General features: G+C 63.4%; 94 protein-coding genes and 3 pseudogenes (1 of these 97 running past the window's edge). 62 read left to right on the plus strand and 35 right to left on the minus strand.

Annotated features, from left to right (window positions below; genetic code table 11):
- Positions 1-111: 111 nt before the first annotated feature.
- From PIN01S_RS10240 to PIN01S_RS10250, 3 genes are read left to right on the plus strand one after another with little or no spacing between them, the layout of a single operon-like run.
- Positions 112-771 carry a paraquat-inducible protein A gene (locus PIN01S_RS10240; protein ID WP_084335564.1) on the plus strand — a complete coding sequence of 220 codons (660 nt, stop codon included), beginning with the start codon at positions 112-114 and terminating at the stop codon, positions 769-771.
- Positions 758-1,381, plus strand: coding sequence for a paraquat-inducible protein A (locus PIN01S_RS10245; protein ID WP_084335565.1), 624 nt, complete (start codon positions 758-760; stop codon positions 1,379-1,381). The genes PIN01S_RS10240 and PIN01S_RS10245 overlap by 14 nt, the downstream gene beginning before the upstream one ends.
- Complete coding sequence (locus PIN01S_RS10250) at positions 1,374-3,686, plus strand: PqiB family protein (protein WP_084335763.1); 2,313 nt, start codon at positions 1,374-1,376, stop codon at positions 3,684-3,686. The genes PIN01S_RS10245 and PIN01S_RS10250 overlap by 8 nt, the downstream gene beginning before the upstream one ends.
- A 100-nt stretch (positions 3,687-3,786) precedes the next feature.
- Here PIN01S_RS10250 and mksF read toward each other — a convergent pair whose 3' ends face one another.
- The 3 genes from mksF to mksB all read right to left on the minus strand — a co-directional run bounded on the left by mksF (position 3,787) and on the right by mksB (position 8,650).
- Entirely contained in the window at positions 3,787-6,624 is a 2,838-nt protein-coding gene (mksF, locus tag PIN01S_RS10255; RefSeq protein WP_084335566.1) for an Mks condensin complex protein MksF, read from the minus strand.
- Positions 6,621-7,310: an Mks condensin complex protein MksE gene (gene mksE / locus PIN01S_RS10260; RefSeq protein WP_084335567.1), complete on the minus strand. Its 690-nt coding sequence runs from the start codon at positions 7,308-7,310 to the stop codon at positions 6,621-6,623. The genes mksF and mksE overlap by 4 nt, the downstream gene beginning before the upstream one ends.
- Positions 7,311-7,408: 98 nt before the next feature.
- Positions 7,409-8,650: an Mks condensin complex protein MksB gene (gene mksB, locus PIN01S_RS10265; protein WP_084335568.1), complete on the minus strand. Its 1,242-nt coding sequence runs from the start codon at positions 8,648-8,650 to the stop codon at positions 7,409-7,411.
- A 282-nt stretch (positions 8,651-8,932) separates the two neighbouring features.
- Between mksB and PIN01S_RS10270 the strand changes: the two genes are divergently transcribed.
- The 7 genes from PIN01S_RS10270 to rimI all read left to right on the plus strand — a co-directional run bounded on the left by PIN01S_RS10270 (position 8,933) and on the right by rimI (position 15,844).
- Positions 8,933-9,544 (plus strand): hypothetical protein, encoded by a 612-nt coding sequence (locus PIN01S_RS10270; protein WP_084335569.1) that lies wholly within the window; start codon positions 8,933-8,935, stop codon positions 9,542-9,544.
- Positions 9,545-9,716: 172 nt separating this feature from the next.
- Positions 9,717-10,820: a DUF6160 family protein gene (locus tag PIN01S_RS10275; protein ID WP_084335570.1), complete on the plus strand. Its 1,104-nt coding sequence runs from the start codon at positions 9,717-9,719 to the stop codon at positions 10,818-10,820.
- Between the two features lie 13 nt (positions 10,821-10,833).
- Complete coding sequence (locus PIN01S_RS10280) at positions 10,834-12,378, plus strand: hypothetical protein (protein WP_244506019.1); 1,545 nt, start codon at positions 10,834-10,836, stop codon at positions 12,376-12,378.
- 11 nt (positions 12,379-12,389) lie between these two features.
- Positions 12,390-12,896 (plus strand): DUF6160 family protein, encoded by a 507-nt coding sequence (locus tag PIN01S_RS10285; protein WP_084335572.1) that lies wholly within the window; start codon positions 12,390-12,392, stop codon positions 12,894-12,896.
- Positions 12,897-13,053: 157 nt separating this feature from the next.
- Positions 13,054-14,601: a 2-isopropylmalate synthase gene (locus PIN01S_RS10290; protein WP_084335573.1), complete on the plus strand. Its 1,548-nt coding sequence runs from the start codon at positions 13,054-13,056 to the stop codon at positions 14,599-14,601.
- Entirely contained in the window at positions 14,598-15,395 is a 798-nt protein-coding gene (locus tag PIN01S_RS10295) for an energy transducer TonB (protein WP_084335574.1), read from the plus strand. Before PIN01S_RS10290 ends, PIN01S_RS10295 begins: the two co-directional genes overlap by 4 nt.
- Positions 15,392-15,844, plus strand: a complete 453-nt coding sequence (gene rimI, locus PIN01S_RS10300) for a ribosomal protein S18-alanine N-acetyltransferase (protein WP_084335575.1) — start codon at positions 15,392-15,394, stop codon at positions 15,842-15,844. The genes PIN01S_RS10295 and rimI overlap by 4 nt, the downstream gene beginning before the upstream one ends.
- Positions 15,845-15,846: 2 nt before the next feature.
- On the opposite strand, the gene PIN01S_RS10305 is transcribed toward rimI, so the two are convergent.
- Genes PIN01S_RS10305 through PIN01S_RS10315 form a run of 3 tightly spaced genes read right to left on the minus strand, consistent with a single transcriptional unit; the run spans position 15,847 to position 17,618 of the window.
- On the minus strand, positions 15,847-16,509 hold the full coding sequence (locus PIN01S_RS10305) for a YciC family protein (protein ID WP_084335576.1): 663 nt from the start codon (positions 16,507-16,509) through the stop codon (positions 15,847-15,849).
- Positions 16,510-16,542: 33 nt separating this feature from the next.
- On the minus strand, positions 16,543-17,064 hold the full coding sequence (locus PIN01S_RS10310; protein ID WP_084335577.1) for a YbaK/EbsC family protein: 522 nt from the start codon (positions 17,062-17,064) through the stop codon (positions 16,543-16,545).
- The gene (locus tag PIN01S_RS10315; RefSeq protein WP_084335578.1) at positions 17,061-17,618 is read right to left on the minus strand and encodes a cysteine hydrolase family protein; all 558 of its coding nucleotides are present in this window, start codon (positions 17,616-17,618) and stop codon (positions 17,061-17,063) included. The genes PIN01S_RS10310 and PIN01S_RS10315 overlap by 4 nt, the downstream gene beginning before the upstream one ends.
- A gap of 105 nt (positions 17,619-17,723) precedes the next feature.
- Between PIN01S_RS10315 and PIN01S_RS10320 the strand changes: the two genes are divergently transcribed.
- The 6 genes from PIN01S_RS10320 (at position 17,724) to PIN01S_RS10345 (ending at position 21,780) form a co-directional block, all read left to right on the plus strand.
- Positions 17,724-18,197 carry an NYN domain-containing protein gene (locus PIN01S_RS10320; protein WP_084335579.1) on the plus strand — a complete coding sequence of 158 codons (474 nt, stop codon included), beginning with the start codon at positions 17,724-17,726 and terminating at the stop codon, positions 18,195-18,197.
- Positions 18,198-18,294: 97 nt separating this feature from the next.
- Positions 18,295-18,651, plus strand: coding sequence for a YciI family protein (locus tag PIN01S_RS10325; protein ID WP_084335580.1), 357 nt, complete (start codon positions 18,295-18,297; stop codon positions 18,649-18,651).
- 129 nt (positions 18,652-18,780) lie between these two features.
- Positions 18,781-19,587 (plus strand): DUF899 domain-containing protein, encoded by an 807-nt coding sequence (locus tag PIN01S_RS10330; protein ID WP_084335581.1) that lies wholly within the window; start codon positions 18,781-18,783, stop codon positions 19,585-19,587.
- A gap of 25 nt (positions 19,588-19,612) precedes the next feature.
- On the plus strand, positions 19,613-20,065 hold the full coding sequence (locus tag PIN01S_RS10335; protein WP_084335582.1) for a YybH family protein: 453 nt from the start codon (positions 19,613-19,615) through the stop codon (positions 20,063-20,065).
- 107 nt (positions 20,066-20,172) lie between these two features.
- Positions 20,173-20,532, plus strand: coding sequence for a YciI family protein (locus tag PIN01S_RS10340; protein ID WP_084335583.1), 360 nt, complete (start codon positions 20,173-20,175; stop codon positions 20,530-20,532).
- 21 nt (positions 20,533-20,553) lie between these two features.
- A complete protein-coding gene (locus PIN01S_RS10345) occupies positions 20,554-21,780 on the plus strand; it encodes an RNA polymerase sigma factor (protein ID WP_084335584.1) in 1,227 nt (408 codons plus the stop codon).
- Between the two features lie 157 nt (positions 21,781-21,937).
- Here PIN01S_RS10345 and PIN01S_RS10350 read toward each other — a convergent pair whose 3' ends face one another.
- A complete protein-coding gene (locus PIN01S_RS10350; RefSeq protein WP_084335585.1) occupies positions 21,938-22,408 on the minus strand; it encodes an Lrp/AsnC family transcriptional regulator in 471 nt (156 codons plus the stop codon).
- A 164-nt stretch (positions 22,409-22,572) separates the two neighbouring features.
- Between PIN01S_RS10350 and yedA the strand changes: the two genes are divergently transcribed.
- Both yedA and rhlE1 read left to right on the plus strand, forming a co-directional pair.
- Positions 22,573-23,481 (plus strand): drug/metabolite exporter YedA, encoded by a 909-nt coding sequence (gene yedA / locus PIN01S_RS10355; RefSeq protein ID WP_084335586.1) that lies wholly within the window; start codon positions 22,573-22,575, stop codon positions 23,479-23,481.
- 85 nt (positions 23,482-23,566) lie between these two features.
- Positions 23,567-24,916 (plus strand): RNA helicase RhlE1, encoded by a 1,350-nt coding sequence (gene rhlE1, locus PIN01S_RS10360; protein WP_084335587.1) that lies wholly within the window; start codon positions 23,567-23,569, stop codon positions 24,914-24,916.
- A gap of 270 nt (positions 24,917-25,186) precedes the next feature.
- On the opposite strand, the gene PIN01S_RS10365 is transcribed toward rhlE1, so the two are convergent.
- The 7 genes from PIN01S_RS10365 to PIN01S_RS10395 form a co-directional block, all read right to left on the minus strand.
- A complete protein-coding gene (locus PIN01S_RS10365; RefSeq protein ID WP_169715817.1) occupies positions 25,187-26,545 on the minus strand; it encodes a CSLREA domain-containing protein in 1,359 nt (452 codons plus the stop codon).
- 83 nt (positions 26,546-26,628) lie between these two features.
- On the minus strand, positions 26,629-27,993 hold the full coding sequence (locus PIN01S_RS10370) for a right-handed parallel beta-helix repeat-containing protein (protein WP_084335589.1): 1,365 nt from the start codon (positions 27,991-27,993) through the stop codon (positions 26,629-26,631).
- Complete coding sequence (locus PIN01S_RS10375; protein WP_084335590.1) at positions 27,990-29,339, minus strand: CSLREA domain-containing protein; 1,350 nt, start codon at positions 29,337-29,339, stop codon at positions 27,990-27,992. The genes PIN01S_RS10370 and PIN01S_RS10375 overlap by 4 nt, the downstream gene beginning before the upstream one ends.
- A gap of 176 nt (positions 29,340-29,515) precedes the next feature.
- Positions 29,516-30,904, minus strand: coding sequence for a CSLREA domain-containing protein (locus tag PIN01S_RS10380; protein WP_169715818.1), 1,389 nt, complete (start codon positions 30,902-30,904; stop codon positions 29,516-29,518).
- Positions 30,905-30,945: 41 nt separating this feature from the next.
- Positions 30,946-32,310, minus strand: coding sequence for a choice-of-anchor Q domain-containing protein (locus tag PIN01S_RS10385; protein ID WP_169715819.1), 1,365 nt, complete (start codon positions 32,308-32,310; stop codon positions 30,946-30,948).
- Between the two features lie 112 nt (positions 32,311-32,422).
- Positions 32,423-33,808, minus strand: coding sequence for a CSLREA domain-containing protein (locus tag PIN01S_RS10390; RefSeq protein WP_084335593.1), 1,386 nt, complete (start codon positions 33,806-33,808; stop codon positions 32,423-32,425).
- Positions 33,809-34,093: 285 nt separating this feature from the next.
- A complete protein-coding gene (locus PIN01S_RS10395; protein ID WP_084335594.1) occupies positions 34,094-35,269 on the minus strand; it encodes a thiolase family protein in 1,176 nt (391 codons plus the stop codon).
- Positions 35,270-35,447: 178 nt separating this feature from the next.
- On the opposite strand from PIN01S_RS10395, the gene PIN01S_RS10400 reads away from it, so the two are divergent.
- From PIN01S_RS10400 to PIN01S_RS10415, 4 genes are all read left to right on the plus strand, one after another.
- Entirely contained in the window at positions 35,448-37,130 is a 1,683-nt protein-coding gene (locus PIN01S_RS10400) for a fatty acid--CoA ligase (protein WP_084335595.1), read from the plus strand.
- 229 nt (positions 37,131-37,359) lie between these two features.
- Positions 37,360-39,291, plus strand: a complete 1,932-nt coding sequence (locus tag PIN01S_RS10405; protein WP_084335596.1) for a DUF1302 domain-containing protein — start codon at positions 37,360-37,362, stop codon at positions 39,289-39,291.
- 31 nt (positions 39,292-39,322) lie between these two features.
- On the plus strand, positions 39,323-40,690 hold the full coding sequence (locus PIN01S_RS10410; protein ID WP_084335597.1) for a DUF1329 domain-containing protein: 1,368 nt from the start codon (positions 39,323-39,325) through the stop codon (positions 40,688-40,690).
- 190 nt (positions 40,691-40,880) lie between these two features.
- The gene (locus PIN01S_RS10415; protein ID WP_244506018.1) at positions 40,881-43,625 is read left to right on the plus strand and encodes a winged helix-turn-helix domain-containing protein; all 2,745 of its coding nucleotides are present in this window, start codon (positions 40,881-40,883) and stop codon (positions 43,623-43,625) included.
- A gap of 249 nt (positions 43,626-43,874) precedes the next feature.
- Here PIN01S_RS10415 and PIN01S_RS10420 read toward each other — a convergent pair whose 3' ends face one another.
- On the minus strand, positions 43,875-44,720 hold the full coding sequence (locus tag PIN01S_RS10420; RefSeq protein ID WP_084335598.1) for a hypothetical protein: 846 nt from the start codon (positions 44,718-44,720) through the stop codon (positions 43,875-43,877).
- Between the two features lie 157 nt (positions 44,721-44,877).
- Here PIN01S_RS10420 and PIN01S_RS10425 point away from each other — a divergent pair, with 157 nt between their 5' ends.
- Entirely contained in the window at positions 44,878-45,819 is a 942-nt protein-coding gene (locus PIN01S_RS10425) for an alpha/beta fold hydrolase (RefSeq protein WP_084335599.1), read from the plus strand.
- A gap of 309 nt (positions 45,820-46,128) precedes the next feature.
- Here PIN01S_RS10425 and PIN01S_RS10430 read toward each other — a convergent pair whose 3' ends face one another.
- Positions 46,129-46,962 (minus strand): metal-dependent hydrolase, encoded by an 834-nt coding sequence (locus PIN01S_RS10430; RefSeq protein ID WP_084335600.1) that lies wholly within the window; start codon positions 46,960-46,962, stop codon positions 46,129-46,131.
- A 126-nt stretch (positions 46,963-47,088) separates the two neighbouring features.
- Positions 47,089-47,922, minus strand: a complete 834-nt coding sequence (locus tag PIN01S_RS10435) for a metal-dependent hydrolase (RefSeq protein WP_084335601.1) — start codon at positions 47,920-47,922, stop codon at positions 47,089-47,091.
- Positions 47,923-48,038: 116 nt separating this feature from the next.
- Between PIN01S_RS10435 and PIN01S_RS10440 the strand changes: the two genes are divergently transcribed.
- Positions 48,039-49,061, plus strand: a complete 1,023-nt coding sequence (locus PIN01S_RS10440) for an AraC family transcriptional regulator (RefSeq protein WP_084335602.1) — start codon at positions 48,039-48,041, stop codon at positions 49,059-49,061.
- A 934-nt stretch (positions 49,062-49,995) separates the two neighbouring features.
- Here PIN01S_RS10440 and PIN01S_RS10445 read toward each other — a convergent pair.
- A complete protein-coding gene (locus tag PIN01S_RS10445) occupies positions 49,996-50,229 on the minus strand; it encodes a DNA-binding protein (protein WP_084335603.1) in 234 nt (77 codons plus the stop codon).
- 185 nt (positions 50,230-50,414) lie between these two features.
- Between PIN01S_RS10445 and PIN01S_RS10450 the strand changes: the two genes are divergently transcribed.
- The 5 genes from PIN01S_RS10450 (at position 50,415) to PIN01S_RS10470 (ending at position 58,408) form a co-directional block, all read left to right on the plus strand.
- On the plus strand, positions 50,415-50,804 hold the full coding sequence (locus PIN01S_RS10450; protein ID WP_084335604.1) for an HNH endonuclease: 390 nt from the start codon (positions 50,415-50,417) through the stop codon (positions 50,802-50,804).
- A gap of 101 nt (positions 50,805-50,905) precedes the next feature.
- Entirely contained in the window at positions 50,906-51,550 is a 645-nt protein-coding gene (locus PIN01S_RS10455) for an MBL fold metallo-hydrolase (RefSeq protein WP_084335605.1), read from the plus strand.
- Positions 51,551-51,676: 126 nt separating this feature from the next.
- Positions 51,677-52,351 carry a YiaD family glycine zipper/OmpA-like lipoprotein gene (locus tag PIN01S_RS10460; protein WP_084335606.1) on the plus strand — a complete coding sequence of 225 codons (675 nt, stop codon included), beginning with the start codon at positions 51,677-51,679 and terminating at the stop codon, positions 52,349-52,351.
- 176 nt (positions 52,352-52,527) lie between these two features.
- A complete protein-coding gene (locus PIN01S_RS10465; RefSeq protein ID WP_084335607.1) occupies positions 52,528-56,259 on the plus strand; it encodes a CHASE domain-containing hybrid sensor histidine kinase/response regulator family protein in 3,732 nt (1,243 codons plus the stop codon).
- Positions 56,240-58,408 carry a putative bifunctional diguanylate cyclase/phosphodiesterase gene (locus PIN01S_RS10470; protein WP_084335765.1) on the plus strand — a complete coding sequence of 723 codons (2,169 nt, stop codon included), beginning with the start codon at positions 56,240-56,242 and terminating at the stop codon, positions 58,406-58,408. The genes PIN01S_RS10465 and PIN01S_RS10470 overlap by 20 nt, the downstream gene beginning before the upstream one ends.
- A 170-nt stretch (positions 58,409-58,578) precedes the next feature.
- Here the strand turns inward: PIN01S_RS10470 and yihG are convergent, their stop codons facing one another.
- From yihG to PIN01S_RS10490, 4 genes and pseudogenes are all read right to left on the minus strand, one after another.
- Positions 58,579-59,475: a 1-acylglycerol-3-phosphate O-acyltransferase, YihG family gene (gene yihG / locus PIN01S_RS10475; protein ID WP_084335608.1), complete on the minus strand. Its 897-nt coding sequence runs from the start codon at positions 59,473-59,475 to the stop codon at positions 58,579-58,581.
- Between the two features lie 214 nt (positions 59,476-59,689).
- On the minus strand, positions 59,690-61,783 hold the full coding sequence (pta, locus tag PIN01S_RS10480) for a phosphate acetyltransferase (protein ID WP_084335609.1): 2,094 nt from the start codon (positions 61,781-61,783) through the stop codon (positions 59,690-59,692).
- Positions 61,784-61,864: 81 nt separating this feature from the next.
- Positions 61,865-63,055: an acetate kinase gene (locus PIN01S_RS10485; protein WP_084335610.1), complete on the minus strand. Its 1,191-nt coding sequence runs from the start codon at positions 63,053-63,055 to the stop codon at positions 61,865-61,867.
- Positions 63,055-63,385 (minus strand): annotated as a pseudogene (locus tag PIN01S_RS10490) (DUF3565 domain-containing protein). The gene PIN01S_RS10485 and the pseudogene PIN01S_RS10490 overlap by 1 nt, the downstream one beginning before the upstream one ends.
- Between PIN01S_RS10490 and PIN01S_RS10495 the strand changes: the two are divergent.
- The 4 genes from PIN01S_RS10495 (at position 63,354) to PIN01S_RS10510 (ending at position 66,555) form a co-directional block, all read left to right on the plus strand.
- Positions 63,354-63,839 carry an FKBP-type peptidyl-prolyl cis-trans isomerase gene (locus PIN01S_RS10495; protein ID WP_084335611.1) on the plus strand — a complete coding sequence of 162 codons (486 nt, stop codon included), beginning with the start codon at positions 63,354-63,356 and terminating at the stop codon, positions 63,837-63,839. The pseudogene PIN01S_RS10490 and the gene PIN01S_RS10495 overlap by 32 nt on opposite strands.
- A gap of 286 nt (positions 63,840-64,125) precedes the next feature.
- A complete protein-coding gene (locus PIN01S_RS10500) occupies positions 64,126-64,608 on the plus strand; it encodes a glutathione peroxidase (protein WP_084335612.1) in 483 nt (160 codons plus the stop codon).
- A gap of 192 nt (positions 64,609-64,800) precedes the next feature.
- Positions 64,801-65,394, plus strand: coding sequence for a TetR/AcrR family transcriptional regulator (locus tag PIN01S_RS10505; RefSeq protein WP_084335613.1), 594 nt, complete (start codon positions 64,801-64,803; stop codon positions 65,392-65,394).
- A gap of 57 nt (positions 65,395-65,451) precedes the next feature.
- A complete protein-coding gene (locus PIN01S_RS10510) occupies positions 65,452-66,555 on the plus strand; it encodes an NADH:flavin oxidoreductase (RefSeq protein ID WP_084335614.1) in 1,104 nt (367 codons plus the stop codon).
- A gap of 181 nt (positions 66,556-66,736) precedes the next feature.
- On the opposite strand, the gene PIN01S_RS10515 is transcribed toward PIN01S_RS10510, so the two are convergent.
- The 3 genes from PIN01S_RS10515 to PIN01S_RS10525 are packed head-to-tail and all read right to left on the minus strand — an operon-like array spanning position 66,737 to position 70,720.
- Positions 66,737-67,951: a glycosyltransferase family 4 protein gene (locus tag PIN01S_RS10515; protein ID WP_084335615.1), complete on the minus strand. Its 1,215-nt coding sequence runs from the start codon at positions 67,949-67,951 to the stop codon at positions 66,737-66,739.
- Positions 67,952-67,972: 21 nt separating this feature from the next.
- Positions 67,973-68,722, minus strand: a complete 750-nt coding sequence (cysZ, locus tag PIN01S_RS10520; protein WP_084335616.1) for a sulfate transporter CysZ — start codon at positions 68,720-68,722, stop codon at positions 67,973-67,975.
- A gap of 33 nt (positions 68,723-68,755) precedes the next feature.
- Positions 68,756-70,720 (minus strand): sensor domain-containing diguanylate cyclase, encoded by a 1,965-nt coding sequence (locus PIN01S_RS10525; RefSeq protein WP_084335617.1) that lies wholly within the window; start codon positions 70,718-70,720, stop codon positions 68,756-68,758.
- A gap of 233 nt (positions 70,721-70,953) precedes the next feature.
- Between PIN01S_RS10525 and trxB the strand changes: the two genes are divergently transcribed.
- The 20 genes and pseudogenes from trxB (at position 70,954) to PIN01S_RS10595 (ending at position 101,095) form a co-directional block, all read left to right on the plus strand.
- Complete coding sequence (gene trxB, locus PIN01S_RS10530; RefSeq protein WP_084335618.1) at positions 70,954-71,901, plus strand: thioredoxin-disulfide reductase; 948 nt, start codon at positions 70,954-70,956, stop codon at positions 71,899-71,901.
- Positions 71,902-72,099: 198 nt separating this feature from the next.
- Positions 72,100-73,785 (plus strand): ShlB/FhaC/HecB family hemolysin secretion/activation protein, encoded by a 1,686-nt coding sequence (locus tag PIN01S_RS10535; protein WP_084335619.1) that lies wholly within the window; start codon positions 72,100-72,102, stop codon positions 73,783-73,785.
- A gap of 35 nt (positions 73,786-73,820) precedes the next feature.
- Entirely contained in the window at positions 73,821-85,583 is an 11,763-nt protein-coding gene (locus tag PIN01S_RS10540) for a two-partner secretion domain-containing protein (protein WP_084335620.1), read from the plus strand.
- Positions 85,584-85,594: 11 nt separating this feature from the next.
- On the plus strand, positions 85,595-86,431 hold the full coding sequence (locus PIN01S_RS10545; protein ID WP_244506017.1) for a PoNe immunity protein domain-containing protein: 837 nt from the start codon (positions 85,595-85,597) through the stop codon (positions 86,429-86,431).
- A 268-nt stretch (positions 86,432-86,699) separates the two neighbouring features.
- Entirely contained in the window at positions 86,700-88,151 is a 1,452-nt protein-coding gene (locus PIN01S_RS10550) for a hypothetical protein (RefSeq protein WP_084335622.1), read from the plus strand.
- Positions 88,151-88,396 (plus strand): hypothetical protein, encoded by a 246-nt coding sequence (locus PIN01S_RS26310; RefSeq protein ID WP_139809698.1) that lies wholly within the window; start codon positions 88,151-88,153, stop codon positions 88,394-88,396. Before PIN01S_RS10550 ends, PIN01S_RS26310 begins: the two co-directional genes overlap by 1 nt.
- A gap of 661 nt (positions 88,397-89,057) precedes the next feature.
- Positions 89,058-89,420 carry a ribonuclease toxin immunity protein CdiI gene (cdiI, locus tag PIN01S_RS10555; RefSeq protein ID WP_084335623.1) on the plus strand — a complete coding sequence of 121 codons (363 nt, stop codon included), beginning with the start codon at positions 89,058-89,060 and terminating at the stop codon, positions 89,418-89,420.
- Positions 89,421-89,581: 161 nt separating this feature from the next.
- Positions 89,582-90,142, plus strand: a complete 561-nt coding sequence (locus PIN01S_RS10560) for a hypothetical protein (RefSeq protein WP_084335624.1) — start codon at positions 89,582-89,584, stop codon at positions 90,140-90,142.
- A gap of 38 nt (positions 90,143-90,180) precedes the next feature.
- Entirely contained in the window at positions 90,181-91,137 is a 957-nt protein-coding gene (locus tag PIN01S_RS10565) for a hypothetical protein (RefSeq protein WP_084335625.1), read from the plus strand.
- A gap of 23 nt (positions 91,138-91,160) precedes the next feature.
- Complete coding sequence (locus PIN01S_RS26315) at positions 91,161-91,535, plus strand: hypothetical protein (protein WP_139198655.1); 375 nt, start codon at positions 91,161-91,163, stop codon at positions 91,533-91,535.
- Positions 91,536-91,752: 217 nt separating this feature from the next.
- Positions 91,753-92,649, plus strand: a complete 897-nt coding sequence (locus PIN01S_RS26910; protein WP_218024713.1) for a hypothetical protein — start codon at positions 91,753-91,755, stop codon at positions 92,647-92,649.
- 14 nt (positions 92,650-92,663) lie between these two features.
- Positions 92,664-92,936 (plus strand): immunity protein CdiI family protein, encoded by a 273-nt coding sequence (locus tag PIN01S_RS27705; RefSeq protein WP_501193792.1) that lies wholly within the window; start codon positions 92,664-92,666, stop codon positions 92,934-92,936.
- 86 nt (positions 92,937-93,022) lie between these two features.
- Positions 93,023-93,202: a deaminase domain-containing protein gene (locus PIN01S_RS27425; protein WP_425287696.1), complete on the plus strand. Its 180-nt coding sequence runs from the start codon at positions 93,023-93,025 to the stop codon at positions 93,200-93,202.
- A gap of 38 nt (positions 93,203-93,240) precedes the next feature.
- Positions 93,241-93,612, plus strand: coding sequence for a hypothetical protein (locus PIN01S_RS26920; RefSeq protein ID WP_212633107.1), 372 nt, complete (start codon positions 93,241-93,243; stop codon positions 93,610-93,612).
- Between the two features lie 658 nt (positions 93,613-94,270).
- Positions 94,271-94,744, plus strand: a complete 474-nt coding sequence (locus PIN01S_RS10585) for a BRO-N domain-containing protein (RefSeq protein ID WP_084335627.1) — start codon at positions 94,271-94,273, stop codon at positions 94,742-94,744.
- Between the two features lie 108 nt (positions 94,745-94,852).
- A pseudogene (locus PIN01S_RS10590) lies at positions 94,853-98,193 on the plus strand (hemagglutinin repeat-containing protein); the annotation flags it as partial.
- A 941-nt stretch (positions 98,194-99,134) separates the two neighbouring features.
- The gene (locus tag PIN01S_RS26325; protein WP_139198630.1) at positions 99,135-99,461 is read left to right on the plus strand and encodes a hypothetical protein; all 327 of its coding nucleotides are present in this window, start codon (positions 99,135-99,137) and stop codon (positions 99,459-99,461) included.
- A 129-nt stretch (positions 99,462-99,590) separates the two neighbouring features.
- A pseudogene (locus PIN01S_RS27330) lies at positions 99,591-99,707 on the plus strand (hypothetical protein); the annotation flags it as partial.
- Between the two features lie 120 nt (positions 99,708-99,827).
- Entirely contained in the window at positions 99,828-100,199 is a 372-nt protein-coding gene (locus PIN01S_RS26330; protein ID WP_139198631.1) for a hypothetical protein, read from the plus strand.
- Positions 100,200-100,843: 644 nt separating this feature from the next.
- Positions 100,844-101,095 carry a hypothetical protein gene (locus PIN01S_RS10595; protein WP_084335628.1) on the plus strand — a complete coding sequence of 84 codons (252 nt, stop codon included), beginning with the start codon at positions 100,844-100,846 and terminating at the stop codon, positions 101,093-101,095.
- Between the two features lie 51 nt (positions 101,096-101,146).
- Here PIN01S_RS10595 and PIN01S_RS10600 read toward each other — a convergent pair whose 3' ends face one another.
- From PIN01S_RS10600 to PIN01S_RS10630, 7 genes are all read right to left on the minus strand, one after another.
- Entirely contained in the window at positions 101,147-101,731 is a 585-nt protein-coding gene (locus tag PIN01S_RS10600) for a putative glycolipid-binding domain-containing protein (RefSeq protein ID WP_084335629.1), read from the minus strand.
- 156 nt (positions 101,732-101,887) lie between these two features.
- On the minus strand, positions 101,888-102,226 hold the full coding sequence (locus PIN01S_RS10605) for a HopJ type III effector protein (RefSeq protein ID WP_084335630.1): 339 nt from the start codon (positions 102,224-102,226) through the stop codon (positions 101,888-101,890).
- Entirely contained in the window at positions 102,223-102,516 is a 294-nt protein-coding gene (locus PIN01S_RS10610) for a DUF1244 domain-containing protein (protein WP_084335767.1), read from the minus strand. The genes PIN01S_RS10605 and PIN01S_RS10610 overlap by 4 nt, the downstream gene beginning before the upstream one ends.
- A 307-nt stretch (positions 102,517-102,823) precedes the next feature.
- Positions 102,824-103,210, minus strand: a complete 387-nt coding sequence (folX, locus tag PIN01S_RS10615) for a dihydroneopterin triphosphate 2'-epimerase (RefSeq protein ID WP_084335631.1) — start codon at positions 103,208-103,210, stop codon at positions 102,824-102,826.
- A 2-nt stretch (positions 103,211-103,212) separates the two neighbouring features.
- Entirely contained in the window at positions 103,213-103,773 is a 561-nt protein-coding gene (folE, locus tag PIN01S_RS10620; RefSeq protein ID WP_084335632.1) for a GTP cyclohydrolase I FolE, read from the minus strand.
- 22 nt (positions 103,774-103,795) lie between these two features.
- Positions 103,796-104,506, minus strand: a complete 711-nt coding sequence (gene folM, locus PIN01S_RS10625; RefSeq protein ID WP_084335633.1) for a dihydromonapterin reductase — start codon at positions 104,504-104,506, stop codon at positions 103,796-103,798.
- A 298-nt stretch (positions 104,507-104,804) separates the two neighbouring features.
- A complete protein-coding gene (locus PIN01S_RS10630) occupies positions 104,805-105,374 on the minus strand; it encodes an antibiotic biosynthesis monooxygenase (RefSeq protein WP_084335634.1) in 570 nt (189 codons plus the stop codon).
- Between the two features lie 302 nt (positions 105,375-105,676).
- Between PIN01S_RS10630 and PIN01S_RS10635 the strand changes: the two genes are divergently transcribed.
- A complete protein-coding gene (locus PIN01S_RS10635; protein ID WP_084335635.1) occupies positions 105,677-106,627 on the plus strand; it encodes a MerR family transcriptional regulator in 951 nt (316 codons plus the stop codon).
- Between the two features lie 16 nt (positions 106,628-106,643).
- Here the strand turns inward: PIN01S_RS10635 and PIN01S_RS10640 are convergent, their stop codons facing one another.
- Together PIN01S_RS10640 and PIN01S_RS10645 are read right to left on the minus strand one after the other, a co-directional pair.
- Entirely contained in the window at positions 106,644-107,246 is a 603-nt protein-coding gene (locus tag PIN01S_RS10640) for a hypothetical protein (protein WP_139198632.1), read from the minus strand.
- A gap of 65 nt (positions 107,247-107,311) precedes the next feature.
- Positions 107,312-107,752, minus strand: a complete 441-nt coding sequence (locus tag PIN01S_RS10645; RefSeq protein WP_084335637.1) for a PAS domain-containing protein — start codon at positions 107,750-107,752, stop codon at positions 107,312-107,314.
- Between the two features lie 91 nt (positions 107,753-107,843).
- Here PIN01S_RS10645 and PIN01S_RS10650 point away from each other — a divergent pair, with 91 nt between their 5' ends.
- The 8 genes from PIN01S_RS10650 to PIN01S_RS10685 all read left to right on the plus strand — a co-directional run bounded on the left by PIN01S_RS10650 (position 107,844) and on the right by PIN01S_RS10685 (position 114,954).
- Positions 107,844-108,296 (plus strand): flavodoxin, encoded by a 453-nt coding sequence (locus tag PIN01S_RS10650; RefSeq protein ID WP_084335638.1) that lies wholly within the window; start codon positions 107,844-107,846, stop codon positions 108,294-108,296.
- Complete coding sequence (locus tag PIN01S_RS10655; RefSeq protein WP_084335639.1) at positions 108,296-108,754, plus strand: cupin domain-containing protein; 459 nt, start codon at positions 108,296-108,298, stop codon at positions 108,752-108,754. The genes PIN01S_RS10650 and PIN01S_RS10655 overlap by 1 nt, the downstream gene beginning before the upstream one ends.
- 96 nt (positions 108,755-108,850) lie before the next feature.
- Complete coding sequence (locus PIN01S_RS10660; protein WP_169715820.1) at positions 108,851-110,575, plus strand: type III effector HrpK domain-containing protein; 1,725 nt, start codon at positions 108,851-108,853, stop codon at positions 110,573-110,575.
- Between the two features lie 111 nt (positions 110,576-110,686).
- Positions 110,687-111,469, plus strand: a complete 783-nt coding sequence (locus tag PIN01S_RS10665; RefSeq protein WP_084335641.1) for a class II aldolase/adducin family protein — start codon at positions 110,687-110,689, stop codon at positions 111,467-111,469.
- Complete coding sequence (locus tag PIN01S_RS10670; RefSeq protein ID WP_084335642.1) at positions 111,469-112,374, plus strand: alpha/beta fold hydrolase; 906 nt, start codon at positions 111,469-111,471, stop codon at positions 112,372-112,374. The genes PIN01S_RS10665 and PIN01S_RS10670 overlap by 1 nt, the downstream gene beginning before the upstream one ends.
- Complete coding sequence (locus PIN01S_RS10675) at positions 112,353-112,880, plus strand: DUF1569 domain-containing protein (protein ID WP_084335643.1); 528 nt, start codon at positions 112,353-112,355, stop codon at positions 112,878-112,880. The genes PIN01S_RS10670 and PIN01S_RS10675 overlap by 22 nt, the downstream gene beginning before the upstream one ends.
- Positions 112,881-112,988: 108 nt before the next feature.
- Positions 112,989-113,900: an SDR family oxidoreductase gene (locus PIN01S_RS10680; protein WP_084335644.1), complete on the plus strand. Its 912-nt coding sequence runs from the start codon at positions 112,989-112,991 to the stop codon at positions 113,898-113,900.
- Between the two features lie 286 nt (positions 113,901-114,186).
- Positions 114,187-114,954 (plus strand): crotonase/enoyl-CoA hydratase family protein, encoded by a 768-nt coding sequence (locus PIN01S_RS10685; protein WP_084335645.1) that lies wholly within the window; start codon positions 114,187-114,189, stop codon positions 114,952-114,954.
- 186 nt (positions 114,955-115,140) lie between these two features.
- On the opposite strand, the gene PIN01S_RS10690 is transcribed toward PIN01S_RS10685, so the two are convergent.
- Positions 115,141-115,343, minus strand: partial view of a SirB1 family protein gene (locus PIN01S_RS10690; RefSeq protein ID WP_084335646.1) — the end only. It continues 601 nt past the right edge of the window; 203 of the gene's 804 nt are visible here — the last part of the coding sequence; its start codon lies beyond the right edge, outside the window — the gene reads right to left on this strand; it ends in the stop codon at positions 115,141-115,143.

A 115,343-nucleotide genomic window follows, 5' to 3' on the forward strand; every position in this document is an offset into this window, starting at 1 on the left:
TCATACAGGAAGTTGCTGCAACACTCGACCGCCGTCACGGATGGAGTCACGGATAGACAGGGCTGGCTCCCGCTCGTCTAAAATACCCGGCACCTTTTCAGAGCCTCATTCATGCCCGACTCGCTCGATACTCGCGACATATCGGAGTTATCCCTTGAGGAACTCGTCGCCTGTCATGAGTGCGATCTGCTCATGCGCAAACCGAAGCTGATCGATGGTGAGAGAGCCGAGTGTCCGCGCTGCGGTTATGAGTTATTAACCCATCGACATCAGGTCGTACGGCGAAGTCTGGCCTTGGCGCTCGCCGCGCTGTTGCTTTACGTGCCGGCCAACTTCCTGCCGATCATGCAGTTGAATCTGTTGGGGCAGCGTGCCGATGACACGGTCTGGAGCGGCGTGCTCGCCCTGTATAACAGTGGCATGCAAGGTATCGCGGTGTTGGTTTTCCTTTGCAGCATGGGCGTGCCGTTGCTCAAGCTGCTGTGCCAGTTATTCGTATTACTGAGCATTCGTTGGGATATCGGACGTAGCTATGGCCTGTTGATCTATCGGATCTACCACCACCTACGTGAATGGGGAATGCTCGAGGTTTATCTGATGGGCATTCTGGTGGCGATGGTCAAGCTCAAGGATCTGGCCGACCTCAGCATCGGCGTCGGTCTGGCGTGTTTCATTGGTTTGTTATTGGTCCAAGTCTGGCTGGAGGTGACAATGTCGCCTCATCAGATATGGGAAGCGCTTTCCGGAGAGGATGCCGATGCGAGCCATTGATGCGGGCATACTGGTTTGTCCGGAATGCCATCAATTGAATCGGCAGGAGCCGGACAGCGATGTGCAGTTCTGTACCCGCTGTGGCGGAAGGGTGCATGCTCGGCGTCCCAACAGCCTGGCGAGAACCTGGGCATTATTGATCACTGCCGCGATTCTCTACATACCGGCCAATGCCTTGCCGATCATGACGGTCAATTCGTTCGGCAAGGGCGAGCCCGATACCATCATGTCCGGTGTGGTCACCCTGGTGCAGTACGGCATGCTGCCCATCGCCGCGGTGGTCTTCATCGCCAGTATTCTGGTGCCGACGTTCAAGCTGGTCGGGATTGCCCTGCTGCTCTATTCGGTACAGCGCCACCAGCCACTATCTGCCCGGCAGCGCATCCTGATGTTTCGTTTCATCGAATGGATCGGTCGCTGGTCGATGCTGGATATCTTCGTCATCGCCATCCTGGTGGCGTTGGTGAATTTCGGCAGCTTGGCCAGTATTGAGGCCGGTTTCGGTGCCGTAGCTTTCGCCAGCGTGGTGGTGCTGACCATGCTGGCTGCCATCACGTTTGACCCACGCTTGATTTGGGATAACACGGAGTCGGATGACGACCATGACTGACTTGCCCACTGCCAGAACCCGGCCGGCTTCGAATTGGTCGGCGATCTGGGTATTGCCGTTGATCGCTCTGCTCATTGGCGGATGGCTGGCTTGGCGCGCCTATAATCAGGCGGGCATCGAAATCCAGGTTCTCTTCGACAGTGGCGAAGGGATTCAGGTCAACAAGACCGAAGTGATCTACAAAGGCATGCCGATCGGTAAGGTTGTGGCATTGGCCCTGGACGAACAGGGGGATAACCGAGGTGTAGTCGCAACTCTGGAGATGAACAAGGAGGTGGAGCCCTACCTGCGCAGCGACACCCGCTTCTGGCTGGTCAAACCGAGCGTGACATTGGCGGGTATCACCGGTCTGGAGACGCTGGTCTCCGGCAACTACATCGCTGCAAGCCCGGGGGGCGGGGAGCCGGCGAAGAGATTCAAGGCGCTCTCGGAGGCGCCGCCATTGTCCGATCAGATTCCGGGACTCCACCTGACGCTGAAGGCCGAGCGCCTGGGCTCGCTGAACCGAGACAGCCCCGTGTTCTACAAGCAGATCCAGGTCGGCAAGGTGAAGAATTACGTGTTGGCCGATGACCAGCGCACCGTGGAGATCAAGGTCTACATCGAACCGACTTACGCCAGTCTGGTTCGCAAACATACCCGCTTCTGGAACGCCAGCGGAATCACCGTCGATGCCGGACTGTCGGGGGTCAAGTTCCGCAGCGAGTCCCTGGCCAGCATCGTTGCGGGAGGTATCGCGTTCGCCACGCCGGAGAATCGTAGTGATAGCCCTCCGACCGATCCGAGCATTCCGTTTCGTCTTTACGAAGACTTCGACGCCGCCCAGGCGGGCATCCGGGTCAGGCTGAAACTGACCGATTTCGAGGGGCTCGAGGCTGGACGCACGCCGGTGATGTACAAGGGGTTGCAGGCAGGGACCCTGAAGACGCTCAAGGTCGACCCGGAGCTGAACAGTGCGACGGCCGAACTGACCATGGACCCTCTGGCCGAGGATTATCTCGTCGATGGGACCGAGTTCTGGGTGGTCAAGCCGTCGATTTCGCTGGCTGGGATTACCGGGCTGGAAGCCTTGGTGAAGGGTAACTACATCGCCGTGCGCCCCGGTGAAAAAGGAGGCGTGCCCAAGCGCGACTTCGTCGCGAGAGCTAAGGCCCCGCCGTTGGACCTGGGAGCTCCGGGGCTCCATCTGGTGCTCTTCAGCGACAACCTGGGGTCGTTGGATATCGGCAGTCCGGTTCTGTACAAGCAGGTCAAGGTCGGTTCGGTGCAGAGCTTCCAATTCTCCCGCGACCAGAAGCAGGTGGTGCTCGGCGTCCACATCGAGCCGGAATACAGCAGCCTGGTGAACAGTTCGACACGCTTTTGGAACGCCAGCGGCATTCGCTTGAGCGGGGGGCTGTCGGGTATCGAGGTGAAGAGCGAGTCGCTGCAAAGCCTGTTGGCGGGTGGCGTCGCCTTTGAAACGCCCGACCCGCAAGCGCCGTCTGGCAAGCGCATTCAGCGCTTCAAGCTGTATGACGACCGCGACAGCGCCTTGCAACAGGGCGTCGAGATTGAGATCCGCGCGGAAAGCGGAGATGGGCTTCGACCGGGGACTCCGATCCGCTACAAGGGCCTCGACGTCGGCAGGATCGATAGCGTCGAGTTGACCGAGGACATGCAGGCCGTGGTGCTCAGGGCGCGGATAACCGAGGCGGCCGAGCGTATCGCCCGAGACGGCACACAGTTCTGGGTGGTGAAGCCGGAACTGGGGCTGGTCCGTACGGCGAACCTCGAGACCCTGGTCAGTGGCCAATACCTGGAGGTCATGCCGGCAGCCAGAGGCGCGGCGCGGCAGACCCGATTCACCGCCTTGCCCCAGGCCCCGACGCTTTCGGCCCGGGAGAGCGGGCTCGAGCTGGTCCTGAGTGCGCCCCGTCGGGGTTCGATCAAGCCGGGCGTGCCTGTCACCTACCGAGAGGTGACCGTCGGGCGGGTGACGGGCTACGAACTGGGACCGAACGCGGATAGGGTGTTGGTCCGTATCCTCATCGAGCCGCGTTACACCCCGTTGGTGCGCAGTGGCAGCCGCTTCTGGAACGCCAGCGGCTTCGGCTTCGACTTCGGGCTGTTCAAGGGCGCATCGGTGCGCACCGAATCCGTCGAGGCATTGCTGGAGGGGGGGATCGCCTTCGCCACGCCGGAGGGTGAACAGATGGGGTTGCCAGCCAAGCCGGGACAAACCTTCGCCCTGTTCAGCGAGGCGAAGGAGGAATGGCTGCTGTGGGCGCCGAAGATTGCGCTTGAGGAGTCGAACGGCCGGTAGATGCCTATACCGGTGTGTGCGCCATCCGGCAGCTCGGCCGATGGCGCATTGCTCGTCTTGGCTGGAGCGATTCGCCGCAACGAATCCTCCAGCCCACGTCTCAGGCCGGTTCGCCGGCCTTTTCTTCGGCTTCGGCCGTTTCGTTCCTGGCCTGCTCGCGGCGCTTGATGAACTTCCAGTCCGCTTCGTCGATATAGATACCGTTCGGCCCACTGCCGCCCTCCAGGTCGATCGCGACATGGGCCGATACCTGCGGCTTCACCGAGGCCAGGATCGGTACGAAACCCAGTTGCAGGCTGGTTTCGATCAACGCTTGCTGGTTGCGTTCGTCGATGTCCGCCGCTTCGTCCAGATAGTAGGGCAGCCGCACCCGGCCAGCCTGTTCGCGGTCCATCAGGTGCAGCAACAGGTACATGTTGGTCAGCGCCTTGATGGTCATGGTCGTACCGTTGGAGGCCGCGCCATCGATGTCGGTGTGGATCACCGGCTGACCGTGCACCTTGGTGATTTCGAACGCCAGCTCAAAGAGGTCCTTGAGGCCCAACTGGTTGTTGTTGGCCGCCACCAGGCGGGCCAGGTATTCCTTGGCCTCTTCGTTCTTCGCGTCCTGTTCGGCCGACTGGGTGAGGTCGAAGACCGACAGGGTCTCGCCTTCCTCGTACTGGCCGGCACTGTGGATGATCTGGTCGATGTGGCGTAGCGCATCCTTGTTCGGCGCCAGGATGATGCGGAAGCTTTGCAGGTTGGACACCTGGCGCTTGTTGATCTCGCGGTTGAATAGCGCCAACTGGTGTTCCAGGTTGTCGTAGTCGCTGCGGATATTGCGCAGGGTCCGGGCGATGTCAGTGACCGCCGCACGCCGGGCCTTGGCCAGGGTGAGGGCTTCGTCCTGGCGATGGGCGTAGGCGTTGATCAGCAACTGCAGGCGACGTTCGGGGTCTTCTTCGCTGTCGAACTTGGCGACCCCCTTCAGGCGCACCTGGGCATAGAGTGCCTCGATCTGCCCGTCGACCCGCTGCAGCGCCTGCCAGGTGTCCTGATAGTCGTTGAGCAGCGGCAGCAGGTTATCCAGCGAATCGTCCACCGGATCGGTGTAGGGCGTGCCGAAGGGCAGGTCCGCCGGCAGCAATTGGCGTCGACGCAGGGCGTCTTCCAGAGTGCGCTCCTTGGCTTCCAGGTCCGCCAGTTGACGCCCCACCAGTTGCAGTTTGGCGGAGAGCTGCTGGACGCGCTCGGTGAAGGCATCGCTGGCCCGCTTCAGTTCGTCCTGGGCGGATTCGGCCTGGGCCAGTTGTTCCAGCTTGCCGGCCTCCTCGGCAGAAAGCGTCTGGCAGCGGCGGAAGTCCTCCAGCGCCTTCTGGGCATCCAGCACGGCCTGGTAGAGCTGTTCGGCCTGGGCCTTGCTCGCCGCGCGGTCGGCAGCCACCGCCTGCTGGGTCTTCAGTTGTTTCAGCTCGCGCTCCAGACGGTCGCGCTGGTCGCGCAGGGCGGCGCGGTCGGCCAGGGCCTGCAGTGCCGGCGGCTCGATGTGGGACAGGTCGATGGACAAGCCCGGCACTTCGAAGTGATTGCCTTTGAAGCCGCCCAGAATGGCTTCCAGGGACTTCACCCAAGTCTCGCCTGCGTCGAGCTGGATACCTTTCTCGCCCAGCGGCAGGCTGAACAACTGGCCGTTGAACAGGCGCATCAGGCGATCGACGTCCTGCTGCGAGAATTCCTCGCGCAGACGCGAATAGCTGTTGTTATCGGCGTGATCGAGTTGCTGCTTCACCGACTTCAGACGTTTTTCCAGGTCGCGCAGCCGTTCGTCCAGATCTTCGCTGGAGAACTGGCGGGACTGCGCCAGGGCGCCGGCCAGCTCGTCGTGGGCATCCTTGGCGGCGAGCAGTTGCTGTTCCAGGACCTTGACGTCATCGACCAGCGCGAAGCGGTTCTTTAGCACCGCCAGTTCGCCCAGCCAGCGCTGGATTTCACTGATTTCGCGCTCCAGACGCATCAGCTCGGCGGTGCCACCGCGTTGCTCCTGTTGCAGGCCGTCCTGCTCGCGGCGGTAGTGTTCGGCCTGGATCACCAACTCCTCGCGCCGCGCGCCGGAGTAGTCGTGCCAAGTGCCGAGCAGCGAGTCGAGCAGGGGCGAAAGGCGATGCAACTTGCCGCGCAGCATTTCGCGCTGGGCGACGCCGGAGGCGAGCGCTTCGACCAGCGGACCGGCGGCGACCAGCGCCTGGTAGTCCTGCTCCATCCTCCGCACGTCGCGGAAGGCTTCTTCAGTGGCGGCGATGTAATCGACGCTGCCGGAGCGCAGGCTGTGCTCGAAGGCATCGAGGAACAATTGCTTGAGCTTGGCCGCGGTGATCTCGCGCATGTGCAGCAGGTTGATGAACAGGGCGCGGAAGGTCTTCAGGCTCTGCTCGCTGGTCGAGCGCAGTGGGATCAGCGTCAGGTCCAGCGGGATCGAGGTGTGCCCGCCGACCAGTAGGCGGCGCAGCTCATCCGGCTTGAGTTCGTAGGCTTTCAGCCCCTCGCGCTCGAGATTGCTGAACAGCTCTTTCTGGCGCAGACAGGTGCCATTCTTCTGGTAGTGATCCAGGTCCAGCGAGCCGGCGTAGGCGAAGAACTGATGGCCGAAACCACCGCCCGGCCCGCGTCCCGCCACGCCGATCACATGAGGGCCGTGGGGCAGGGCGACTTCGACGAGGATGTAGCTGGTGTCCGAGGCGAAGTAGAACTTGCGCGATTGCTCCAGGCTGTACTTGCCGAAGCTCATGTCCGACATGCGCGCCAGGATCGGGAACTGCAAGGCGTTGATCGAAGCGCTCTTGCCCAGGTTGTTGGCGCCATACACGGACAAGGGGTTTTCCAGCGGGAACAGCCCGAGGCTGTAGCCGGCGGTGTTCAGCAGGGCGAAGCGGCGGATGCCGTAGCGTTCCTGACTCATGCTTCAAGCTCCTTTTCTTCGGCGATGGCGCGGGCCAGTGCGTCTTCTTCGCTCTCTTCGACTTCATCGCCCTCGACGGCGACAATCTCTTCGCCACTGTCGTCGTCCAGCAGCACCGGAGCCGGCAGCGCCAGTTCGTTGCTGTGCAGGCTGGCCGCCAGGTCGCGGTCGTGCTGGACCGCCAGGCAGACATCGAGGAAACGGTGCATGGGCGGGAGGAAGCGGTAGATGCCGTTGCTGTCCTCGGCGAAGCCGAGCTGGGTCAGACGGCGGATGACCTTTTCCTCCAGCTCTTCCTGGGTGGTCACTTCGGCCTGCAGGAACAGGTCGCGGTATTTGTCCAGCAGGGCCGGCAATTCGTGGCGGCCGATGCTGCCGCCGTCGAGGACGGCGAGCGGGTCGCGGCCCTGGTCGGCGAGGTGCTCGACCATGATGAAGGTGAACAGCGCCAGGCGCTGGGCGGTCTTGTTCACCTGCGGGCCGACTTGCTCGGGGACGAAGTAGTAGAAGCCGCGCGGATCGCAGACCAGCTCGAAACCGAGCGCCTTGAACAGGGCACGGTACTGGTCCTGCAGGGTGGACAGTTGGGCGTAGCACTCCGGTTCGCTGCGCGACAGGTGGTAGCCTTTGAACAGCTCGCGGAAGATCGGCGCCAGCTGGGTCATTTCTTTCAGATCGATATTCATGCGGTCACTCGCACAGGATCGTAGGGTGAAGGCGCGACGCGTTCTTCACCGCAAGTTCGAGTTGCAGGGGGCGGCGCGGCGTCCGCTCTCTACATGGATTATTCATGGGGGCGTCCCACCAGGGCATAGGAGCTCAGGCTGACCTGGTGCTCGCGGGTGAAGTAATCGCGGCGCTCCAGGCGTTCGCGCTGGAAGCGGCCGTCACGCGACAGCCGGGAGAACCAGTAGAGCAACTCGTCGGTGGCGCCATCCGGCTCTTGTTCCAGCAGCCAGACCATCAGGTCGGGCAGCGGCAGGGCCTGTTCGCAGCGTTCGATCATTTCCCGTGCGGTGCGCGGTGCGCGGGGTGTCGAGCCCTTGCGGGTGCCGCTGGCCTTGGGGAATTGCGCCGGCTTCGGCTCGAAGCGGGCGAGGGCATAGACGTAGGCTTCGACCTGCGACGCATTGCCCAGGTAGGTGCTCTGCGGCCGGGTGAACAGCGGCAGTGCCGCTTGCGGCACGGCATCCAGGCCCTTCTTGCGGATCACCGAGAGGGCCAGCGCGGCACCACGGGTCACGGCATTGTGCCGGCGGGCCTCCTCGCGCAACGGCAGCAACAGTTCGCGGGCCTTGCGCAAGGTGAGCTGGGCGGTGGTCTGCATTTCCAGGATGCGTGCGTGGGTGCGCAGCAGCAGGTCGTCGTCCACCAGTTGGCCGAGGCGCTGCTGTTCGCCGAGCAAACGTAGCAGCACCTGCTCGACGCGGCGCACGCCCTGTTCGAAGGCGCCGTCGGCGGAGACCAGTTGAATCATGGGTTCGACGTACTCGTCCCAGGTCGCCAGGACCTCGGCATAACGCTGGCGCAGGGGAATCTGCCGGTCGCTGGTCTTGGCCCGTTCGGCCACGCCGATCAGCGCCTGCTCGTCGTTGGCCAGCTTCTTGAGGACGTCGCGCACACGCATATCGAGCAGGCGCAATTGGCGCGCCAGATCGTTGCCGTCACGGATTTCGAAGGCGTCCTGGATGTAGCCGGCGAGGCGCTCCAGGTGGCGCAGGTAGGCTTCGATCTCCAGGCACAGGCCCAGGCGGTGCTCGCGGCGCAGGTAGGCGAGGAAATCGTGGATCTGCGCGTTCAGTTCGAAGCGGTTCGGGCTCTTCGCCACCGGCACCAGGATGTCCAGGCGAATCCACTGGTCGAGCAAGGCCGTGATGTCGGTGGGTGTGCCGTCCGCCAGTTGCGCGCCGAGCTGGATGCGCAGCTCGGCCAGGCTCAGGGTGCCGGTATCGAAGCGTTCGCAGAGCGGTTCGAGCAACGTCCAGTGTTCGGCAAGGGCGCGCAGTACGCGCTTGGGATCGATCATGTCTCTGTCCAGAACTCCGCGCTCGGCCGGAGCGGGTCCGGCCGGTTTTTGCAAAAACGGCGATTGTACTTCAGGTCAGCCCAAGCGATTGAGCTTCAACCGATCAGAGGCCAAAGGCTGGGCCAAGTGAATACCGGGAAAAGTGACGAAATTTGGCAGAATCCGACAGGCTACAAGAATGAAATTTGAGCTGCTTCACGTATTACTGCTGGCCTTACGATGTCACGGGTTTGGCATGCTTTCTGCGTTACCGGGTAAGGATTTCCTTACGATCAGTACGCCATGTCCTCGTCCTCCTCTGCCGCCTATGCTGCCGCCCGCTGGGCCGAACTCGAACGCCAAGGCGACCTGGCCTGGGACCTGGATGCCATCGGCAACCGCAGCGAAGCGATCGCCTTCCTGATGCGTTTCGAGAACCGTCTCTGCGTCTACTCCGGTTACGTGGAAAAGCTCTACAGCACCTACAGCTTCGTGGTGCCGGAGGAGGAGCACGGCAGCATCACCATCCTGCCCGACGAGCAGGCCTGGTACGACACCTTCCATGACATTCCCGTGGAGGCGGTCGAGCCCACCGGCGTACACATTCTCCCCGGCGAAACCATGGGACACACCGGCCTGTACCTGAAGGTGCCCGGCGAACACCCTTTGGCGGCCTCCAAGGAGCTGCCCTTCCAGGACGGCCTGAAGCTGCTGATCCAGCGTTACCAGGCGAAGAACGACTGTTTCCTGCCGGTGCTGATCAAGGGCGACCTGCGCGAATACGAAGACCGCATGCCCTCGCTGCATCTGCACCGGATCAATCCGGCGAAGCTCGCGCACATCGCGCCGTTGACCGTGGATGCGATCAGGGCGGCCATCGCCGATCATCTGATCGGGCTGTTCCGCCAGGGCTGAGTATTCCGCCGCTGTGGCGATGGGTAACAGGTTGCCCAGCGTCTCGGTGCGACCGAGAGCGAAGCGCGGCGAATTTCTCGACTATGGGTCGGCCCGGATCGGCGTCCGTCTTTCTATAGTGCGAACAGAGGCCCGCTTGTCTGCAGGCCGACAATAACAACAGGAATACGCCATGCGCCCGATTCGTCCGTTCGCCCAGCGTGCGCTCGCCTTGTTCTGCGGCTGTCTCATCAGTTGCTTCGCCCAGGCGGAGCTGAGGCCCATGGCCGACAGCGAACTGGCGGAGGTCACCGGCCAGGCGATGATCACCCTGGATGGCTTGACCTATGGCGGCTTCGAGTACACGCGGGTCAATATCGGCGCCGACATCGACCTGCTCACCAACATCGATGAGCTGCGCCTGGGCAACTACAGCCGGTCGGGCGCCAACACCGTCTCCAACCAGCCGGCGGACATCTGGATCGACAACTTCGCGCTCGGGCGGATCGACAACGCTAACTCGTCGGACGCCACCATCGCTCCGTTCCAGATCCGCGACCCCTACGTCGAGTTCGCTTTCAAGGTAAACGCCCAGGGCGTGCGCGAAGTGGCCGGCATCCGCCTGGGTTTCGGCCGGGCCCGGGGCGATCTGTCCGGCGACATCCGCTCGCTGACCGGGGTGATGCAGGGGCTGGTGACCGGCTCGGCGTCCACCGCACGTGAGTACTACATGCAGCAGAACGGCCTGAACAGCCTGACCTGCGCTTTCGATTTCAACTGCCTGGCCCTGAGTCTAGCGGGCGACACCGAAATCTATAGCGAGGTTCAACTGGTGAAGAGCGGCACCGGCGAAACCACCATCAACGGCCAGCCGATCAACCGTGCGACCGATATCGGCGTGGCCAAGGGCGACTCCTTCCAGACCGACAACGCGCTGCTGAAAGGCATCTTGCCGCTGATCGCTGCCAACAACGGCGATTGCAAGGCTTCCGGTCTGCCGGCCTGCTTCGCTTTGCTCAACTATAAGAGCATCTTCATCGGCGACCGCACCCAGACCGACCTCAACCTCGGCGGTGCCCAGGGCATCTTCTTCTCCCTGCAGAACCAGAACGTGCCCTGGCAGGACCTGGCCGCGGCGAACGCCAGGTTCGTCGAAACCCAGTCCGGCGCCTTCGCCAACTTCGCCAAGACCGGCGAGGGCGCGAATGCGATGTACCCGTTCATCGTGTCGCTCTACGAAGCCCTGAACGGCACCGCGCGGGTACCGACCTGCATGGGCCAGGGCAAGGGTTGCTGAGATGCGGGCGGCCATGATCGCAGGGTTGGCGCTCCTGGCACTGGCGGGGGCGGGGCAGGCCATGGAGGCGCTGGACGACCGGGAGCTGGGCGAAATCAGCGGCGCCGGGGTGGGCTTCTTTTTGGATAACTTCTACTACGACCAGGGCAGCGCCACCGCGCGGGTCACCGGCCTCAAGGACACCCAGGGCAACCCGCTGGCGATCGACTTCGAACGGGCCTACATCAAGGGCGAAGGCAGCCAGCGCGGCACCCTGGATACCGAAGCCAGCCTGGGCTCGCCGCTGCATCCGTTCACCCTCGGCGTGGTCAGCGGAGCCAAGGCGCCGACCCTGCCGGCGGGCGGCCAGGCGCTGCAATTGCACACGCCGACCTGGACCGATCCGCTCAACGACACCCATCAGTACGGCCTCTGGTCTTACTACCAGGGCTGTTTGTACGGTGAGGCCGGGTGTACCGACCCGCAGAAGGCGGTGAACAACATCGACGTCGAGCTGAACAAGCTGCAGAGCCAGCGCGACCAGTTGCTCGCCCGCTACCAGAGCGTCGGCTTCCTTACCCTCAAGAGCGGCATCGACCAGGACATGCAAGTGGTCTATCAGCGCCAGGCGCAGGTGGCCACGGAAACCAGCGATGTGCAGAGCGCCTACGGCACCATGCAGACCCGCTATGCCGCCGCACCTTCCACGGCCGACCTGTTCTACCCGAAGCCGGCGTTCGGCGAGAAGTACGGCTGCGGCAACATCTGCATCAACAGCGCGGCGCGGGCCTACAACCAGTCGGTGGACGCCTATCAGCAGCAGGTCAGCGAGCTGGCCGCCGCGCAGAAATCACTGGCCGAGGCCTGGAACACGGAGCGTGATGGCTACACGCTGAACCAGCGGGCCACCGACTACGACGAGTTTTCCAACCTCTGCGGGACCCCCACCCAGCAGCAGCCGAGCTGCGCGGCCGGGCGGGTCAAGAAGACCCAGGACAACCGTAGCGTACTGGTCATCGTGGCCACCTCGCTGCAGAACGGCGGCACCCGGGTCAAGGGGCTGGACATCGGCATCGAAGCCACCTTCACCCTGCCGTCGACCGCCTACAGCGGCGCCGCAAGCGGTGCGACCAAGGGCGCCACCTCCACCCGAACCGACTTCTTTTCCATCAATCTGGAAGGCTTCAGCCTGCACGGCGCCTACCTCAACCTCTGGGGCGACAGCAGCGGCCTGGTGGGTGAGACCAGCCTGCAGATGTACGCCGACAAGCTGATCATCGGCGGCTGTCGCAATTGCTCCGATGCCAACCGCGCCGTGGCGAAGAACCTCTACTTCGACATCAACCTCGGGCACGGCACCCTGCAGCCGCTCAGCCTGGGTGTGCTGTCCGACGGCGAGCTGCGCCTGTCGCTGCCCGGCGTCACCTGGGCCAACCACGAGGCTTTTTACCAGCAGGTGCCGAAGAGCAACATCAGCATCGGCAACCTGAACATCGGCGGTGTCGACCTGGGCTCGCAAGTGGTGCGCGGGATGCGCGTGGATTACCTGGACGTCCGCACGGTGAGCTTGCCTCGCTGAGGAAGATCGAGATGACGATTGCGAAAGCGCTGTTGCCGTTGTTCCTGCTCGTCGGTGCCGCCCTGGCGCAGGCCGAGCTACGGCCGCTCGACGAGGGCGAGCTGCAGGACGTGACCGGCCAGGACGGCATCAGTCTCAGCGCCAACCTGACCTTCGCGCCCAACCCGGCGCTGACCCGCTGCGCCGGCGGTTGTGGTGCCCGGGTGGCGATCAAGCCGGGGCACAGCGACGGCTTCATCGTCGTCGACAACATCCTCGGCACCTTCAGCTTCGAGGGCCTGAAGCTGGACATCGTAACCATCGACAGCGGTTTCGCCGGCGAAGGCGCGCAATTCAACGGCCAGGCCCTGCGCCTGGAACTGACCGAGGCGCGCTTCGAAAACGCCCGCTTCACCCTCGGCAGCTCGAACCAGGCGCGCGGCGACCAGGCGGGGTTCCGCCAGACCGATCTGCTGACCTACAGCACTAACGGCGAGGTGCGCCTGCACGGCAACCTATATTTCTTCGCCGCACCCTGAGCCTATCTCCGGCCCCGCGTCGCACCGTCCGGTAGCGACGGCCTTTCCGCCCGCCGCGTTTCCAGCCACAATTCCGCTATTGAGTGCCATCGTCACGAGCGATGGTGCCGGCAGCCCGAGCCCATCCGCCCGCAAGGCGGGGCCATGAGGAGAACCCATGAGCAACAACGATCGCGTCATCATCTTCGACACCACCCTGCGCGACGGCGAACAAAGCCCCGGCGCCTCCATGACCAAGGAAGAAAAGCTGCGCATCGCCAAGGCGCTGGAGCGGCTGCGGGTGGACGTGATCGAAGCCGGTTTCGCCATCGCCAGCCCTGGCGACTTCGAAGCGGTCAAGGCAATTGCCGACACCATCAAGGACAGCACCGTGTGCAGCCTGTCGCGCGCGGTGGACGCCGACATCGACCGCGCCGCCGAGGCGCTGGCCGGGGCCAATTCCGGGCGCATCCATACCTTCATCGCCACCAGCCCGATCCACATGCAATACAAGCTGCGCATGCAGCCGGAGCAGGTGGTGGCGCAGGCCGTCCACGCGGTCAAGCGCGCGCGCAACCTGTGCGCCGACGTCGAATTCTCCTGCGAGGACGCCGGCCGTTCCGACCTGGATTTCCTCTGCCGCATCATCGAGGCGGCCATCGACGCCGGGGCGAGCACCATCAACATCCCGGACACTGTCGGCTACGCCATTCCGCACCAGTACGCCGAAACCATCCGCCAACTGCTGCACCGCATCCCCAACGCCGACAAGGCAGTATTCTCGGTGCACTGCCACAACGACCTCGGCCTGGCCGTGGCCAACTCCCTGGCGGCAGTGGTGGCCGGCGCGCGGCAGGTGGAGTGCACCATCAACGGCCTCGGCGAGCGCGCCGGCAACGCCGCGCTGGAAGAGATCGTCATGGCCATCAAGACCCGCCAGGACCTGCTCGGCGTCTACACCAACATCGACACCCCGCACATCCTCAGTACCTCGCGGATGGTCTCCGGCATCACCGGCTTCCCGGTGCAGCCGAACAAGGCCATCGTTGGCGCCAACGCCTTCGCCCACGAGTCGGGCATCCACCAGGATGGCGTGCTCAAGCACCGCGAGACCTACGAAATCATGTCCGCCCAGTCGGTCGGCTGGCACACCAACAAGATGGTGCTGGGCAAGCACTCCGGGCGTAACGCCTTCCGTACCCGCCTCGAAGAGCTGGGCATCGCCCTCGGCGGCGAGGCCGAGCTGAACGCCGCCTTCGCCCGCTTCAAGGCGCTGGCCGACAAGAAGCACGAAATCTTCGACGAAGACCTGCAGGCGCTGGTCTCCGACACCCTGGCCGAGGAAGCGCCGGAGCACTTCAAGCTGGTCTACTTGGAGGTCGCCTCCAAGACCGGCGAAGTGCCCGAGGCGAAGATCGTGGTCAGCGTCGCCGGCAGCGAGCAGCAGGGCACCGCCCAGGGGTCCGGCCCGGTGGACGCCACCTTCAAGGCCATCGAGTCCATTGCCAATTCCGACGCCAACCTGCAGCTCTACTCGGTCAACGCCATTACCCAGGGCACCGACTCCCAGGGCGAGGTCACGGTGCGCCTGGAGAAGGGCGGTCGCATCGTCAACGGCAACGGTGCCGACACCGACATCCTGGTCGCCTCGGCCAAGGCCTACATCAACGCGCTGAACCTGATGCAGGCCGGTCAGAAGGCGCACCCGCAGGTGGCTGACGTTTGATTACCGAGCTTCGCCGTCGCGCCTACCTGGGCGCCATGCAGGTGGTCAGTTGGCTGCCGCGCAGCGAGCTGCCGTTCGCCGCGCCGTCGCGTCCCGAGTTGTTCGAGCCGCCAGCGCCCGAGCCGGAGGTCGCCGCCGCCCCGGTCGTGGAGACCCCGGCGCCGTCCGCCGCTCCGTCCACGGTGCCCACTCCGGCCGAACGGCCGAGGATCGAGGTTCCCCGGCCCGCCACCCAGGCGCGTGGCGAAGCGAAACCGGTGGCGGCCGACGAGCCCGCCCCGGCGGAGGACACCCGACCCGCGACCGCGCCGCCCCCGCGTTTCGCCCTGCAATTGCTGCGCGCCGGCGATTGCCTGCTGCTGGTCGAACTGCCAAACGGCGAGAGCTTCCAGAGCCGCGATCCGGCCTACCTGTTGCTCAAGGACCTGCTGCGCGCCGCCGGCCTGCCGGACAGCCCGCGCCTGATCGGCGAGCCGGTGCGCTGGCCGCTGCTGGTGCGCGGCAACATGGACCAGGGCCCGGATGCCGCGCGCGACTTCCTCCAAGGCTTCGTCGCCGCGCGGATGGACGAAGGCGAGCCGTGCGCCTGCCTGTGGCTGGTCGGTCTGCCGGCCGTGCGCTTCGCCGGCGAGGCGGACAGCGAAGCGTTCAATCGGGAGCTGCGGATCGAAGGGCTCGGCGCCGCCTGGGCCTTGCCGGGCCTGGAAATGCTGATGGAAGAACCGGCCCGCAAGGCCGAACTCTGGCAGGCCATGCGCCGGGTGCGTCAACGTTGGATGAGTCGTAGCGAATGAGTGATGCGTTGTCGTTCCGCCCCATGACCGAGGCGGATCTCGAAGCTGTGTTGAAAATCGAATATGCCGCCTTCAGCCACCCCTGGACCCGGGGCATCTTCCTCGACAGCCTGAAAAGCTACGATTGCTGGCTGATGTTCGAAGGCAGCCAACAGGTCGGCCACGGGGTGATCCAGGTGGTGGTCGGCGAAGCCCATCTGCTCAACATCACGGTCAAGCCGGAGAGCCAGGGGCGCGGACTCGGCCTGCGTCTGCTGGAGCACCTGATGCACCGCGCCCGCGAGCTCCAGGCCGGGGAGTGCTTCCTCGAAGTGCGTGCCAGCAACCAGCCGGCCTACCGCCTCTACGAACGCTACGGGTTCAACGAAATCGGCCGCCGCCGCGACTACTACCCGGCGGTCGGTGGGCGGGAAGATGCCCTGGTCATGGCCTGTACGCTGATCGAGTGACCTCAGGCCTCGGCCGGCCGGCTCTCCATCAGCATGTACAGGCGGAACAGGACCACGTTGGCGAACAACTGGAGAAAGCCGTTGAAGCTGTCCAGCAGAACGGCGGCGAGGGTTTCCGGTTCCTCGCCGAGCTGGCGGTAGCTCCACCAGTCGAACAGCCAGAGCGGCAGCATCACCGCCATCACACAACCGAGCACCAGCCAGAAGCGGCGCCCGGCAGTCAGACGGAAGCTTTCCCGCATGGCCGCCAGCGGCGTCATCCTGCGCAGCACCACGAGAATCTCGCCGAACGCCAGGCGGATCATCAGCCACAGGCCCGGCAGCAGGAACAGCGAGGCGCCGAGCATGATCAGCAGCGTACTCAACCCCACCAGTACCGCGAGCGTCGGCCACAGGCGCAGGCTCATCGCCAGGAGGTCGGCGCTGCGCGGCCGGTAGCCCTGGCTGCGGGCATCGAGGAAGAGAATCAGCGCACCCGTGTAGAGCGGATAGAACAGCAGGCTGGCGAGCACTTCGTAGACCCGCGCCCGCTCTTCGCCAGTGCCGCCGATCATCAACTGCGCCAGGCTTTCGAGCAGGACCAGGGGCAGGCAGAAGGAGGCGATGGCGACCAGGTTACGGCTGAAGAAGAACCAGGAGTCGCGCAGGATGTTCAGAGGATTCATCGGCAGATCGCAGGCAAAAAGCAGGGCGCCACTTTAACGGATGGCGGCATGGGCTCCAATCGTCGGCACGCACGAGCGGTAGTACAGAACTCGATTGGGCAGGCTCGGCAGCAGGCGCGACAGCCCGGCCGTGGGTACCTCCAGGGTGCGCTCGGGTGGGCCCGGCGAATAGAGCAGGTAATCGTGATCGAGAATCGCCCGGTCGAACACCAGCGCGATGCCCGCCGCGTGGCCGAGCGGGCAGGCGCATTGCGGCACGCAGCCGGTCAGCGCAGTCAGCTCGTCGTCGCTGGCAACCGAAGGTCGCGCGCCGAGCAGCGCTTTCAGTTGGGCCCAGTCGGCACGCGCGTCTTCCAGGGTGACCAGCATGGCGTATCCGCCACTTTTCAGACGCAGGAACAGGCTCTTGCTTTCCACCCCGCGCAGCCCGAAACGCTGGCGCACGGCGTGGGCGGTGGGGTAGTCGAGCACCGCTTCGTGTTCCACCTCGCGGAAGGGGACCCGGTGCTCCGTGAGCAGCGCCAGGTTGCGCGCGCGCAAGGCGGCGAGGCTCATTGCGGCAACATCCCGAGCAGGGTGTCGCTGTCCAGTACCCTGGCGTATTCGCCGTGCAGGTTGGCCATAGCCATCGCATGTACCTCGTCGGCACTGCGCGGCGTACCTGCGAAATCCGTCTTGGCGTAGGTGAAGCAGGCATCCTCCGCCACCAGCGTGCGAAAGCCGAGGTTGCCGGCGGTCCGGGCGCTGTTTTCCACCGAGTTCTCGCTGGCCACGCCGACGAGGGCGACGGACTCGATCCCGCGTACCCGCAGCCAGCGCTCCAGGCCGCTGTGGAGGAAGGCGTCGGTGGTGTTCTTCTCGAACAGCGCTTCGTGGGGCAGCGGCGCCAGCGGCGGATGAAACTCCACACCCGGCTGGCCTGGCGCGAACACCGAACCGGCCTCGCGAGAGATATGGCGGATGTGCACCACCGGCCAGCCGGCGCTACGCCAGGCGGCGAGCAGCACGGCGATGCGCTCGGCGGCCTGCGGGTTGTTGCGACTGCGCTCCGGCAGTTGCTGGATGCCGCGCTGCATGTCGATGATGATCAGGGCGATGGGGTGGTGCATTGATATCTCCATAAGACCGCCAGCCTAGCAAAAGCAGGAACCGGCGCAGAACACAGACGCCCGAATGAGCGCATAATCGCCGCTCGCCCCGTCCAGGAGTCGCCGGTGAATCGAATCGCAGTCTTCGCCGATGTGCAGAACCTCTACTACACCGTGCGCCATGTATACGGCCGGCATTTCCACTATGCGGCCTTCTGGAACGAGGTGAGCAGCCACGGGCAGATCGTCGAAGCCTACGCCTATGCCATCGACCGCGGCGACGCCAAGCAGCGGCAGTTCCAGCAGATCCTGCGCAACCTCGGTTTCGAGGTGAAGCTCAAGCCGTTCATCCAGCGCAGCGACGGCTCGGCCAAGGGCGACTGGGATGTCGGTATCACCATCGACGTCCTCGACGCCGCGCCACGGGTCGACGAGATCGTCCTGGCTTCCGGCGATGGCGATTTCGACCTGCTGCTCGAGCAGGTCCGGCGTCGGCATGGGGTGCGCACCCGCGTCTACGGCGTGCCGGGGCTCACCGCGCAGTCGCTGGTACGGGCCTCCGACCATTACCAGCCGATCGAAGCCAACCTGCTGCTGTAGACCGTCCGTCCGCCGGCGAAATTTTTTTCGCCGGTCCTGTCGATCTGCGTGTCTTCCGAACGACTAGAGGTATCGAGCCCTCGTTCAGGAGACGACGATGAAATACCTCTGCCTCATCTACGTCGAGGAAAGGCTCCTCGACACCGTGCCGGCCGCCGAACTGACGGCCATCGAGGGCGTCTGGCTGGACTACCACGCAAGCTTGCGGCAGAGCGGCCGGATGCTCGCCGGCGAGGCGCTGCAGCCGGCCGAGAGCGCCACCACCTTGCGCCTGCGCAACGGCAAGCTGTCCCTGGCCGACGGGCCATCGGTGGACACCCGCGAGCAGCTCGCCGGTTTCTACCTGATCGACGCCGGCGACCTCGACGATGCGATCCGCTTGGCGGCACGCATTCCCCAGGGGCGTGTCGGCAGCATCGAAGTACGGCCGGTCCGGCCGCTGGGGTTGGCCTGATGTGTCCCCTCTGTCTCGCTTCCATTGCCCTGGCCAGTGCCGGGCTCACCACCGCGGGCGGGGCCGCTGCGTTGATTGCGCGGCGTAACCGTGCCGAGCACCGTCCGCCACAACCGAGGAGTACTCCGCATGAACGCAAACACGCTTGAACAGCCGCGCGTCGTATCGCGGGAGGAATGGCGGGCCGCCCGTCGCCAGCTCCTGCAGCGGGAGAAAGCGATTACCCATCAGCTAGACGAAGTCGCCGCCGAACGACGCCGGCTGCCCTGGGTGAAAATAGACAAGCCCTACCGCTTCGAAGGACCGGACGGAGTGAAGAGCCTGGCCGACCTGTTCGGCGGGAGCAGCCAGTTGATCGTCTACCACTTCATGTTCGCCCCCGGTTGGGAAGAGGGCTGCCACGGCTGCTCCTTCGTCGCCGACCACATCGACGGCGCCAACCTGCATCTGGCTCACCACGACGTCACCCTGCTGGCGGTCTCGCGGGCGCCCTGGGCACAGATAGCCCCGTTCAAGAAGCGCATGGGCTGGCGCTTCGACTGGCTGTCCTCGGCCGGCAGCGACTTCAACCGGGACTTCGGCGTGCAGTTCAGCGCCGAGGAAATCGCCTCGGGCCGGGCGCTCTACAACGGCGAGGCACGCAGCGACATCGGCGAGGACATGCCCGGCCTCAGCGTGTTCTACCGTAATCCCGAGGGCGAGATTTTCCATACGTACTCCACGTACGCCCGTGGCCTCGACCTGCTGCTTGGCGCGCACAACTACCTCGACTTCACGCCGAAGGGGCGCAACGAACGATCGACCATGGACTGGGTGCGTCTGCACGACCGCTACGAAGGCGCCGCGGCGACCGAAAGCTGCTGCGCTGGCGCCGCACAACCGGGGCAGGCCGGCGGCAAGAGCGCCGCGGCGAAACGCAACGTCATCGTGCAATGAACCAACAATTCAGGAGGAAACGACCATGACCGCAGCAGACCGTACCCTGGATGACCAGGCCCGCATCCGCGAACTGACCGAGCAATGGGCCGAGACCGTGCGCAGCCGGGATGTCGAGCGCATCATGCAGATCTATGCGGACGATGTCCGCGCCTTCGATGCCGTCGCCCAGTTGCAGTTCAAGGGCAAGGCGGCCTACAAGGCGCACTGGCAGGCGTGCATGGAGCAGTGCCCAGCCCAGGGATCGATGCAGTTCAAGATCGATCAGCTACAGGTGGAGACCGGTGGCGATCTTGGCCTCGCCCATTACCTCTGCTATTGCGGCGGGACGGACGAGAAGGGCGAGGAGCAGGGTAGCTGGATGCGCGTCACCGTGGGTTGGCGGCGGATCGGCGGCGAGTGGAAGATCACCCATGATCACTTCTCGGCACCGTTCGACATGAAGACCGGGGAAACCCTGTTCAAGCTGCAGCCCTGAGGTCCGCATGCTTGACGTGCATTCGGGCGAATGAATTCACCCCTACCGAGGTTCTGTAGGGGCGGATTCATCCGCGACAGGAAAACGGAGATTCCCAGGAGACGCCCATGAAATACCTTTGCCTGATCTACTGCGACGAGGACGCGCTGGATGCCATGCCCGCCCGCGAGCGGGAGGCGCTGACCGAGCGCTGCCTGGCCTACAGCGACGAACTCGGCGCCAGCGGCCACTACCTCGGCGGCGAGCGTTTGCAACCGGTACAGATGGCCAGGACGCTGCGCATCCGGCAGGATGGACAACCGGACATCACCGACGGTCCGTTCGCCGAAACCAAGGAACAACTGGCGGGTTTCTACCTGATCGAAGCGCGCGACCTGAACGAGGCGATCCAGGTGGCGGCGAAGATTCCGCCGGCCAGCCTGGGCAGCGTCGAGGTCCGTCCGGTGCGCGACCTGCCGCAGCGCTGAACCGAGCGCAACGAGGACTTCATGAGCGTAAGCATCGACGCCGTCTACCGGGCCGAGTCGCGGCGCGTGCTGGCGACCCTGATCCGGCTGCTGGGCGATTTCGACCGGGCCGAGGAGGCACTGCACGATGCCTTCGCCGCGGCCGTCGAGCAGTGGCCGCGCGACGGCGTGCCGGCCAATCCACGAGCCTGGCTGGTCTCGGCGGGGCGCTTCAAGGCCATCGACAACCTGCGCCGGCGCGCCCGTTTCGACGCCTCGCTGGCGCTGCTGGCCGACCAGCTCGACGCGGGCGACGAGGCGGAGGTGTGGGACGGCGAGGCGGTGGAAGACGACCGTCTGCGTCTGATCTTCACTTGCTGCCACCCGGCCTTGCCGGCGGATGCCCAGGTGCCGCTGACCCTGCGCGAGGTATGCGATCTCAAGACCGAGGAAATCGCCCACGCCTTCCTCGCCACGCCGTCCACCATCGCCCAGCGCATCGTGCGCGCCAAGGCGAAGATTCGCGACGCGCGGATTCCCTATCAAGTGCCGGCGCTGAACGAACTGCCCGAGCGGCTCGACAGCGTGCTGCGGGTCATCTACCTGGTGTTCAACGAGGGGTATTCAGCTTCGTCCGGCGAGACGCTGACACGCACCGATCTGTCCCGCGAAGCCATCCGGCTTGGCCGGTTGCTGCTCGAACTCCTGCCCGAGCCGGAAGTGATGGGGCTGCTGGCACTGATGCTGTTGCACGAGTCGCGCCGTGCTGCACGCGCCTCTGCCGACGGCGAACTGGTGCTGCTGGAGGACCAGGATCGTTCGCGCTGGGATCGTGAGTTGATCGCCGAAGGTTCGGCGCTGGTGGAGCGCGCCCTGACTTCACGGCGCTTCGGGCCGTACACCCTGCAGGCGGCCATCGTCGCCGTGCATGCCGAGGCGGAGGATGCCGCCGCCACCGATTGGGTACAGATCGTCGGGCTCTACGACGTGCTGGCGCGCGTCACGCCGTCGCCGGTGGTAGAGCTGAACCGCGCCGTGGCCGTAGCCATGCGCGACGGGCCGGAGGCGGGGCTGGCGCTGGTCGAGCGTCTGTTCGCCCGGGGCGAGCTGCTCGACTACCACCTTGCCCATGCCGCCCGCGCGGACTTCTGCCGGCGCCTGGGGTGCAACGCCGAGGCCCGCGAGTCCTACCGCCGTGCGCTGGCGCTGGCCCGCCAGGAGCCGGAGCGACGGTTTCTCGAGCGGCGCTTGCAGCAGTTGGGCGAATGAGTTCGCCCCTGCAAGTCGGCGGTGCCTGTGTAGGAGCGAGCTCTGCTCGCGAAAATGGGCAGCGCAGAAGCCTCGCCAGCAGAGCTGGCTCCTACAGAAGCGGGGCCGGCATGCGCTCAATCTGGGGCGAATTTATTCGCCTATCGCGGCAACGGCCTCACGCCTGACCCCGCTTCTCCTGCCCGTTGCCGTTCTGCAAGGTCGCCGGCAGGCGGCGCTGGAAGGGAGTGGAGAGGATCAGCGAGGTCTTGCTGGCGCCGTACTGGCTGAGCCGGTCGAGCAAATCCTGCAGCTCCGGCATGGAGCCGACCGCCGCCTTCATCATCACGCAGGCGTCGCCGGTGATGCGGTGGCAGAAGGTCAGTTGGGGAATCTGCGCCAGGGCTTCGAGGGTGCGGCGGGATTCGTGGTCGGCGATGCGCAGCTCGATCAGGCATTCGATGGGCAGGCCGATCTTCGCCATGTCGATGGCCGCGTGGTAGCCGGTGATTACGCCGCTGGCCTCCAGCTTGGCGACCCGGTCCGCCACCGCCGGGGCCGACAGATTGACCCGTCGCGCCAGGTCGGCGTAGGAGGCACGGCCGTTTTCCAGCAGCGCGGCGAGCAATAGACGGTCGTATTTGTCCATGACGATTCCCGATGCAAGGGCTGATTTCGAATGCAAGGCAAAGGGGCTCCATTTCCTTGCTTTACAAAGCTGTATCGCTGTTTAAGCAAGGTTCTGTGCTTATTTTCCCGCGATGGCCTTGCCTAGAATAACCCTTTGATTACCTGCACGGTCGAGTCCTTCCCATGCCTGCGCGTCGCTTCCCGTTGATCCTGCTCGGTGCCTTTTTCGCCCTCTACCTGATCTGGGGTTCCACCTACCTGGTGATCCGCATCGGCGTGGAGTCCTGGCCTCCGATGCTGATGGCCGGGGTTCGCTTCGTCATCGCCGGCTCGCTGATGTTCGCCTGGCTGCGCTGGCGCGGCGTGCCGGCGCCGACCTGGCGCGAATGGAAGGCCGCCTCCGTGATCGGCGTGCTGCTGCTCAGCTGCGGCAACGGCGGAGTGACGGTGGCCGAGCACCTGGGCGTGGCTTCCGGGGTGGCGGCGCTGGCGGTGGCGACGGTACCGCTGTTCGCCCTGCTGTTCGGGCTGATCTGGGGCCAGCGCACCAGCAGCCTGGAGTGGGCGGGGATCGTGCTTGGGCTGGCCGGCATCGGCCTGCTCAACCTCGGCTCCAACCTGCAAGGCAGCCCGCTGGGTGCCGGCCTGATCCTGTTCGCGGCGGCGGCCTGGGCCTTCGGCTCGATGTGGAGCAAGCACCTGCCGCTGCCCGCCGGCCCCATGGCCAGCGCGGCGGAAATGCTCGCCGGCGGCGTCGCCTTGCTGATCGCCAGCGCGCTCAGCGGCGAGCGCATGACCGAGCTGCCGACCGCCGCGGGCTGGGGCGCCCTGGCCTACCTGGTGGTGTTCGGCTCGATCATTGCGTTCAGCGCCTACCTCTATCTGCTGAAGAACGTCCGACCGGCGGCGGCCACCAGCTATGCCTACGTCAACCCAGTGGTGGCGGTGGTGCTGGGTATCCTCTTCGCCGGCGAACGCATCGGCATGGAGGAGTGGCTGGCCATGACCGTGATCGTCAGCGCCGTGGTGCTGATCGGCGTACCGCAGTGGCGTCAACAGAAGCAGTTGAAGGAAGCCGAGGCGAGTACCTGATACCCCTCCCTCCTCACTTCCCACCCCTCACCATACAGAGGCAGGTAAACTGGCGGCTTGTTTTTACTCCCTCCGGTTACCTGCCATGACCTTCGCCTCCCTCGGCCTGATCGATCCGCTGCTGCGGACCTTGGAAACCCTCGACTACCGCCAGCCGACCCCGGTCCAGACCGAGGCGATTCCCGCCGTGCTCAAGGGCCGCGACCTGATGGCCGCGGCGCAGACCGGCACCGGCAAGACCGCCGGTTTCGCCCTGCCGCTGTTGCAGCGCCTGACCCTGGAAGGGCCGCAGGTGGCGAGCAATGCGGTGCGTGCTCTGGTGCTGGTGCCGACCCGCGAACTGGCCGAACAGGTTCACGAGAGCTTCCGCGTCTACGGCCAGAACCTGCCGCTGCGCAGCTATGCGGTGTACGGCGGCGTCAGCATCAACCCGCAGATGATGAAGTTGCGCAAGGGCATCGACGTGCTGGTGGCGACGCCCGGCCGGCTGCTCGATCTCTATCGGCAGAACGCCGTGCGTTTCGAGCAGTTGCAGGCGCTGGTATTGGACGAGGCCGACCGCATGCTCGACCTCGGCTTCGCCCGCGAGCTGGACGAGCTGTTCTGCGCGTTGCCGAGGAAGCGCCAGACCCTGCTGTTCTCCGCCACCTTCTCCGACGCCATCCGGCAAATGGCCAAGGAGCTGCTGCGCGACCCGCTGTCCATCGAGGTCAGCCCGCGCAACGCGGCGGCGAAGAGCGTCAAGCAGTGGCTGATCCCGGTGGATAAGAAGCGCAAGGCCGAGCTGTTCCTGCATCTGTTGCAGGACAAGCGCTGGGGCCAGGTGCTGGCGTTCGCCAAGACGCGCAAGGGTGTCGATCAATTGGTGGACGAATTGCAGGCCCAGGGCGTGTCGGCCGATGCGATCCATGGCGATAAGCCGCAACCGGCGCGCTTGCGGGCGTTGGAGCGGTTCAAGGCGGGCGAGGTGCAGGTGCTGGTGGCCACCGACGTGGCGGCGCGCGGCCTGGATATCGACGATCTGCCGCTGGTGGTGAACGTCGACCTGCCGATCGTCGCCGAGGACTACGTGCACCGCATCGGCCGTACCGGCCGTGCCGGGGCCACGGGGGAGGCGATTTCCCTGGTGTGTGCCGACGAAGTGCAATTGCTCGCGGCCATCGAGACGCTGATCAAACAGGTCTTGCCGCGCCGCGAAGAGCCGGGCTTCAGCCCGGATCACCGGGTGCCGCAGACCACCCTGGACGGACAGGTCCTGAAGAAGCCGAAGAAGCCCAAGCAGAAGCCGGTGCCCGGTGCAGGTGCGACCGGCAAGGGCAAGATCCATCTCGGCAACTGGTTCGACGAGAGCGAGAAGCCGGCGGTGAAGGCGGTACGCAAGATGCCCGGCTTCGGCAAACCGAGCGCGCGCAAGGGGCCGAAAAAACCGGGCTGAGGGTGACTCTCATTCCATGTGCCACGCGGCCCCGGCTTTTGTAGGGGCGAATTCATTCGCCCAACCCACCCTCGCCGGGCGAATAACTTCGCCCCTACGGCAGACTGCTCTCCGTAGGAGCCAGCTCTGCTGGCGAAGATTTTGCGTGACTGCATTTCGCGAGCAGAGCTCGCTCCTACAAATGAAAGGGCAAGCCCGAGCCAGCTTCTGTGGGAGCGAATTCATTCGCGATGAATCCGCCCCACAGCTGATCTGCTGACCAGAACGGACTCAATACTTCGGCCGCTCATAGGCCCCCAGATCGCAGACTTCGATGCCATCACCGTCGCCATCCCGTGGGCGGCGGGAGCCGCGTTGGTCGTGGCTGGTGCAGGAGCCGACGCCGGTGTCCACCGCCGGGCTGCCGCGGCGCAGGGCGTGGGTTTGCAGGGTCGAGTTGTTATCGGCCAGCGGGTAGATCACCTTGGTCAGCACCTCGGCATCCGGGACCTGGATATCCGCCGTGCAGTTGTTGCCATCGATACCCAGGAGCAGCCCGCGTGCCTGGTAGCTATAGGCGCTGCCGCCATTGCGGCAGTTCAGGCTGAGTTCGCCATATTCATCGCGGTTGTCGACGATCAGGCTGTTGCGGATCAGCACCTTGCCGAAGTTCTCCAGGCCGTAACCCTGGTTCTCGGCAATGGTGACGTTGATCAACGTCAGGTCGGGTATGCCCGGCGTGCCCGGATAGCTGGCGCCGTTGTTGATGATGCCGGTAGGCCCGTACCAACTGGCGGTGTTGCCGCTGAGGGTGGCATTGGTCAGCTTGAGCACGCCGTTGTTCTCGTTGGTGATGGCGGCGCCACGGCCGTCGCTGTAGTTACCGACGAACACGGCCCGGGCGATGTCCGCCGTGCCGATGTTATGCACCGCGCCGCCGCTGCCGAGTACGTCGTCGCCACTGGCCCTGTTATTGCGGAAGGCGCTGTCGCGCACGATCAGGTTGCCCTCACTGTAGATGGCGCCACCGTGGGCATTGGTGGTATCGCCGAAATCGGCGGTGTTGCCGACGAATTCCGTGTAGTACACGGCCAGGGAACCGTAGTTGGCGATGCCGCCGCCCCGGCCTTGGTAATACCAGTTGAACGCCCGGTTCTGCTCCAGCCGTGTGCGTTTCAGGGTGACGCTGCCGTGGTTGGCGATCGACCCGCCGTCATAGCTGTGCAGGCCGTTGCGCAGGGTCAGTTGTTCGAGGCCCAGCGTCGCGCCGGCCAGCACTTCGAAATGACGGTCGAGGCGGCCGGCGTCGATGATCGTCTGTTCGGGGGAAATACCGTAGATAGTCAGGCTGTCGCTGACATCGAGATCGCCGTTGACGTTGTCGTCCTCGTCGTAGATGTCGCCATCGTCGCCGCGTGGCGCCGGCAGGCTGAAGCTATAGGTGCCGGCGCCGAGCAGGATGCGGTCGGGGCCGGGCGTGGCGTTGGCCAGCACCACCGCTTCGCGCAGCGAGCAGTCGGCGTTGCAGTCGCCGTCATAGCTGTCGGTGGTCTTGGTCACGGTGATGTCCAGGGCGAAGGCGCTCAGCGGGGCGCACAACAGGGCCGGCAAGGCGATCCGGCGGAGCGGGTGGGGGCAGGGCTGTTTCATGGTCGACTCCATTTCCTTCTGGCGTGAGGGTGGGCCGGGATTACCAGCCCGTCCGGGTGAGGTCCATCGATTCGGGGATCCGTTCAGGGCGCGGCGGCCTCGTAGGCGCCCAGGTCGCAGATCGCTACGCCGTCGCCATCGCCGTCCTGCGGCCGGGGGACCCAGCGCTGGTCGTGGTCGCTGCACGAGCCGATGGCAGCATCCAGCGCCGGGCTGCCGGGGCGCAAAGCGAAGGTGGGGGTGAGGCCGCCGTTGTCGGCGAGCGGGAAGAGCACCTGGGTAAAGGTGGCTTCGTTTTCGACGAAGTAGTCACCCATGCAGTCGCCGGGGCCGGTTCCAAGCAATAGTCCGATGGCCTTGTAGCGACCCCGGTTTTCGCAGTTGTAATAGGTGGCTTCGTCGTCGTGGTAGTTACCGCTGATGAGGCTGTTGCGGATCACCAGATCGCCATTGTTGACCAGACCATAGTTCCGGTTACCGGCGATGGTGACGTGGATCAGATACATCGGCCCCACGCCTCCGGCTCGCGTGCCACCGTTCTGCACGATGCCGTTGCGGGACAGCCAGGCACTCGAGTTGTCGGTGAGGGTGCTGTTGCTCATCTTCAGATAGCCGCCGTTGGCCAGTGCACCGCCATAGCCGGCGTAGTTCTGAACAAAACTGCTACGCGCGATATCGGCGTGGCCCGCGTTGTTGATGGCGCCGCCTTCGCCGGAAGAGTCATCGTCGTTGCGTGCGTGATTGCGGCGAAAAAGACTGTCGCGTACCAGCAAGATACCGGTGTTGTAGATGGCTCCCCCAAATCCTTCATTACTGTCGCCACCGCTGGCGGTGTTGCCGTCGAATTGGCCGTAGTAGACACGCAGCGTTCCGTCGTTGGCGATGCCTCCCCCCTGTTTCCGCCCACCGCCCCAGGGATGGTAGTAGCTGTTATGTTCAAGGCGGACATGGCGGAGTGTGAGGTCACCCTCGTTGGCGATGCCGCCACCGTAGAACGAGCTGTAACCGTTGCGGAGGGTCAGTCCACGCATCGTGACCGTCGAGTCGGCGAAGATTTCCATGATGCGGTCATTGCCGGTGCCATCGATCACCGTCTGGTCCAGGCCGGCGCCGATAATGTCCAGTTCTCCGTGGATATCCAGGTCGCCGTTTTGGTTGTCGTCTTCGTCGAACCGGACTTCTTGCTCGTCGTGCTCCGGATCGCCCCGCTCGGTGGGCAGGGTGAGGGTATAGGTGCCGGCCGGCAACAGGATGCGCTGCCGGCCGGGCAGTTCGTTGGCCAGGACCACCGCCTCACGCAGCGAACAATCGGCGTCGCAGGCGCCGTCGAGGCTGTCGCCGGCCTTGCTCACCCGCAGGGTTTCCAGGGCAGCGGCGGCCTGTGGCAGGCCGAGGAGGCAGAAGCTGACGAGGGCGGCTTGCGCCGCGATGGAGTGCAGGAGGGTCATGGCCGTGCCCTCTCGAAAGCACCGAGGTCGCAGACGGCCTGGCCGTCGCCATCGCCGTCGCGCGGGCGGGTCAGGCGGCGCTGGTCATGGCTGCTGCAGGAACCGATGGCCCGGTCGATGGCCAGGCTTTGCCGGCGCAGCGGGTGGACCAGGGTGCCGTTGTTTTCTTCCAGCGGGAACAGGTGGGTGGTGAACGTCGCTTCATTGGCGATGGTCTGGCTGCCGGTGCAGTTGCCGGGCCCGGTACCCAGCAGCAGGCCTATCGCTCGGTAGGTGTAGGTGTCTTCGTTGTAGCAATTCATCGGCTCCGTATCCTCGAAGAGGCCGACGTTGCCGGAGATGACGCTGTTACGGATGAGGACGTCGCCGTGGTTGGCCAGGCCGTAGCCTTGGTTGCCGGCGATGGTGACATGGACGAGGTGCGCCACCGGCTTGGCGTCGGTAGCCGGGTAGCGCTGGCCGTTGTTCAGCGCGGCGCCGCCATATTCGCCGGAGGAATTTCCGCTCAGGGTGCTGTTGCTCAGCTTCAGGTAACCGCCATCGGTGTTGGCGATGGCCGCGCCGCTGCCGTTTGCCCGTACGCCATTGTTGACGAAAGCGGTGCGGGCGATATCCGCCGTCCCCTTGTTGATCAGCCCACCGCCGATGCCGACGTCGTTGTCGTCGCTGCCCTGGTTGCGCAGGAACAGGCTGTCGCGGATCAGCAGGTTGCCTTCGTTGTACAGGCCTCCGCCTTCGCCCAGGGAGGATTCGCTGCCGCCGGCGTAGTTGTCCTCGATGCGCGAGCGGACGATGGTCATGTCGCCGAAGTTGGCCAGGCCGCCGCCATGGCCGATCTCGAAGCCGGACGAGGCCGTGTTGCCGCTGACCGCCACCTGGTTCAGCGACGCTGCGCCATGGTTTTCGAGGGCACCGCCGTGGAAGCTGGTGCGGCCCTTGGTCAGGCGCAGACGCTCCAGCGCCAGTGTGCTGCCGGCGAGCACTTCGAAGATCCGGTCGATGCCGCCGCCGTCGATGATTGTCTGGTCTATGCCGGCGCCGATAACCCGGACGTATCCCCTGATGTCGAGGTCGCCGTTGAGGTTTTCGTCTTCGTCGAGGATGGCGCCTTCCTCGTCATGCTCCGGTGGCAGGCTGAGGGTGTAGGTACCCGCGCCGAGGATGATGCGTGGCTGGTTCGCGGTGACGGCTGCCTGGACTGCGTCACGCAGCGAGCAATGCGTGTTGCAAACGCCGTCGTATTCGTCGGCAGTGGTGGTGACCTTCAGGTCGCGGGCTTCGGCAACGGGAACAACGCAAGCGAGGCCGAGCAGAAAGCTGGCCATGGGGAGGCGGGAAGTGCGCATGTCGGCTCCTTGTGACACGTGGGTCTGAGCGGACACGGCGCTGCTTCCGCAACGAAAGCGAGCGGCGTTTTGCCATCGGCGATGCCGCTCGGTTCACGCTGCATTGACCGGCTTTCAGCACTGAGGTTCCGGCGCCCGGTACGGTTATACAGCCGTTCGTCGCTTCGTCCGGCCTGTCAAGGGCGCGCGCGCTCGAAGGCGCCGAGGTCGCAGACCGCCACCCCGTCTCCATCGCCGTCGCGCGGGCGGGTCAGGCCGCGTTGGTCATGGTTGCTGCAGGAACCGATGGCGGCATCCAGCGCCGGGCTGCCCTGGCGCAGGCCGTGGGTCTGGGTGATGCCGTTGTTGTCTGCCAGCGGCAGCAGCACCTTGGAGAAGGTCAGGGCGTTGTCGATGTACTGCTCGGCCGTGCAATTGCCCTCCCCGGTACCGAGCAGCAGGCCACGTACCAGGAAGGTCGCGCCTTCCAGATTGATGCAGTTTTTACCCGGCAGCGGTGGGTCGTCATGGGAGCTGTCGAAGTTGCCGGCGATCAGGCCGTTACGCAGGACCAGCCTGCCGTAGTTGCGCACGCCACCGCCGATGTTGTTGGCAATGGTGACATGGACCAGCGTGGCCTCTGGCACGGCTGTCATCGTCGGGCTGGGGCGGCCGTTGATGAAGGCGCCGTTGCCTCTTCCTTCATAGCTGGGGTCGTAGGTGACGTTTTCGCTGAGGGTGCTGTTGCTCAGCATCAGCGTGCCGAGGTTGCTGATGGCGCCTCCGCCGCCTTTTTGTGCGTTATTGCTGATGAAGGCGCTGCGGGCGATATCCGCAGTGCCGATGTTGTAGATTCCCCCGCCCGCGGCCGTCTCGGCTTCGTCACCGACGCTGTTGTCGATGATGGTACTGTCGCGCACGGCCAGGGTTCCGCCATCGGCATTGAAGATGCCGCCCCCATGGGCATTGGACATGCCGCCACAGCCGTTTTCCCTGACGACGGAACTGTACAGATTGAACCGGCCGAAGTTGGCCACGCCGCCGCCTGGGCTAACCACGCCTGGGTTTTCGGAGCCATTTTTCTCGATCACAACGTGGCGAGTGGTCGTCACGCCATGATTCTGGATACCTCCGCCTCCGCCGTTGTTCGAATGACCGTTGCGCACTGTCAGGTGTTGCAGTGTCAGTTCGGCACCGGCAAGGACTTCGAAGACCCGGTCCAGGCGGGCGGCATCGATGATGGTCGTTTCAGCCCCGGCGCCGATCACGCTGAGCGTAGTGCCAATGTCCAGGTCACCGTTGAGGTTATTGTCCTCGTCGAGGATTTCGCCGTCTTGGCTGGTCGGAGCCGGCAGGCTGAAGGTATAGGTCCCGGCCGGCAGGAAGATGCGATGCGGGCCCGGTTCGTGGTTGGCGGTATCCACGGCATCGCGCAGGGAGCAATGGGCATTGCAGAGACCGTCGTACAGATCGCGGGTGGTGGTGACCTGGAAGTCGCGAGCCAGGGCGGTGACGGGGGTGGCCAGGGTGGCGCCGAGAGCGGCCAGGGGCAGGAGGGTGAGGGCGGCTGAGCGATGAGCGTGCATGGTGCGGTTCCTTTGCTGGTTTCGGACCGTGATCGGGCGGTTCAGTAGGCGGCGCGCTCGAAAGCGCCGACATCGCATCGCGCACCTCCATCGTTGTTGCCGTCGCGCGGACGGGTCAGGCCACGCTGGTCGTGGCTGACGCTGCAGGTGCCGGGCAGGACGGCATCCACCGCCGGGCTGCCCCGGCGCAGGCCGTGGGTCTGGGTGACGCCGTTGTTGTCGGCCAATGGATGGAGCAGTCGGGTGAAGGTCAGTACGTCCTCGAAGAACAGATCGAAAGGGCAGGTACCTTCATCGTTGCCTTCGTCGATACCCACCATCAGGCCTCGGTAGCGGTACAGGGGATAGTCGGTGACTTCGGCCTGGCAATTGTTCATCCGCCCCTCCGCGTCCCGGTTGCCGGCGATCAGGCTGTTGCGCAGCAGTATCCGGCCCCGGTTGAACAGGCCGCCGCCCGTGTTGTCGGCGAGGGTGACATGGACCAGCGTGGCTTCGGGCCACGGGCCTTGGGTTCCGGCGATCGCCCCATTGCTGATCGCGGCATAGGTACCGAGGCTGCTGTTGCCGCTCAGGGTGCTGTTGCTCAGGGTGATGACATGAGTGTTGGTGATGGCGCCGCCGCTGCCGGTGATGCTGTTGCGGATGAAGCTGCTGCGCGCGATGTCGGCGTATCCGGTGTTGTAGAGACCTCCGCCCATGGCGATCTGGCTGTCGTCGACGCCCCGGTTCTCGCTGAGGGTGCTGTCGCGCATGAACAGGGTGCCGGCGTTGTACAGGCCGGCGCCGTGGGCGTTGGAGGCGCCGCTGACGCCGTTGCCGGTGATCGTCGAGGTGTAGAGGTTCAAGTGGCCGAAGTTGGCGATGCCACCGCCGGGGCTTGCCTGGCCCTCGCTCTGGCTGTGGCTCGTCTCGACCCGCGAGCGGCGCACGGTGGTTACCCCATGATTCTCGATGGCTCCGCCCCCCTGGCTCGATAAGCCGTTGCGCAGGGTGACCCGGTCGAGTTCCAGCGCCGCGCCGGTCATGACCTCGAACACCCGGTCCAGGCGCGCCGCGTCAATGAACGTGGTTCCGGCGCCCCGACCCACCAGGCTCACTCGGCCGCGCAGGTCGAGGTCGCCGTTGAGGTTGTCGTCGTCATCGACGCTCGCGCCGTTTTCGTCCTGCGCGGGCGGCAAGGTCAGGGTGTAGGTGCCGGTCGGCAGGAGGATGCGGTGGCTGCCGACGGTCAGGTTGATGGTTTGCACCGCATCGCGGAGGGAGCAATGGGCATCGCAGAGGCCATCGAACTGATCGCTTGTGGTGGTGACGGTCAGGTCCAGGGCATGGGCGCCGAGGGGCAACAGCGTGACGCCGGCAAGGGCGCAGGGTAGGGCGAGACGGGAGGGTAGCTGTGTGACGTGCATTGTCGTTTCCTTCTGACACTGAGGCGGACAAGGCATTGCTTCCGCGGGAGATGACGGCTCCCGGCCCAGGGGCCGTCGTTGGGCTCACTCGGGATATTTCCTCCTACCCGGATCAGGGTTGCCGTTCATAGGCGCCGAGGTCGCACACCGCCACGCCATCGCCGTTGCCGTCCTGCGGGCGAGGCAGGCGTCGCTGGTCATGCGTGGTACAGGAGCCGATGCCGCTGTCGATGGCCAGGCCGCCGGGGCGCAGGGCGTGGGTTCGGGACAGGCCGCCGTTGTCGGCCAAAGGCTCCAGCAGGTGGGTGAAGGTCTGGCCGACGTCGATATAGAGGTCTGCGCTGCAATTGCTCGTCTGGCTGCTCAGCAACAGGCCGATGGCGCGGTAGCGGAACACGCCGATGTTGCGGCAGTCGAGCGCCACGCCTTCTTCGTAGGGATCGAGGTTGCCGGCGATCAGGCTGTTGCGTATCCGCAGGTCGCCCCAGTTGTACAGGCCGTAGCCCAGCGAGCGGGTGATGGTGACGTTGATCAGCGTGGCCGAGGGCAGGGCATCTTCCGGGTTGGCGGGATAGCCGTTGCTGAGAGCGCCGGAATAGTTGCCGCTGAAGGTGCTGTTGGTCAGTTTGAGAACGCCGCCGGCTTCGTTGGCGATCGCTCCGCCACGGGACTGCTCGGCGCCGCTGTTGGCGACGAACAGGCTGCGTGCGATATCCGCCTGGCCGCCGTTGTAGATCGCGCCACCCGAGCCGTTGTCGGCCTGGTCGGTGACCAGGTTGCGCTCGAAGACACTGTCGCGCACCAGCAGGTTGCCGCCCTGGTTGAAGATGGCGCCACCCCGGCCGAGGTTGTTGTCCCAGTAGAAGCCTTCGGAGCGGTTTTCCTGGAAGCTGGAGGCGTATATCTCCAGCGTGCCGTAGTTGGCGATGCCGCCACCCTGGCCGAAACGGTAACCGTCCTCGGGTGGCAGCGGGGTGAGCGCCGGGTTCTGCGTACTGGCCTTGTTGCCCTGTACCCGTACCTGGCGCAGGAGCAACTGGCCGTGGTTTTCCATCGCTCCGCCGTTGTAGGCGGTGTTGCCCTGTTCCAGGCCGAGTCTCAGCAGGGTCAGTTGGGCGCCGGGCAGGACTTCGAACAGCCGGTCGTTGCCGCCGAGGATGCGGCTGCGCTGGTCGCCCCGGCCCTGGATGACCAGCTCGTCACGGACATCCAGGTCGCCGTTGAGGTTGTCGTCCTCGTCGTAGGGGACGCCTCGCTCGTCTTCCGGCGCGGGCAGGTCAAGCACGTATTCGCCGGCCGGTAGCAGGATGTGGTCGGTACCGGGCGTCCGGTTGGCGGTTTCCACGGCGTCGCGTAGCGAGCAATGAACGTCGCAGAGACCATCGAATGCGTCATCGGTGACGGTGACCAGCAGCTTGTTGTTGGCCAGCACGGTCGTGCTGACCAACATGAGCAGGGCAGAGGGCAATCCTCGGGTGAGAAAAGCGGCGCGGTGCATGTTCGGCTCCTTTGAACGTGCCACGGGCGGCCCGAGCTGAGGGCACGCCGGTGTTTGCACCAGGGCTTGCAGGCGGTGCGTTCCTGCACTGCGCCTGCACGGAGACGGCCTTGCTTCCGCGCAAGGAATGATCCAGCAGAGATCATGTTGAGGTGGACTCCGACTCAGCGGTCGGGTTCCGCATGCCGCGCAAGCGCGGACGAAAGGCTGCTGGCGTTGTGCTTGCCAGTCGGGAGAAGAGGAAAGGGTGTGTGCTCCCCGGGCGGGGGAGCACAATCCTGAGGCTTACAGCAGCTCGACGGCCACGGCAGTGGCTTCCCCGCCGCCGATGCACAGCGAGGCCACGCCGCGCTTGCCGCCCTTCTTCTGCAGGGCGTTGATCAGGGTGAGGATGATCCGCGAGCCGGTGGAGCCGACCGGGTGGCCCTGGGCGCAGGCGCCGCCGAAGACGTTGACCTTGGCGTGGTCGAGACCGTGCTCGCGCATCGCCAGCATGGTGACCATGGCGAAGGCTTCGTTGATCTCGAACAGGTCCACGTCGTCCTTGGACCAGCCGGTTTTCTTGAACAGGTTGCTCATGGCGCCAATCGGGGCCAGGGTGAATTCGCTTGGGTCCTGGCTCTGGGTGGCATGGCCGACGATCCGCGCCAGCGGCTTCAGGCCACGGCGGGCGGCTTCCTCGGCAGTCATCAGGATCAGGGCCGAAGCGCCATCGGAAATCGAGCTGGCGTTGGCGGCGGTGATGGTGCCGTCCTTGCGGAACGCCGGTTTCAGCCCGGGAATCTTCTCCGGGTTGGCGGTCAGCGGCTGCTCGTCGTCCTTCACCGTGACCTCACCCTTCCGGGTGACCACCGTGACCGGCACGATCTCGGCTGCCAGGGAGCCGTCGGCGATGGCCGCCTGGGCGCGCTTCAGCGACTCGATGGCATAGGCGTCCATGTCTTCGCGGGTGAGGCCGTACCGGTCGGCGGTCTCCTGGGCGAAGGAGCCCATCAGGCGGCCGCTGCGGGCATCTTCCAGGCCATCGAGGAACATGTGGTCCTTGATCTCGCCATGCCCCATGCGCAGGCCGCTGCGGGCCTTCTCCAGCACGTAGGGCGCATTGGACATGCTCTCCATGCCGCCGGCGATCATCACGCTGTTGGTCCCGGCCTTGAGCAGGTCATGGGCCAGCATCACGGCCTTCATGCCGGAGCCGCACAGCTTGTTGATGGTGGTGCAACCCGTAGCGGCGGGCAGGCCGGCATTCAGCGCGGCCTGGCGGGCCGGGCCCTGCTTGAGACCGGCGGGCAGCACGCAACCCATGATCACTTCCTGCACGTCGCCCGGCTGGATGCCGGCACGGGCCACGGCTTCGCGAATGGCGGTGGCGCCCAGGTCCACGGCGGAAACCGCGGACAGGCTGCCCTGGAAACCGCCCATGGGCGTACGCGCACCGCTGACGATGACGATTTCTGACATCGAAATTTCCTCTGGTGATGATGACCGGAACCGGTCGATGGCCAAGATTCTATCCTGTGACCGGAAATGCAAAAAGAGTCACGACCCAAATCATTCTTTGGGCTGATTTCCACACGGGCGAGGGGGCCTAGAGTGCAGGCCTGTCGAAAAACTACAAGCATGCGTGCAGGTGCCTTCCATGTTGCAGACCCGTGTCATTCCGCCAGCAGAAAACGCCTACCAGTACCCGCTGTTGATCAAGAGCCTGCTGCTCTCCGGCAGCCGCTACGAGAAAACCCGGGAAATCGTCTACCGCGACAAACTGCGCTACAGCTACGCCACCTTCAACGAGCGCGTCGCACGGCTGGCCAACGTGCTTAGCGAGGCCGGCGTGAAGGCCGGCGACACCGTGGCGGTGATGGACTGGGACAGCCACCGCTATCTCGAATGCATGTTCGCCATCCCGATGATCGGTGCGGTGCTGCACACCATCAACATCCGCCTCTCGCCGGACCAGATCCTCTACACCATGAACCACGCGGAAGACCGGCTGGTGTTGGTCAACAGCGAATTCGTTCCGCTCTACAACGCCATCGCCGGCCAACTGACCACGGTGGAAAAGACCCTCTTGCTGACCGACGGCGACGCCAAGACCGCCGACCTGCCCAACCTGGCGGGCGAGTACGAAACCCTGCTGGCCGCCGCCAGCCCGCGCTACGACTTCGCCGAGTTCGACGAGAACTCGGTGGCCACCACCTTCTATACCACCGGCACCACCGGCAACCCGAAGGGCGTGTACTTCACCCATCGGCAACTGGTCCTGCACACCCTGGCCATGGCCAGCACCATCGGCGCTCTCGACAGCATCCGCCTGATGGGCACCGACGACGTCTACATGCCGATCACCCCGATGTTCCACGTGCATGCCTGGGGCGTGCCCTACGTGGCCACCATGCTCGGTGTGAAGCAGGTCTATCCCGGCCGCTACGAGCCGGACATGCTCTGCCGTCTGATCCAGGAAGAGAAGGTGACCTTCTCCCACTGCGTCCCGACCATCCTGCAAATGCTGATGAACGCCCCCAACGCCCAGGGCCACGACTTCGGCGGCTTGAAGATGATCATCGGCGGCAGCGCGCTGAACCGCGCGCTCTACGAGGCGGCGCAGGCCAAGGGCATCCAGCTCACCGCGGCCTATGGCATGTCGGAAACCTGCCCGCTGATCTCGTGTGCCTACCTCAATGAACAGTTGCGCGCCGGCAGCGAGAACGAGCGCACCAGCTACCGGATCAAGGCCGGCGTGCCGGTACCGCTGGTCGAGGCGGCGATCATGGGCAGCGAAGGGCGCTTCCTGCCGGCTGACGGCGAGTCCCAGGGCGAGCTGGTGTTGCGCGCGCCCTGGCTGACCCAGGGCTACTTCCGCGAACCGCAGAAGAGCGAGGAGTTGTGGGAGCACGGCTGGCTGCACACCGGTGACGTGGCCACGCTGGACAGCATGGGCTTCGTCGAAATTCGCGACCGCATCAAGGATGTGATCAAGACCGGTGGCGAGTGGATTTCCTCGCTGGAACTGGAGGATCTCATCAGCCGCCACCCGGCGGTGCGCGAGGTCGCGGTGGTCGGCGTGCCCGATCCGCAGTGGGGCGAGCGGCCGTTCGCCCTGTTGGTCGTCCGCGAAGGGCAGGTGCTGGATGCAAAGGGCCTGAAGGAGCACCTCAAACCCTTTGTCGAGCAGGGGCACATCAACAAGTGGGCGATTCCCACCCAGATCGCGGTTGTTACCGAAATTCCCAAGACCAGTGTCGGCAAGCTCGACAAGAAACGCATTCGCGTGGATATAGCCCAGTGGCAGGAGGCAGGCAGCCCATTCCTGTCTACGCTGTAACAGCGATGAAACGTGGTCCGGGGGAGTGACCCATCAGTCAAACAAGCGTTGGCTTGCTTATTGCTGCCTCCGGGCCATCACTGGCTCTTCGCGGATCGGGCTAATCCGCTGAAAACCTGCGAGCCAGAGTGCCTGGGTGCCGTAAATCACACTTTCGAGGGATCAAGCGGCACCACCCCCTGGCTATAGTCCGCACCATCCATAACAAAAAACACATGGAGTAGCGTCGATGACAACAACAAAACCGCTCTGGCGCCTGGCAAGACTGCCGCTGGCCGTCAGCCTCGCATCTACCCTCGCCGCTCCGGCATTCGGCGTGACCTTCAACATCGGGGAAATCGAAGGGCAATTCGACTCTTCGTTGTCGGTTGGGGCCAGTTGGGCGTTGCGCAACGGCGATCCAGACCTGATCGGCAGCAATAATGGCGGCGATGGGTTGTCCCAGACCTCAGATGATTCCCACCTGAATTTCAAGAAGGGCGAAACCTTCTCGAAAATCTTCAAAGGCATCCACGACCTCGAGCTGAAGTACGGCGATACCGGCGTGTTCGTTCGCGGTAAGTACTGGTACGACTTCGAACTGAAGGACGAAAGCCGTCTGTTCAAGGACATCGACGACAGCAACCGTAAGGAAGGTGCCAAGGCTTCTGGTGCGCAATTGCTCGATGCGTTCATCTACCACAACTATGCCATTGCCGACATGCCGGGCTCGGTACGTCTGGGCAAGCAGGTAGTGAGCTGGGGGGAAAGCACATTCATCCAGGGCGGCATCAACTCCATCAACCCGGTCGATGTTTCCGCATTCCGCCGTCCTGGCGCCGAGGTCAAGGAAGGCCTGATCCCTGTCAACATGTTCTATGTGTCCCAGAGCCTGACCGATAATTTGTCGGTTGAGGCTTTCTACCAGCTTGAGTGGGACCAGACCGTCGTGGATAACTGCGGCACGTTCTTTTCTCAGCCCGATGTCATCGCAGACGGGTGTGACATGAACTTGGCTGTGTTGACTAACGATCCGTCGTCCATCGCCTTGATCAACAGCGTTTTAGGCCCGGCTGGCTTTGGAGTTACCGAGTCTCCGTGGGGAGAGGGGCTTGTAGTAAAACGTGGTCCGGACCGCGATGCTCGTGATGACGGACAGTTCGGTGTTGCCTTCCGTTATTTCGCGGAGCAACTGGACACCGAGTTCGGCGCCTATTTCATGAACTACCACAGCCGACTGCCGATCTTCAGCGGATCGGGGGCGTCGGTTGATGCGGTTAATGCAATCAACTCTATCGCAACTGCCGTGGCGCCTATTCTCGGAGCCTCTACTGCCGCTCGACTGGCTGCTGCGGCCACAGCGGGTAACTCCAGCTATTTCGTTGAATATCCGGAAGATATCCGCCTTTATGGCTTGAGCTTCTCCACTACGTTGCCGACAGGTACTGCGTGGAGCGGTGAAATCAGCTATCGGCCGAATGCACCGGTGCAGTTGAATACTACCGATATCCTTTATTCCGGCTTGGACCCCATCACTCTGTTCGGCTTCGCTCGCCCCTATGACAACGCTTCCCTTCTCGAAGGACTGGCCGGTCAGGATCAGCATGGCTATCGCCGTAAAGAGATTACCCAGCTGCAAACAACCTTCACTCACTTCATCGATCAAGTCATGGGGGCTAGCCGTCTGACTCTGGTGGGTGAAATCGGTTGGACCCATGTGGGTGGGCTGGAAAGCAGCAGCAAGGTCCGTTATGGCCGTGACCCGGTGTTCGGCCCCGGTCCTCTCCCAGGCACCATCGGTGGTGTGGCGTCTTGCCAAGCTTTGAACGCAGGCACCCTCGGCAGTGCAACCGCCGAAAACGTCAGCAAATACTGCGAAGACGAAGGCTTCACCACCACTGACTCCTGGGGCTATCGCGCCCGTGCCATCTGGGATTACAACGATGCCTTCGCCGGCGTGAACCTCAAGCCGAGCATCGCTTGGTCGCATGACGTGAAGGGCTACTCTCCGGGCCCGGGCGCCAACTTCGAGGAAGGCCGCAAGGCCATCAGTCTCGGTCTGGATGCCGAGTACCAGAACACTTACACCGCCAGCCTGTCCTACACCGACTTCTTCGGTGGCAAATACAGCACCGTTAGCGACCGCGACTTCGTCGCCCTCAGCTTCGGCGTGAACTTCTAAGCGGACAGGACAATCGAGGAAGACTATGCAAATGAAAACAACAAAAAGTCTGTTGCAAACCGGTGCCCTGGCGCTGTCCCTGTTGGCTACCAGCGTCATGGCGGCGGTTTCTGCCGACGAAGCGGCCAAGCTGGGCGCCAGCCTGACGCCGGTGGGGGCGGAGAAGGCGGGCAATGCCGATGGTTCCATTCCCGAGTGGACCGGCGGCCTGCCGCAGAACGCCGGTGCCGTGGATGCCAAGGGGTTCCTGGCGGACCCCTTCGCCAACGAGCAGCCGCTGTTCACCATCACCGCGCAGAACATGGAGCAGTACAAGGACAAGCTGACCCCCGGCCAGCAGGCGATGTTCAAGCGCTATCCGGACAGCTACAAGATGCCGGTCTACCCGACCCATCGCTCCGCCACGCTGCCGGCCAATGTGCTCGAAGCCACCCAGTACAACGCCACCAACACCAAGCTGGTGGAGGGCGGTAACGGCCTAGAGAACTTCCGCACCGCCAACCCATTCCCGATTCCGCAGAACGGTCTGGAAGTGATCTGGAACCACATCACCCGCTACCGCGGCGGCAGCGTGCGCCGTCTGGTGACCCAGGCGACCCCGCAGGCGAACGGTTCCTACAACCTGGTGTACTTCCAGGACGAGTTCACCTTCCGCGACAAGCTGAAGGACTACGACCCGAACAAGCCGAGCAACGTGCTGTTCTACTTCAAGCAGCGGGTAACCGCACCGTCGCGTCTGGCCGGTAACGTGCTGCTGGTGCACGAAACCCTGAACCAGGTGAAGGAGCCGCGCCTGGCCTGGCTGTACAACGCCGGTCAGCGTCGTGTCCGCCGCGCGCCGCAGGTGTCCTACGACGGTCCGGGTACCGCTGCGGACGGTCTGCGTACCTCGGATAACTTCGACATGTACAACGGTGCGCCGGACCGCTACGACTGGAAGCTGAACGGCAAGAAGGAAATCTACATCCCGTACAACAGCTACAAGCTCGACTCCCCGAGCCTGAAGTACGCCGATGTGATCAAGGCCGGCCACATCAACCAGGACCTGTCGCGCTACGAGCTGCACCGCGTCTGGCACGTGACCGCAACCCTGAAATCGGGCGAGCGCCACATCTACGCCAAGCGTGACTTCTTCATCGACGAAGACACCTGGCAAGCCTCCGCCATCGACCACTACGACGGCCGCGGCACCCTGTGGCGCGTCGCCGAGGCGCATTCCCAGTACTACTACGACAAGCAAGTGCCGTGGTACACCCTGGAAGCCCTCTATGACCTGCTGTCCGGCCGCTACCTGGCGCTGGGTATGAAGAACGAGGAGAAACAGGCCTACGACTTCAACTACACCGCCGCGGAAAGCGACTACACCCCGGCTGCCCTGCGTCAGGCAGGCGTACGCTGATCGCGCTTCGCTGAACGGAAAGAGCCGGCCCTCGGGCCGGCTTTTTCATGGCCGCGAATTCTTGCCGTGGATCAACGGAAGCGCAGGCCGCTCATCACGCATGGCGGCAATCTGCTTTTAAGGCTTCAAATGCCACGGGTTAGCGGCTAGGCTGCGGAACGTTCAGTTTTCCGAGACACCGATTCGCTGAATGATGCCTTTCCAGTCAGGTACGTCCGCGCTTTCACCCGCGCCATCGCCCGCCGAAGGACGCTTCTTCCGTCCGCCGCTGCCATCGGGGCACGTGCGGCGCGAGCGGCTGTGCGAGCGGCTCGCCGCCGGGCTGGGCGGGCGCCTGCTGCTGGTCAGCGCGCCGGCCGGGTTCGGCAAGAGCTCCCTGGCCATCGAATTCTGCCAGCACCTGCCGGACGATTGGCGCAGCCTCTGGCTCGGCCTCAGCCGGCGCGACAGCGACCCGGGACGTTTCCTCGAGCGCATGCTCGATGGGCTTCGTCAGTTCTTCCCCGGCCTGGGCGACGAGGCGCTGGGTCTGTTGAAGATGCGCCAGCGCCACCAGCCGTTCGCCTTCGAGGAGTGGCTGGACGGGCTGCTCGACGAACTGGCAGAACGGCTCGACCCCGCGGCCCCGCTGTTGCTCGTGCTGGACGACTACCACCTAGCCCAGGGGCCGGTGCTCGACCGCTGCCTGCAATTCTTCCTCAACCACCTGCCCGACGGCCTGGTCGTGCTGGTCACCAGTCGCCAGCGGCCGGACTGGCACCTGGCCCGGCTGCGCCTCCAGCGGCAGTTGCTCGAACTCAACGAACAGGACCTGCGCCTGACCCGCGACGAAGTGGCCGCGCTGCTCGGTAACCAGGGGGCGCGCTTCAATGAAGCGGCGCTGGAGAGCCTGGTCCAGCGCAGCGAGGGTTGGGTGGCGGGGTTGCGCCTGTGGCTGCTGGCCGCCGAGTCGGAAAGCGCCGAAGGCCTCGACCGCGCGCTGCACGGCGCCGAGGGGTTGATCCGCGATTACCTGCTCGAGGAAGTGATCGAACGCCAGCCGGCCGACGTGCAAGCCTTCCTTTACGAGACGGCCTGCCTGGAGCGCTTCTGTGCCGGGCTCTGCGATGCGGTGCGCGAGGCCCACGACAGTGCCGCCATCCTCCAGCACCTGCAGGCGCACCAAGTGTTTCTGGTGCCGCTGGACGAACATGGCCATTGGTTCCGTTACCACCACCTGTTCACCGACCTGCTGCGGGCGCGGCCGGACAACCGCCTGACCCTGCCACGGGCCAGCATTCACCTGCGCGCCTGCCGCTGGTTCAGTGCCCAGGGGCTGCTCGACGAGGCGATCGACCAGGCCCTGCGCGCTGGCCAGCCGGACGTGGCGGCCAGCCTGGTGCAGAACCTTTCCGAAGAACAACTGCTGGCCGAGCAGAACGTCGCCATGCTGCTGCGCTGGAAGATGGACCTGCCGGACAGCCTGCTGGCCAGCACGCCCCGGCTGATCCTGCTGTACGGCTGGGCCCTGGGCCTGGCCTGCCAACTGGACGCGGCGGAGGAACTGGCAAGCCACCTGGCCAACTTCCTGCCGGCGCCGACCGAGACCGAGCAGCGTGGCCTGCTGGCGCAATGGCTGGCCCTGAGCGGCCTGATCGCCCGCGGGCGCGGCGACAGCCAGCGTGCCGAGCAATTCTGTAGCGAAGCCTTGACGGCCCTGCCGCAGGATCGCTTCGGCCAGCGTCTGATGAGCCTGTCGATGCTGGGCAACCTGGCGATCGTCCGGGGCGATCTCTGGCGTGCCCGGGGGCTCAATCGCGAGGCCCTGGAGCTGGCCCAGCGGGTCGGCAATCCCTTGTTCGAGGCGCTGGCGCATTACGACCGCAGCCGGGTGCTCCAGGCGCGTGGCGAAGTGCTGCGCGCCCTGGAGGAGGTGCGCCAGGGACAGGAGCGGCTGCACGGGCTGCCGGCCCAGCGCCTGTATGCGGCGCGGGCGCGCCTGACGCTCTACGAGGGCTACCTGATGGCGGTCCGCCTGGAGCCGGACAAGGCGCGAATCCGCCTGCAGGCCGGTATCGCCGAGGCGCGGGCATGCCGCGATATCAGTCTGCTCCTCGGTTTCTGTGCCCTGGCCAGCCTGGAAGGGCGTGGCGGACGGATTTCTGAAGCCTTCGCCTTGCTCGCCGAGGCCGAGCGGCTCATGCACATCTGGGACGTGCCGCCGATCTACTACTTGGCGATGATCACCCTGGTGAAGTGCGAGCTCTGGCTGGCACAAGGGCAACTGGAGTTGGCCGAAGCCTGGCTGGAGCGCCTGGCGGAAACCTACGGCGGCGAGCAGGCCGCCGCCGCACCGGAATTCCATCCGCAACTGCCGCTGCACATCGAACTGCACCGGGCGACCCTGGAGCGCCTGCAAGGCCGCCTGGTCGAGGCCGAGCGCCGTCTGCGCGGCCTCAGCCAGCGAGCGCAGTCGGCGGGCGGCCAGTTGTTCGCGATCATCGCCCAGGTACGCCTGACTCTGCTGCTGCGTGCGGGCGGACGCGAGCGCGAGGCGCAGCAGCAACTCGGCGCCAGCCTGGAAGCGGCGGCCGGTGGTGCGTTGCTGCCCTTCCATGACCTGCTCGAACAGCAACCGGGCTGGTTCCGCGAACAACTGCTGACGAAGGCCGCAGGCGATCTGCGCGACGCCTTGCTGCACCGTCTACCCAACGATGAGGTCGCCAGCCTTCCGGAGAGTGGCGTCGCCAGCGGCCAGGCCGAATCCCTCAGCTCCCGCGAGCTGGCCGTACTGCACTTGATCGCCCAAGGCTGCTCGAACCAGGAAATCAGCGAGCGCTTGTTCATCTCCCTGCACACCGTCAAGACCCACGCCCGCCACATCAACAGCAAGCTCGGCGTGGAGCGCCGCACCCAGGCGGTGGCGCGGGCCAAGGGATTGGGATTGTTGCGCTGAGCACTGTCTAGTGGCCTGTGCGGTTAATTGGTTAACTCAAGTTCGGATGACTGAGGTTCTGAGACAAGGCGCCGCGACGAGTCATAGCAGGGCTATGGCGAGGAGCGGCAACGCAGTATCAGGGCCTCAGGCGCCGAAATTGACTAACTGAATTAACCAAACAGGCCACTAGTCCATCGATTCGCGAGCAGAGCTCGCTCCTGCAGGTGTAGGGGCGAATTTATTCGCCCAGCGGGCACCTCTGGAAAATCACTGCGGAACGGAAAGATCCAACTTGGCGGCCGGCTTGCCCGTCGGTTGCGGCTGGGCCAGTTGCTGCTCGACGTCCGCCTGGATCGCCTGTAGCACCGGGAGCGTCTCGCCGAGGCTGGTGCGTACCTCCGCGTAAGGATGCTGTTCCGCCAACTTCGTGAGGCGTGCCAGCAGCTCTTGGCGTACGTCGCTGCGCAGATGGACGAACAGCTCGGGCAACTGCTTGCCCAGCTCGGTCCCGTAGAGCACCAAATCCTGGCGGGCGAACTGGCGGGTGAGGTCCAGGTAATCCAGGGCGCTGGACGTCAGCATGGCCGCGGCGGCCTTGGTTTCCTGCAAGCCTTGCAGGCGGACCGGGTTGCTCTGCTCGGTTTGCGACAGGGTGGTCCAGAACTCCACCGTCAGGGTGAACAGCACCGCCTGCTGGCGCAGCGAGTAGGTCATCAGACCGAGCGCCTCCGCCCCGTAGGGCTGCTGCGCGGCACGGAAATCGAAGTAAAGGCGCATCAACTCCTTGAGGCGGAACAGCACCTCGCGCGCCTCGTTCTGGCGCAGTTCCAGCGGCGCGTAGATGTTCAGCTGCGGGCGGAAATTCTCCTCGCTCACCATCCGCCGGTAGATCGGCCCGGTGAACTCGCCGGCGCGGCGGGGCAGGGCATTGGCCTGGGTCGTATCGATCTTCGCCAGCGCATCGATGAGCAACTGGTAGTCGCCGCTGGCCCAGGGTTTGTCGATGTCGGGAATCTTCTGGCCGAGGTAGAACAGGTCGGCGGCGGCCAGCGGGCGCAGGAACGCGAGCAGAAAAAAGGCCAGCGGCCAGAGCGAACGGCGGGGCGGTTTCATGGCAATCGGAGTCCGGCGAAGGCGTGGCCCAGCGTAGCCGGCGCGGCGTCCGGCGTCACCCCATCGGGCGTACGGCACTACCTAGGTTGGGCGTCCAATGGAGCGTGGCCATGCTCTGATAAACCTCCGGATAACGACAAGAAACCGAGGTGCCTGCATGTCCGCTTCAAGCCTCTCCCTGATGCCGCCGCTGGCGGTCGGGTTCGCCCGCCTGGGCTTCGGCTCCCTGCCGCTCGACCGGCTGAAGGCCCGCTATGCCAGCCCGGACAGCGGCTCGCGCTTCATCGAGCTGGATGGCTTCAACGTCCATTACCGCGATGAAGGCAGCCGCGACAAACCGGTGCTGGTGATGATCCATGGCGTGGTCGCCTCCCTGCATACCTGGGACGGCTGGGTCAGCACCTTCGCCCCGCATTACCGGATCATCCGCTTCGACGTGCCGGGCTTCGGCCTGACCGGGCCGAAGCGCGACGGCGACTACTCCGCCGAGCGGATGATGCGCGTCTTCGGCTTGCTGCTCGACTACCTCGGCATCGTCAAGGCCAGCATCGCCGGCAACTCGCTGGGCGGCTACATCGCCTGGAACTTCGCCGTCGCCGCGCCGGAGCGGGTGGACAAGCTGGTGCTCATCGACCCTGCCGGCTACCCCATGGCCAAGGTGCCCTGGATGATCGCCGCCGCCGCGCTGCCGGGTGCGACCTGGGCCATGCCGCTGTGGATGCCGCGCGCGCTCATCGCCCAGGGCATCAAGGAAGTCTACGGCGAGCCGGGGCGGATCAAGCCGGGCGTGATCGACCGCTACTATGACCTGACCCGCCGTCCGGGCAACCGCCGGGCGATGATGGACATCTTCCGCGTACTGCTGAAGGTGAACCGCGAGGAGCTGCACACGACGCCGGAGCGGGTGGCGAAAATCCAGGTGCCTACGCTGTTGATGTGGGGCGACCGCGACCGCTGGATATCGCCCAGGCACGTGCCGCTCTGGCAACGCGACCTGCCCGGCATCCAGGTGAAGACCTACGCCGGCGTCGGCCATATCCCCATGGAAGAAATCCCCGAACGCACCGCCGCCGACGCCCTGCGCTTCTTGCAAGAATGAGGAGACGAGCAGGCGCAATCCGGGGCAACGCACTCCCGGATTGCGCCGGTGGCTTATTCGGCTACGGATGTAGGGGCGAATTCATTTGCCCAACCAGCATCACCGAACGAATGAACCCCTACAGGGCACCTCTAAAAACTACCTGCGTTGTCATCACTGCGTTAAAAACAAGCTCGAATGCGAGCCCAGTCAAAATGCTCATTTACAACCCGTAAACTGCGCTTTTTCGCTTGTTTTTGTGGGGCCGCCGAGGCCTTGTGCTGACTGCCTCGTCTACGTTTTTAGAGGTGCCCTACAGGCGTACCACGCTCAAGCCGCCCGGGCCTGCGGCTCGAACTCGCCGCGGAAGCGCTCCAGCAGGTCGAGGTTGTTGTGCTGCCAGGGGTGGAAGTCGGCTTTGAAGAAGTCCAGATAGGTGCGTACCAGCGGGCGGAACACGCCGTCCTTGCCCCAGGCCCATTTGAGGCCGTCGCGCCACACGCGCCAGTTCCACAACAGACCGTCGCGCTCGAGCATGTGCGCCAGCCCGCGCGTGGTATCCAGCACGAAGAAAAAGGTGCCCATCAGCATGGCCCGGCGCAGCAGTTTGCGGCTGCCGCAGACCTGGTTGTACACGTCGAACGCCACCGCCTTGTGCTCGGTCTCTTCCAGCGCATGCCAGCGCCACAGGCGGGCCATGGCCGGATGGGCCCCGTGTAGCGGCTCGGGGTTCTTCAACACGGCATCGGCCATGATTGCGGTGATGTGCTCAAGCGCCGCGGTGGCCGCCAACTGGCGGCGGGGCGAGAGCTTCTTCTGGGTATAGCGGATGCGGGCCTGGGCGCGGCGCTCCATGCGTTCGACCTGATAACCGAGGTCCCGCAGGCGCTGGCTGTACACCAGATGTTCACGGCTGTGATGGCCCTCCTGGCCGATGAAACCGCGAATCTGCTCCTTCAGCACCGGATCGTCGATCTGGTCGCGAAACTGCCGCACCGAGTCGATGAAAAAACGCTCGCCGTCGGGAAACAGCACCGACATGGCGTCGAACAGGTGCGTCTTGAACGCATCGCCGCTATGCCAGTGGCGCGGCAACGGGCTGGGCAGATTGAAATCCAGATGGCGCGGACGAATCTGCAAACCTTCCGGGGTGGTGCTGGCCATAGTGACTCCTGACTTCAGGTGGAAACCGAGTGGTCACTATGGGCAAGGGAGAAAAGAGCGAAAAGGTTAACATCAGCCAATGTAACAGTCATATCCGGCCACGTGTTCCATGGTCCGAAATGCCCCTCAGGCGCTACCTGGCTCCGGGTCGAAATCGCGGCGATAGCGCTCCACCAGATGCAGATTGTCATGCTGCCACGGATGGAAATCCGCCTTGTAGAAGTCCAGGTAAACCCGCACCAGCGGTCGGTAGATGCCATCCTTGCCCCACAACCAACGCAGGCCATCGCGCCACACGCGCCAGTTCCATAGCAGGCCGTCGCGCTTGAGCATATGAATCAGCCCCTTCAGCGAATCGACGGTAAAAAAGAAGGTGCTCTGCAGCATCGCCCGCCGCCGCAGCCAGGGGCTGCCGCACACGGTCTGGAATACATCGAAGGCCACCGCCTTGTGCTCGGTTTCCTCCAGGGCATGCCAACGCCACAAGCGGGTCATGGCCGGGTCGGAACCCTCCAGCCAGCGTGGGTCGGTCAGCAAGGCATTGGCCATGATCGCCGTGAGGTGCTCCACCGCGCAGGTCGCCGCCAGTTGCAGGCGCGCCGGGAAATGCTTCTGGATGAAGCCGAGGCGGCGCTTCAGGCCGCGCTCTAAGTAATCCACGTCATAGCCGGAGTCGCGCAGGCGCTGGCTGTAGACCAGATGTTCACGGCTGTGATGGCCTTCCTGACCAATGAATCCGCGGATCTGTTCCTTCAGCAGCGGGTCGTCGATCCGGTCGCGGAACAACCGCACCGAATCGATGAAAAAGCGTTCGCCGTCCGGAAACAGCATCGACATCGCATCGAACAGATGCGACTTGAAGGCATCCCCGCCATGCCAATGGCGCGGCATGGGCTGCGGCAGATCGAAATCCAATTGGCGCGGTCGAATCGCCAAACCTTTGGGTGTGGTGCTGGCCATGGCCTTTCCCCGAGCCTGATGGGCGAGGTCTGACTATGGGCTTGCCGATTTTTGTCGGACAAGGTTATTTTCAGCCAATCTTCCAGTCATATCCGGCCAAAGCGACTGATAACAACATGAACAAGCCGCTCAACCTTTCTGCCGAACTCGTGCCGGTGGCCTATGCCGTCGCGCTGCTCGACCTCGCCGAGGAGCTCGGCGTTTCGCGCCAGGCTCTGTTCGCCGCCGCCCGGGTACGCCCGGAGGTGATGGACAGCCCCAACGGGCGCCTCTCCTTCATCGATTTCAATTTGCTGGCCAGCGCGGCGCTGTTGCACTGCAATGAGCCGGCCCTGGGGCTGCGCCTCGGGCCGCGGTTGAACCTTTCCAGCCACGGCATCCTCGGTTATGCCGTCCTCTCCAGCGCCAACCTGGAAAGGGCGCTGCAATTCGCCCTGAAGTACTACCGGGTGCTGGGACTGGCCTTCGAGCTGGAGCAGGTCGACGACAATGGCCGGGTCCAACTGCGCGCCAGCGAAACCATGCCGCTGGGTGCGCTCGGCCGTTTCGCCGCCGAGAGCCTGCTGGCCAGCCTCTACAGCATCACGCGCTTTCTGGTGGGGGAAGAGCTGCAAGGCGTCGAGGTCGGTTTCGCCTACCCGGCGCCGAGCTATGCCGAGCGTTATGTGGAGGCCTTCGGCGTGGCGCCGGTCTTCGAGCAGCCCTTCCACTGGCTGAGCCTGCCCACCAGCTACCTCGCCCGGCCCATGGCCCTGGCCAACCCGGCCACTGTGCAGATGTGCCAGCAACAATGCGAAGCCCTGCTGGCCACCCTCGACATCCAGGACGGCCTGCTCGTGCGGGTCCGCCGACTCTTGCTCGCTCGCCCCGGCGACTTCCCCGACCTCGACAGCGCCGCCCGCGCCCTGCATACCAGCGGACGCAGCCTGCGTCGCCACCTCGCCGCCATGGGCACCACCTACCAAGAAGTGCTGGACGACGTACGCAAGCGCCTGGCCTTGCAATACCTCACCACCACCCACCTGCCACTGCATGAAGTCGCCTTCCTGCTTGGTTTCAGCGACCCCTCCAACTTCCGCCGAGCCTTCAAGAAATGGACAGGCAAGCTGCCAAGCGACTATCGGAACGGTGGATCGTAGTCAGGGATTTGCAGGAGCCAGCTCTGCTGGCGAATACGGGCCCACGAAGGTTTCGTTTCACCGGGCCGGCGCAGCCCACACATACCCTCGCCCCTCTGGGGAGAGGGCAGGGTGAGGGGACGGAGGTCGGTGGGGCAAATGAGCGCAGGGCCTACTCAGGCGCCCGATTCGGCATCGCTGGGCGAATGAATTCGCCCCCTACAAGTCCCGCAGCCCCACGCAGCGCTTTGCGTAGGAGCCAGCTCTGCTGGCGAATGTCCTGTGGCCCCACGGAGGTTTCGTTTTACAGGCCGGCGCAAGCCCACACATACCCTCGCCCCGTTGGGGAGAGGGCAGGGTGAGGGGGCGGAGGTCGGTGGGGCAAATGAGCGCAGGGCCTACTCAGGCGCCCGATTCGGCATCGCTGGGCGAATGAATTCGCCCCTACACAAGCCCCGCAGTCCCACGCAGTGCTTTGCGTAGGAGCCAGCTCTGCTGGCGAATGTCCTATGGGCTACACGAATGCTTTGTTTCACTGGGCCGGTGCAAGCCCACACATACCCTCGCCCCTCTGGGGAGAGGGCAGGGTGAGGGGCGGAGGTCGGTGGGGCAAATGAGCGCAGGGTCAACGCATGCGCCCGCTTCGGCATCGCTGGGCGAATGAATTCGCCCCTACACAAGCCCCGCAGCCCCACGCAGCGCTTTGCGTAGGAGCCAGCTCTGCTGGCGAATGCCCAGTGGCCCCACGGAGGTTTCGTTTCACCGGGCCGGTGCAAGCCCACACATACCCTCGCCCCTTTGGGGAGAGGGCAGGGTGAGGGGGCGGAGGTCGGTGGGGCAGATGAGCGAAGGACCAACGCATGCGCTCGGTTCGGCATCGTCGGGCGAATGAATTCGCCCCTACACGAACCCAGCAGCTCTGCTGGCGAAACCGTCGCTCCCGGTAAGCGAGCGCTTACTGTTCCTGCTCGGGGCTGATCTGGCCGATTTCGGGGGCGGTCTTTCCGCTGATCAGCCAATAGGCGTACTGAGGAAACAGAACTACGACCGCATCGATCTCTGCATCGGAGAGTCGAACCTTTCCGTTCTTGATGTTCTGCCAACGGTAACGATCGATCCCCGTCTGCTTTTCGAACCATGTTGTGGTTCGTTCTTTATTGATCAAGCTGATCAGGCGTTCCTTGATCATAGGAAATTAGATCTTTGTAATAGTTGCAAGGTTGTTGTTGCTTGTGTAGATTCTTGTAAAAATTACAAGGCAGCTTTGCCTGCGTGAAATTTTTACCAAGCAAGGAATAGTGCAGGAATCCGCATGGAAGTAGAAGCCAAGCGCGCCACGCTTCACCCGTTATTATCTGTGCCCAGGAGGCATCCATGCCCCGCCTTCTGACACTGTCCCGCCTGAACGCCTACCTCCGCCAGAACGGTCGCTGCTTCTACTGCGGCGCCTCCATGTGGCTGGAAAGCCCGGAAACCTTCGCCCGCGAGCACGACATCCCCATCGAACGTACCGGCCGCTTCCGCTGCACCGCCGAGCATCTGCAAGCCCGGAGCGAGGGAGGAGGGGACGAGCCGGCCAACATCGTCGCCGCCTGCACCTTCTGCAACCACAACCGCCACGGGCGCAAACGCCCGATGAGGCCGGAACCGTACAAGCGCTTCGTCACCGCACGGCTGCGGCGCAGGCGCTGGCATCAGGAATGGGTGTTCGAAAGGCCCGTATTGCTCGGATTGGAAGACTGCCTCGAGGATGAGGCGGAGTGACGACGCCGTTCCGAAGACCCTCGCAACAAGTCATCGAGGTTGAAACCTCGGCCCGTTGCCCCCACGCTTAGCGCCATCGCCCGTTCAGCGCAGGACGTCCCATGCAATCCACCCAACCCACCCTCATCCGCGAAACTTTCCCCGTCGGCCCGTTGCAGTGCAACTGCACGATCATCGGCGATCCGCTGAGCAAGAAGGCCATCGTGGTCGATCCGGGCGGCAATCCCGAGCTGATCATGGCGCGCTTGGAGGCTCATGGCTTGCAGGTGGTGAGCATCATCCACACCCATGCGCATCTCGATCATTTCCTCGCGTCCGGGCAGATGAAGGAGAAGACCGGCGCCACATTGCACCTGCATCAGGGCGATCAGTTCCTCTGGGACAACCTGGAGATGCAGTGCCGGATGTTCGGCGTGCCGTACACGCCGGTGCCGGCGCCGGACCAGTGGTTACAGGACGACGAGGCGCTGGCCTGTGGGTGCGGGGTGGCGCTGCACACGCCGGGGCATACGCCCGGTTCGATGAGCTTCTGGTTCCCGGAGGCTAAACTGCTGATTGCCGGCGATACGCTGTTCCGCCGCGGGATCGGGCGGACCGATCTGTGGGGCGGCGATTACGCCAGCATCGAGCGTTCGATCAAGCAGCGCCTGTACCGCCTGGACGAAGAAGCGACGGTGGTCACGGGGCATGGGCCGGATACCCGGCTGGGCGACGAAATGCTGGAGAACCCGTTCGTCCGTGCCTGAGCGGCCCCCGTTCGGCCGAATCGAATGCCAACAACTGATGGCGGCGGCACGGAATTTTAATCTGCCATCATGTTCTAATCGCGGCCAGCCCAGAGGGTTGGGTAAGAAAATCTCAGGAGTCGATCCATGTCCACTGCACGTCGTTTGCTGACCGCCGCCACCGTCGTTACCCTGCTGGCGGGCTGTGCCTCGCAGAATCCCTATGAAGCCCAGGAGCCGGCCGGCTCCAACAAGACGATGAAATACGGCGGTCTCGGCGCCCTGGCCGGTGCCATCGCCGGTGCGGCGATCAACCACGACAACCGTGGCAAGGGCGCGCTGATCGGCGCCGCCGTCGGCGGTGCGGCCGGTGCCGGTTACGGCTACTACGCGGACAAGCAGGAAGCCGAGCTGCGCCGCAGCATGCAGGGCACCGGCGTGGAAGTGCAGCGCCAGGGCGACAACATCACCCTGATCATGCCGGGCAACATCACCTTCGCCACCGATTCGGCGGATATCGCCAGCAACTTCTACACCCCGCTGAACAACCTGGCGACTTCGTTCAAGCAGTACGACCAGAACAGCATCGAGATCGTCGGCCACACCGACAGCACCGGTTCCCGCCAGTACAACATGACGCTATCCCAGCGCCGTGCGCAGAGCGTGGCCAACTACCTGATCGCCCAGGGCGTCAACGGCATGCGCGTGACCACCCGTGGCGCCGGCCCGGACCAGCCGGTGGCGAGCAACGCCACCGAATCCGGCCGTGCACAGAACCGTCGCGTGGAAATCAACCTGCGCCCGCTGGCCGGTCAGCAGTAAGCGTTCCGGTTGCGCATGAAGCCCCCGTTATCGGGGGCTTCTTTTTTGGGGGCTCCGATAGCCGTCCATCGCCGGGCAGGTGGCAAAACGCCGCGGGATGGATTCCTGACTAGACTGCTCAGCAAGGCCGTCGCGGCGTTGCCGGCGGCGGTATCGGTCAGGGATTCGGAGCTCGCATGGACGACGAACCTGCTTTTTTCTCCTCTCTGCGGTCCTGGTTGCCCCTGCTGGTGGCGCTGGTCGTGTTCGCCGGGCTCGGCGGCCTGGTCGCCTGGCAGTGGCAGGCGCTGGAAGACAGCAACCGCCATGAGCAGGAGCAGCGTTTCGAACTGGCGGTGGACGACGTCGAGCAGAGCCTGCTCAACCGCATGCGGGCCTACGAGATGGTGCTGCGCGGCATGTCCGGGCTGTTCCTCGCCGATGCCGAGCCGGATGAGGAGGCCTGGCACCGTGCCGCCGACCAGTTGCGCCTGCAGGAGCGCTATCCGGGCATGCAGGCGCTGGGCTGGGGGCGCTATTTGCCGGGCAGCGGGCTGGATGCCTGGCTCGCCAGCGGTGCCGTGCGGATTTTTCCGGAGGGAAAGCGGGACGACTACGTGTTCGTCCGCTATATCCACCCGATGGACTGGCGCAATAGCCGCGTGCTGGGCTTCGATATGTTCAGCCAGGCCACGCGCCGGCAGGCTATCGAAGCGGCTCGCGACAGCGGCGAGGCGGTGTTGACCGGCCCGCTGCGGCTGCGCCAGGAAACCGAGCAGGATGCCCAGGGCGTGGTGCTCTACCTGCCGGTTTATCGCCCCAAGTCACCGATCACCACGCCGGAAGAGCGACGGGCAGCGCTGACCGGTACGGTCTATGGCGCATTCCGGGTCGACGACCTGTTGCGCGGCGTGCTGGGGGCCACCGGCACGCTCTATCACATCGAACTGTTCGACAGCGCGGCCACCGGCACGCCGTTGCTCCGCGCCCAGGAGGCGGGCCCGGAGTCGCCCCGCTTCCAGATGAGTCGCGATCTGAACCTCTATGGCCGCGACTGGCTGCTGACGGTCAGCAGTATGCCGGCCTACGAGCGTGCGCTGGGCGGGCGGCATCTGTCGTTCAGCCTGTGGAGTGGCCTGTTGGCGTCGGCCTTGCTGGCACTGCTGATCGGCGGCTACCTCTTCCTGCGGGAGCGGACGCTGGCCAACAGCCAATTGCTCGGCGAGCGCCTGCGCGAGCGCGAGGAACGCTTCCGCCTGGTGGTGGAGGCTTCGCCGAACGCCATCGTGTTGGTCGACAGCCGCGGCCGTATCGCCATGGTCAACCGGCAGACCGAGGTGATGTTCGGCTATTCCCGCGACGAGTTGCTCGGCCAGCAGGTGGAAATGCTGCTGCCCGATGCCGTACGCGCGGCGCACGTGGGGCTGCGCGAGAATTTCCAGAAGAGCCCGGAAACCCGCCGCATGGGCGGCAACCGCGAGCTGTTCGGGCAGCACCGTGACGGTCGCTCGATCCCGCTGGAGGTGGGCTTGTCGCCGCTGCGCAGCGGCAAGGATGTGCTGGTGCAGGCGGTGATCATCGACATCAGTGCGCGCAAGGCGGCCGAGGAGCGTTTCCGCCTGGTGGTGGAGGCCTCGCCGAACGCCATCGTGCTGGTCGACAGCCGAGGACGGATTGCCATGGCCAACCAGCAGACGGAGCAGATGTTCGGCTATTCCCGCGCCGATTTGCTGGGCCATCCGGTGGAGGTACTGTTGCCGTCCGCCTTGCAGGAAATCCACGTGGGCCTGCGCGAAGGCTATCTGCGTGCGCCGACCCCGCGGCGCATGGGCGGCAACCGCGAGCTGTTCGGGCAGCACCGCGACGGTCATTCGATCCCGCTGGAGGTGGGCTTGTCGCCGCTGCGCAGCGGCGACGACGTGCTGGTACAGGCGGTGATCATCGACATCAGTGCGCGCAAGGCTGCCGAGGAGCGCCTGCGCATCCAGGCCGAGCAACTGGCGGTGGCCAACCGCTACAAGTCAGAATTCCTCGCCAACATGTCCCACGAGTTGCGCACGCCGCTGAACAGCATCCTGATCCTCAGCGACCAGTTGAAGCAGAACAGCGCCGGCAACCTGAGCGAGAAGCAGATCAAGCACGCCGACATCATCCACCGGGCCGGTAGCGATCTGCTGCAATTGATCAACGACGTGCTGGATTTGGCGAAGATCGAGGCCGGACGCGTCCAGCTCAAGCTGGAGCCGGTGACCGTCCAGGACATGCTGGCGGAGCTGGATGCCAGCCTGCGGCCGATGGCCGAGCTGAAAGGCCTGCAGTTGCACAGCAGCGTCGACCCGGAGGTGCCGCGCGCCATCTACAGCGATCGTGGCCGGCTGCACCAGATCCTGCGCAATCTGCTGTCCAACGCGCTGAAGTTCACCGAACACGGCGAGGTGGCGTTGCGGGTGTCCTGCGGGCCTGGCCCGGACGATACGCGCCAGACCCTGCGTATCGAGGTCAGCGACACCGGCATCGGCATCCCGGTCGAGCAGCACGAGCGAATCTTCCAGGCGTTCCAGCAGATCGACGGTTCCACCAGCCGGCGCTTCGGCGGCACTGGCCTGGGGCTGGCGATCACCCGCCAGTTGGTGGATGTGCTGGATGGCGATATCCAGCTCGAGAGCACGCCGGGGGAGGGGTCGCGTTTCATCGTCAGGCTGCCGCTCATCCCGCTGCCGCAGGCCCAGGAGAGTACGGCTGGGAGCGGCCCGTTGCGCGCTGGCGAGGGGCCGGCGCTGCTGATCATCGAAGACGACGCCAATTTCGCCGCGGTGGTGGCCGAAGCGGCCCAGGCCCACGGCTTTTCCAGCGTGCTCTGCCAGACCGGCAGGCAGGCGCTCGACCTGCTCCAGCAGGAGCGTTTCGCCGCGATCATCCTCGACATCCTGTTGCCGGACGTCAGCGGCTGGCAAATCTACCGGCGCCTGCGCAGCCTGAACCAGCACCGAGGTACGCCAGTCCATATTATTTCCTGCGTACCGCAGCCACAGAACTGGCAGGACGACACCCATTATCTGGTCAAGCCGATCGACCGGGAGGCGCTGGAGCATGTGTTCGAGGACCTGACCCTGCTCAGCCAGACGCTGCCCTATCTGTTGCTGGTGGAGGATGTCGCGTGGGAGCGCGAACACTATGCCGGGCATCTCCGGCAACTGGGGTTCACCGTGGTCGCCGCGGGCACCGCCGAGGAGGCGCGGGAGGCCTATGGGCAGCATGCGTTCGCCGCCTTGGTGATCGATCTCGACCTGCCCGACCAGGACGGTTTCGATCTGTTGGAAAGCCTGCACCGGTTGCGGCCGCTGGAGAATGCGCGGGTGGTGATCAACACCGGCGTGGATGTCACCCAGCAGGCCCTGCAACGCCTGCGGCGCTATTCGGCGGTGGTGGTGCGCAAGGCGGGCGACGATCTCAGTGCGCTGAGCGCCGCGGTCCAGGGGTTCCTCTCCAGCGTGGGAGAGCCGGGCCCGATCGGGGAGGCGTTCAGCCCGTTGCAAGGGCGGCGGGTGCTGCTGGTGGATGACGATGTGCGCAACATCTACGCGATGAGCGCGCTGCTCGACGAGGTCGGCCTGCTGGTGACGCCGGCGCGGGACGGCCAGGAGGCCATCGAGCTGTTCCTGCGCGAGCCGTTCGACCTGGTCCTGATGGACATCGCCATGCCCAACATGGACGGCTACACGGCGATCCGCCTGCTCAAGGAAGAACACGGTTGCCGCATCCCGGTGATCGCCTTGACCGCGCTGGCGATGAAGGGCGACCGGGAGAAATGCCTGGAGGCCGGCGCGGACGATTACCTGGCCAAGCCCGTGGGGCGCCAGGAATTGCTCGATGTGCTGTATCGGTGGCTGGACAAACCGGGAGGTCGCGATGGTGCTAGCGCAGCTTAAGCCGGTGCCCAAGAACCAGGTTCTGCTGGTGGTGGATGACCGCGAGGAGAACCGGGTGGCCATGGAGGCGTTGCTGGGCGACGGCGATTGGGAGGTGCGCTGCGTCGATAGCGGCCAGGCCGCCCTGCGCTGTCTGCTGGAAGAGGACGTCGGGCTGGTGCTGCTGGACGTGCAGATGCCGGAGATGGACGGCTTCGAGGTGGCGCGCCTGATGCGCGGCAACCCACGGACCCGCTACACACCGATCATTTTCATTTCGGCCATCGCCCACACCCACGACTCGGTGTTGCATGGCTACGCCAACGGGGCGGTGGACTTCCTCCTCAAGCCGTTCGACCCACAGGTACTGCGCTACAAGATCAACGTGCTGCTGGAGCACGAACGCAACCGCCATGAGCTGCAGATGCTCAGCCAGCAGTTGGACAGTGCCCGTGCGTTCAACGCCTCGGTGCTGGAAAACGCCGCGGAAGGCATCCTGGTGGTGGATGACAAGGGCTGCATCGGCTTCGCCAACCCGGCCATGGCGCGCATGCTCGGCACCACGGTGGAGGCGTTGCGCGGCACGGCCCTCCTCGGTTACCTGGCGAGCCCGGACATGCCGCTGCGCTGGAGCGAGTCCGAGTTCTATCACCACTGGCGCCAGGGCGAGACCTACCGCCTGCACGACGCCGCCTTGCGTACCGGGGGCGGCGAGTTGCTGCCGGTGGCGCTGTCCTGCTCGCCGTTGCCGCAGTTGCAGCAGTCCATGGTGGTGATCGTCCTGGATATGTCGACGGTGCGCGACCTGCACGCCCAGCTCGAATCCCAGGCGATCACCGATGCCCTGACCGGCCTGCTCAACCGGCGGGGTTTTCACCAGGCACTGGAGTCGGTGCTGGCGCGGATCGAGCGCAGCAGCAACAGCGAACGCAACAACCGGCGCATGGCCTTGCTCTATGTGGACCTGGACGGCTTCAAACGCATCAACGACTCCCTCGGCCACGCCGCCGGGGACATGGTGCTGCGCCGGGTCGCCGATCAACTGCGCGCCTGCATGCGCCCTTACGACACCCTGGCGCGCATGGGTGGCGACGAGTTCACCGCCTTGCTCGATTCCCTCGGCCACCCGGAAGACGCCGCGCGGGTGGCGGAAAAGCTGATCGAAACCCTGTCGGGCCGTTATGAGGTGGACGGCATCGAGGTGACCATGGGCGCCAGCGTCGGCATCGCCTGTTTTCCCGAGTGTGGGCAGACGGTGGACGGCCTGCTCTGCGCCGCCGACATGGCCATGTACGAGGCCAAGCGGGCCGGGCGACAGCAGTATCGCTTCTTCTCCCCGGAGATGAACGGCCGGGCGCGCTCACGGCTGATGCTGGAAGAGAGTCTGCGCAGCGCCATCGAGCACGACGATTTCGTTCTCGTCTATCAGCCGCAGATTTACCTGGACAGCGGCCGCCTGCGTGGTTTCGAGGCGCTTTTGCGCTGGCAGCACCGGGTCGCCGGCACCGTGGCGCCCAGTGTGTTCATTCCGCTTTTGGAGGAGACCCGGCTGATCAACCGCCTGGGCGACTGGATTTTCCAGCATGGCATCGGCCAATGCCGGGACTGGCAGCCGGTGTTCGGCAACGGCCTGGTGATGAGCCTCAACGTTAGCCCGGTGCAGTTCAGCATGCCCAAGCTGGTCGACGACCTGCGCCGGGTGCTGGACGAAAAGGGCCTCGCGCCCGCCCAACTGGAGGTGGAGGTCACCGAAAGCGCCCTGATGCAGGACTTGGACGTGACCCGCGAGCAGTTGCGTCAACTGCGCGATCTGGGGGTACGCATCGCCATCGACGACTTCGGCACCGGCTATTCGTCGCTGGCCTACCTGCGCCACTTCGAACTGGACACGCTGAAGATCGACCGGCTGTTCATCTCCAACATGCTCGAATCGCCACGGGATGCGGCGGTGGTCAGCACCATCATCGACCTGGGCCGCCACCTCGGGCTGGAGGTGATCGCCGAAGGGGTGGAGACCCTGGAACAGCGCGACTGGTTGATTGCCCACGACTGCAACATCATGCAGGGCTACCTCGTCGCTCCGGGCCTGCCGGCCAAGGTGGCCGCGGTGTTTCCGCAGCAGTTGGACTGGAGCGCGCTGGTGGCCGGGGAGCGCGGAGCCGTGCGCTGAAGGTGATTGGCTTGTCGTAGGAGCCAGCTCTGCTGGCGATTCACGTGTTCGGCGATGCACCGAATCGCGAGCAGAGCTCGCTCCTACAGGTTTCCGAATTTCCGCGTAGGGGCGAATTCATTCGCCCGTCGTATAGAAAGCAAGCGCCGCGTTGCGAAGCCCCCACGCCGTTACTCGCCAGCGTGCAAGCGGTCGAGCAGGGCGTCCTTGTCTTCCCACAGGCGATTGACCCACTGCTGGAAGGCCAGGCGGTAGGCCTCGTCCTGGTCATAACTCTTGCCGATGAATTCGCGTGGGATCGACAGTTCTTCGAAACGCACCACCACCTCGTCGAGCCCGCCGCTGAGCAGCGTCCAGAAGCTCGGATTGCCGCTGGGGTAATGGATGGTCACGTTGACCAGCGATTCCAGTTGCTCGCCCATGGCATCGAGGACGAAGGCAATGCCGCCAGCTTTCGGCTTGAGCAGGTGGCGGAACGGCGATGCCTGTTCGGCGTGCTTCTCGGGAGTGAAACGGGTGCCTTCGAGGAAGTTGAAGATGCCCACCGGGTTGTGGCGGAACTTGGCGCAGGCGCGGCGGGTGGTGGCCAGGTCCTTGCCTTTCTTCTCCGGATGCTTGGCCAGGTAGGCCTTCGAGTAGCGCTTCATGAACGGGAACTCCAGCGCCCACCAGCACAGGCCGATCACCGGGACCCAGATCAGCTCCTGCTTGAGGAAGAACTTCAACGGTCGGATGCGCCGGTTGAGGATGTATTGCAGCACCAGGATATCCGCCCAGCTCTGATGGTTGCTGGTGACCAGGTAGGAGTGCTGGTAGTCCAGCGGTTCCAGGCCCTGGATATCCCAGCGGGTCCGCCGCACCAGGGTCATCCAGCCCTTGTTGCAGCTGATCCAGGATTCCTGGATGAAGCTCATCGCCACGTTGCACAGGCGCCGGGCCGGCCCGAAGGGCAGCAGAATCTTGAGCAGGGTGACGGCGAACAGGGGCCAACACCAGAACAGGGTGTTCAGCGCCAGCAGCAGGCCGGCGAGCACGCCGCGCAGGGCGGCGGGGAGAAAACTCAGCATGGTGCGCAGATGCCTTGACGAAGGGCGCCTGCCTGCGAAGCCGCGCCGTGGGTCGGGCCGCTGTGCTCCCTCACGGCGGCGAATCGGGCGCCAAGGTTAACGGTTGTGCACTGAACTGCAAGCGCCATCACAGACCGGCAAGTCACGTTTTCCGGGGCCTGCCGGGCTGCGGGCCACCTGCGAAGCGCCCGTCCGGGCGCCTCGCGGGAGCGGTTCATGGCTTGGCTGCGGCCTGGATGGCAGTCAGGGCGATGGTGTAGACGATGTCGTCCACCAGGGCGCCGCGCGACAGGTCGTTCACCGGCTTGCGCAGGCCCTGCAGCATCGGGCCGACGCTGATGCAGTCGGCACTGCGCTGCACCGCCTTGTAGGTGGTATTGCCGGTGTTCAGGTCGGGGAACACGAACACCGTGGCGCGGCCGGCCACCGGGCTGTTCGGGGCCTTCTGCCGGCCGACGCTTTCGATGGCCGCCGCGTCGTACTGCAGCGGGCCGTCGATCAGCAGGTCGGGGCGGCTGGAGCGGGCCAGGCGGGTGGCCTCGCGGACCTTTTCGACTTCCTCGCCGCTGCCCGAATCGCCGGTGGAATAACTGATCATCGCCACCCGCGGCGGAATGCCGAAGGCGGTGGCCGAGTCGGCACTCTGGATGGCGATCTCGGCCAGCTCGGCGGCGCTCGGGTCGGGGTTCACCGCGCAGTCGCCGTAGACCAGCACCTGGTCCGGCAGGAGCATGAAGAACACCGAGGACACCAGTTTGTAGCCGGGGGCGGTCTTGATCAGCTGCAGGGCCGGGCGGATGGTGTTGGCGGTGGTGTGGATGGCGCCGGACACCAAGCCGTCCACCTCATCCAGGGCCAGCATCATGGTGCCGAGCACCACGCTGTCCTCGAGCTGGGCGGCGGCCATGGGCGCGTTCAGCCCCTTGCCCTTGCGCAGCTCGACCATGGGCTCGACGTAGCGCTCGCGGATCAGGTCCGGGTCGAGGATTTCCAGGTCCGGCGGCAGCACGATGCCTTGCGCCTGGGCCACGCCGTGCACGGCTTCCGGCTTGGCCAGCAGCACGCAGCGGGCGATGCCGCGGGCCTGGCAGATGGCGGCGGCCTGTACGGTGCGCGGTTCGCTGCCTTCCGGCAGAACGATGCGCTTGTTCGCGGCCTGGGCACGCTTGACCAGTTGATAGCGGAACGCAGGCGGCGACAGGCGTAGTTCGCGCGGGGTGCCGCAGCGCTGGCGCAGCCATTCGTGCTCGATGTGGCTGGCAACGTATTCGGTGACGTTTTCCGCCCGTTCGCGGTCGTCCACCGGGATTTCCTTGTTCAGCCGGTTGAGGTTGGTGGCGGTGTCGTAGGAGCCGGTGGACACGGTGAGCACCGGCAGACCGCTTTGCAGGGCGCCCCGGCAGAGTTCCATGATGCGCGGGTCCGGCGGGAAGTCGCTGCACAGCAGCAGGCCGGCCAGGGGTACGCCGTTCATCGCGGCGAGGCTGGTGGCGAGGATGATGTCGTCGCGGTCGCCGGGGGTCACCACCAGCACGCCGGGTTTGAGCAGTTGCACCGTGTTGGGCACCGCACGGGCGCAGAGGACGATCTTCAGCACCCGACGCTGCTCGTAGTCGCCGGCATTCAGCACCCGTGCGCCGAGCAGGTCGGCAACGTCGCGGGTGCGCGGCGCGTTCAGCTCGTCGCGCCAGGGAATGCAGCCGATCAGGCGGAAGTCGTTGGCTTTCCTGAGCAGCGGCGAGACCTCCTTCAGACGGTTGGCGAAGGCATCCACGCCGTCGTCGCTGCGCACCTTGTTGAGGATCACGCCGAGCACCTTCGGGTCCTTCGGGCCGCCGAACAGCTGGGCCTGGATCTCGATGCGGTCGGACAGTTCGTTGAGCGTCTCGCTCTCCGGCGCCGACACCAGGATCACGTCGGCGTCCAGGCTCTTGGCCAGGTGGAAGTTGACCCGCGCGGCATAACTGGCGTGGCGGGTCGGCACCATGCCTTCGACCACCACCACATCGTTGCCCTCGGCCGCCTGCTGGTAGAGGCTGATGATTTCCTCCAGCAGCTCGTCCAGATGGCCGTCGCCGAGCATGTGCTCGACCTGGGACAGCGGCAGCGGCTTGGGCGGGGTCAGGCCGTGGGTACGGGCGATCAGTTCGGTGGAGCGTTCCGGCCCTTCGTCGCCGGGGTGCGGCTGGGCGATCGGCTTGAAGAACCCGACCTTGAGACCGGCGCGCTCCAGGGCGCGGACCAGGCCGAGGCTGATGGAGGTGAGACCGACACCGAAGCCGGTGGGGGCGATGAAGAAGGTATGCATGTCGTGTCCTTGTGGGCGCGTTTTTGCACGCCCGTACTGTTTTGGCGAGGCAGGCGGGTAGCGCGCCTCGCGGTTCTGCGGTCAGTGGTCGAGCAGCGCCAGGGTATCCAGCGCGATCTGCCGTTCTTCGTTGGTCGGTACGACCAGTACGCGGGGCGCTCCGTAAGCCTGGATGGCGCCGCCGACACCGCGCACGCAACGCGCATTGGCCTCGTTGTCCAAGGACAGGCCGAACAGCCGCAGGTGGGCCACTGTCTTGCTGCGCACCAGTGGCGAGTTCTCGCCGATGCCGCCAGTGAAGATCAGCCCGTCCAGTTGCGGCAGGGCGCAGCTCATGGCCGCCAGGGACTTCGCCAGGCGATAGCAGAACACCTCGATGGCCAGGGTGGCGCCGGCATGGCCCTGCTCGCGGGCCTTCTCCAGGCTGCGCATGTCGTTGGACAGCCCGGACAGCCCCTTGAGCCCGCTGTCGCGGTTGAGCATGCGGTCGATCTCTTCCAGGCTCCAGCCGAGCGTGCGGTGCAGGTGGCTGTGCAGGTTGGGGTCGACGTCGCCGCTGCGAGTACCCATCACCAGGCCCTCCAGCGGGGTCAGGCCCATGCTGGTGTCGCGGCTCTGGCCGTTGACGATGGCGCAGGTGGAACAGCCGTTGCCCAGGTGTGCCGACAGCCAACTGCTGTCGCCCACCGACAGACCGGCCATCTCCGCCGCGCGACGGCTGACGAAACGGTGGCTGGTGCCGTGGAAGCCATAGCGGCGTACGCCGTGCTCGCGGTACAGCGAATCCGGCAGGGCGTAGCGGTAGGCGTGCTCGGGCATGGTCTGGTGGAAGGCGGTGTCGAACACCGCCACGTGCGGCAGGTTGGCGAACAGCTTCATCGCCGCCTCGATGCCTTGCAGGTTGGCCGGGTTGTGCAGCGGCGCCAGCGGTGCCGTGGCGTTGATCGCCGCCAGCACTTTCGGGTCCAGGCGAGTGGCGGCGGTGAACAGCTCGCCGCCATGCACCACCCGGTGGCCGATGCCGTGCAGCTTGCCGCCGGCGGCGCCCTGCACCAGCGGCAGGAGTTGCGAGAGGGCGGTGCGGTGATCGCCGTTGGGAATGATCAGGCTGTCCCGCTCACCACTGCCGCGCTGCCAGTGCAGCACCGCATCCGGCGAGCCGAGGCGTTCGGCGATCCCGCTGAGGGGAAATTGGGAGTGGGCTTCGTTGACCAGGGCGAACTTGATCGACGAACTGCCGCAGTTGATCACCAGAATGTTTCGAGCGGGCATCAGGAATCCTTATCGTGCAGACCTTGCGCACACCAGCCGCAAGGGAACAAGTGGCCCCAATTGCGCGTGCCGCTGCGCCGGATCGATCACCCACGGACGCGATTGCCAGGGCGGTTGATGACGCAGATGCTGAGTATGGCCACAAGACAAGACTGCCACCCAATGACCGTCCTCATCCTGACGGAAGTCAACCAGCCGTGGTTCCGCCGCGTCCCGCCCGTCCGGGCTCGGTTCGCAATCCGCCGGGGCCGGGGTTACACTTGAACGCTCATCTTTCTTTAGCAAAAGGTTCTGCCCCATGCCGATCGCCCGCAACAAGGCCGTCTCTATCGACTATACCCTGACCAACGATGCCGGTGAGGTGATCGATAGCTCCGCTGGCGGTGCGCCGCTGGTCTACCTGCATGGTGCAGGCAACATCATCGTCGGCCTGGAAAAGGCTCTCGAAGGCAAGCAGGCCGGTGACGAGATCACCGTCGCCATCGAGCCGGAAGATGCCTACGGCGAATACAGCGCCGAGCTGGTCGCCACGCTGAGCCGCGCCATGTTCGAAGGTGTCGACGAGCTGGAAGTCGGCATGCAGTTCCACGCCTCCGGCCCGGACGGCAGCATGCAGATCGTCACCATCCGCGACCTGGAAGGCGACGACGTGATCGTCGACGGCAACCACCCGCTGGCCGGCCAGCGTCTAAACTTCCAGGTCAAGGTTGTCGATGTACGTGACGCCACCGCGGAAGAGATCGCCCATGGTCATATCCATGGGGAGGGTGGTCATCATCATTGATTCAGCTCTCGGCTCTGTATGACAAGTGTCTGCGCTCGGTGATGCTGCGTTAAAAACAGGCTCAGAATGCTCATTTACAGCTCGTAAAGTCGTATGCGACCCCAGTCGCTTCTTCGCCTGTTTTTGTGGAGCCGCCGAGGTCTTGCCTGACCTTCGCTCGACGACTTTTCATACAGAACCTAAGCTGAATTGACCGAGAAGGCGCCCACGGGCGCCTTTTTTGTCCGCCCGATTCGGCGAAAGCCGGGTGGTGGACCGATTGGTGCATTGGAATAGGGAGTCTCTCATGAGTGCATTTCACGATCTCACGCTGCGTGCGCTGGATGGCAAGGAACTGCCGCTCGCACCTTTCAAGGGCAAGTTGCTGCTGGTGGTCAACGTGGCCTCCAAATGCGGCCTGACGCCGCAATACGCGGGTCTGGAAAAGCTCTACCAGGCCTACCGCGACCGAGGCTTCGTGGTGCTCGGGCTGCCCTGCAACCAGTTCGCCGGCCAGGAACCGGGCAGCGAGGACGAAATTCGCGAATTCTGCAGCCTCAACTACGGCGTGAGCTTCCCGCTCGGCAGCAAGCTGGACGTGAACGGGCCGGGGCGGCACCCGCTGTATCGCCTGCTGGCTGGCGAAGGCGCCGAATTTCCCGGCGATATCACCTGGAACTTCGAGAAATTCCTCGTCGGCCCGGATGGCCGGGTGCTGGCGCGCTTCTCTCCTCGCACCGCCCCGGACGATCCCGCCTTGATCCAGGCCATCGAAAAGGCCCTGGGTTAAGCAGAGAGGCACCGCTTGTGTAGGAGCGAGCTCTGCTCGCGAAAGGCACTGCACCGGAGCTTCACCAGCAGAGGCGGCTCCTACATTTGCAAAGGTGCCTGCTTGGGAGTATGCCGCTCCGATCTTTTGACCCTTAATCACTCCCATCAATGATGCTGGGCGCGGCGAGACGACCGGTCATATGCTGCGCCCATGAACAGCAGCATTCGTAACGACAAGCGTGACCTGATCCTCGCCAAGGGTGCCGAGGTGATGACCCGTCGCGGCTATCACGGCACCGGCGTGCAGGAAATCGTCCAGGCCGCGAGTATTCCCAAGGGCTCCTTCTATCACTACTTCGCCAGCAAGGAAGACTTCGCCCTGCAGGCGTTGGAGTACCTCTACGGCCCGCGTCTGGAGCGCTATACCCAGGCGCTGGCCAACCCGGCGTTGAGCCCGCGCGAGCGTATCCTGGCGTATTACCGCGACCTGCAAGCCCATTTCAGTCGGCAGGAGCGGCTCGAGTATTACTGCTTCATCGGCAGCCTGAGCTTCGAAATGGCCGAGTTGTCCCCGGCCATCGCCGCCGAGGTCGACAGGATTCTGCAGCGTTCGGTGGACATCCTCCACGGTTGCCTGGAAGAGGCCCAGGCGGCTGGCGAGCTGCCTGCCGAGGAAGACTGCGCGAACCTCGCCATGTTCATCACCCAGGCCTGGCAGGGCGCGCTGACCCGGCTCAAGGTCGGTGCCGGCCTGCTTCCCGTGAACGCTTTCATCACCCGGCTGGAACGTCTGCTCCGGCCCTGAACTTTCATTTGCCCAACGACGAGACGACCGGTCATCTGGCCGGCCCGAGGAGACAGCATGACCGCTCAAGCCCTGTTCCAACCCTTCCGCCTTGGTGCCCTGGAGCTGCCGACCCGCGTGGTCATGGCGCCCATGACCCGCTCCTTCTCGCCGGGCGGCGTGCCCAACGCGCAGGTGGTCGAGTACTACCGCCGCCGCGCTGCCGCAGGGGTTGGTCTAATCGTCACCGAAGGCACCACGGTCGGCCATGCGGCCGCCAACGGCTATCCCAACGTGCCGCGTTTCTACGGCGAGGATGCCCTGGCCGGCTGGAAGCAGGTGGTGGATGCCGTCCACGCCGAAGGTGGCAAGATCGTGCCGCAGCTCTGGCACGTGGGTAATGTGCGCCGTCTCGGCACTGAGCCGGACGCCAGCGTGCCGGGCTATGGCCCGATGGAGAAACTCAAGGACGGCCAGGTGGTGGTGCACGGCATGACCAAGGCCGATATCCAGGACGTCATCGCCGCCTTCGCCCAGGCCGCGCGGGACGCCAAGGCCATCGGCATGGACGGCGTGGAAATCCACGGCGCCCACGGCTACCTGATCGACCAGTTCTTCTGGGAAGGCAGCAACCAGCGCACCGACGAGTATGGCGGCAGCCTGGCCAATCGCTCGCGCTTCGCCATCGAGCTGATCCAGGCGGTGCGTGCCGCGGTCGGCCCCGACTATCCGATCATCTTCCGTTTCTCCCAATGGAAGCAGCAGGACTACACCGCGCGCCTGGTGCAGACCCCCGAAGCCCTGGGCGAATTCCTCAAGCCGCTGTGCGAGGCCGGCGTAGATATCTTCCACTGCTCGACTCGCCGCTTCTGGGAGCCGGAGTTCGAAGGCTCCGACCTCAACCTGGCCGGCTGGACCCGCCAGCTCACCGGCAAGCCGACCATCACCGTGGGCAGCGTCGGTCTCGACGGCGAATTCCTGCAATTCATGGTCAACACCGACAAGGTGGCCCAGCCGGCCAATATCGAAGGATTGCTGCAGCGCCTGAACAAACAGGAGTTCGACCTGGTGGCCGTGGGCCGTGCCCTGTTGGTCGATCCGGACTGGGCGCTGAAAGTCCGCGACGGTCGTCTGCAGGACATCCTGCCGTTCAGCCGCGAGGCGTTGAAGACGCTGGCATGAGGTCAGCGCGTAGGGGCGAATTCATTCGCCCGGATTAACGGCCCCAACGGACTATCCCCTCTCCCGTTGGGGAGAGGGAGCGAAGCCAATCCCCGGGCACGTTTCCTAAAATCACCGCCAACCCGTAGGAGCCAGCTTTGCTGGCGAAATGTCGAAGAGCGGATTGCCCCTCCCAGTTCGCCTACCGAATCCTCTGATCCGCTCCGCCCGCCACCGGTATCTCCGTCGGTGCGGCGCGGGCGCTGTGCAGGTGTTGTTCGAACTGCCGGACGATGGCCGCCCAACCCTGGCGGTTGGCGTGCTGGCGGGCGTTCAGGCGGACCCGGCGCAGGGTTTCGTCATCTTCCAGCAGCCACCGCGCGGCATCGATGAATCCCTCTTCGTCGCCGGGCACCGCCAGCGCGCCGTTATGCCCGTGGCGGATGTGCTGGGCCGCCGCGGCTTGGTCGTAGGCCACCACGCCGAGGCCGGAGGCGAGGGCCTCCAGCACCACATTACCGAAGGTCTCGGACAGACTCGGGAAGAGGAACAGATCGCCCGAGGCATAGTGCTCGGCCAGGATTTCGCCCCGCTGCAGGCCACAGAACAGGGCGTCCGGTAGGGCCTGCTGCAAGGCCGCGCGCTGTGGGCCGTCGCCGACCAGGATCAGCTTCAGTCGGCGCTGTGGATAACGCTGCTGCAAGGCGCGGAAGCAGCGGTCGAGCAGGCCGAGGTTTTTCTCCGCCGCCAACCGGCCGACATGGATCACCGCGATGTCGTCTTCCCCCAGCCCCCACTGTGCACGTAGCGCGGCGCTGCGCCGCGAGGGATGGAACAACTGGCCATCGACGCCACGGGCGAGCAGGGCGATGCGTTCGAAGCCGCGACGTTCCAGCTCGATGCACTGGCTGGCGCTGGGGACCAGGGTCAGGCGGGTGCGGTTGTGGAACCAGCGCAGGTAATGGGTCACCAGCCGGGTCAGCAGGCCGAAGCCATAATGGCTGCTGTATTGCTGGAAATTGGTGTGAAACCCGCTGACCACCGGGATATCCAGTCGCCGCGCCGCGCGTAGCGCGGACAACCCGAGCGGGCCCTCGGTGGCGATGTAGAGCACGTCCGGGCGACGGCGCTTCCAGCGACGCAGCAGTTTGTGCATGGACGACTGCCCCCATTGCAGACCGGGATAACCCACCAGCGGCCAGCCTCGGGTCAGCAGCAGTTCATCGTCGCTGCGACAACCCTGGTCGGTGCTCTGCCGGGGGCGTACCAGTTGCAGGGTGTGGCCTTGCTCGCGCAGACCGGTGCAGAGGCGTCCCAGGGTATTGGCGACGCCGTTGATTTCCGGAGGGAAGGTTTCGCTGACGAGAGCGATGTGCAGGGGAGTCGGGCTCATGACGCCAGTCTCGACCGGCGCCATGTAGGCCCTGTGAAGGTTGTGTTACCGAATCGTGACGGCCTTGTCCCCGTCCTCGCGCACCCAGAACAGCGTCGCCCCGGCCACGGCCGCCGGCATCATCAGGATGTTGACGAAGGGAATCAGCAGCGCCAGGTACACCGCTCCGCCGAAACCCAGGCTCTGCCAGCGCTTCTCGCGCAGCCAGGCGAGCATCTCGTTCCAGCCCAGCTTGTGGTTGTCCGCCGGGTAGTCGATGTATTGCACGGCCATCATCCAGACGCCGAACAGAATCCAGAGCGGCGCGGCGATCAGGTTGACGCCGGGGATGAAGGAAAGAATCAGCAGGCCGATGGCGCGCGGCAGGAAGTAGCCCAGCTTGCGCAGTTCCCGGCCGATGGTGCGCGGTACCATGGCCATCAGCTCGGCCCAGCTGAACGGCGGGAAGTCGTCGCGGCCGCGGGCCACCACTTCCACCTTCTCGGCGAGAAAACCGTTGAACGGCGCGGCGATGAAGGTGGCCAGCAGGTTGAAGGTGAAGAACATGATCACCAGCACCAGCAGGACGAACAACGGCCAGAGGATGTACTGCAGAAAGCTCAGCCACTCGGGCAGGCTCGGCAACAGGCTGTCCACCCAGCCGCTGAATTGCTGTACCGCGAGCACGATCAGGCCGGTGAACAGAACCAGGTTGATGGTCAGCGGCAGCAGCACGAACAGCCGCAGGCCGGGACGCAGCACGAGTTTGAGGCCCTCGCTCAGGTATTGCGGGCCGGTCAGCGCGGAAGGGGGCATGGACGTCTCTCGCACGGTGGAAACGCGCCGACCTTACCGGCTTTGCGGATGCGTTGAAAGCCTCGGCGGATGATAGAGAAACGCGCAGTTGCGCTGCCGCTTGGCCTGGTACATGGCGCTGTCGGCCGCCTTGATCAGGCTTTCCGCGTCCTGCGCATGGGTGGGGAAGAGGGCGATGCCGACACTCGGCGTTACGAAGTCGATGACGTGTCCACCCAGCGTGAAGGGCGCATCCAGTACCTTCACCAGGCGCAGGGCAAGTCCGGAGGCCGAGTCGCTGTCCGAGCCGGGCAGCAGCAGGGTGAATTCGTCGCCGCCCAGGCGATAGAGCCGGTCCGGCTGGCGCAGCGCGCCGCGCAAGCGGTCGGCGATGGCCACCAGCAGGGCATCGCCGATGTCGTGGCCGAAGCGGTCGTTGACCTCCTTGAACCTGTCCAGGTCCAGGTACAGCAGGGCCAGCGAGGATTGCTGGCGTTGCGCGAGTTCCAAGGCGTCCTTGAGTTGTTCGCTGAAGGCCTTGCGATTGCCCAGGTTGGTCAGCGGGTCGCGGTAGGCCATGTCGAGCAACTGGTTCTGGTAGGCCATCTGCGCGGTGATGTCGCGCAGGATGCCGCGGAAGCCGGCGAACTGGCCCTGCATGTCCTGAATGATGGAAAAGCGCGTTTCGAAGTGGCCGAGATTGCCGTCGCGGCGCTTGAAGGACGAGGTGAAAATAGGCTTCCCCCCACGGAGCGCCTCGGCGAACTGTTTTTTTGCGCGCTCGACATCGGGGTCGCCGAGTATTTCGCGGTAGGAGCGGCCGACGATCTGGTCCGGGGAATAGCCGAACAGATCGCACAGGGCCTGGTTGGCTGCGCGCAGCGTGCCCTTGGCGTCGATCTCGAAATAGGCGTCCTGGATGCTGTCGAGGATCAGTCGGTCGCGGGCTTCGCTCTGTTGCAGGCGTTCGAGCATCCGGTTGAGTTCGCGGGAAAGCTGGCCCAGTTCGTCCTTGCCGAGATCGCCGATGCGGGCGGTGCGGGCATCGTGGCCGATAGCGGCGACTTCGCGATTCAAGCGCATGATGCGGCGCAGCACGCCGAACTCCAGGGCCAGGTAGGCCAGCAGCAAGGCGGCGATGGCCACGGAGACGGAGATATAGAGGAAGAAGTCGATCGCCTGCTTGCCCCCCTGGTACAGCACACGGGGCTTGGTCAGGCCGAAAAGCAGCTCCGGCTCGCCCGCGGCATTGCGGTAAAGCAGCTGCATCGATTGCGTTTGCGCTTCGATCCGGCGCGGGCTGATCTGGACCGGGGCGTTGTGGTCGCTGTCTTCGATCAGGAAGGGCCAGCCAATCTCGTTCTTGTCGGGCGGCAGCAGCTCCAGCTTCGCGTCGATCAGGCTGAGATGGATGTTCAGATGCTCGGTGCCGAGGAAACGCCCGGCGACGATGGCGCCCAGGGGCGGGGCCTTGGCCTGGTTGTCGGTGATGGCGGCCGAGACCAGGATCAGCGGCACGTTCCGGATCAGCGAGAGCAGGGCAACGCTGTGCAGAGGATCGCCCCGGTTGTCCACTGCACCGAGCCGCACGGCATGCAGGACGACGGCCTGTTGGAGCACGGCGGTGTCTATGTTCTGGGAGCTGGCGGCGCCTTCCAGCTCATGCTCGACCCAGCGCTCGGCCAGGACCTTCCCCGACGGATCGAGGTAGAGCATGAAGTCGAGCCCCATGTTGTGGACCGACTCCTCATCCAGGTTGCCTTCGATGAATTCGGGGTTGGGGTCGCGCACGTAATCCAGGCTTTCCGACCACCAGGCATAGCTGCGAGCCAGGTCCAGGGTATTGCCGGTTTCGAAGCGCATCAGGCTGTGCAGGCGAACCACTTCCTGGCGCAGGGCGGTGGCGTCCTGTTGGTCGAAACGTTTCAGCAGAATGCGATCGGCCAGTAGATAGACGGTCGCCAGGGTGAGCGTCGCGAGGGGGGCAAGCAGCCAGAACAACCGGTTGCGTAAAAGCATGCAGAGACCTGAGTCCGTCGTTGCAAGCAGTATAGCCAGCATCCGCTGAACAAATAGTAGGCACCTATTGGAGGAATTGAGAAAGGAAATTTCTTCAATCGACGGCGGGTGGCTACCCTGGCTCCACGTTTCGGACCCTTTCCCGTTTCCGGGCTGCCCACTCCTCAAGCCTTCCCCTAGTGCTTAGGGTCAGCCCCTTTTATTTACCGGCCGTCGTCGGAAGGAGCTTCACCATGTCAGCGGTACGTCATGCCCGCGTCATCATTCTCGGCTCCGGCCCTGCCGGTTACACCGCGGCGGTCTATGCCGCGCGCGCCAACCTCAAGCCGCTGCTGATCACCGGCCTGCAGGCCGGCGGCCAGCTCACCACCACCACCGAAGTCGACAACTGGCCGGGCGACCCCCATGGCCTCACCGGCCCGGCGCTGATGCAGCGCATGCAGGAACACGCTGCGCGCTTCGAGACCGAGATCGTTTTCGACCATATCCATGGCGTCGACCTGGCCGGCCGGCCGTTCACCCTCAAGGGCGACAGCGGCACCTACACCTGCGATGCGTTGATCATCGCCACCGGCGCCAGCGCCCGTTACCTGGGGCTGCCCTCGGAGCAGGCGTTCATGGGCAAGGGCGTGTCCGCCTGCGCCACTTGCGACGGTTTCTTCTACCGCAACCGCGACGTGGCAGTGGTCGGTGGCGGCAACACCGCGGTCGAAGAGGCGCTGTACCTGGCCAACATCGCTCGCAAGGTGACCCTGGTACACCGCCGCGATAGCTTCCGCGCCGAGAAGATCCTGCAGGACAAGCTGATGGCCCGCGTCGCCGAGGGCAAGATCGAGCTGAAACTCAATGCCGAGATCGACGAGGTGCTGGGCGACGACATGGGCGTCACCGGTGTGCGGGTGAAGACGCTGGACGGCAGCCGCGAAGACCTGAAAGTGGATGGCCTGTTCGTCGCGATCGGTCATACCCCGAACACCTCCCTGTTCGAAGGCCAACTGGCGCTCAAGGACGGTTACCTGGTGGTCGACGGCGGTCGTGAAGGCAATGCCACCGCCACCAGCGTGCCGGGCGTCTTCGCCGCCGGCGACGTGGCCGACCACATCTACCGCCAGGCGATCACTTCTGCCGGTGCGGGCTGCATGGCCGCGCTGGACGTGGAGCGTTATCTCGACGCGCTCTGAATCTGAGGGCGAAAGGAAAAGCCCCGCCGATGACCTTGGTGGGGCTTTTTAGTTTTGTTTGTTTTTGTGCGTCTGGTCTCATTTTTGATACAGAACCGGACCGTCTAGGGATTTCCTGATTGTTTCGCCCATAGGCTAGTAGAAAATCGCCACCCTTTGATGTTGGAGTGCCAGTATTCTCCAAGGAGTGGGTGGTTGATGTTCAGGCTGTCGTTTGTCTCGTTCTTTATTCTTTTCTCCGCTTCTCTCCAGGCCGCCGAGCCGCTGCCCGGCGACCGCGACCTGATCCGCGACCGCCAGGAGCGCGTGCTCGAAGAGCAGCGCAAGCGCCTGGAAGAGCTGCAACAACTGCCCGGTCGCGAAGCGCCGGTCGAGCCCGCCGCGCCGGCCGTCGACGAGCCCTGTTTCCAGATCGAGCGCATCCGTCTGCAAGGCGCCACCCTGATGTCCCCCACCCAGCAGCGCGAACTGCTGGCCCCCTTCGAACAACGCTGCCTCGGTGCCAGCCAGCTCAACGAGCTGCTCAAGGCCATCACCCAGCACTACATCGACCGCGGCTACGTGACCTCCCGTGCCTACCTGCCGCAACAGGACCTGGCCGACGGCGAGCTGGAGGTGCTGGTGGTGGAAGGCCGCCTCGAAGGGCTGGATTCCTCCGCCGTGGCCAGCGAGCGCGAACTGGCCCTGGCCTTCCCCGGACGTGCGGGCGAACCGCTCAACCTGCGCGAACTGGAACAACTGGTCGACCAGCTCGGCCGGCTGCCGTCGCGCCAGGCGCAACTGGAACTAATCCCCGGCGAGGCGGTGGGCGGCAGCCGCGTGCAGCTCAAGGGCGAGGCGGACAAACCCTGGCGCGCCAGCCTGGCCCGGCACAACGACGGCGAAGCCAGCACCGGCGAACAACAGTGGGGCCTGGGCCTGGACTGGGACAGCCCGCTGGGCCTGGCCGACCAGCTCAACCTGCGCGCCGGCCGTGACGCGGTGAGCGACAGCCAGCGCCAGTCCAATAGCCAGAGCCTCGCCTACAGCCTGCCCTACGGCTGGTGGACCTTCCGCTACAGCTACAGCCAGAGCGACTACCGCACCCTCAACGACGCCAACGGCTTCGCCTTCCAACTGGACGGCGACAGCCGCAGCCACCAACTCGCCGGCGAGCGCGTGCTGCACCGTGACAGCGTCAGCAAGACCGCCGCCAGCCTCGGCGTCAGCCACCTGCGCACCCGCAACTACATCGAAGACTCCCTGGTCGACGTCTCCAGCCAGCGCCTCTCCGAAGGCCAGCTCGGCTTCAACCACGGCCGGCGCATCGGCAACGCCTTCGTCAACCTCGACCTCGGCTGGCAGCATGGCATCGGTGCCTTCGACGCCCAGCAGAACGACCATCCTCGGGGCGGCCAGCCGGTCGCCCGCTACAACAAGTACGGCCTCACTGCCAGCTACCTGCAGCCGTTCCGGCTGTGGGACGAAGCCTTCAGCTTCGACAGCCTGATCAATGGCCAGCGCAGCGAAGACGTCCTGTTCGGCCCGCAGCGCATCAGCCTGGGCGGACTCTCCTCGGTGCGCGGCTTCAAGGAGCAATCCCTCTCCGGCGACAGCGGCGGCTACTGGCGCAACCAACTGCGCTGGCGCCGGCCGGTGGGCTGGGAACCGCTGCGGCCCTTCGTACAAGAATACGGCCTGGCCTTCGCCTACGACCTCGGCGTCATCCATGGCAATCGCCACAACCCGGGCCAGAGCGGCCGGCTCAGCGGCAACGCCGTCGAACTGTCGGCGCGCGGCCAGTACCTGGCGGCCGCGGTCACCTTCGCCCGTTCCCTGGAGCGACCCGACGCCATCGAACGCCGCGAGCACCCGGTGTACTTCCGGCTCGACCTCTTCTTCTGATTTTTCCGATTCGCTGTAGGCAGGAGTTTTCCCGCATGGACGTCCGTAGTCCCTTCTTCCAGAACATCGCCCTGATCCTTAGCGGCGTACTGTTCCTCAACCCCCTCGTCGCCACCGCGGCGGACCTGGCGGTGGCGGCCGGCGGCGGCGCCACGCTGACCCAGGCGGGCAACGGCGTGCCGGTGGTCAACATCGCCAAGCCCAATAGCAACGGCCTCTCGCACAACAAATTCAGCGAGCTGAATGTCGGCCAGCAGGGCCTGATCCTCAACAACGCCACCAGCGCCACGCAAAGCACCCAGCTCGGCGGCATCATCCTCGGCAACGCGAACCTCCAGGGTCAAGCGGCGGGGCTGATCCTCAACGAAGTCACCGGCGGCAACCCCAGCCAACTCAAGGGCTACACCGAAGTGGCGGGCAAATCCGCCCACGTCATCGTCGCCAACCCCCATGGCATCACCTGCGACGGCTGCGGCTTCCTCAACACCCCGCGGGTCACCCTCAGCACCGGCAAACCGGTGGTCGAGAACGGCCGGCTGGACCGCTTCAGCGTCGACGGCGGCGAGATCGTCATCGAAGGCGCCGGCCTCAACGCCAGCAACATCGACCAGTTCGATCTGATCACCCGCAGCGCCAGGCTCAACGCCGAGCTGCACGCGAAGCAGCTCAACGTCATCACCGGACGCAACGAGGTCAAGGCCGGCGACCTCAGCGTCACCGCCAAGGCCGACGACGGCAGCGACAAACCGGCCCTGGCCATCGACAGCTCGGCCTTGGGCGGCATGTACGCCGGGGCGATCCGCCTGGTCGGCACCGAGGCTGGGGTGGGGGTGAAACTGGCTGGCGACATGGCTGCCAGCGGCGGGGATATCCGCATCGACGCCAACGGCCGGCTGACCCTGGCGCAGACTGCGGCCAGCGGTGATATCCGCCTGAATGCCCAAAGCATCGAACTGACCGATAAGACCTACGCCGGCAACACGGTCAACGCCCAGGCCAGCGGCGAAATCGCCAACCGGCAAAGCCTGGCGGCGCGCAACACGGTGAGCCTGACCGGCCTACAAGTGAGCAACGCCGGCGTGATCGAAGCGGGCGTCAACCCGGACAACACGCGCAACGCTACGGGTGATGTCAGCCTGACCGGCCAGAGCGTGCGCAACAGCGGCACGGTGATCGCCAGTCGGAACCTGGATGCCAACCTCACCGGGACGCTGGATAACCGTGGCGGCACCCTGAGCGGTAAGGCCAGCACCACGGTCGGCGCCGCAACGCTGGATAACAGTGCCAAGGGCCGGCTGCTGTCCAGTGGCAGCCTGACCGTGGACGTCGACGCGCTGAACAATCGCGGTGGCCTGGTTGCCAGCGGCAAGGACCTGAACCTCACCAGTACGAACCATCTGGACAACCAGGCCGGGGAAATCTCCAGCCAGACCGTAGTCGCCATCGAGGGCGGCAAGGTCGATAACCGTAGTGGCTTGGTCACCGCCGGCAGCGCGCTTAGCGTAACGGCCAGTGAGTTGGACAACAGCGCCCAAGGCACGCTGAGCAGCCAGGGCAGCCTGAAACTGGTCGAGGCGGCGGTGAATAACCAGGATGGCGCCATCGTCGCCGCCCAACGCCTGGACATCACCGGCAAGAGCCTGGACAACCGCGGTGGCCTGGTCAGCGGCAAGGCCGATGTGGCGGTTGCGGTGGATGCGGTGGACAACCGAGAGCAAGGCACGGTCATTGCCGATGGCCAACTCAACGCCACTGCTAGCGAGTTGCGCAATGGAAACGGTGGTCAGGTCGCTGCCAAGGGCGATGTCACCGTCCGTGTGGGCAATCTCAGCCAGCAGGGCGGCGAACTGCTCAGCCAGGGCCAACTGACCCTCGATGCCGATCAGGTGGATAACCGTAATGCCGGTCTTATCGCCGCCAGCAAAGGGTTGGAGATCCGTGTCGGCGAATCCTTGCTCAACGGCGGTGGGGAAATCTCCACCCAGGGCAAGGCCAACCTCCGCGTGCAGGCCGTCGCCGGACAACCGGCCGCGCTGCTGGACAACAGCAACGGTGGCCTGATCATCGGCGACCAGGGCCTGACCCTCACCGTGCAGCGCCTGCTCAACCACACCAAAGGCATGCTGAGCGGTCGCGACGGCCTGCTCCTGACCGGCGACAGCCTGGACAACAGCACAGGCGGCACCCTGAGCAGCCAGAAAACGCTGGGCGTGCAACTGTCCGGCGCACTGGACAACCATGGCCAGGGGGCGTTGCTCAGCGGCGGCAGCCTGACGGTCGAGGCGGGCAGCCTGGACAACAGCCAAGGTGGCCTGACCACGAGTGGTGCGGGCCTGACGGTCACTGCGGGCCAGATCAACAACCATGACCAGGGGCGGATCGCGGCCAAGGGTGAGGTACAGGTCACCGCCAGCGGCCTCGATCAACAGAAAGGGGGCGAGCTGGTCAGCGAAACCGCACTGACCCTCGACCTCCAGGGGGGCGCCCTGAACAACAGCGATCACGGCCTGATCGCCACGCCTGGCACGCTGTTGCTGAACAACCTCGGCCGGGTCGATAACTCGCTCGGTGGCGAGATTTCCAGCACGCAGAGCTTCCTGCTCAAGGCCCGTGAGCTGAACAACGCTGCCGGTCGCATCATCAGCAGCCAGGAACTGCAGCTGCAGATCACCGGGGCCCTGCTGAACAACCTCAAGGGCGCGCTCTCCGCCGCCAAGCTGACGGTGCAGGCCCGTAGCCTGGACAACTCCGTGGGCGGTGTGCTGGTCAGCAAGGGCGATATCGGCATCGACCTCAAAGGCAAGCTGGATAACCACGGCCAGGGCCTGATCTCCGCCAGCACCGCGCTGAAGATCGATAGCGCCGAACTGGACAACTCCAGCGATGGACTGCTGGCCAGCGGCGGCGCGCTGCGCTTGACCACCGGCACCGCTGACAACCAGGGCGGCATCCTGGCCAGCCAGGGCACCCTGGAGGCCACCACCGGCAACCTCGACAACCGCAACGGCGTGATCAGCAGCCAGCAGGCGTTGAGCTTGTCTGCCGACGCCGTGGACAACCGCGACAAGGGCCTGATCGCCAGCGCGGCCGGCCTGGCCCTGACGGCCGATAGCCTGGATTCCAGCCATGGCGGCGAGGTCTCGGCCAAGGGCGACCTGAGCCTGACCGTCGCGCGGTTGATCCAGCAGCAAGGGCGCCTGATCGGCGAGGCCGGCGTACATCTCGACCTGCTGGGTGGCGACCTGGACAACCGTGGCGGCCTGCTCAGCGCCCAAGGGGCGCTCACCCTGGAAAACCTGGGCAAGCTGGACAACCGCGGCGGCGAGCTTTCCAGCAGCCAGAGCTACAACCTGACCGCCAGCGCGATCGACAACGGCGACAAGGGACGGCTGATCAGCGCCGGCACCCTCGGGCTCGAACTGGGCACCGGGGCACTGCGTAACGCCGGTGGTGGTTTGATTTCCGGCTGGCTAGGGTTGACGGTCAAGGCCGGTAGCCTGAACAACAGCGGCCTGGGTACCTTGTCCAGCCGCGAGGGTAGCGTCGGCGTCGAGCTGAGCGGTGCGCTCGACAACAGCGGCGAAGGTGCAGTGGTCGGCAAGGGCGCGCTGAGCGTGGCGGCTGCCAGCCTGGATAACAGTGCCAAGGGCATTCTCTCCAGTGGGGGCGACCTCGAACTGACCCTCTCCGGCGCACTGAACAACCGTGACGGTGGCCTGATCGATACCCAGGGCGGGCTGACCGCCAGCGCCGGTGCGGTAGACAACCATGCCGGGCAGATCGGCAGCCAGAAGACGGCCACCGTCAACGCGGCCAGTCTGGACAACAGCGCGGGCCAGCTTTCCAGCAACGCCGCGTTGACCCTGACGCTGGCCGGCAACCTGCTCAATACACAAAGCGCCAAGCTGGCCAGTGCTGGCCCGCTGGTGCTCAAGGCGGCTGCCATCGACAACCGGGGCGGCAGCCTGATCAGCCAGAACCTGCTGCACCTGACGGCTGCCAGCCTGAACAACAGTAACGGCGGTACCCTCGCTGCGCGTAACGCCCTCGGCATCACCCTCAGCGGCGGGCTGGACAATAGCACCGACGGCTTGATTCACAGCCAACAGAACACCATCGGTATCCGGGCACAGAGCCTGAACAATGCCGACGGCACACTGAGCAGCCAGCAGGACCTCGCCATCAACCTGGATGGTGCGCTGAACAACCAAGGCGGGCGTCTCGAAAGCCGGGCTGGTAACCTCGACCTGCAACAGGCCAGTCGCGTCGACAACAGCGGCGGCGTGCTCAGCAGCATGAACGGCTGGCTGAAACTGATCACCACCGGTTTGTTCGACAACGACGCCGGCACCACCCAGGCACAAGCCCTGGACATCACCGCGAACGGCCTCGACAACCGTGGCGGACACATCTCCGCACTAACCGGCGATGCCGATCTCGACATCGGCACCGCGACAGTCAATAACCAGGGCGGCGGTCTCTACGCACATCAACTGCTCGCCGTGATCGCGGGTGATTTCAACAACCAGGGCGTGGCTCAGGGGGAGGGGGGACAGGTTGGTGCGCATACCGTCGACTTCAGCCTGAGTGGCGTCCTGAACAACCACTTTGGCGTGGTCGAAAGCGACACCACGCTCAGCCTCAAGGCCGGTGCCATCGACAATACCGCCGGTACCCTGCGCGCCCTCGGCAACACTGGAACGACACGGATCACCACCACCAGCGGTGCGCTGGACAACCGCTTCGGCACACTCGAAACCGCCAATATCGACTTCACGCTTTCCCTGGCCAGCCTGATGAACGCGGCCGGCAAGATGCTGCATACGGGCAGCGGTACCTTTGGCCTCGCGTCCAGTCAGGTCATGCAGGCCGGCGGCAGCCTGGTCACCAACGGCTCGTTGACCCTCAGCGCCGATAGCTGGACCAACAGCAGCGTACTCCAGGCTGCTCGCCTGACCCTCAACATTGGCACTTTCACCCAGACCGCCGAGGGCCAACTCCTGGCCAGCCAGTCGCTGACCGGCACGGGCGGCAACTGGATCAACAATGGCCTGCTGGCGAGCGATGGCAGTGTCAGCCTCACCCTGACTGGCAGCTACGGTGGCAGCGGTCGCCTGACCAGCCTGGGCGACCTCAGCCTCAAGGCGGTTGACATCGACCTGACGGACGCCGCCAGCGTTACCGCCGGCGGCATCGGCAGCCTCACCGCGACCGGCACCCTGAGCAACTACGGCACGCTGACCGCCGCAGAAGACCTCACCCTCCGCGCAGCGACGCTGAACAACTACGGCACGCTGGGGGCGGGCGAGCGTCTCGATGCGTTCACCACTGTCTTCCTCAACGAGGAAGGCTTGGTATTCAGCGGCGCGGATATGCGCCTGTTTGGCAACCAACTGACCAACCGGCGCGGCGATATCTACAGCAACGGTCTGCTGGTCATTGCCCGGAACACCCAGGGCGCGGAGGCCAGCCTGTTCAGCAACCTCTCCGGCACCGTGGAAAGCGCAGGCGACATGAGCATCGCCGCCAGCAGCCTGACCAACGCCCGCGAAACACTGAACATCACCACCCGCAAGCTGGCCGCGCGCATGACCTATGCCGGTTGCTACGACTGCAGCGGCAAGCGTAACGCCAACTTCATCCTGGAAGAGGTGGACCGCACCGAAGCGACCGATGCCAGCGCCCGAGCTTCGTTGCTGGCCGGCGGCGGCATGCATCTGAGCGGCGGCGCCGTAGAGAATCGCTATAGCCTGATCGCGGCGGCGGGGGACCTGCGCATCGACTCGGACACCTTCAGCAACCAGGGCGCGCAAGTGGGCGACTACACCCGCAAGCGCTTCCTGAACTCGCACCGTACCAACTCCATCGAAAACGTCTTCAACGCCGTCGACGTCTTCAACGCGCGTCATTGGCCGGAGAGCACCAGCAGCGGCACTATCACCCGCGACATCAATCAGTTCATCCAGGCTTACATTTACGACAACTACAGCCTGGGTAGCCCGGTATTCACCGCCCGGGAGGATGCCGCCTATGACGCGGTGGTCCAAGCTGGCGGTAACGTCACGATCACCGCGCAGACGGTGGAGCAAGGCGTTATCCGGCCTTCGTTCGCCTATACCCGGATCGGCAGCCGTGTCGGCGAAACCTACGTGGCGGGCAATGACCTCACCACCATCGTTACCCTCAACCCACAATTGCCCCCGGACCTGCGCCAGCGTCAGGTGAATCCACTGACTCTGCCGGGCTTCAGCCTGCCCAGCGGCCAGAATGGGCTGTTCCGCATCAGCAGCCAGGATGCGACGGCCGGTACGGCCAGCGCGGCCCAGAGCGGCGTGGCGGTCGAGACGCAACAAGGCGGCTCCGTGCAAGTGGGCATTGGGCAGGATACCCCGATGGCCAACGTCGCAACGGCCAGCGGCTTGAGCCTGGGCGATACCCAAGGAGCGGCTCCCACGGTCTCGGCTGGTATGCCGGCTGTGGAGGGTATTGAGGGCTTGCCCGCCACCAGCCGCCCGGCCGGCGCGCACAAATACCTGATCGAAACCAACCCGGCGCTGACCAACCTCAAGCAGTTCATGAGTTCGGACTACCTGCTGGGCAACCTGGGTTACGACACCGACATGGCGCAGAAGCGCCTGGGCGATGGCTTCTACGAACAGCGTTTGATCCGCGAAGCCATTGTGGCGCGCACCGGCCAGCGTTTCCTTGCCGGGCTGACCTCGGACGAGGCGATGTTCCGCTACCTGATGGACAACGCCATCGCCAGCAAGGCATCGCTGGGGCTCAGCCTGGGCGTCACCCTGTCCGCCGAACAGGTGGCAGCGCTGACCCACGACATCGTATGGCTGGAAGAGCAGGAGGTGTTGGGCGAGAAGGTGCTGGTGCCGGTGCTCTACCTGGCCCAGGCCAAGGATCGCCTGGCCCCCAACGGAGCCTTGATCCAGGGCCGCGACGTGGCATTGATTGCCGGTCAGGACCTGAGCAACCAGGGCACCCTGCGCGCCGGCCGCAATCTGGATGTGACGGCGAATAACATCGCCAACGGCGGCTTGATGGAAGCCAACGAACGCCTGTCGTTGCTGGCTACCGACAGCATCCGCAACGCCCAGGGCGGCATCATCGCCGGGCGCGACGTCTCGGCCATCGCCCTGACCGGCGACATCGTCAACGAACGCAGCCTCACCACCCATGCATCGGCGGGCGCTGGCTACACCGACCGAGAAGCCTTCGCCGACAGCGCAGCCCGCATCGAAGCGGCCAACAACCTGACGCTCAGTGCCGGGCGTGACATCCAGAACATCGGTAGCGCCCTGAGTGCCGGTAACGACCTGGCGATGAGCGCCGGACGCGACCTGAGGCTGGTCTCCGCAGCGGAGCATGACCTCAGCCGCCGTGACGCCAGCCGATACAATATCGGCCGCGAACAAGTGACCCAGCACGGCTCGGACATCAACGCGGGCCGCGACCTGAGCGCCAGCGCCGGCAACGACCTGACGGTGAGCGCCAGCCGTGTGACAGCAGGGCGTGACATGGCTTTGTCGGCAACGGGCGACGTACGCCTGGAGTCCGCCGCCAACGAAAGCCATTTCGAACTGCACCGCGACGGCAACCACAAGGATGTGGATATCGAACGCGACCGCGTGACCCAGCAGGGCAGCGAACTGTCGGCAGGCGGCGACCTGCTGGTCCAGGCCGGTGGGGATCTCACGGCTGTGGCGAGTACGTTGAAAGCGGGAGACGAAGCCTACCTGGTGGCGGGTGGCAACCTGGAGTTATTGAGCGCCGAGGATTACAGCCACGACCTCAGCGATATCCGCAAGAAGAGCAGCAACAGCAAAAAGGCGCGGCGTGACGAAGTCACTCAGATCAGTCAGGTTGGCACCCTCCTTGGCAGCGGCGGCGATGCCGTGCTGCTGGCGGGCGAGGACATGCGGATCATGGGTAGCGAGATCGAGTCGCGCGGCGGGGCTGTCAGTCTGTCGGCCGCTGGCGATGTGCAGATCGGCCATGTGCTCGACAGCCTGGAAACCAGCCACAGCAGCAGTACCAGCAAGCGCAGTTGGGGTGGCCTGAAGTCCGGTAAAGCCAAGCACGAGGTCGCGGAAAGCCAGACCGAGGTGGTGGGCAGCCTGATCTCTGGCGAGACACTAGGCATCCAGGCCGGGCGCGACGTCAAGGTGACCGGCTCTGGGCTGGTCAGTACTGGCGACCTGAGCGTCGTTGCCGGACGTGACCTGAGCGTCGAAGCCGGTACCAACAGCTTCAGCCGCACGGAGAAGCACAAGGTCAAGAGTCGTGACCTGACCGGCATCGCCACCGGCAACAATCTCGGCCTGGACGACATTACCGGCGACCTGCATTTATCGATCAGCAAGCAGAAGGGTAACGGCAGCGCCCAGGAAACCACGCTGACCGGCAGCACCATCGGCTCCAGCGAAGGCAATGTCGAACTGGTGGCCGGTCGGCGCATGGATGTCATCGCCAGCGACCTGGTAAGCACCAAGGACATGCGCCTGGTGGCCTCGGACGTCAATATCGAGGCGGGCATCGAAACCGCGAAGGAGACCAGCCAGAGCAGCTCCAGCAGCCTGGGTGTCGGCCGGGTCGTGGGCGGTGCCCTCGTCGATACGGTGAAAAGTATCCGTGACAACGTCCGGGCTGCGCGTGACGCCGAGGATGATCGCCTGAAAGCGGTAAAAGGTGCCCAGGCCCTTCTGTCGACCTACTCGCTGGCCAGCGACATGGACAGCTCGGCGGCGAACCTCGCCGACGGCAAGCCCGCCAACAGCGGCGGCTCGGTGATCAAGATCGGCACCGAAGTAGCCTACAGCCGCAGCAAGAGCAGCAGCGAATACAGCAGCGAAACGGTTCGCCAGTCGACGCTGAACAGCGGTGGCACGCTCAATATCACCGCGACGGGCAAGGATGCCTCCTCGCAAGGCGATATCCGAGTGGTCGGCAGTGACCTGAAAGCCGCCGACACACAATTGCTGGCCAAGAACGACATCCTGCTGGAAAGCGCGCAGGCGCGGCGCGACTGGGACAACCAGAGCAAGGGCAACCGCACCAGCATCGGTGCAAGTTTCAACATCGGCGAGCAGAACGGTTTCACCCTCGACCTGGGCGCGAAGACCGCAACGGGGACCGGCAGCGGTCATGAGGTGACCCAGGTCAACAGCCATCTGGATACCGGCTCGCTGCTGCTGGTCAGCGGCGGCGATACCACCCTGGCCGGTGCGAAGATCCAGGCCGATAAGGTACAGGCCGCCATTGGCGGCGACCTGAATATCCAGTCGCGCCAGGATGAAGCGAAGAGCAAGACCGAGCAGAAGAGCGCGGGTGCGGGTGTCAGCATTTGCGTTCCGCCGTTCTGCTACGGCTCGACGGTCAGCGCCAGCGGTAGCTTGGCGGAAGGCAAGACCAGCGTCGAATACCGGGCGGTTACCGAGCAGAGTGGCATCTACGCAGGCCAGGGCGGCTACGACATCCGCGTGGGCGACACCACCCACCTGCAAGGTGGCGTGATCGCCAGCGAAGCCACGGCGGATAAGAACCGCCTGAGTACCGACCGTCTCGAATTCAGCGATATCCGCAACCGCAGCGAAATCAAGAGCCGGGCTGGCAGTATCAGCGTCTCCGCCAGCAGCTCGGGATCGAGCCATCCGGCGAATGGCGGTAAGGAAGTCGCCGGCAAGAGTGGCATCGGCGGTGGCCTGCCGATCGCGTTGAGCGAGTCCGACCATAGCACCACCCGCAGCGCCATCGGCGCCGGGACCGTCGAAGTACGCAATCCCGAAGGGGCCCATGACCTCGATGGCCTGAGCCGCGATACGGCATCGGCGAACCAGGGGCTGGAGCGCCCGAATGAAAGAGCGATGCAGGAGCGCATCGACCTGATCCAGAGCACGGCGGCGCTGGGGCAGGGAATCGTCGGCGTCATGGCCAAGGCGAAACAGGACGAGGCGCAGCAGAAAGTCGAACGCGCCAATCAGACGGGGGCGGCTGCGGACATCGCGGCCGCCAATGCCGCGCTTGCCGAGGCGGCGGCCTGGGCCGCCGGCGGAGACAAACGCCTGCTGGCCGACATCACCACCGGCCTGGTGGCGGCGGGGTTCGGTGGCGTCAGTGGCGGAACGGCGGTAGGCGTCGTGGCCAACACCACGGCGGCGGATACCTTCAAGCTGATCGGCGACTACGCGGACAAGAAAGAGCGTGAAGCCACCGACGCGGCCAGCAAGGCAGCCTGGGCCGAAGGCGGTATTGCCCGCGTCCTGCTGCATGCAACGGCAGGCGCCGTCCAGGGCCTGGCCAGCGGCAACGTCCAAAGCGGCGCGGTGGGCGCGGGTGCGGCGGCAGCCCTCCTGCCGGTCATCGCCGACGCCCTGGCCAAGAGCGGGTTGGGAGAAAGCGATCAGAAGGCCCTGGCCACACTGATCGCCACGGGCGTGGGTACGAGCGTGGGCTCCGGCTCGGGCGGCAAGGTGGTGGCGGGCGGTACGGCGGCCGGCGTGGAGTTGTACAACCGGCAGTTGCATGAACGTGAGCAAGAATGGTTGATGAAGAACGCCAAGCGCTTTGCGGAAGAGCAGGACATTAGTGAGCAAGAAGCTTTGGAGCGTTTGGGCCAACAAGCTTTGAAAGAAACTGATTACCTATGGCGTGCTTTGCTCAGCGATGGTGACGATGGCGCCGCCAAGGCGTTCCTGCTGGCTTCTGGCCAAACCTTTATCAATGACTTAGGTGAACAGCAGGCTTTGTTCACGGCTGAAGGGCAGCAACTATTTCGTCCAGAAATGTTTGCGGATGTGGCGGACACTCAGTTTTACCGCAACTTCGTGCAGAGCGGCATAAGCCGCAGTTTGGGAGCCGGTTTACGTAGGGAATTACAGGACTCAGGGATCGCCCTGAAGGATGGGGCGATTGACCTCGGCAAGGCGATCGTTGAGCAGCCGGGGACTGTACTGGAAGGGTTATGGGAAAGCATCAAAGGATTGCCTCAGAGCGTGAAGGACGGCCTGCACGATAGTGGCAACGCGATCGGTGAGGGTGCGGCGACTGCTTTTGATCCAGAAATTGGCGCTAGGCTCAATGCCATTTATGGCATGGATGTTTCCGCTGCCCAGCAGAGCCTTCTGCTAGTGCGTACGGCTACGGCGGTAGCTGGTGCGAGTTCGGTTGGGAGGGCGGGTGGAAAACTGACCAGTGAAGTTGCTGAGGCGGTTACCAAGAAGCTGGATGAAGTCTTAACTGAGCTAGCCAAGCAGTCGCTGATCAAGAGCGGCGGTGTGCATGGGTCGGATGGAGCACCACTGCTTGATTTGAAAAGGTTGACTACCGAGCAGAAAGGTAGGATGGGTGAGCTGTTTGGTGAGAACACGGTCAAGCAGATCATCCCAGATGGTGAGAAACTAGCTCGTATGCCGGGAATCGGTGAGACGGGTATTGATGATCTATATAAGGTTAATCGCCCCGATGTGGATTATGTGGTGATCGAGTACAAGTTTGTGGGCAGCGAAACTGGCAAGGGTAGTTCGCGCTTGGGTAATACATCGGATGGAAGGCAGGGAAGTGAAAGTTGGACTCTTGGCTCAGGAAGACTGGAAAAAGCGGTTGGGGAAAACATGGTTCCTGATATCGAGATAGCTGTACGTGGCAGCCGAGTCGAAACCTGGGTTGTAACTACACGGCCAGATGGCTCGACAATTGTCGAGGTTCTTGATGTCTTGGGGAAGGTAAAAACTATTGATACGTCAAGGATACTTAATTCCAATGTGGATATGGTTGGGCCTAAACTATGATTCGAGCACCGATGGGTGATGGTTCTTATTGGAATCATTGGGTCGGCTTTTCGGAGAAGACAATAAGTAAAAAGTTGGATGCCTTAGTTGCGCCAGCTGCTAATGAGACCTATGAAGCGCAGTTTTTGTTTGATTTATCAAGAGATAATTTTCGTCTTCTCCTGCGTCGTTATTCTCGCGGAGATACTATCCGCGAGCTTGGTCGGTACCTCTCTGACGCGCTGAGTGCCTGGGAGCGATCAAACCAGTTGGCCGAGCGTATCTGCTGTGAGCACAATCTCAAGAGCTGCCGCGACTGGACCTTCGAACTATCGAACCTCAACCATTACAACTGGTGCTTCTGGTTGGTGGGGCTGGCGCTAGCCCTAGAGATTCCTGAGGAGCAATGGCAGCGTCTGCTGACGCTGATAGGTGGTGAAGGGGAGGATGTGTTGCTCGATCGGGTAATTGCCAGCCGGCAGCCGTTCCGCAAGGTTGGTACCCAGTTACTACATACTAAACCTTATACCCGCTTACTTGAGACTATTGATGCATCGCGAGAGGATCAGGCAGTTTTGTTGCTTAGTTTTGTCGAGCACTGGTATGGAGAGCTGAAGCGCAAAGGTAAAGACGAACTGTGGTGGTATAACTATGGCGATGCAGAAAAACATCCGCTGGAGAAAGGTAGCTACTTTGGACGTTGGTGTATTGAAGCAGTTGCGGCAGTGAAAGCCTTTGGCATCGATGAAAGTCTTTGCTTGGGGCATGAGAATTATCCAGGCGATTTGCTTCGTCCGGATGGACCAAGTACGCACCTCGTACATCGTGAGCAGAAGAAAAGCTGGTTGTTAAGACTGTTTGGAAAGTAAATAGGCAGGTGTCCTGTCCAAACGTCCAACAACCCTCCCCCTGCACTGGCAGAAGGAATTTTCTCCCTGCCAGTTGCTCTCTAATCGCTTCCGCTATGTCACTTGTCATTTTTTCTACCTGAACAAGCCGGCGTTCCCTCTGATGTCCCACCTTTCTAAACGTTCGGACCCGAGAAGACCTGCTGTTACTGGCCAGTAGCTCGGATCTGGATGTGGCCGAGCAGGCGCCGTCCAGGGCCTGGCCAGCGGCAACGTCCAAAGCGGCGCCGTGGGCGCGGGTGCGGCGGCAGCCCTCCTGCCGGTCATCGCCGACGCTCTGGCCAAGAGCGGGTTGGGAGAAAGCGACCAGAAGGCTCTGGCCACACTGATCGCCACGGGCGTGGGTACGAGCGTGGGCTCCGGCTCGGGCGGCAAGGTGGTGGCGGGCGGTACGGCGGCCGGCGTGGAGTTGTACAACCGGCAGTTGCACCGGACCGAGCGCAAAACGCTGGAAGAAGAGGCGGATCGCCTGAGCGAGAAGGGGCGGAGCCAGTCCGGGGCAACTTGGGAAGACCTGCTGTTGCTGGCCAGCGGCGCGGAGCTGGACGCAGCCGAGAACGCGCGGCTGCAAGCGATTCTGGCGCAGTTCGGTCCCGATAACCCGGAGGCTGATGTTTTCGCCAGGGACTTGAAGGTGGCGCTGGGCGTGGTCCAGGGACTGGCGGAGCGCAACATTGTGCTGACCTGGTCCGATGGCAAACCGATTGTCGCCAATGGTGCTCCGGTCTATGCCTTCCGGGCTACGAATGCCCAGTACAACGATTCGACCCTATTCAACACCAGCGCGCCCTACCTCACACCGCAAGGCTCTCCATGGGCGGGTACCGAAGAGCTGGTGCCGGAGCTGTGGAAGCAGCAGTTCGGTGAGCGAAACGCCGTTCGATACCTGAACGAAATTTTGTATAGCTCCACCAGCCAGAGCGACTTCGACGACGCCTTCCAGCGCGTATCGCAGGTGGCCAGTGGCGGTGTGGCCAACGTCACCTGGGACGTCGACGCGGCGCTTCTGCTGAGCGGCAGCGGCGGTGCGGTGCAAGCCGTGAGAACCATGCTGGCGCGCCGCACCATCGCGGCGGAAGCCGGTGCCGCAGGCGAGAGGATCGTCCAAGAGGAACTATCGAACCTGGTCGCCAACGGTTCGTCCTACTTTACCGGCAGTCGGATCATCCAGAAGGACACCACCGTCCAACTGACCGAAGAAGTGGTGCTGACCAGCGGCCAAGTGGTACCGAAAGGCAGCGTGGTGACCGTCAACGGCGATGCGATGAAGATCGTACAGCCTGACGGAAACGTGATGACGGGTTCATACTCCAGGGCGGTGGCGGAGGTTAAGGGGCTGCCTGCGCCAGAGATGGCTGAAGCTAGTCGATTTATAGCGGCTTCAGAGATGCCCTTTAAGGTTGGGCAAGTAATCACTAATGCAGGCAGGGCGGTAACCAAACACCCAGAATACTTTGGTTTTAGCTCAACGCAGGAATTGCGGAAAATATTCCGTTCAGATGCAGAGCTTAATGAGTTGGCTTCGAATGCAGTTCAGGAAATTTTAAGCTCTGGTTCGAGAACAACTGGTGCAGGCGGTAGATATCCGAATGGTTGGGTGACATATACTTTGCCTGACGGGCGAGCTGCTAGTTGGACAGCATCAGGCGAATTTATTGGATTCAGAGGGGTGCAGAGGTGATGGCTGTTTTAGTGTTTGAGAAAGTTGGTGATATCCATAGTGAATATCCGTATTTGTGTGTTTATTTGAGTGGTGAAACTGCACCTTTTTTGGAAGTGACGGTTAATTCTGATAGGAAATTGGAGTTTAAATTTTATTCTATTGGGAAAGATTTCTCTCTTGGTGTTGATGAAATGAAAGAAATAGTAAGTAGAGCGGAAGTGTTTTTACCCCAGGCTTTGGAGAATGAAGACTCTGCTTTTTAGAAAGAGGGTGCAGAGTTGAGTGCTACGCAATATTCCAATGTGGATATGGTTGGGCCTAAACTATGATTAGAGCACCGATGGTGGAATAATTGGGTCGGATTTTTGGAGCAGGCAATAAATAAAAAGTTGGATGCCTTAGGCTCTGTACGAAAAGTGCCTGCGCTCGGTGATGCGTCGTTAAAAATCGGCTCGGAATGCTCATTTACAGCACGTAAACTCCGCTTCCTCACCGATTTTTGCCTAGCCTGACCTTCGCTCGGCGACTTTTCGTACAGACCCTAGTTGCGCCAGCTGCTAATGAGACCTATGAGTCGCAGTTTTTGTTTGATTTATCAAGAGATAATTTTCGTCTTCTCCTGCGTCGTTATTCTCGCGGAGATACTATCCGCGAGCTTTGGTGGGTCTGTAAATTGAACTGTGTAACAGCCCTTTGAGGGCACCTTTAAAAACGTAGGCGAGGCAGTCAGCACAAGGCAAAAACAAGCGAAAAAGCGCAGTTTACGAGCTGTAAATGAGCATTTTGACTGGGCTCGCATTCGAGCTTGTTTTTAACGCAGTGATGACAACGCAGGTAGTTTTTAGAGGTGCCCCTATAGGGTGTATTTGGATAAGGCCACAGGAACGGTGAAAAACTTCCATCCGAAGTAATGGTGAGGCGCTTATGAAAGAATTGTTCGGTCAGCCATACAGCGAGTCAGACCCTTATTGGATAGTTAAAGGGTATTTTGACAGGATGTATAACGATGACTACTTCATTGAGGCGGCTGGCTATATTGTGAAGAGGTGGGGATTCAGTACGGACGGGGCATACTGTAACTTTCCTGATGAAAATAGTCCGTTTGATGAAGAACACTTTGAGGGGGTTGAGTTTGCTTATGGTTATCCCCCTGAGAATGAAGATACAGTTGTTGTGAGTGAGGCGGTTTGTTCTGAATACATTCGGTTGGCTTGTGAGAAATATATTCAACGTCATCCTGAGGATGCTGCGAAAGTAAAAGAGCTATTGGATAGTCTCTCTTTCTAATCCCGGGCTGCGTGTCCCGTCCAATCGTCCAACAGACTTCCCCTGCCTCTGCGGCGGGGGATTTTCCTCTATCGACCCGACCGATTCTGTCGTTTCAATCCGCCGCTCGGGACCGAGTCAAGCCGCCCTGTCCGTAGACAGGCAACGTCCAAAGCGGCGCCGTGGGCGCGGGTGCGGCGGCAGCCCTCCTGCCGGTCATCGCTGACGCCCTGGCCACACTGATCGCCACGGGCGTGGGTACGAGCGTGGGCTCCGGCTCGGGCGGCAAGGTGGTGGCGGGCGGTACGGCGGCCGGTGTGGAGTTGTACAACCGGCAGTTGCACCCCGACGAGCAGAAGCTCCTTGAGAAACAAGCCAAAGAGCTTGCCAAGGAAAAAGGGATCAGCGAAGAGGAGGCTACCCGCCGCTTGGCCGAAGCATTCGCGTTCTATACCGATGCGGATTGGCAGGCGGTGATTGCGGGCAAGGCCGAGATCGATTCCGCCACGCTCATCCACTTGGGGTTGGCTTTAGCGCCGTTGGGCAGTCGATACGATGTGGTTGCCATCGAGGGCGACGTCCCGTCGGTTGGTATGCCGGATAGCAAGACTTACACGGCAGCGGAAACCCTGCGGTTACTGCAGAACTACCAACTGACCCATGCGGCGGCTTTCAACAATCCGCTGATCAATTCTGAATACCTAGGGTCTGTACGAAAAGTCGCCGAGCGAAGGTCAGGCTAGGCAAAAATCGGTGAGGAAGCGGAGTTTACGTGCTGTAAATGAGCATTCCGAGCCGATTTTTAACGACGCATCACCGAGCGCAGGCACTTTTCGTACAGAGCCTAGTCAGCCTTTCTCCGGAAAACCTCAGCTATCAACTGTATTACGCCAAGTATCTGAATTACGGGTCGGCGTTCAACCCGGCGGCAGATACCTCCGGTGCGATGCAGGGAATCGGGGCTGCGGTAGGGCAGGCCAAAGAGAACATATTCGCGCTAGGTAAAAGTCTGATACAGGACTTCGCGGGAACCAGTTCGCAGTTGGTCAACGGTGCCCTACAAAGTGCTGCCCAACCCGATCAAATGGTACAAGCCTTCAATCAGGCCAGGACTGAAGCAGAAGCACAGGCCTACCTGTACCGCCTGCAAGGCAATCCGGAAGCCGCTGCCAAGGTTGAGATGGAATGGGCGACCGAGCTGGCTTTGAATCTGGTAGGAACTCGGGGAGGATTGGCTCGAAGTGGGCAGTTGGTTGATGGGGCCGGCGAAATAGTTGGTTTGAAAAAGGCCCCCCCAACAATTGAGTATAAACCAGAGGGAAGCGTTGTTCGCCAAGGAAATGATCCAGTTTGTGGTTCTGCATGTAATACCATGGTCATTAGGGATGTTACTGGGGGTTTTGTAGATCTGTCAGAGGTTGTCGAAAAGTTTACTAATGGCATCAGGCAGACAGGTGTTAATGTCTACGAAATGAGCACGGTTCTGGCTGAGTATGGGGTGGCAAATAAACCAACTGTTACATTGACCGCTCCTCAGTTGGATAAGGCTCTGGATGCGGGAAGAAGTGTAATTGTTAATTTGAATGGGCACTTCGTGATAGTCGATAGCGTGAAGTCTGTGGGTGGGGCTTCTTATTATATGACTAGGGATCCATTCATGGGGCCTAGAGGGGTTCTTGCAGAGATATTGCTTCCAGTTATGCAGCGAAATGGTAATGCTATTATTATAGGCGAGTAGTAGAGACAATGTGGAGGTGTTTTTTGGGGAAAGAAAAAGACAGAGTAGTCGAAAGATTTGGCTTGCTTAGTGATCAAGATGAGCTTCTTTATCTGACAGTCGATGGAGGGGAGAGGCTCTGCCTGATTAATTGTGGTTTGATCTATGCCATTGCAGAGCAGGTTCCGATATTAGCAGGAGGGGATTATTATTTTTATTATAAGGCGAGAGTAAAGGGGAGGTTTGTTTCTGGGGATGTATCAGGCTTTTCTGTTTCTGAGATGTCAGTTGATGTCACGGGTAATGGTGGGTTTCAAACTATAGATATTGGTCATGAAATGATAGAGAAAGGAAGGGGGCGGCGTCTTGGCGCTTTTTTACATAAACCTAGGAAACTTAAAGATTGGATGGATGAATAACCGATATTTTTGTAGTTGGCATGCATGGGGCCCGGAAAATATTAAATTGGATCTAGAGATCACAGGTCTGGCTAGATAGAAAACCAATTGTAATTAATGGTGCTCCGGTCTATGCCTTCCGGGCTACGAACGCCCAGTACAACGATTCGACCCTATTCAACCCAGCGCGCCCTACCTCACACCGCAAGGCTCTCCATGGGCGGGTACCGAAGAGCTGGTGCCGGAGCTGTGGAAGCAGCAGTTCGGTGAGCGAAACGCCGTTCGATACCTGAACGAAATTTTGTATAGCTCCACCAGCCAGAGCGACTTCGACGACGCCTTCCAGCGCGTATCGCAGGTGGCCAGTGGCGGTGTGGCCAACGTCACCTGGGACGTCGACGCGGCGCTTCTGCTGAGCGGCAGCGGCGGTGCGGTGCAAGCCGTGAGAACCATGCTGGCGCGCCGCACCATCGCGGCGGAAGCCGGTGCCGCAGGCGAGAGGATCGTCCAAGAGGAACTATCGAACCTGGTCGCCAACGGTTCGTCCTACTTTACCGGCAGTCGGATCATCCAGAAGGACACCACCGTCCAACTGACCGAAGAAGTGGTGCTGACCAGCGGCCAAGTGGTACCGAAAGGCAGCGTGGTGACCGTCAACGGCGATGCGATGAAGATCGTACAGCCTGACGGAAACGTGATGACGAGTTCATACTCCAGGGCGGTGGCGGAGGTTAAGGGGCTGCCGGGAGGTGGGGAAAAAGGAACATTAAATACCACTCTGATCGATGAGTTAGCTGCTAACGGTGTGAAATTCACTCCAGAGAACGTCATTGCAGTGGGTCGCAGTCCGAGTGGACAGGTTGTGTTCTTAGAAACAGGTAGCTCAAAGGCTGGATTGCAGCACATTATCGAGGAACATGGCAGTCAGTTTGTCCAGATGGGAGTATCTGAGGCGCAGATTCCTGGAGTAGTAATGAAGGCAGTTACTGAGGGTAAGCTTGTTGGTTACCAAGGCTCTGGACTTGGGCGTCCAATTTATGAATTAGTCATTAACGGAGAGCCACAGCGCATTGCAGTGACTGTTGGGAATAATGGATTTATCGTTGGCGCAAATCCAAGGGGTAGCATGAAATGAAATATATAAAGTTGATGGCGGATTATCAGTGCTATCCACTTTGGAATATGTCTCCTGGTGAGTATGGTGATGTAAGCCCTAGCGATCTTCCTATCTCTAATGAGCTTAAGTTGCGCCTCTTGAAGTGGGCCGCCATCTACGATGAAACACTAGATATGGACTGCCCATCCAATTCTGGATTTAAGGATGAGGCTCTGGAACACGAGTTTAGACATGAAGGAGAACTGCTGGCTGAGTGTCTAAGGAATGAACTGGGGCCGAATTATATAATTACGCTAAAATTTTAGTTGGTGCAAAAGGAATTGGGGCAGCAATTAATACAGTCCCGGAATTTCAGACGCAAAGCGTTCCCAATAAATCTGGGGTTCTAATACTGAGAGTCGGCGATTCCGAACCTAAAATTTTGGATAATCTTGCCCGGAAGCTTGGTAACAACACTGCAGCGAAAGGCTCGGTCACGATATTTACAGAGAGGGCTGCGTGCAGTAGTTGTCTGGGGTCGTTGAGCAATTTAAAGCTAAGTACCCAAATATTCAGGTTAATGTTTGGATAATAATGGTGTGGTTATGCGGCCGCCTAAAGGTAATTAATATGAATCAAGATCGAGTCTCCTATTTTCAAATTAAGGGCTGGATTCTAGAGAATTATTGGGATGGTTGCCGGGATCATGGGCCATTGCCTTCTAACAAAGGCAAAGAAAGGTGGACTCTAGAGCAGATTGCATCTGATGTTTATGATGGATATGCGGGAGGGGAAGGTAGTTTTGATTCTCCTTTGGAGTATTTGATGCTTGAGGTTGTTAGTTTTGTTTTGTCGTGCTGGTATCCGGCACAAGCCGAGCATCATAAGGATAGAATCTACAGCCTGCTTTCAGAGCATAATTTAGAAAAGATGCTTGAAGGAATTCCTAATGATGAGCTTGATGAATTCAGGCATGATCTAAGTATTTTAGGTTTTCTATGAATAAAAATAGCCCCGGCACTACCGGGGTTATTTGTTTCATTCCGCCGTAATTACCAAACACCCCTGCATCACTCTGATGCGTATCCGCTTGAGGACTAAGGAGTACAGCTACTACATCAATTCTGGCGGTAGCTATGGCTGGGGAGGTGCCAACAGCAATGCCCAAAAAGTAATCAATCCGGCTACGGGCGCCAGTGCCGCCGTCCAAGACAAAAGCCAGGAAGGCAAAGGCGAAGAGGGCGCCAATTTTGCGAGGGCGAGCGCTAAAAGTGCAAATAGTAACCTGTAACGATCCCTCCCAGGTTGCCAGCCCCTGGCTGGTGAGTGTTCGTTATCGGTACGGATGGCAAGCAGTTTGCCATAGCGGCCGATAGCTCCTTTTCTCGCTTGACCTCTTTCCTTCAGCCTCCTAACCTCGCGCTGCTTTCGTGCTCATCACGAAGGCCAGGTTTGGCGACCTGACCAAAGGCGCGGTTTGCCGCAATTGCTCTGCACGTCCTTGGGCGATGCAGCGCTTTGTTATGGCGGACCGCGTGGGGAGATCCTTCGGGGTCTGCCGGTTCCTTTGGCCGGTTCGCCAACCCTGCGCGGTTCGTCACCCTTTCCGTTTGGCGACGGCAGGTGACGATTCCTTAACCTCCAAAGGAACCTGTCTCCCATGCAAGAAGCTCTCACTCCAACGCTGTTTACCCGCCACAACCATTCCTTGCGAGCTTTGCTGATAGATGACCAAGCTTGGTTTTCCATCGCGGATTTAGCCGTGCTGCTTGGTTGTCCCAACGATATCGAGCGTATTGCCGATCATCTGGCAACCGACCAGCAACGCAGCGAGTGGATGTTTACCCCCCATGGTCTCAAGGAGACCTTGTTGATTGACGAGTCTGGCCTATATGCCGCCTTGTTGCGAGATACACACCCGGAGAGCGAGGGATTGCGCCGTTGGATTGCCCACCGTGTCATTCCGGAACTGCGTAACAGCGACCGCAGCGAGGCAGGGTCGCCTCGCTATGGCACCTTGCATTGGAAGGCCAGCGGCGTGCAGGTCATTCACTGGCAAGACAGGCTGTGGATTGCCCTTGACGATATACCCCAGGTCATTCGTAGCGATGCTTTGCGTCCCAGCGCGCGATAGCCTGCGGCTTGATCGAGCAGTGTGAATTCAGCCCCGCCAGTATGGTTTCGGCGGGGTACTTGAGAGGTAGTGATCCAGGGGCTTCGGGCCTATCCAACCAATCGCCCGGCCGGCGCGCACAAATACCTGATCGAAACCAACCCGGCGCTGACCAACCTCAAGCAGTTCATGAGTTCGGACTACCTGCTGGGCAACCTGGGTTACGACACCGACATGGCGCAGAAGCGCCTGGGCGATGGCTTCTACGAACAGCGTTTGATCCGCGAAGCCAACGCAGCCTCACCACCCATGCATCGGCGGGCGCTGGCTACACCGACCGAGAAGCCTTCGCCGACAGCGCGGCCCGCATCGAAGCGGCCAACAACCTGACGCTCAGTGCCGGGCGTGACATCCAGAACATCGGTAGCGCCCTGAGTGCCGGTAACGACCTGGCGATGAGCGCCGGACGCGACCTGAGGCTGGTCTCCGCAGCGGAGCATGACCTCAGCCGCCGTGACGCCAGCCGATACAACATCGGCCGCGAACAAGTGACCCAGCACGGCTCGGACATCAACGCGGGCCGCGACCTGAGCGCCAGCGCCGGCAACGACCTGACGGTGAGCGCCAGCCGTGTGACAGCGGGGGGTGACATCGCCTTGTCGGCGGATGGCGACGTGATGCTGGCAGCAGCCGCCAACGAGGACCACTTCTATTCCAAGAGCAAGAAAGTCACCCGAAGCACCGACAGCGTGCGCCAGCAGTCCAGCGTCATCCAGGCCGGACGGGATGTCTCGGTCGCGGCGGGAGAAGACCTGACGCTGATCGCCAGTCAGATCAAAGGGGGGAACGACGTTGCCCTGGATGCCGAGCAGGACATCAACGTCCTGTCCGCCAAGGATGAAAGCGCGTCCTTCTACTTCAAGAAGAAGAAAGGCTCGTTCGGGCGTAGCAAGAGCGAGCAGCGCGAAAGTTACGACAGCACCAACGTCGCCTCGGTGATCGAAGCGGGCAACGACCTGCTGGTCGGTGCCACGGGCGATATGGCGATCCTGTCTGGCGTCGAGGAACACGGCTCCTACAGCAAGAAGACCAAGTCCGGTTTCCTGGGCCTCTCCAAGAGCGGCAAGAGCCAGCTCAAGACCCGGGCCAGCCAAGTCGCCAGCGAGCTGGAGGCGGGTAACGACGTCGTCATCGCTGCCGGCAACGATATCCGTCTGCGCGCCAGCGAGACGTCGGCCGGCAACGATGTGGAGCTGCACGCCGGCCTGGTCAACGAGACCGGCGACATCAATCTCGTGTCGGCCAACGACACCGCCTACAGCCTGACCGAGAAGTACAAGAAAAAGGTCGGCCTGTCCCTTTCCGACTCCGTGGGTATCGCCGTGGGCACGCCCTCCTGGGGTGGCGACATCTCGCTGGCCTCGGCCAAGAAGGCCGGCCAGGAGGCGATCAGCTCGACCAGTGTCGGCAGCCAGGTGACGGCGGAGCGCGATGCGACGCTCCAGGCCGAGCGCGACATCAACATTGTCGGCAGCGGTGTGAGCGCAGGGCGCAACGTCCTGCTCGATGCCGGCCGCGACGTCAACGTGGTCGCCGGCTCCAACAGCCAGCAGACAACGGCTTGGGAGAACACCAAGACGTTCGGCATGCAGCAGGACTTCGACCGTAACGGCTACACCACCTTCATCGGCGAGGAAAAACTCAAGGACAAGAAACTCGACACCCGGCAGACCGCCGCCGCCAGCCAGATCAACGCTGGGCTGGACCTCGACGTGAAGGCAGGCCGGGACATCGTCCAGCAAGGCTCGGACATGAGCGCCGGCTACGACATCAATCTGCAGGCCGGACGCAACATCCTGATCGACGCCGCCCCCGAGCAATCGGTGACGGCCCGCGAACAGAGCCAGACGCGTACGGGGACGACGACCAAGGTCAGCCATAACGTCGGCAACATGATGGACGCGCTCAGCGGGGCGGGCAAAGGCGATAACGCCATCAGCCAGGTATCCAGCGTGCTCCAGGCAGCCGATGCAGTCACACAGGTGCTCAGTGGTCCCAGCTTCGCCGCGCATGTCGGGACGGGAGGTCAGAGCCAGAGCAGCAGAGAAACGGCAATAGGTAGCAGGCCGTCCACGCTGCAGGCCGGTAACGATATCAACGCGGCTGCTGGTAATGACTTCGTTGCCAAGGGCAGCCAGTTCTCGGCAGGGCGTGACATCAACGTCACCGGTCGGGACGTCAGGTTCGATGTGGCGCGGGGCTCCTTCTCCAGTGAGAGCGAGCAAAGCCAGAGCCAGAGCGGCATCAATAGCGGCACCACCTTCAACAGTGCGCGTGCTGGCGTCGGCGGCAGTCATGGTGTCGCAAGCGCGGAGCAGTCGTTGGGAACGGCCGAATCTACACAGCTTCTGGCCGGCCGCGATATCAATCTTCAGGCCAGCCACGATCTGAGTTTGATCGGCACCCAGGCGCAAGCTGCCCGCGACATCAATCTGAAGGCCGCGAATGATCTGAACATTCGCGCGGCGCAAAACGACTCCCAGAGCGATTCCAGTCGCCGCAGTGGTGGTGGAGAAGTGGGGGGCGTGGTCGGTGGAAACGATTTCATCGCCCTGTACGCCAGCGTCGACTTTGGCAAGGGCAACCTCGACCGTGTAGGGGCTCGGCAGCAGGAAGCCTACCTCTATGCCGGACGAGGCTTGAACTTCGAGAGCGGCCGCGATACGACCGTCGCAGGAGCGAGGCTGGAGGGTGAAGAGGTCACCGGCAAGGTTGGGCGTGACCTGACGGTTTCCTCGGTTCCGAACACCGGCAAGGTGAGCGGTAAGGAACTCGACGCCAGCATGACCGTAACCATCGGCTACGGCTCGGGTAGCGTCAGCGGTTCGGTTGGGGTAGGCAAGACCACCGGCAAGACCGACTGGGTGGAAAAGCAGACCTCCATCGTTGCGCGCGACCGGCTGGATATCCGCACCGAAGACCACACCCAGATCGACGGTGCGGTTATCGCCTCACGCACCGGCAACCTCAAGCTGGATACCGACACCCTCGGCTTCCGCGATATCAAGGGTGAGGACAAGGAGCACAGCTACTACATCAACGCTGGCGGTAGCTATGGCTGGGGAGGTGCCAACAGCAATGGCCAAAAGGATAACCAGCCGGCTACGGGCGCCAGTGTCGCCGTCCAGGACAAAAGCCAGGAAGGCAAAGGCGAGGAGGGTGCCAATGGGTGGAGCCTGAGCGGCTATGACTACCGCAAGGAGCGCGAGCAGATCGTCCGCGCCACGGTAGGCGAAGGCGAAATCGTCGTCCGCAGCGACGCGGAAACGGGCAAGGATTCCACAGCGGGCCTGAACCGAGACCTGAGCAAAGCCTACGAGGTCACCAAGGACGATGAAGAGCGCACCGATCTGTATGTGAGCAAGTCGTCGGTAGAAGCGGTGATGGCAGCACCGGAGACCGCGAAGCAACTGGCGGCACTGGCGGAAGGTGTGGCTGTTGGTATGCAGGTGGCCTACTACGCCAAACAATTGGAGTCGGATGATCCGGCCACACGACGCCAAGCGGCCCAATCTCTATTCCTTAAATTGCCGGGCGTGAGTCTGGCTACCCCTGAAGAACGGGCAGTTTCAGACGCCATCGGCAAGTTGGCCGAGCAGGACTCGGCCCAGGCTATCAAGGCGCTGAACCTTATCGGCATGCTGATTCGGCCTAACGGGCTAACCCAGAATATGGCTGGTATAGATGATGCGGCCGTTCTGGTAGTTTTCGGCGCTGCTCTCCTGACCGCAGGCGTGGTAGGGAGCAACGAGGACTATCAGAAGAAAATGGGCGCTGCGCTGGAAAGCGCAGGGAAAGCCACTGCCGCCAACATGGAGATCAGCCTGGAGCTATGGAAGCTGGTAGGCGGGGTACTTGTTGGATCACCCATCCACCAGCTCGATGGCTCTCCCTACACGACGCCAGTCGTACAAGGTAACTCCACCAGCGGCTCGGATGGTGGCTATGGTGTAGGTGGCCAAGCCAGCGGCGCGACCAATACCGCAGGCAATCAACTGGACACGCCGCAGGGGGCGACAAGCTATACGACTCCTGGCCATCAGGTGAGTCTGGGGGCTGTGTATAACCAATCCGTTGGTAATATGAAAGAGTTTTTATCTCGTCCAGGTTTTGGTCGTGAATTAGCGAGTGCAACCCTGAAAACGTCAAAGATGTATGATGGCCAAAGTGTTTATCAAGTAACTAAGACTATCGGGGATAATATAAAGCGTGGTGATCAAATTTATCTTGATGGTTTGCATAAGGATCACTTGGAGGTATTCGATAAGGCGGGTAGATTTAAGTTTGTTTTGAATTTGGATGGTTCTATAAATGACGTCAAAACTCGATCCGCCGGCCAAAGGAGGCTGAGATGAAAGATATTAATCTGCTTAAATATTCCTTGCTTAAGTTGTCTGAAAAGAATGGGTTGGATTTGATTAATGGAAGTGCTGATTATAATCAGGATTGGGGGGGGGAACTCGAAGCTCGAACTGAACAAATGTTCGGAGACTTAGCACATTTTATAGGAGCCTTAAATAAAGATGATCAAGTAGATCAGTTGGCTGCATTGCTCAGGTTGCGTGCGCGGCTTCTTGATTTGTCAAATTTTTTTTCGGATCTTTATGAGGATGTTAATTATTTAATTGAATGTGATTCAATTAATTGGCCGGAGATTCCAGACAGTTATTCTTATTAGTGGTGCCGCTCTGGTTTAGCGTGGGGAGGATAGGGGGCGCTGTTGGGTAAGGAAGGTAAATTTCACGGTGATAGGCGATCCTTCAAGATTTGCTTTTGAATCTAGTTTGGATGTTCAAGCTCTCCTTGGGATGGCTTCTACGAACAGCGTTTGATCCGCGAAGCCATTGTGGCGCGCACCGGCCAGCGCTTCCTCGCCGGGCTGACCTCGGACGAGGCGATGTTCCGCTACCTGATGGAAGTGGCGTATGGAGTGATGCGGCTGCTGTGCGTGCAGAAGTAGCTAGCTTGAGGCTAATGGAACGTTGAGAAATGTTGTTGAGTTAAAGATTGTGACGAAAACAGGTGTAGTGACTTGGAGGCCGTGATGTCAATAAGTTATTTTTTGGTTTGCATGCAGTGTAAAACTGGGGTTTTGCTTGGTAAGGCTGTTCCAGTTAATTATAGTTCGGAGTCTTGTTTTGGTTTTTCTCAGTTAGGAGAGACTCTTGGGGAGGGCTTTCTTGATGTTCAGCAGTTTTTAATGGCGCATAGGGTTCATGAGTTAAGAGTGCTTCCGGGAAATGTTGAGGAGTTTGCATCTGATTGGGGCGTGCCTCATGGTTTTCCCAGTTCGGGCGATATTGATGGCATTCGAGAAAGGGAGGCTCTTGCTAAACGTACTAAGGATGCGCCAATTCCAGAAGAGGATATTTCAAAGTTGGACTCTGTCTTGATAGAGAAGCTTAGGCTTTTTTAGTTCTTTCAAGATAAGGCTTGTTTTTTGGTTTTTAATTTATGATTGCGAGTCTGTATGAATATTGATACTTCTGGTGAGGCTCTTTGCTAGTGAGTGTTCGTTATTGGTGCGGATGGCCAGCGGTTTGCCATAGGGGGCTGTAAATTGAACTGTGTAACAGCCCTTTGAGAGGGCCTTTTGATCGTGCTGAGTCCCAAGAGGCTGGTGCCGATAACCTAGCGCCTTGAGCTGCGGTGCGCTGGATGGCCTGCTCATCCACCCAAGCCCAGAACACTGTCACAGCGATCCCTTCATCTGCTTGCCTCCCTTCCGCCAAGCCGCTAGAGTCCAGCCCGTCACGGTCAATCCCGTGACCGGGTGTGAGAACCTGAATCCAACCAAGGCGCATAAGCGCCATAGCTGAGTAGCCGGCGCTTTTTTGTGCTTGGCTACCGCATTTCTGTGGCGGCCGTGCGAGGCAGGCTTCGGCCTGGCCGGTTTCCTTGGTTGCCGGTTTCTCACCCTTGCACGGTCCGCCTCCAAACTCGTGAGAAGGTTTGCTGGCGGCTCCTCAATCAACCAAGGAGCATCGCTCATGCGCTGTATTGTGTATTCCGTTCCACCGTCAGTTGCCACTCCAAGCCTTCCAGCTATGGAGGCCCGCCATGCCTGACTTCCGTCCTCTTCCTTCCCTCAGCACTACCGCCAGTCCCGTTCTTTACGCCAATGCCAGCCTCGCGGCTCACGAGCTGTTCGAGGCCGGGCAGGAGCGCCTGAATGCGGCGCGGCAGTTGGCGTTGGTGTTGTTCTGCAATGAGCCGCAGTTGGATAACGGCGAGGTGTTCGCGGCGTTTCATCTGTTGCTGAACGACGCGGCGGGTTTGTATGACGCCGCGTTCGAGCGGGTGCGGAGGTAAGCGTTCGCGGGGAGGGAGGCGGTTGCCTGCCCTCTCTCTGACCCGGAGGGCTCAGGCCGGCACAGCCGCCATCAACGTCCGTGCACTGAGTTGGACGTAGTGGGCGCAGGCGGTGAGCAGGCCGTGGTCGTCGAAGGTGAGTTCGACGGGCGGTTTGCCTTCGGCTTCGCAGCGGTAGAGGTGGTGGCCGGGGCGGCGTTGCAGGCAGTGGTAGCGCTGGTGGCGTGGCGTGACTTCGAGGGTCAAAAGGTCGATGTGGGCAACGCGCAGGCCGAGGCTTTCGCCGGTTTCCAGGGCGGCGTTCTGTAGCACTGGGGTATGGGTGAACGGGGAGGCGGGGATCATGACGTGCTGGCAGCCGTCGAGGTCCGGGCGCGGTTCGTCGTTCAGGTACCAGTGGCCGCGGATGTCGCGGTGCAGGCTGAGGGTGCGCGGGCCATGGTGGTCGGCCTTCAACCACAGGCGGCGGAAGCGCCAGCGCGGGTCGCATTCGAGAACATAGGTGGCGGCGATGCTGTGACCGTTGAGGTTCTGCATCAGGTGACTGCTGCCGTGGATGCCTTCGCTATCCAGGCTGAGGCGCAGGTTTTCCACGCCGGGCGTGGTCCAGGGTTTCCATACCAGTATCTGTTGCATCCAGGCGACTCCAGACTGCGGGTGCGTGGTCCATGGGAAGGGCACTTGCTGGACACCTTCCCTGGTGTTCCGTCATCTGGTGTGGAGGATAAGCGGTTCTTTTTGTGATGTCTGTCAGCTTTTGCTGACAACTGTGCAAGTTTTTGCCAACAAAGATCAGGCTTTGCGGCTGAGCGGGGGGTGGCTGAAACGCACGCCGGCGAGGCCGGTTTCCATCAGTGCGCGGATGTTGCCGTGGTCGTTACCGCCGGGGTTGGCCAGGACGGCGCGGTAGTGTTCGCCGAAGGCTTGCAGGGCTTCGTCCAGGGTGAGGTGTTCCAGCAGGGCGAGGCCGAGGGTCTTGCAGGAGCCTTCGTTCTGGCCGGCGGCACTTTCCACCGGGCCGTTGGAGAAGGCGCTGGGCTGGTAGTCGTAGTGCTCGGCGATGAACGCCAGGGTGTCGGCGAACTGGTGCCGGTCGCTGCGCAGGTGGGCGCGGAAGTCGTTCAGGGTCATTTCTTGTTGCTCTTGTCGAAGGCGGCCTGCTGCTCGGGGCTGGCTTCTTTCTGGTATTTGGCTTTCCACTCGCTGTAGGGCATGCCGTAGATCTCTTCCCGGGCCTGGTCCGGGGTGACGTCGACGCCGATGTCGTCGGCGGCGGCCTTGTACCACTTGGAGAGGCAGTTGCGGCAGAAGCCGGCGAGGTTCATCAGGTCGATGTTCTGCACGTCCGGACGGCTGCGCAGATGCTGGACCAGTTGGCGAAAAGCGGCGGCTTCGAGTTCGAGGCGTTCTTCTGGAGTCATCATCAAATTCTCGGCTGACGGTGGTCGATGTCCCGTGGGGACGGCCTGACGGGGCGGATCATACTCCGCCTCGCGCGGGCGTCACCAGCGTGTCCCGGGCAGACGGCGGGAGTGCCTTGGGTGAAGGAGTTCGCCTCTACAGGGAATGCTGTTCACTCAGGCGTCGGGCGCGATCAGTTCCCTCTCCCCCAAGCCCCTCTCCCGTAAACGGGAGAGGGGAGCAGAACGTGCACGACATAAAGTGAACAGCATTGCCCACAGGGGCACTTTTTTCACGATAGTCAGCTTTTCACCGGGGTGGGCGATGTTATTCGTCTTCCGGGTCGCGGTGGGCGGTCAGGGTGATGGAAACCGATTCGGCGAAGCGCAGGGCGTGGGGTTTGTCGACTTCCACTTCGGCATAGCGCACCGCCGGGTTTTCCATGACCAGGTCGAGCAGTTCCTGGGTCAGGCGCTCGAGGAGGGCGAAGCGGTTGCCTTCGACATGCTGGATGATCGCCTTGGTGATGGTGCGGTAGTTCAGCGCGTGCTCGATGTCGTTGTCGCGCACCGCTTCGATGGCGGGATAGAGGATGGTCAGGTTGATCAGCACGTCCTGCTTGTTGTTGATCTCTTCTTCCTTGATGCCGATGTAGGTGCGCAGGCGCAGGTCCTTGACCCGGATGCGCGCCATGCCCGGTTCCAGTCGTGGCATGTCTAGTTGCTCCGTCCGATCAGTTTGAGGAACTCGTGGCGGGTATTGCTGGATTCGCGGAAGGCGCCGAGCATCACGGAAGTGCTCATCACCGAATTCTGCTTCTCCACGCCACGCATCATCATGCACATGTGCTTGGCCTCGATCACCACCGCCACGCCCGCGGCCTGGGTCACGCTCTGCACGGCCTCGGCGATCTGCCGGGTGAGGTTCTCCTGGATCTGCAGGCGGCGGGCGTACATGTCGACGATGCGCGCCACCTTGGACAGGCCGAGCACCTTGCCGGTGGGGATGTAGGCCACGTGCGCCTTGCCGATGAAGGGCAGGAGGTGGTGTTCGCACAGGGAGTACAGCTCGATCTCGCGGACGATCACCATTTCGTCGTTGTCGGATTCGAAGAGCGCGCCGTTGACGATCTCTTCCAGTGTCTGCCCGTAGCCGTGGCAAAGGTACTGCATGGCCTTGGCCGCCCGCTTGGGCGTATCCAGCAGGCCCTCGCGCTCAGGGTTTTCCCCGAGGCCGCGGAGAATCTCACGGTAATGGTGAGACAGTTGCTCGCTCATGAAAGGCTCCTCGCGGCCCGCCTCATTTGAGGTGGCGGCCGCCGTTGACGGTCAGCGTGGTGCCGGTGACGTAGGGGTTGTCCAGCAGGTAGCGCAGGCTTTGGTAGATCACTTCGGCGCCGGGTTCGATGCCCAGGGCGGATTTGGCCAGGGTCTTGGCGCGGTAATCTGCGTCGTCGTGTTCATTGAACAGCACCAGGGCTGGGGCGATGCCGTTGACCTTGATGGCTGGGGCGAAACGGGCGGCGAAGGACAGGGTCAGGTTGTCCAGCCCGGCCTTGCTGGCGCAGTAGGCGATGTGTCTGGCGCTGCCCTTGCGGGCGACGTCGTCGCTGATGTGGACGATGTCCGCGGGCGACGATTTTTCCAGCAGTTCGGCGCAGTGCAGGTTGATCAGGTAGGGCGCCAGCATGTGCACGGTGAACATGCGCTGGAAGGCTTCGGCTTCCTGGCCGAGGGTTTCGCTCAGCCAGTCCGAGGCGTTGTGGACGATGGCGCGCAGGCTGTCGGTGTGCTGCTTCAGTTCGGCGATGAAGGCGAGGATCGAGGCCTCGCTGGAGAAGTCGGCGCGCAGTGTCAGGGCGCCCCGTTCGCGCAGCCGGGCCAGGCCGGGGCGCTCGCTGCGGTAGGTCACGATCAGCGATTCGCCGTCATCGAGCAGGCGCTCGGCGCAATGCAGGCCAACCCGCTGACCGGCGCCGGTGATCAGGATGGGGGAGGGGGATGCGCGCATGGGCACTCGCTTCGGCTGTTCGGAACGGTCCAGCGACGCTGCGTCCGGGTACCTGACGAGTCAGACGCGCGCCGACTGAACCGATGGGGACGTTATACCAGCTGATGGCTTTGTACAACCATGCGGACTGTGTGTATAAGTCGAGAGGGTACAGGTACCCCTTGTATTTTGCGGGCTTCAGGGGCCTCTTGGTCGCATAACGGCGTTTTGCCAATAAATTTCTATACAGATATTTTGTTTTGTATAGGTTTTGTTCGGGGCGTGCTATGCCCGCCCAAGAAAGGGCGGGCAAGGACGTTCAACGGGTCGCCGGCAGGCCGGCACGTAGGAGGCGGCGGGATCGGTCGTTCTGCAGCCAGGGGGCGAGCAGGCGGGTCGACAAGGGGATGAACAGGTAGGTCATCAGCGGGGTCAGCACCAGGGTGCTGAGCAGGACCCGGACGATCAGCGGCCATTCGCTGAGGGTACTGCCGAACAGCAGGTTGAAGGCCAGGGAAACCGGGAAGAAGGCCAGCCAGATCGCAACGCTCTGCTTCCAGCGGGGCGGGCGCTTATTGCCGGCGCCGAACCAGGCATCGAGACCGACGGCACGGTGCTCGTGGGGCTGGGCGAACAGGCCGGCGCCGCGTTCGAGCCATGCGCGGCGGGAAGCGGAATGCTCCCAGGCATCGAGGGTGCGTTCGTCGGCGAAGCGGAAGACGATCTGGAATTCGTCGTCGTTCGGTGGTGGCGCCAGGACGCCGGAGCCGAGGTAACCGGGGAAGTCGGCGGCGAGTTGCTCGCCTTCGTGCAGCCAGGCGCTGAAATCCTGGTAGCGGTCACGGGCCACGCGGCGCGCCACCATGAGGGTGACGGGTTCGGCAGACATTGTGTATCTCCATCGGTGTTGGCGTGCCGCCGGGTAGGCGCACGCAGATCGCAGCGCCGGGGTGGTGGGCTGCGAGAAAATCGAGGCAAGGATTATTCCCGAATCGGCCGAATAAGCCAGAGCCCAGGGTTGACGGGGCACGGGGCGCTATCGGTTTCGTTGCGAACTGTGAAGCGTATTCGGCGCTGCACCATCGGTGTGCATCTTTGCGGCGTGGATCGCATGGCGGAGGCCGGTGGCGAAGGGTGTGCCGGGTGGCGGCTGGGCTTACAATGCAGGCACCTTTCCAAGGCTCTACTGCCATGACCGAATTTACGGCTTCGTCTCTGGTTTCCAGCAACCTCAAGCAGGAGGAGCTGTTTCCCATTCGTGAAGTCTCGCGCCTCACCGGGGTCAACCCGGTCACCCTGCGCGCCTGGGAGCGGCGCTATGGCTTGATCCAGCCGATTCGTACCGACAGTGGCCATCGTCTGTATTCCCAGGCGGACGTCGAGGCGGTGCGCAGCATTCTTGGCTGGATCGAGCGCGGCGTGGCGGTGAGCAAGGTCGGCAAGATTCTCGCCCGCAGCGAGCAGGCCAAGGCGGCTTGCGCGCCGGTGGGGCAGGAGCCGGCGGTGGGCGAGTGGGAGGCGTGGCAGGCGCGCGTGCGTCGGGCCGTGGCGCAGTTCGACGAGGCCGAACTGGATCGCCTCTATGGCCAGGTGTTTTCCAGCTATCCGTTGCCGGTGGTGTTCCAAGACATCCTGATGCCGCTCTGGCAGGAAATGCTGGTGAGCCAGGAAGCGTTTGGGCAGGCCAGCGAGTGGTTGTTCCTGGACAGCTTCCTGCGTGGCCGGGCGCTGCAGCGCCTGCAACTGGCGCGTGAGCCGGGAGCGGAACGGCTGCTGCTGGCGGCGATCCCCGGCCACTGTCGGGAGTTGGAGTTGCTGGTGGCCGGTCTGTTGCTCAGTGGCCCTGAACTGGCGCCTATGCTGCTCGGCCTCGGGCAGCCGTTGGCGGAGTTGACCCTCATCTGCGAAAAGACCCAGCCCCAGGCGTTGGTTCTGTTTTCCAACCAACCGCCGGCCGCCGACCTGCCGCGGCAACTGGACAAACTGGCGTTGGGGTTGAATTGCCCGTTATTGCTGGCGGGTGATGCCGCGGACCTGGCGCAGGACAGCCTGGTGGGTTCCACCGTCGGTTGCCTGGGGAGCGAAGGGCGTCTGATGCGGCGGCGTCTGCAGCAGTTCCTGGCGGGCCACCTGGATACCTGAGGCCGTTCGGCTCAGCTCATTTGTGCAGGAGCGGATGCAGCAGGCGGTGCTGTTGGAAGATGTATTGGCGCAGGCGATCGCCGTGGCCGGGGTGGCCCATGGTGAGGCGATAGGCGACCAGTTGGCGCTCGGTCTTGCGTACCCGGGCGCCGAGCAGGGCGATGGGGTCCTGCTCCGGCAGCGGCAGCCAGAGGGCGAACAGTTCCGGCGTGTCTTTCTGGTCGCGGACTTCGATCAATGCGCCATTCGGCGACAGCTCATGCACCCAGAGCGCGGTTTCCGCTCCGTGTTCGTCGACCAGGGCGATAGGCTCCGGCAAGCGCAGGCGCCAGGGGCGAAGCGTGGGACCTTGTTCGAATATTTCCGGAGCGTCGATTTCCAGGTGCGGGGTCTGGAATTCGTCCTGCACGAGGCGCAGGGGGAAGGTGAGGTGCTGGCTGTGGAAATCCGCCTCGAGGGTCAGTTGGCCCTGTTTGGCCAGGCGCGCGATCAGCGCCTCGGCCTGGGCGCTGCCGTCAAGCAATAGGCTGGGGCCCGGCAATCCCTTGGGGCCGGACGATTTGCCTTGCAACGTCTGGATAAACGCCAGTTCATCCTCGGTCAGTAACGGAGTATCCACATCGCGAACCCACACACGTCAGAGTTCGTTTGACAGCAGATGCGGCGATTCGTTTCAACAACGGCTCATGTTTTCGACTGTTCTGCCCTGAGTGCCGCCAGTTCGGCCTCCAAAGCCTGAAGGCGCTGCTGTGCCTCGACCTGCTCGGTCACGTCCTTCTGAATACCAATGTAGTAGGTCAATTGGTCGTTGTCGTTGAACACGGGAGAGATCGACAGCTCGTTCCAGAACGGCGTGCCGTCCTTGCGGTAGTTGCGGACGATCTGGCGGCAGGCCTGCTGGTTGCGCAGGGCTTGGCGAATGGCCGTCAGGCCGGGCTGGTCGCGGTCGTCGCCCTGGAGGAAGCGGCAGTCCTGGTAAAGGATGTCGTCCACGGCGTAGCCGGTCAGCCGCTCGAAGGCGGGGTTGGCGTAGATCAGGATGTGGTCGTCGCCCTCCCGCTCGGCGACGACGATGCCGTCGTTGGAAGCATCGACCACCAGTTGCAGCAGCTTGGCGTTGATCATCGTGTCGGTCCTGGGCTGTGTCCGCCGCATTCTAGAACGGTCGGGCAGTTGCGGCATAATGCCGGGGTTTTCAGTCTGTTTCGGAGCGTCCATGAAAATCGCCATCTTGTCCGGTTCGGTCTACGGCACCGCCGAGGAGGTCGCCCGGCACGCCGAGCACCTGCTCAAGGCGGCCGGTTTCGAGGCCTGGCACAAACCCCGCGCGGAGCTGGCCGACCTGCTGGCCTTCGCCCCCGAGGCTTTCCTGGTGGTGACCTCGACCACCGGCATGGGCGAGCTTCCGGACAACCTGCAGCCGCTGTACTACGCCATCCGCGACCATCTGCCGGCCTGGCACGGATTGCCCGGCGGGGTGATCGCCCTGGGCGACTCCAGTTACGGCGACACCTTCTGCGCCGGTGGCGAGCAGGTGCGCGAGCTGTATGCGGAACTGGGCATCCGCGAGGTGGTGGACATGCTGCGCCTGGATGCCAGCGAAACCGTGACCCCGGAAACCGACGCCGAGCCCTGGCTCATCGGTTTCGGCAACGCGTTGCGCGCCTGATGCACCCGCGCGCCGCCGAACTGATCCGCGAGCTGGAGCTGCTGCCCCATCCCGAGGGCGGCTTCTATCGCCGGGTCTTCCATTCCAGCAACACCCTTGCCAACGGTCGTCCCTGCTGCACGGCGATCTTCTTCCTGCTGCCGGCCGGCGTATGCGGGCGCTGGCATCGGGTCGATGCGGACGAACTCTGGCATTTCTACGAGGGCGCACCGTTGGAGTTGCTGATCGCCACGACTCCCGCGGAAACCCGCCGCGAGCGCCTCGGCCCGGTGGGGCCGGATTGCCTGCCGCAACGGCTGGTACCGGCCCATGCCTGGCAGGCGGCGCGTCCGCTGGGCGATTACAGCCTGGTGGGCTGCACGGTGTCGCCGGGGTTCGATTTTTCCGGGTTCCGCCTGCTGGCCGAGGACGAGCAGGCGCAGCGCGAATGGGCGGCGCTGGACCAGGCGTTTCTTTGAGAAGGTTTCATGGAACCGTTTTGCAAACGGTTCCACTCATCTCTCGAGCCGATTTCCAATAACTGCTGCCCTGCCCGGGATTCGAGAGAGCACATCATGGTCTTGCGCGTTTCCGATGCCTGTCATTCCTACGGTTCTTTCGACGTTCATTCCCAGCCGGAATTGAGCATCCGTCCACAGGCCAAGCCGCCCGTCTCGTCGACGGGCATCGAGTTCGGTCCCGCGCCGACTTCCTCTCCTGAGCCGCGCGTACCGGCTGGTGGAACGAACAGCTCTCTGTTCGACCGTCTGCTGCCCCCGGCCAAGCCGGAGCCCTCCATGCCGTCGCCGGTGGTGCTGGCCAGCGAGCCGGCGCAGGAGGAGGGGCCCTATGATTTTCTCGACAATTCGCCCCACAGTTCGCCGGAGCAATTGAAAAAGTGGGAAGCGCTGCTGGGCGACCTGCCACCCGCCGAGCGGGAGGCCGCCGCCAAGGAGCTGAACCGCCCCATCGCGGCGGCGCGGATCGCCGCGGAAGGCGGGCCGGATGCGGAGAAGGCCTGGGCCTTCATCAATGACAACCCGTCGTTGAAAACGGCGGTGGACGTCGGCAAGGACGGCGGCCGGGCCGACGGCAAGATCACCCACAAAGACCTCAAGGCGTTCGCGAACCATATGGACGACCGGCTCAATGACGCCGGCAAGACACTGCGCAAGTACGAGAAGGAACACCCGGATGCGGACCCGGCCTCGAAGCAACTGGTGCGCTCCGCCGCGCTGATGCTGGCCAACGAGCCGCTGACCCAGGCGGCCGATCCGGCCAGCGCCCAGGGCGCCGCGAACCAGCGCAAGGTCAACGGCTGCATCAGCACCGCCGGGCTGACCGCATTGCAGGAGAACGAGGGCCTGTCGGACGTGCTGCGCAATGCCGCGACCACTTGGTCCCAGCCCGGTATGTTCGAGCTGCTCGACCGGGGAGCCGCCAGCGGCAAGAAGTTGGCGAAGAAGGGGCCGGACGGGCAAGCGAACAGCAAGGACATCATGAAATGGATCGAGGACAAGGCACCGTCCAGCAGCGACGCCTTTGCCAGCACGCTGTTCGACGCGGCCACCGTCGGCGCGGTGTCCAAGACGGACACCAGCCAACTGAACGGCGATATTTTCGAGCATCCGGACAGCTACACCGGCGAGCAGAAGGCGGCGGTCCTGGTCAAGCTGCAACAGACCCAGGAACAGGTCATAGCCGGACGTGGCATCCGCGACACGCGCGAAACCGAAGAGGCGCTGGCGGGGCGGATCGAGCAGTTGCAGAACGATCCCGACGTGCAGTCCTTCCTGAGGCTCAACCTCGACGAGCAGGCGACGTCCATCGTCAATGGCGACCCGCGCCTGGCCAAGCTGGTCTCGAAGGGTACGGTCGATGGCGGACCGGGACTGCATACCCCGAATGGGATCGGTTCCGATAAGCGAGCGGGCCCGGTCGACGAGGGCAAAGAGGCGCTGAAGGTGACGGCGGATACCGTTCACCGGGTAGTGAATTTTGGCTCCGGCACCTTCGAGCGACAAGGTGGAAAGGCGGTCGTCGGCCTGGGGGGACGCATTGCCGCCGCCGTGGGCGGGCGTGTGGTCGGCGCCGTCGCCGGCGAGGCGGCGGGTGCGGCGGCGGCCTCCGCCATCGGCGCCGCGGCAGGCCCCGTGGGCTGGGCGGTGAGCGGCATCATGGCGATCGGCATGGGTATCGGTGAGATCGTCAACGCGGTGAAGGAGCGCAAGGAGCGCAAGGCCTTCAGCCGCACGGTGAACCCGACGCTGGAGCAGTTCGGCATTCCCAAGCCCAAGTGACAGGGCGGCTGACCCGCTGGGCCATTATCCTGGCTGCCAGGGCAACTACCGTCCTGGCGTCGGCTCGCTAGACTCCTCGGCACACCCACAACAAGATGCCGAGGTGACACCGTGTCCACAGCCCACGCCCTGTCGCAACCGAACGTCAAGGATCAGGTGTCCGCCGTCGAATGGCAGACCCGGGTCGACTTGGCCGCCTGCTACCGTCTGGTGGCCCTGCACGGTTGGGACGATCTGATCTTCACCCACATCTCGGCCAAGGTGCCCGGCACCGAGGACTTCTTGATCAACCCCTACGGGCTGATGTTCCACGAGATCACCGCGTCCAGCCTGGTGAAGGTCGATCAGGCGGGCAACAAGCTGATGGACAGTCCCTACGAGATCAACCCGGCTGGCTACACCATCCACAGCGCCGTGCACGAGGTGCGCCACGACGTCGCCTGCGTCCTGCATACCCATACCGCCGCCGGGGTCGCGGTGGCGGCGCAGAAGCAGGGCGTCTTGCCGATCAGCCAGCAGTCGCTGTTCGTCCTCTCCCGCCTGAGCTACCACGATTACGAAGGCGTGGCCCTGAACCATGAGGAAAAGGCGCGCCTGCAAGCCGACCTCGGCGCGACCAACTTCATGGTCCTGCGCAACCACGGCCTGATGACTTGCGCGCCGACCATTCAGGACACCTTCCTGATGATGTTCATCTTCCAGCGTGCCTGCGAAATCCAGGTCATGGCCCAGAGCGGCGGCGCCGAGCTGGTGAGCATTCCGCCGCAGATCCTCGCCGGCGCCAAGGCCATGGCCGCCGGGGTCACCCGCAGTGCCGAGGGGCTGGGCGGCAAGCTGGCCTGGCCGGCCCTGCTGCGCAAGCTGGACCAGCAGGACACGGGATACCGTAGCTGATGCCGGCGCTGACCGGCATTCCCCTGGCCGAATGGCGGGCGCGGGGGCAGGACTTCGTCTTCGGCGGCCAGCGCATCCGCTACTGGCAGGCCGGAGAAGGCGAACCGCTGCTGCTGATCCATGGCTTCCCCACCGCCAGTTGGGATTGGCACCGTATCTGGGAACCGCTGGCGGCGCGCTACCGGGTAATCGCTTGCGACATGCTCGGCTTCGGCGACTCGGCCAAGCCGCGCGGGCACGACTACCGCCTGCTGGAACAGGCCGATCTGCAACAGGCGCTGCTGGCTCATCTGGGTGTTAGCGGGCCGGTGCACGTACTCGCCCACGACTATGGGGACAGCGTCGCCCAGGAGTTGCTGGCGCGGCACCACGAAGGACGTTTCGAGCTGGCCAGTTGTGTGTTTCTCAACGGTGGCCTGTTCCCCGAGACCCACCATGCCGTGCGCGTACAGAAGCTGCTGCTGGGGCCGCTCGGCCCGCTGATCGGCCGGCTGTTCTCCCGACGCAAGCTGGCGGCGAACTTCGCCCGCATCTTCGGCCCCGACACGCAGCCCAGCGAGGCCGAACTGGATGACTTCTATGACCTCATCAAGACCGGCAACGGCCCGGCGGTGATGCACCGGCTGATCCGCTACATCCCCGAACGCCGCGTGCAGCGCGACCGCTGGGTGGTGGCGATGCAGCGCGGTGGCGTACCGCTACGGGTGATCGACGGGGCGCTGGACCCGATTTCCGGCGCGCACATGGTGGCGCGCTACCGCGAGCTGATCCCCGAGCCCGACTGCGTCCTGCTGGAGCGGATCGGCCACTACCCGCAGACCGAAGCGCCGGAACAGGTGCTCGAACACTACCTGCATTTTCGTGAAGCCTTGGAGAGCACGGCATGCGCCGACGAACGCTGTTGAAAGGAGCCGCGCTGGGCGGTGTGGCCGTGATGACCGGCGGCTTTTGGGCACTAGGGAGTCCGGCACCGGCTCCGGTCAGCCTGGAGGGCGCGCGGCGGGTGTTGGATGGGCTGGCCGGGCGCCCACTGATCAGCGTGACGGGCTGGAGTCCGGCCGAGGTCTTCAACCATTGCGCCCAGAGCATCGAGTATTCGCTGGAGGGGTACCCTGAATTGAAGCCAGCCTGGTTCCGACACAGCATCGGCCCGGCGGCCTTCGCGGTTTTCAGCGCCCGCGGCGCGATGCGTCACCCGTTGCAGGAGGCTATTCCGGGGGCCGCGCCGTTGGCCGAACCGACCGGGCAGGATGCCGCGTTGCAACGCCTGCAAGCCGCATTCGCCCGCTTCGCCACGCACACCGGCGCGTTGCAACCGCACTTCGCCTACGGTGCGCTCGATCACGACGCCTATAGCCAGGCCCATGTGCTGCACCTGTACAACCATTTGAGTCTGATCCGCCTGGCTTGATCATCCCTGTCCTTTATCGAGCACTATTCAGCACAGGCCGTCTTCGTTGTGACCGGATGGCGGCTGTCCGACACTCGAAGCCTGCCTAATCTGCCAGGAGTCCGCTTCATGAGTGATGCCGTACGCTTCGACGACAAAGTAGTGATAGTCACCGGTGCCGGCGGCGGTCTCGGCCGCGCCCACGCGCTGCTGTTCGCCCGGCATGGCGCTAAAGTGGTGGTCAACGACCTGGGCGGCAGCACTCACGGCGAAGGCGCCAACGCCTCGGCGGCCGACCGCGTGGTGGCGGAAATCCGCGAAGCCGGCGGCACCGCCGTGGCCAACCACGACTCGGTGACCGACGGCGAGAAGATCGTCCAGTGCGCGCTGGACCAGTTCGGCCGCGTCGATGTGGTGGTGAACAACGCCGGCATCCTCCGCGACAAGACCTTCCACAAGATGGAAGACACCGATTGGGAGCTGGTCTACAAGGTCCACGTCGAAGGCGCCTACAAGGTGACCCGCGCGGCCTGGCCGCACCTGCGCGAGCAAGGCTACGGGCGGGTGATCTTCACCTCGTCCACCTCCGGCATCTATGGCAACTTCGGCCAGTCCAACTACGGCATGGCCAAGCTCGGCCTCTACGGCCTGACCCGCACTCTGGCCATCGAAGGGCGCAAGAACAACATCCTGGTCAATGCCATCGCCCCCACCGGCGGCACCCGCATGACCGAGGGCCTGATCCCGCCGCAGGTCTTCGAGCAGCTCAAGCCCGAGCTGGTCAGCCCGCTGGTGGTCTACCTCGGCAGCGAACAATGCCAGGAAACCTCCGGCCTGTTCGAAGTCGGCGGCGGCTGGGTCGGCAAGGTGCGCTGGGAACGCAGCCTGGGTGTCGGCTTCGACCCGCGCGAAGGCTTCAGCCCCGACGATGTGGCGGCCAACTGGCAGCGCATCTGCGATTTCGAGGGCGCGGCGCACCCGGCGGATAACGTCGAGGCGCTGAAGGAAATGATGGCGAACCTGCAGAAGTACACCCTCTGATCCCGCCAGTCCCGGTGCGGATTCGGCCAACGGGCTGAACAACTGCATCGGGAAGCACTATGTTGAAGGCCGGCAGTGTTGCCGGCCTTTTTCATGGGGCGCGGGAATCGATGGGCGAATGAGTTCGTCTTCGGCCTTGTGCTTTGTAGGAGCGAGCTCTGCTCGCGAATCGGCTTGCACAGAGGCTTCGCCAGCAGAGCTGGCTCCTACTGTAGGGGCGAATTCATTCGCCAAGGGATGCGCAGCATCCCCATGAACCCATTCGTCCATTCTTTCAGGAGTTCCCATGAGCATCCGCATCGAGAAGAACGGCCCGGTCACGACCCTGATCATCGACCGCCCGGCGGTGCGCAATGCCGTCGACCGGCCCACGGCGGAGGCGTTGGCGGCAGCGCTGCGGGCCTTCGAGGCGGACGAGCACGCCCGGGTGGCGGTGCTCACCGGCGCCGGTGGAACTTTCTGTGCCGGTGCCGACCTGGCGGCGGTGGCCGAGAGCGGTGAGCGGCGCAATCGACTGGAGCCGGACGGGGACGGGCCCATGGGGCCGAGCCGCATGCAGTTGTCCAAGCCGCTGATCGCCGCCATCGAAGGCTATGCCGTGGCGGGCGGCCTGGAGTTGGCCTTGCTGGCCGACCTGCGGGTGCTGGCGGAGGATGCGGTGCTCGGGGTGTTCTGCCGGCGCTTCGGTGTGCCGCTGATCGACGGCGGTACTGTGCGCCTGCCGCGCATCGTCGGCCAGGGACGGGCGCTGGACCTGATTCTCACCGGACGCCCGGTGGGTGCCGACGAGGCCCTGCGCATGGGCCTGGCCAATCGCGTGGTGACCCGGGGCGAGGCGCGGCAGGAGGCCGAAGCCCTGGCCGCGGAGATCGCCGCCTTTCCCCAGCGCTGCCTGCTGGCCGACCGGGCCAGTGTTTATGCCCAGTGGGAATTGCCGTTCGACGAGGCACTGCGCAACGAATTCCGGGGCGGCATGACGGTGATCGAAAGCGGCGAAACCGAAACCGGCGCCCGGCGTTTCGCAGAGGGGCAGGGGCGGCACGGGAAGTTTTGACGAATCTTTCGCGAATGAATTCGCTCCCACGGATCGAGTGCACACCAAGCCCGCTTTCGTAGGAGCCAGCTCTGCTGGCGAAGCGTTCGCCCCCGGATTTCGCCTGGGCTCATCCGGGCTACAGATCACTGCCTTGTAGGGGCAAATTCATTCGCCCAAGAGGTCAGCCGGGGACGGAGGCCAACCTCAATGCAATGCCGGCGAACGTTGGAGCTTGTGCAGGCGCTGACTGAGGGTGAGGCGCTGGGCATCGTCGTCGCAAAGCAACAGGGCGCGCTCCAGGTCGAAGCGTTCGGCCTGGGGGCAGTCCAGATGACGGTAGAGATCGGCGCGGGCCAGGTGGTCGGCGACGCTGGGCGGGCCGAGTTGCAGGACTCGCTCGGCGTCCT

Origin of the sequence: Pseudomonas indica NBRC 103045, assembly GCF_002091635.1 — a bacterium.
Classification (GTDB): Bacteria; Pseudomonadota; Gammaproteobacteria; order Pseudomonadales; family Pseudomonadaceae; genus Pseudomonas_M; species Pseudomonas_M indica.

Coding starts and splice junctions, on each gene's coding strand:
- PIN01S_RS10240 (WP_084335564.1), top strand. CDS start 112: ATGCCCGACTCGCTCGATACTCGCGACATATCGGAGTTATCCCTTGAG.
- PIN01S_RS10245 (WP_084335565.1), top strand. CDS start 758: ATGCGAGCCATTGATGCGGGCATACTGGTTTGTCCGGAATGCCATCAA.
- PIN01S_RS10250 (WP_084335763.1), top strand. CDS start 1,374: ATGACTGACTTGCCCACTGCCAGAACCCGGCCGGCTTCGAATTGGTCG.
- mksF (WP_084335566.1), bottom strand. CDS start 6,624: ATGAGTCAGGAACGCTACGGCATCCGCCGCTTCGCCCTGCTGAACACC.
- mksE (WP_084335567.1), bottom strand. CDS start 7,310: ATGAATATCGATCTGAAAGAAATGACCCAGCTGGCGCCGATCTTCCGC.
- mksB (WP_084335568.1), bottom strand. CDS start 8,650: ATGATCGATCCCAAGCGCGTACTGCGCGCCCTTGCCGAACACTGGACG.
- PIN01S_RS10270 (WP_084335569.1), top strand. CDS start 8,933: ATGTCCTCGTCCTCCTCTGCCGCCTATGCTGCCGCCCGCTGGGCCGAA.
- PIN01S_RS10275 (WP_084335570.1), top strand. CDS start 9,717: ATGCGCCCGATTCGTCCGTTCGCCCAGCGTGCGCTCGCCTTGTTCTGC.
- PIN01S_RS10280 (WP_244506019.1), top strand. CDS start 10,834: ATGATCGCAGGGTTGGCGCTCCTGGCACTGGCGGGGGCGGGGCAGGCC.
- PIN01S_RS10285 (WP_084335572.1), top strand. CDS start 12,390: ATGACGATTGCGAAAGCGCTGTTGCCGTTGTTCCTGCTCGTCGGTGCC.
- PIN01S_RS10290 (WP_084335573.1), top strand. CDS start 13,054: ATGAGCAACAACGATCGCGTCATCATCTTCGACACCACCCTGCGCGAC.
- rimI (WP_084335575.1), top strand. CDS start 15,392: ATGAGTGATGCGTTGTCGTTCCGCCCCATGACCGAGGCGGATCTCGAA.
- PIN01S_RS10305 (WP_084335576.1), bottom strand. CDS start 16,509: ATGAATCCTCTGAACATCCTGCGCGACTCCTGGTTCTTCTTCAGCCGT.
- PIN01S_RS10310 (WP_084335577.1), bottom strand. CDS start 17,064: ATGAGCCTCGCCGCCTTGCGCGCGCGCAACCTGGCGCTGCTCACGGAG.
- PIN01S_RS10315 (WP_084335578.1), bottom strand. CDS start 17,618: ATGCACCACCCCATCGCCCTGATCATCATCGACATGCAGCGCGGCATC.
- PIN01S_RS10325 (WP_084335580.1), top strand. CDS start 18,295: ATGAAATACCTCTGCCTCATCTACGTCGAGGAAAGGCTCCTCGACACC.
- PIN01S_RS10330 (WP_084335581.1), top strand. CDS start 18,781: ATGAACGCAAACACGCTTGAACAGCCGCGCGTCGTATCGCGGGAGGAA.
- PIN01S_RS10335 (WP_084335582.1), top strand. CDS start 19,613: ATGACCGCAGCAGACCGTACCCTGGATGACCAGGCCCGCATCCGCGAA.
- PIN01S_RS10340 (WP_084335583.1), top strand. CDS start 20,173: ATGAAATACCTTTGCCTGATCTACTGCGACGAGGACGCGCTGGATGCC.
- PIN01S_RS10345 (WP_084335584.1), top strand. CDS start 20,554: ATGAGCGTAAGCATCGACGCCGTCTACCGGGCCGAGTCGCGGCGCGTG.
- PIN01S_RS10350 (WP_084335585.1), bottom strand. CDS start 22,408: ATGGACAAATACGACCGTCTATTGCTCGCCGCGCTGCTGGAAAACGGC.
- yedA (WP_084335586.1), top strand. CDS start 22,573: ATGCCTGCGCGTCGCTTCCCGTTGATCCTGCTCGGTGCCTTTTTCGCC.
- rhlE1 (WP_084335587.1), top strand. CDS start 23,567: ATGACCTTCGCCTCCCTCGGCCTGATCGATCCGCTGCTGCGGACCTTG.
- PIN01S_RS10365 (WP_169715817.1), bottom strand. CDS start 26,545: ATGAAACAGCCCTGCCCCCACCCGCTCCGCCGGATCGCCTTGCCGGCC.
- PIN01S_RS10370 (WP_084335589.1), bottom strand. CDS start 27,993: ATGACCCTCCTGCACTCCATCGCGGCGCAAGCCGCCCTCGTCAGCTTC.
- PIN01S_RS10375 (WP_084335590.1), bottom strand. CDS start 29,339: ATGCGCACTTCCCGCCTCCCCATGGCCAGCTTTCTGCTCGGCCTCGCT.
- PIN01S_RS10380 (WP_169715818.1), bottom strand. CDS start 30,904: ATGCACGCTCATCGCTCAGCCGCCCTCACCCTCCTGCCCCTGGCCGCT.
- PIN01S_RS10385 (WP_169715819.1), bottom strand. CDS start 32,310: ATGCACGTCACACAGCTACCCTCCCGTCTCGCCCTACCCTGCGCCCTT.
- PIN01S_RS10390 (WP_084335593.1), bottom strand. CDS start 33,808: ATGCACCGCGCCGCTTTTCTCACCCGAGGATTGCCCTCTGCCCTGCTC.
- PIN01S_RS10395 (WP_084335594.1), bottom strand. CDS start 35,269: ATGTCAGAAATCGTCATCGTCAGCGGTGCGCGTACGCCCATGGGCGGT.
- PIN01S_RS10400 (WP_084335595.1), top strand. CDS start 35,448: ATGTTGCAGACCCGTGTCATTCCGCCAGCAGAAAACGCCTACCAGTAC.
- PIN01S_RS10405 (WP_084335596.1), top strand. CDS start 37,360: ATGACAACAACAAAACCGCTCTGGCGCCTGGCAAGACTGCCGCTGGCC.
- PIN01S_RS10410 (WP_084335597.1), top strand. CDS start 39,323: ATGAAAACAACAAAAAGTCTGTTGCAAACCGGTGCCCTGGCGCTGTCC.
- PIN01S_RS10415 (WP_244506018.1), top strand. CDS start 40,881: ATGATGCCTTTCCAGTCAGGTACGTCCGCGCTTTCACCCGCGCCATCG.
- PIN01S_RS10420 (WP_084335598.1), bottom strand. CDS start 44,720: ATGAAACCGCCCCGCCGTTCGCTCTGGCCGCTGGCCTTTTTTCTGCTC.
- PIN01S_RS10425 (WP_084335599.1), top strand. CDS start 44,878: ATGTCCGCTTCAAGCCTCTCCCTGATGCCGCCGCTGGCGGTCGGGTTC.
- PIN01S_RS10430 (WP_084335600.1), bottom strand. CDS start 46,962: ATGGCCAGCACCACCCCGGAAGGTTTGCAGATTCGTCCGCGCCATCTG.
- PIN01S_RS10435 (WP_084335601.1), bottom strand. CDS start 47,922: ATGGCCAGCACCACACCCAAAGGTTTGGCGATTCGACCGCGCCAATTG.
- PIN01S_RS10440 (WP_084335602.1), top strand. CDS start 48,039: ATGAACAAGCCGCTCAACCTTTCTGCCGAACTCGTGCCGGTGGCCTAT.
- PIN01S_RS10445 (WP_084335603.1), bottom strand. CDS start 50,229: ATGATCAAGGAACGCCTGATCAGCTTGATCAATAAAGAACGAACCACA.
- PIN01S_RS10450 (WP_084335604.1), top strand. CDS start 50,415: ATGCCCCGCCTTCTGACACTGTCCCGCCTGAACGCCTACCTCCGCCAG.
- PIN01S_RS10455 (WP_084335605.1), top strand. CDS start 50,906: ATGCAATCCACCCAACCCACCCTCATCCGCGAAACTTTCCCCGTCGGC.
- PIN01S_RS10460 (WP_084335606.1), top strand. CDS start 51,677: ATGTCCACTGCACGTCGTTTGCTGACCGCCGCCACCGTCGTTACCCTG.
- PIN01S_RS10465 (WP_084335607.1), top strand. CDS start 52,528: ATGGACGACGAACCTGCTTTTTTCTCCTCTCTGCGGTCCTGGTTGCCC.
- PIN01S_RS10470 (WP_084335765.1), top strand. CDS start 56,240: ATGGTGCTAGCGCAGCTTAAGCCGGTGCCCAAGAACCAGGTTCTGCTG.
- yihG (WP_084335608.1), bottom strand. CDS start 59,475: ATGCTGAGTTTTCTCCCCGCCGCCCTGCGCGGCGTGCTCGCCGGCCTG.
- pta (WP_084335609.1), bottom strand. CDS start 61,783: ATGCATACCTTCTTCATCGCCCCCACCGGCTTCGGTGTCGGTCTCACC.
- PIN01S_RS10485 (WP_084335610.1), bottom strand. CDS start 63,055: ATGCCCGCTCGAAACATTCTGGTGATCAACTGCGGCAGTTCGTCGATC.
- PIN01S_RS10495 (WP_084335611.1), top strand. CDS start 63,354: ATGCCGATCGCCCGCAACAAGGCCGTCTCTATCGACTATACCCTGACC.
- PIN01S_RS10500 (WP_084335612.1), top strand. CDS start 64,126: ATGAGTGCATTTCACGATCTCACGCTGCGTGCGCTGGATGGCAAGGAA.
- PIN01S_RS10505 (WP_084335613.1), top strand. CDS start 64,801: ATGAACAGCAGCATTCGTAACGACAAGCGTGACCTGATCCTCGCCAAG.
- PIN01S_RS10510 (WP_084335614.1), top strand. CDS start 65,452: ATGACCGCTCAAGCCCTGTTCCAACCCTTCCGCCTTGGTGCCCTGGAG.
- PIN01S_RS10515 (WP_084335615.1), bottom strand. CDS start 67,951: ATGGCGCCGGTCGAGACTGGCGTCATGAGCCCGACTCCCCTGCACATC.
- cysZ (WP_084335616.1), bottom strand. CDS start 68,722: ATGCCCCCTTCCGCGCTGACCGGCCCGCAATACCTGAGCGAGGGCCTC.
- PIN01S_RS10525 (WP_084335617.1), bottom strand. CDS start 70,720: ATGCTTTTACGCAACCGGTTGTTCTGGCTGCTTGCCCCCCTCGCGACG.
- trxB (WP_084335618.1), top strand. CDS start 70,954: ATGTCAGCGGTACGTCATGCCCGCGTCATCATTCTCGGCTCCGGCCCT.
- PIN01S_RS10535 (WP_084335619.1), top strand. CDS start 72,100: ATGTTCAGGCTGTCGTTTGTCTCGTTCTTTATTCTTTTCTCCGCTTCT.
- PIN01S_RS10540 (WP_084335620.1), top strand. CDS start 73,821: ATGGACGTCCGTAGTCCCTTCTTCCAGAACATCGCCCTGATCCTTAGC.
- PIN01S_RS10545 (WP_244506017.1), top strand. CDS start 85,595: ATGGGTGATGGTTCTTATTGGAATCATTGGGTCGGCTTTTCGGAGAAG.
- PIN01S_RS26310 (WP_139809698.1), top strand. CDS start 88,151: ATGGCTGTTTTAGTGTTTGAGAAAGTTGGTGATATCCATAGTGAATAT.
- cdiI (WP_084335623.1), top strand. CDS start 89,058: ATGAAAGAATTGTTCGGTCAGCCATACAGCGAGTCAGACCCTTATTGG.
- PIN01S_RS10565 (WP_084335625.1), top strand. CDS start 90,181: ATGAGCATTCCGAGCCGATTTTTAACGACGCATCACCGAGCGCAGGCA.
- PIN01S_RS27705 (WP_501193792.1), top strand. CDS start 92,664: ATGGCGGATTATCAGTGCTATCCACTTTGGAATATGTCTCCTGGTGAG.
- PIN01S_RS26920 (WP_212633107.1), top strand. CDS start 93,241: ATGAATCAAGATCGAGTCTCCTATTTTCAAATTAAGGGCTGGATTCTA.
- PIN01S_RS10585 (WP_084335627.1), top strand. CDS start 94,271: ATGCAAGAAGCTCTCACTCCAACGCTGTTTACCCGCCACAACCATTCC.
- PIN01S_RS26325 (WP_139198630.1), top strand. CDS start 99,135: ATGAAAGATATTAATCTGCTTAAATATTCCTTGCTTAAGTTGTCTGAA.
- PIN01S_RS26330 (WP_139198631.1), top strand. CDS start 99,828: ATGTCAATAAGTTATTTTTTGGTTTGCATGCAGTGTAAAACTGGGGTT.
- PIN01S_RS10595 (WP_084335628.1), top strand. CDS start 100,844: ATGCCTGACTTCCGTCCTCTTCCTTCCCTCAGCACTACCGCCAGTCCC.
- PIN01S_RS10600 (WP_084335629.1), bottom strand. CDS start 101,731: ATGCAACAGATACTGGTATGGAAACCCTGGACCACGCCCGGCGTGGAA.
- PIN01S_RS10605 (WP_084335630.1), bottom strand. CDS start 102,226: ATGACCCTGAACGACTTCCGCGCCCACCTGCGCAGCGACCGGCACCAG.
- PIN01S_RS10610 (WP_084335767.1), bottom strand. CDS start 102,516: ATGACTCCAGAAGAACGCCTCGAACTCGAAGCCGCCGCTTTTCGCCAA.
- folX (WP_084335631.1), bottom strand. CDS start 103,210: ATGCCACGACTGGAACCGGGCATGGCGCGCATCCGGGTCAAGGACCTG.
- folE (WP_084335632.1), bottom strand. CDS start 103,773: ATGAGCGAGCAACTGTCTCACCATTACCGTGAGATTCTCCGCGGCCTC.
- folM (WP_084335633.1), bottom strand. CDS start 104,506: ATGCGCGCATCCCCCTCCCCCATCCTGATCACCGGCGCCGGTCAGCGG.
- PIN01S_RS10630 (WP_084335634.1), bottom strand. CDS start 105,374: ATGTCTGCCGAACCCGTCACCCTCATGGTGGCGCGCCGCGTGGCCCGT.
- PIN01S_RS10635 (WP_084335635.1), top strand. CDS start 105,677: ATGACCGAATTTACGGCTTCGTCTCTGGTTTCCAGCAACCTCAAGCAG.
- PIN01S_RS10645 (WP_084335637.1), bottom strand. CDS start 107,752: ATGATCAACGCCAAGCTGCTGCAACTGGTGGTCGATGCTTCCAACGAC.
- PIN01S_RS10650 (WP_084335638.1), top strand. CDS start 107,844: ATGAAAATCGCCATCTTGTCCGGTTCGGTCTACGGCACCGCCGAGGAG.
- PIN01S_RS10655 (WP_084335639.1), top strand. CDS start 108,296: ATGCACCCGCGCGCCGCCGAACTGATCCGCGAGCTGGAGCTGCTGCCC.
- PIN01S_RS10660 (WP_169715820.1), top strand. CDS start 108,851: ATGGTCTTGCGCGTTTCCGATGCCTGTCATTCCTACGGTTCTTTCGAC.
- PIN01S_RS10670 (WP_084335642.1), top strand. CDS start 111,469: ATGCCGGCGCTGACCGGCATTCCCCTGGCCGAATGGCGGGCGCGGGGG.
- PIN01S_RS10675 (WP_084335643.1), top strand. CDS start 112,353: ATGCGCCGACGAACGCTGTTGAAAGGAGCCGCGCTGGGCGGTGTGGCC.
- PIN01S_RS10680 (WP_084335644.1), top strand. CDS start 112,989: ATGAGTGATGCCGTACGCTTCGACGACAAAGTAGTGATAGTCACCGGT.
- PIN01S_RS10685 (WP_084335645.1), top strand. CDS start 114,187: ATGAGCATCCGCATCGAGAAGAACGGCCCGGTCACGACCCTGATCATC.